113 protein-coding genes and 3 tRNA genes (2 of these 116 running past the window's edge) are annotated in these 111,112 nt (G+C 72.8%); 60 read left to right on the top strand and 56 right to left on the bottom strand.

Annotated features, from left to right (window positions below):
• The 5 genes in view from E0W78_RS01090 to E0W78_RS01070 are tightly spaced (at most 29 nt apart) and all read right to left on the bottom strand, a layout consistent with a single transcriptional unit that may run on beyond the window.
• On the bottom strand, positions 1 to 227 hold the 5' portion of the coding sequence (locus E0W78_RS01090; protein WP_131402007.1) for a branched-chain amino acid ABC transporter permease. The gene continues 637 nt to the left of window position 1, outside the view; the window shows 227 of its 864 coding nt (coding positions 1–227); its start codon is at positions 225 to 227; the stop codon falls past the left edge of the window.
• Positions 228 to 938 carry an ABC transporter ATP-binding protein gene (locus E0W78_RS01085; protein WP_131402006.1) on the bottom strand — a complete coding sequence of 237 codons (711 nt, stop codon included), beginning with the start codon at positions 936 to 938 and terminating at the stop codon, positions 228 to 230. It abuts the gene before it with no gap.
• Positions 935 to 1,678 carry an ATP-binding cassette domain-containing protein gene (locus E0W78_RS01080; protein ID WP_131402005.1) on the bottom strand — a complete coding sequence of 248 codons (744 nt, stop codon included), beginning with the start codon at positions 1,676 to 1,678 and terminating at the stop codon, positions 935 to 937. The genes E0W78_RS01085 and E0W78_RS01080 overlap by 4 nt, the downstream gene beginning before the upstream one ends.
• On the bottom strand, positions 1,678 to 2,994 hold the full coding sequence (locus E0W78_RS01075; RefSeq protein WP_131402004.1) for an ABC transporter substrate-binding protein: 1,317 nt from the start codon (positions 2,992 to 2,994) through the stop codon (positions 1,678 to 1,680). The genes E0W78_RS01080 and E0W78_RS01075 overlap by 1 nt, the downstream gene beginning before the upstream one ends.
• Before the next feature lie 29 nt (positions 2,995 to 3,023).
• Entirely contained in the window at positions 3,024 to 4,487 is a 1,464-nt protein-coding gene (locus E0W78_RS01070) for an aldehyde dehydrogenase family protein (RefSeq protein ID WP_131402003.1), read from the bottom strand.
• A 196-nt stretch (positions 4,488 to 4,683) separates the two neighbouring features.
• Between E0W78_RS01070 and upp the strand changes: the two genes are divergently transcribed.
• Positions 4,684 to 5,322 carry a uracil phosphoribosyltransferase gene (gene upp / locus E0W78_RS01065; RefSeq protein ID WP_131402002.1) on the top strand — a complete coding sequence of 213 codons (639 nt, stop codon included), beginning with the start codon at positions 4,684 to 4,686 and terminating at the stop codon, positions 5,320 to 5,322.
• Between the two features lie 28 nt (positions 5,323 to 5,350).
• Here the strand turns inward: upp and E0W78_RS16930 are convergent, their stop codons facing one another.
• On the bottom strand, positions 5,351 to 5,482 hold the full coding sequence (locus tag E0W78_RS16930) for a hypothetical protein (RefSeq protein WP_019143876.1): 132 nt from the start codon (positions 5,480 to 5,482) through the stop codon (positions 5,351 to 5,353).
• A gap of 137 nt (positions 5,483 to 5,619) precedes the next feature.
• Here E0W78_RS16930 and E0W78_RS01060 point away from each other — a divergent pair, with 137 nt between their 5' ends.
• Complete coding sequence (locus E0W78_RS01060) at positions 5,620 to 7,068, top strand: MFS transporter (protein WP_242686170.1); 1,449 nt, start codon at positions 5,620 to 5,622, stop codon at positions 7,066 to 7,068.
• A 10-nt stretch (positions 7,069 to 7,078) separates the two neighbouring features.
• Here the strand turns inward: E0W78_RS01060 and pntB are convergent, their stop codons facing one another.
• A complete protein-coding gene (gene pntB, locus E0W78_RS01055) occupies positions 7,079 to 8,485 on the bottom strand; it encodes a Re/Si-specific NAD(P)(+) transhydrogenase subunit beta (protein WP_131402001.1) in 1,407 nt (468 codons plus the stop codon).
• Positions 8,486 to 8,491: 6 nt separating this feature from the next.
• Positions 8,492 to 10,024, bottom strand: coding sequence for a Re/Si-specific NAD(P)(+) transhydrogenase subunit alpha (locus E0W78_RS01050; RefSeq protein ID WP_131402000.1), 1,533 nt, complete (start codon positions 10,022 to 10,024; stop codon positions 8,492 to 8,494).
• Between the two features lie 119 nt (positions 10,025 to 10,143).
• Between E0W78_RS01050 and E0W78_RS01045 the strand changes: the two genes are divergently transcribed.
• Together E0W78_RS01045 and E0W78_RS01040 are read left to right on the top strand one after the other, a co-directional pair.
• Positions 10,144 to 11,037: an SDR family oxidoreductase gene (locus E0W78_RS01045; RefSeq protein ID WP_131401999.1), complete on the top strand. Its 894-nt coding sequence runs from the start codon at positions 10,144 to 10,146 to the stop codon at positions 11,035 to 11,037.
• A gap of 82 nt (positions 11,038 to 11,119) precedes the next feature.
• Positions 11,120 to 11,428, top strand: a complete 309-nt coding sequence (locus tag E0W78_RS01040; protein WP_131401998.1) for a hypothetical protein — start codon at positions 11,120 to 11,122, stop codon at positions 11,426 to 11,428.
• Here the strand turns inward: E0W78_RS01040 and E0W78_RS01035 are convergent.
• The gene (locus E0W78_RS01035) at positions 11,425 to 12,069 is read right to left on the bottom strand and encodes an amino acid-binding protein (RefSeq protein ID WP_131401997.1); all 645 of its coding nucleotides are present in this window, start codon (positions 12,067 to 12,069) and stop codon (positions 11,425 to 11,427) included. The two genes, E0W78_RS01040 and E0W78_RS01035, sit on opposite strands and share 4 nt — an antisense overlap.
• A 55-nt stretch (positions 12,070 to 12,124) precedes the next feature.
• Here E0W78_RS01035 and E0W78_RS01030 point away from each other — a divergent pair, with 55 nt between their 5' ends.
• The gene (locus tag E0W78_RS01030; protein WP_242686169.1) at positions 12,125 to 12,478 is read left to right on the top strand and encodes a DUF3817 domain-containing protein; all 354 of its coding nucleotides are present in this window, start codon (positions 12,125 to 12,127) and stop codon (positions 12,476 to 12,478) included.
• Positions 12,479 to 12,503: 25 nt separating this feature from the next.
• Here the strand turns inward: E0W78_RS01030 and E0W78_RS01025 are convergent, their stop codons facing one another.
• Entirely contained in the window at positions 12,504 to 13,760 is a 1,257-nt protein-coding gene (locus tag E0W78_RS01025) for an FAD-dependent oxidoreductase (RefSeq protein WP_131401995.1), read from the bottom strand.
• Between the two features lie 130 nt (positions 13,761 to 13,890).
• Here E0W78_RS01025 and E0W78_RS01020 point away from each other — a divergent pair, with 130 nt between their 5' ends.
• Positions 13,891 to 14,409 carry an Lrp/AsnC family transcriptional regulator gene (locus tag E0W78_RS01020; RefSeq protein ID WP_131401994.1) on the top strand — a complete coding sequence of 173 codons (519 nt, stop codon included), beginning with the start codon at positions 13,891 to 13,893 and terminating at the stop codon, positions 14,407 to 14,409.
• On the opposite strand, the gene E0W78_RS01015 is transcribed toward E0W78_RS01020, so the two are convergent.
• A complete protein-coding gene (locus tag E0W78_RS01015; protein ID WP_131401993.1) occupies positions 14,378 to 15,118 on the bottom strand; it encodes a sigma-70 family RNA polymerase sigma factor in 741 nt (246 codons plus the stop codon). The genes E0W78_RS01020 and E0W78_RS01015 overlap by 32 nt on opposite strands.
• Before the next feature lie 134 nt (positions 15,119 to 15,252).
• Between E0W78_RS01015 and E0W78_RS01010 the strand changes: the two genes are divergently transcribed.
• Positions 15,253 to 15,450, top strand: coding sequence for a hypothetical protein (locus tag E0W78_RS01010; RefSeq protein WP_131401992.1), 198 nt, complete (start codon positions 15,253 to 15,255; stop codon positions 15,448 to 15,450).
• On the opposite strand, the gene E0W78_RS01005 is transcribed toward E0W78_RS01010, so the two are convergent.
• Positions 15,451 to 16,473, bottom strand: coding sequence for a Ku protein (locus E0W78_RS01005; RefSeq protein ID WP_131401991.1), 1,023 nt, complete (start codon positions 16,471 to 16,473; stop codon positions 15,451 to 15,453). It lies immediately after the preceding gene.
• 85 nt (positions 16,474 to 16,558) lie between these two features.
• Here E0W78_RS01005 and E0W78_RS01000 point away from each other — a divergent pair, with 85 nt between their 5' ends.
• The 5 genes from E0W78_RS01000 (at position 16,559) to E0W78_RS00980 (ending at position 21,585) form a co-directional block, all read left to right on the top strand.
• Positions 16,559 to 18,961: an ATP-dependent DNA ligase gene (locus E0W78_RS01000; RefSeq protein ID WP_242686168.1), complete on the top strand. Its 2,403-nt coding sequence runs from the start codon at positions 16,559 to 16,561 to the stop codon at positions 18,959 to 18,961.
• 37 nt (positions 18,962 to 18,998) lie between these two features.
• The gene (locus E0W78_RS00995; protein ID WP_131401989.1) at positions 18,999 to 19,859 is read left to right on the top strand and encodes an SDR family oxidoreductase; all 861 of its coding nucleotides are present in this window, start codon (positions 18,999 to 19,001) and stop codon (positions 19,857 to 19,859) included.
• Positions 19,860 to 19,922: 63 nt separating this feature from the next.
• Positions 19,923 to 20,189: a Rho termination factor N-terminal domain-containing protein gene (locus E0W78_RS00990; RefSeq protein ID WP_131401988.1), complete on the top strand. Its 267-nt coding sequence runs from the start codon at positions 19,923 to 19,925 to the stop codon at positions 20,187 to 20,189.
• Positions 20,190 to 20,199: 10 nt separating this feature from the next.
• Positions 20,200 to 20,742, top strand: coding sequence for a hypothetical protein (locus E0W78_RS00985; RefSeq protein ID WP_131401987.1), 543 nt, complete (start codon positions 20,200 to 20,202; stop codon positions 20,740 to 20,742).
• Between the two features lie 66 nt (positions 20,743 to 20,808).
• Complete coding sequence (locus tag E0W78_RS00980; protein WP_131401986.1) at positions 20,809 to 21,585, top strand: coenzyme F420-0:L-glutamate ligase; 777 nt, start codon at positions 20,809 to 20,811, stop codon at positions 21,583 to 21,585.
• Here E0W78_RS00980 and E0W78_RS00975 read toward each other — a convergent pair.
• Complete coding sequence (locus E0W78_RS00975; protein ID WP_131401985.1) at positions 21,582 to 21,986, bottom strand: YjbQ family protein; 405 nt, start codon at positions 21,984 to 21,986, stop codon at positions 21,582 to 21,584. The two genes, E0W78_RS00980 and E0W78_RS00975, sit on opposite strands and share 4 nt — an antisense overlap.
• 147 nt (positions 21,987 to 22,133) lie before the next feature.
• Here E0W78_RS00975 and E0W78_RS16365 point away from each other — a divergent pair, with 147 nt between their 5' ends.
• From E0W78_RS16365 to E0W78_RS00960, 4 genes are all read left to right on the top strand, one after another.
• The gene (locus E0W78_RS16365; protein ID WP_165570356.1) at positions 22,134 to 22,295 is read left to right on the top strand and encodes a GPGG-motif small membrane protein; all 162 of its coding nucleotides are present in this window, start codon (positions 22,134 to 22,136) and stop codon (positions 22,293 to 22,295) included.
• A 78-nt stretch (positions 22,296 to 22,373) separates the two neighbouring features.
• Positions 22,374 to 23,213 carry a sulfurtransferase gene (locus tag E0W78_RS00970; protein ID WP_131401984.1) on the top strand — a complete coding sequence of 280 codons (840 nt, stop codon included), beginning with the start codon at positions 22,374 to 22,376 and terminating at the stop codon, positions 23,211 to 23,213.
• 86 nt (positions 23,214 to 23,299) lie between these two features.
• Positions 23,300 to 24,991, top strand: a complete 1,692-nt coding sequence (locus E0W78_RS00965) for an MDR family MFS transporter (RefSeq protein ID WP_131401983.1) — start codon at positions 23,300 to 23,302, stop codon at positions 24,989 to 24,991.
• Entirely contained in the window at positions 24,975 to 25,445 is a 471-nt protein-coding gene (locus E0W78_RS00960; protein ID WP_131401982.1) for a MarR family winged helix-turn-helix transcriptional regulator, read from the top strand. Before E0W78_RS00965 ends, E0W78_RS00960 begins: the two co-directional genes overlap by 17 nt.
• A gap of 47 nt (positions 25,446 to 25,492) precedes the next feature.
• On the opposite strand, the gene E0W78_RS00955 is transcribed toward E0W78_RS00960, so the two are convergent.
• Positions 25,493 to 27,694, bottom strand: coding sequence for a SpoIIE family protein phosphatase (locus E0W78_RS00955; protein ID WP_131401981.1), 2,202 nt, complete (start codon positions 27,692 to 27,694; stop codon positions 25,493 to 25,495).
• A 271-nt stretch (positions 27,695 to 27,965) separates the two neighbouring features.
• On the opposite strand from E0W78_RS00955, the gene E0W78_RS00950 reads away from it, so the two are divergent.
• Both E0W78_RS00950 and E0W78_RS00945 read left to right on the top strand, forming a co-directional pair.
• Positions 27,966 to 28,556: a TetR/AcrR family transcriptional regulator gene (locus E0W78_RS00950; protein ID WP_131401980.1), complete on the top strand. Its 591-nt coding sequence runs from the start codon at positions 27,966 to 27,968 to the stop codon at positions 28,554 to 28,556.
• Positions 28,557 to 28,630: 74 nt separating this feature from the next.
• On the top strand, positions 28,631 to 30,223 hold the full coding sequence (locus E0W78_RS00945; protein WP_131401979.1) for an MFS transporter: 1,593 nt from the start codon (positions 28,631 to 28,633) through the stop codon (positions 30,221 to 30,223).
• 63 nt (positions 30,224 to 30,286) lie between these two features.
• Here E0W78_RS00945 and E0W78_RS00940 read toward each other — a convergent pair whose 3' ends face one another.
• Entirely contained in the window at positions 30,287 to 30,490 is a 204-nt protein-coding gene (locus tag E0W78_RS00940; protein ID WP_131401978.1) for a DUF2892 domain-containing protein, read from the bottom strand.
• Between the two features lie 27 nt (positions 30,491 to 30,517).
• On the bottom strand, positions 30,518 to 32,707 hold the full coding sequence (locus E0W78_RS00935) for an MMPL family transporter (protein WP_131401977.1): 2,190 nt from the start codon (positions 32,705 to 32,707) through the stop codon (positions 30,518 to 30,520).
• Positions 32,708 to 32,855: 148 nt separating this feature from the next.
• On the opposite strand from E0W78_RS00935, the gene E0W78_RS00930 reads away from it, so the two are divergent.
• Complete coding sequence (locus E0W78_RS00930; protein WP_131401976.1) at positions 32,856 to 33,254, top strand: DUF302 domain-containing protein; 399 nt, start codon at positions 32,856 to 32,858, stop codon at positions 33,252 to 33,254.
• 2 nt (positions 33,255 to 33,256) lie between these two features.
• Positions 33,257 to 33,523, top strand: a complete 267-nt coding sequence (locus E0W78_RS00925) for a metal-sensitive transcriptional regulator (protein ID WP_278249412.1) — start codon at positions 33,257 to 33,259, stop codon at positions 33,521 to 33,523.
• Between the two features lie 58 nt (positions 33,524 to 33,581).
• On the opposite strand, the gene E0W78_RS00920 is transcribed toward E0W78_RS00925, so the two are convergent.
• Positions 33,582 to 33,654: transfer RNA gene (locus tag E0W78_RS00920), tRNA-Arg, on the bottom strand.
• 58 nt (positions 33,655 to 33,712) lie between these two features.
• Positions 33,713 to 34,762, bottom strand: a complete 1,050-nt coding sequence (locus E0W78_RS00915; RefSeq protein ID WP_131401974.1) for a LacI family DNA-binding transcriptional regulator — start codon at positions 34,760 to 34,762, stop codon at positions 33,713 to 33,715.
• 103 nt (positions 34,763 to 34,865) lie between these two features.
• Between E0W78_RS00915 and E0W78_RS00910 the strand changes: the two genes are divergently transcribed.
• Entirely contained in the window at positions 34,866 to 35,828 is a 963-nt protein-coding gene (locus E0W78_RS00910; protein WP_131401973.1) for a D-cysteine desulfhydrase family protein, read from the top strand.
• 90 nt (positions 35,829 to 35,918) lie between these two features.
• Complete coding sequence (locus tag E0W78_RS00905; protein WP_165570355.1) at positions 35,919 to 36,917, top strand: MerR family transcriptional regulator; 999 nt, start codon at positions 35,919 to 35,921, stop codon at positions 36,915 to 36,917.
• A gap of 66 nt (positions 36,918 to 36,983) precedes the next feature.
• Here the strand turns inward: E0W78_RS00905 and E0W78_RS00900 are convergent, their stop codons facing one another.
• Both E0W78_RS00900 and rfbA read right to left on the bottom strand, forming a co-directional pair.
• Complete coding sequence (locus E0W78_RS00900; protein ID WP_131401971.1) at positions 36,984 to 38,291, bottom strand: UDP-glucose/GDP-mannose dehydrogenase family protein; 1,308 nt, start codon at positions 38,289 to 38,291, stop codon at positions 36,984 to 36,986.
• A 42-nt stretch (positions 38,292 to 38,333) separates the two neighbouring features.
• A complete protein-coding gene (rfbA, locus tag E0W78_RS00895) occupies positions 38,334 to 39,194 on the bottom strand; it encodes a glucose-1-phosphate thymidylyltransferase RfbA (protein WP_131401970.1) in 861 nt (286 codons plus the stop codon).
• Positions 39,195 to 39,253: 59 nt separating this feature from the next.
• Here rfbA and rfbB point away from each other — a divergent pair, with 59 nt between their 5' ends.
• Together rfbB and E0W78_RS00885 are read left to right on the top strand one after the other, a co-directional pair.
• Entirely contained in the window at positions 39,254 to 40,252 is a 999-nt protein-coding gene (gene rfbB, locus E0W78_RS00890; protein ID WP_131401969.1) for a dTDP-glucose 4,6-dehydratase, read from the top strand.
• A gap of 1 nt (position 40,253) precedes the next feature.
• Positions 40,254 to 41,561 carry a bifunctional dTDP-4-dehydrorhamnose 3,5-epimerase family protein/NAD(P)-dependent oxidoreductase gene (locus E0W78_RS00885; protein ID WP_131401968.1) on the top strand — a complete coding sequence of 436 codons (1,308 nt, stop codon included), beginning with the start codon at positions 40,254 to 40,256 and terminating at the stop codon, positions 41,559 to 41,561.
• Positions 41,562 to 41,567: 6 nt separating this feature from the next.
• Here the strand turns inward: E0W78_RS00885 and E0W78_RS16360 are convergent, their stop codons facing one another.
• Together E0W78_RS16360 and E0W78_RS16355 are read right to left on the bottom strand one after the other, a co-directional pair.
• Positions 41,568 to 41,939 (bottom strand): ATP-binding protein, encoded by a 372-nt coding sequence (locus E0W78_RS16360; RefSeq protein ID WP_165570354.1) that lies wholly within the window; start codon positions 41,937 to 41,939, stop codon positions 41,568 to 41,570.
• 70 nt (positions 41,940 to 42,009) lie between these two features.
• Positions 42,010 to 42,258, bottom strand: a complete 249-nt coding sequence (locus E0W78_RS16355; protein WP_165570353.1) for a hypothetical protein — start codon at positions 42,256 to 42,258, stop codon at positions 42,010 to 42,012.
• Positions 42,259 to 42,395: 137 nt separating this feature from the next.
• Between E0W78_RS16355 and E0W78_RS00875 the strand changes: the two genes are divergently transcribed.
• From E0W78_RS00875 to E0W78_RS16345, 3 genes are all read left to right on the top strand, one after another.
• Complete coding sequence (locus tag E0W78_RS00875; protein WP_131401966.1) at positions 42,396 to 42,569, top strand: CsbD family protein; 174 nt, start codon at positions 42,396 to 42,398, stop codon at positions 42,567 to 42,569.
• 194 nt (positions 42,570 to 42,763) lie between these two features.
• Entirely contained in the window at positions 42,764 to 42,919 is a 156-nt protein-coding gene (locus E0W78_RS16350; protein ID WP_165570352.1) for a hypothetical protein, read from the top strand.
• A gap of 76 nt (positions 42,920 to 42,995) precedes the next feature.
• Positions 42,996 to 43,139, top strand: coding sequence for a GPGG-motif small membrane protein (locus E0W78_RS16345; protein WP_019143925.1), 144 nt, complete (start codon positions 42,996 to 42,998; stop codon positions 43,137 to 43,139).
• A gap of 444 nt (positions 43,140 to 43,583) precedes the next feature.
• Here the strand turns inward: E0W78_RS16345 and E0W78_RS00870 are convergent.
• The 8 genes from E0W78_RS00870 to E0W78_RS00835 form a co-directional block, all read right to left on the bottom strand.
• Positions 43,584 to 43,670, bottom strand: a tRNA-Ser gene (locus E0W78_RS00870).
• Between the two features lie 67 nt (positions 43,671 to 43,737).
• The gene (locus E0W78_RS00865; protein WP_131401965.1) at positions 43,738 to 44,193 is read right to left on the bottom strand and encodes a hypothetical protein; all 456 of its coding nucleotides are present in this window, start codon (positions 44,191 to 44,193) and stop codon (positions 43,738 to 43,740) included.
• A gap of 27 nt (positions 44,194 to 44,220) precedes the next feature.
• Positions 44,221 to 44,311 (bottom strand) — tRNA-Ser (locus tag E0W78_RS00860).
• Between the two features lie 83 nt (positions 44,312 to 44,394).
• Complete coding sequence (locus tag E0W78_RS00855) at positions 44,395 to 46,476, bottom strand: fibronectin type III domain-containing protein (RefSeq protein WP_207392565.1); 2,082 nt, start codon at positions 46,474 to 46,476, stop codon at positions 44,395 to 44,397.
• 151 nt (positions 46,477 to 46,627) lie between these two features.
• A complete protein-coding gene (locus E0W78_RS00850; RefSeq protein WP_131401964.1) occupies positions 46,628 to 47,680 on the bottom strand; it encodes a hypothetical protein in 1,053 nt (350 codons plus the stop codon).
• A complete protein-coding gene (locus tag E0W78_RS00845; RefSeq protein WP_131401963.1) occupies positions 47,677 to 48,471 on the bottom strand; it encodes a carbon-nitrogen hydrolase family protein in 795 nt (264 codons plus the stop codon). The genes E0W78_RS00850 and E0W78_RS00845 overlap by 4 nt, the downstream gene beginning before the upstream one ends.
• Before the next feature lie 48 nt (positions 48,472 to 48,519).
• Positions 48,520 to 49,467 carry a phosphatase PAP2 family protein gene (locus E0W78_RS00840; protein ID WP_131401962.1) on the bottom strand — a complete coding sequence of 316 codons (948 nt, stop codon included), beginning with the start codon at positions 49,465 to 49,467 and terminating at the stop codon, positions 48,520 to 48,522.
• Entirely contained in the window at positions 49,464 to 50,954 is a 1,491-nt protein-coding gene (locus E0W78_RS00835; RefSeq protein ID WP_131401961.1) for a hypothetical protein, read from the bottom strand. Before E0W78_RS00835 ends, E0W78_RS00840 begins: the two co-directional genes overlap by 4 nt.
• Before the next feature lie 38 nt (positions 50,955 to 50,992).
• Here E0W78_RS00835 and E0W78_RS00830 point away from each other — a divergent pair, with 38 nt between their 5' ends.
• From E0W78_RS00830 to E0W78_RS00815, 4 genes are all read left to right on the top strand, one after another.
• Positions 50,993 to 51,967, top strand: a complete 975-nt coding sequence (locus E0W78_RS00830) for an NAD(P)H-quinone oxidoreductase (RefSeq protein WP_131401960.1) — start codon at positions 50,993 to 50,995, stop codon at positions 51,965 to 51,967.
• A gap of 13 nt (positions 51,968 to 51,980) precedes the next feature.
• Complete coding sequence (locus tag E0W78_RS00825; RefSeq protein ID WP_131401959.1) at positions 51,981 to 52,511, top strand: proteasome activator; 531 nt, start codon at positions 51,981 to 51,983, stop codon at positions 52,509 to 52,511.
• 32 nt (positions 52,512 to 52,543) lie between these two features.
• Entirely contained in the window at positions 52,544 to 53,092 is a 549-nt protein-coding gene (locus E0W78_RS00820) for a WhiB family transcriptional regulator (protein WP_131401958.1), read from the top strand.
• A 76-nt stretch (positions 53,093 to 53,168) separates the two neighbouring features.
• Entirely contained in the window at positions 53,169 to 53,834 is a 666-nt protein-coding gene (locus E0W78_RS00815; protein WP_131401957.1) for an SDR family oxidoreductase, read from the top strand.
• A gap of 70 nt (positions 53,835 to 53,904) precedes the next feature.
• On the opposite strand, the gene E0W78_RS00810 is transcribed toward E0W78_RS00815, so the two are convergent.
• Complete coding sequence (locus tag E0W78_RS00810; RefSeq protein ID WP_242686167.1) at positions 53,905 to 54,690, bottom strand: HAD family hydrolase; 786 nt, start codon at positions 54,688 to 54,690, stop codon at positions 53,905 to 53,907.
• Positions 54,687 to 55,955, bottom strand: a complete 1,269-nt coding sequence (gene serS, locus E0W78_RS00805) for a serine--tRNA ligase (protein ID WP_131401956.1) — start codon at positions 55,953 to 55,955, stop codon at positions 54,687 to 54,689. The genes E0W78_RS00810 and serS overlap by 4 nt, the downstream gene beginning before the upstream one ends.
• Positions 55,956 to 56,061: 106 nt before the next feature.
• Here serS and E0W78_RS00800 point away from each other — a divergent pair, with 106 nt between their 5' ends.
• On the top strand, positions 56,062 to 57,666 hold the full coding sequence (locus E0W78_RS00800) for a diacylglycerol kinase family protein (protein ID WP_165570351.1): 1,605 nt from the start codon (positions 56,062 to 56,064) through the stop codon (positions 57,664 to 57,666).
• A 25-nt stretch (positions 57,667 to 57,691) separates the two neighbouring features.
• Positions 57,692 to 59,119: a hypothetical protein gene (locus E0W78_RS00795; protein ID WP_207392564.1), complete on the top strand. Its 1,428-nt coding sequence runs from the start codon at positions 57,692 to 57,694 to the stop codon at positions 59,117 to 59,119.
• A gap of 118 nt (positions 59,120 to 59,237) precedes the next feature.
• Here the strand turns inward: E0W78_RS00795 and E0W78_RS00790 are convergent, their stop codons facing one another.
• Positions 59,238 to 59,903 carry a nitroreductase gene (locus tag E0W78_RS00790; protein ID WP_131401953.1) on the bottom strand — a complete coding sequence of 222 codons (666 nt, stop codon included), beginning with the start codon at positions 59,901 to 59,903 and terminating at the stop codon, positions 59,238 to 59,240.
• Positions 59,896 to 60,768, bottom strand: coding sequence for an alpha/beta hydrolase (locus E0W78_RS00785; RefSeq protein ID WP_131401952.1), 873 nt, complete (start codon positions 60,766 to 60,768; stop codon positions 59,896 to 59,898). Before E0W78_RS00785 ends, E0W78_RS00790 begins: the two co-directional genes overlap by 8 nt.
• 171 nt (positions 60,769 to 60,939) lie before the next feature.
• Between E0W78_RS00785 and E0W78_RS00780 the strand changes: the two genes are divergently transcribed.
• The 4 genes from E0W78_RS00780 to E0W78_RS00765 all read left to right on the top strand — a co-directional run bounded on the left by E0W78_RS00780 (position 60,940) and on the right by E0W78_RS00765 (position 66,767).
• The gene (locus tag E0W78_RS00780) at positions 60,940 to 61,260 is read left to right on the top strand and encodes a 4-fold beta flower protein (RefSeq protein WP_131401951.1); all 321 of its coding nucleotides are present in this window, start codon (positions 60,940 to 60,942) and stop codon (positions 61,258 to 61,260) included.
• A 42-nt stretch (positions 61,261 to 61,302) separates the two neighbouring features.
• Positions 61,303 to 62,799 carry an SDR family oxidoreductase gene (locus tag E0W78_RS00775; protein ID WP_131401950.1) on the top strand — a complete coding sequence of 499 codons (1,497 nt, stop codon included), beginning with the start codon at positions 61,303 to 61,305 and terminating at the stop codon, positions 62,797 to 62,799.
• On the top strand, positions 62,796 to 63,599 hold the full coding sequence (locus E0W78_RS00770; protein WP_131401949.1) for a DUF1206 domain-containing protein: 804 nt from the start codon (positions 62,796 to 62,798) through the stop codon (positions 63,597 to 63,599). The genes E0W78_RS00775 and E0W78_RS00770 overlap by 4 nt, the downstream gene beginning before the upstream one ends.
• A gap of 132 nt (positions 63,600 to 63,731) precedes the next feature.
• Entirely contained in the window at positions 63,732 to 66,767 is a 3,036-nt protein-coding gene (locus E0W78_RS00765) for an amidase (protein ID WP_131401948.1), read from the top strand.
• Positions 66,768 to 66,830: 63 nt separating this feature from the next.
• On the opposite strand, the gene map is transcribed toward E0W78_RS00765, so the two are convergent.
• Complete coding sequence (gene map, locus E0W78_RS00760; RefSeq protein WP_131401947.1) at positions 66,831 to 67,607, bottom strand: type I methionyl aminopeptidase; 777 nt, start codon at positions 67,605 to 67,607, stop codon at positions 66,831 to 66,833.
• Between the two features lie 61 nt (positions 67,608 to 67,668).
• On the opposite strand from map, the gene E0W78_RS00755 reads away from it, so the two are divergent.
• A complete protein-coding gene (locus E0W78_RS00755; protein WP_131401946.1) occupies positions 67,669 to 67,938 on the top strand; it encodes a helix-turn-helix domain-containing protein in 270 nt (89 codons plus the stop codon).
• An 81-nt stretch (positions 67,939 to 68,019) separates the two neighbouring features.
• The gene (locus tag E0W78_RS00750) at positions 68,020 to 68,610 is read left to right on the top strand and encodes a hypothetical protein (protein WP_131401945.1); all 591 of its coding nucleotides are present in this window, start codon (positions 68,020 to 68,022) and stop codon (positions 68,608 to 68,610) included.
• Positions 68,611 to 68,906: 296 nt separating this feature from the next.
• Here the strand turns inward: E0W78_RS00750 and E0W78_RS00745 are convergent, their stop codons facing one another.
• Together E0W78_RS00745 and E0W78_RS00740 are read right to left on the bottom strand one after the other, a co-directional pair.
• Positions 68,907 to 69,272 carry a hypothetical protein gene (locus E0W78_RS00745; RefSeq protein ID WP_131401944.1) on the bottom strand — a complete coding sequence of 122 codons (366 nt, stop codon included), beginning with the start codon at positions 69,270 to 69,272 and terminating at the stop codon, positions 68,907 to 68,909.
• 38 nt (positions 69,273 to 69,310) lie between these two features.
• Complete coding sequence (locus tag E0W78_RS00740) at positions 69,311 to 70,171, bottom strand: aldose 1-epimerase family protein (RefSeq protein ID WP_131401943.1); 861 nt, start codon at positions 70,169 to 70,171, stop codon at positions 69,311 to 69,313.
• Between the two features lie 189 nt (positions 70,172 to 70,360).
• Between E0W78_RS00740 and E0W78_RS00735 the strand changes: the two genes are divergently transcribed.
• Both E0W78_RS00735 and E0W78_RS00730 read left to right on the top strand, forming a co-directional pair.
• Entirely contained in the window at positions 70,361 to 70,801 is a 441-nt protein-coding gene (locus E0W78_RS00735; RefSeq protein ID WP_131401942.1) for a YciI family protein, read from the top strand.
• 4 nt (positions 70,802 to 70,805) lie between these two features.
• The gene (locus E0W78_RS00730; RefSeq protein ID WP_131401941.1) at positions 70,806 to 72,035 is read left to right on the top strand and encodes an RNA polymerase sigma factor; all 1,230 of its coding nucleotides are present in this window, start codon (positions 70,806 to 70,808) and stop codon (positions 72,033 to 72,035) included.
• A gap of 214 nt (positions 72,036 to 72,249) precedes the next feature.
• Here E0W78_RS00730 and E0W78_RS00725 read toward each other — a convergent pair whose 3' ends face one another.
• From E0W78_RS00725 to E0W78_RS00705, 5 genes are read right to left on the bottom strand one after another with little or no spacing between them, the layout of a single operon-like run.
• Entirely contained in the window at positions 72,250 to 72,771 is a 522-nt protein-coding gene (locus tag E0W78_RS00725) for a hypothetical protein (protein WP_131401940.1), read from the bottom strand.
• A gap of 2 nt (positions 72,772 to 72,773) precedes the next feature.
• Complete coding sequence (locus E0W78_RS00720) at positions 72,774 to 73,340, bottom strand: MOSC domain-containing protein (RefSeq protein ID WP_242686166.1); 567 nt, start codon at positions 73,338 to 73,340, stop codon at positions 72,774 to 72,776.
• 10 nt (positions 73,341 to 73,350) lie between these two features.
• A complete protein-coding gene (locus E0W78_RS00715) occupies positions 73,351 to 74,193 on the bottom strand; it encodes an ABC transporter ATP-binding protein (RefSeq protein WP_131401939.1) in 843 nt (280 codons plus the stop codon).
• Positions 74,190 to 75,257: an iron ABC transporter permease gene (locus E0W78_RS00710; protein WP_242686165.1), complete on the bottom strand. Its 1,068-nt coding sequence runs from the start codon at positions 75,255 to 75,257 to the stop codon at positions 74,190 to 74,192. Before E0W78_RS00710 ends, E0W78_RS00715 begins: the two co-directional genes overlap by 4 nt.
• Positions 75,254 to 76,327, bottom strand: a complete 1,074-nt coding sequence (locus tag E0W78_RS00705; protein WP_131401938.1) for an iron chelate uptake ABC transporter family permease subunit — start codon at positions 76,325 to 76,327, stop codon at positions 75,254 to 75,256. The genes E0W78_RS00710 and E0W78_RS00705 overlap by 4 nt, the downstream gene beginning before the upstream one ends.
• A 111-nt stretch (positions 76,328 to 76,438) precedes the next feature.
• Here E0W78_RS00705 and E0W78_RS00700 point away from each other — a divergent pair, with 111 nt between their 5' ends.
• On the top strand, positions 76,439 to 76,711 hold the full coding sequence (locus tag E0W78_RS00700; RefSeq protein ID WP_131401937.1) for a DUF1905 domain-containing protein: 273 nt from the start codon (positions 76,439 to 76,441) through the stop codon (positions 76,709 to 76,711).
• A gap of 64 nt (positions 76,712 to 76,775) precedes the next feature.
• Here E0W78_RS00700 and E0W78_RS00695 read toward each other — a convergent pair whose 3' ends face one another.
• Both E0W78_RS00695 and E0W78_RS00690 read right to left on the bottom strand, forming a co-directional pair.
• Complete coding sequence (locus E0W78_RS00695) at positions 76,776 to 78,971, bottom strand: 3-hydroxyacyl-CoA dehydrogenase NAD-binding domain-containing protein (RefSeq protein WP_131401936.1); 2,196 nt, start codon at positions 78,969 to 78,971, stop codon at positions 76,776 to 76,778.
• Between the two features lie 37 nt (positions 78,972 to 79,008).
• Entirely contained in the window at positions 79,009 to 80,223 is a 1,215-nt protein-coding gene (locus tag E0W78_RS00690) for an acetyl-CoA C-acetyltransferase (RefSeq protein ID WP_131401935.1), read from the bottom strand.
• A gap of 174 nt (positions 80,224 to 80,397) precedes the next feature.
• On the opposite strand from E0W78_RS00690, the gene E0W78_RS00685 reads away from it, so the two are divergent.
• Complete coding sequence (locus tag E0W78_RS00685; protein WP_131401934.1) at positions 80,398 to 81,132, top strand: MerR family transcriptional regulator; 735 nt, start codon at positions 80,398 to 80,400, stop codon at positions 81,130 to 81,132.
• 97 nt (positions 81,133 to 81,229) lie between these two features.
• Here E0W78_RS00685 and E0W78_RS00680 read toward each other — a convergent pair whose 3' ends face one another.
• From E0W78_RS00680 to E0W78_RS00655, 6 genes are all read right to left on the bottom strand, one after another.
• A complete protein-coding gene (locus tag E0W78_RS00680; RefSeq protein ID WP_131401933.1) occupies positions 81,230 to 81,913 on the bottom strand; it encodes a response regulator transcription factor in 684 nt (227 codons plus the stop codon).
• Between the two features lie 11 nt (positions 81,914 to 81,924).
• Entirely contained in the window at positions 81,925 to 84,432 is a 2,508-nt protein-coding gene (locus E0W78_RS00675; RefSeq protein WP_242686164.1) for an ATP-binding protein, read from the bottom strand.
• Between the two features lie 16 nt (positions 84,433 to 84,448).
• Positions 84,449 to 85,063, bottom strand: a complete 615-nt coding sequence (gene kdpC, locus E0W78_RS00670; protein WP_347559416.1) for a potassium-transporting ATPase subunit KdpC — start codon at positions 85,061 to 85,063, stop codon at positions 84,449 to 84,451.
• 13 nt (positions 85,064 to 85,076) lie between these two features.
• Complete coding sequence (kdpB, locus tag E0W78_RS00665; RefSeq protein WP_131401931.1) at positions 85,077 to 87,155, bottom strand: potassium-transporting ATPase subunit KdpB; 2,079 nt, start codon at positions 87,153 to 87,155, stop codon at positions 85,077 to 85,079.
• On the bottom strand, positions 87,152 to 88,816 hold the full coding sequence (kdpA, locus tag E0W78_RS00660; RefSeq protein WP_131401930.1) for a potassium-transporting ATPase subunit KdpA: 1,665 nt from the start codon (positions 88,814 to 88,816) through the stop codon (positions 87,152 to 87,154). Before kdpA ends, kdpB begins: the two co-directional genes overlap by 4 nt.
• A gap of 276 nt (positions 88,817 to 89,092) precedes the next feature.
• A complete protein-coding gene (locus E0W78_RS00655; protein ID WP_131401929.1) occupies positions 89,093 to 90,235 on the bottom strand; it encodes an acyl-CoA dehydrogenase family protein in 1,143 nt (380 codons plus the stop codon).
• 172 nt (positions 90,236 to 90,407) lie between these two features.
• Here E0W78_RS00655 and E0W78_RS00650 point away from each other — a divergent pair, with 172 nt between their 5' ends.
• Both E0W78_RS00650 and E0W78_RS00645 read left to right on the top strand, forming a co-directional pair.
• Positions 90,408 to 91,604, top strand: coding sequence for a SpoIIE family protein phosphatase (locus E0W78_RS00650; RefSeq protein WP_131401928.1), 1,197 nt, complete (start codon positions 90,408 to 90,410; stop codon positions 91,602 to 91,604).
• An 81-nt stretch (positions 91,605 to 91,685) separates the two neighbouring features.
• Positions 91,686 to 92,492: an alpha/beta hydrolase gene (locus tag E0W78_RS00645; RefSeq protein WP_131401927.1), complete on the top strand. Its 807-nt coding sequence runs from the start codon at positions 91,686 to 91,688 to the stop codon at positions 92,490 to 92,492.
• A gap of 19 nt (positions 92,493 to 92,511) precedes the next feature.
• Here the strand turns inward: E0W78_RS00645 and E0W78_RS00640 are convergent, their stop codons facing one another.
• Positions 92,512 to 93,345 (bottom strand): aldo/keto reductase, encoded by an 834-nt coding sequence (locus E0W78_RS00640; protein WP_131401926.1) that lies wholly within the window; start codon positions 93,343 to 93,345, stop codon positions 92,512 to 92,514.
• Positions 93,346 to 93,431: 86 nt separating this feature from the next.
• On the opposite strand from E0W78_RS00640, the gene E0W78_RS00635 reads away from it, so the two are divergent.
• Positions 93,432 to 94,493, top strand: a complete 1,062-nt coding sequence (locus tag E0W78_RS00635; RefSeq protein WP_131401925.1) for an NAD(P)-binding domain-containing protein — start codon at positions 93,432 to 93,434, stop codon at positions 94,491 to 94,493.
• A gap of 65 nt (positions 94,494 to 94,558) precedes the next feature.
• Here the strand turns inward: E0W78_RS00635 and E0W78_RS00630 are convergent, their stop codons facing one another.
• The 3 genes from E0W78_RS00630 to E0W78_RS00620 are packed head-to-tail and all read right to left on the bottom strand — an operon-like array spanning position 94,559 to position 97,007.
• Positions 94,559 to 95,293: an amino acid ABC transporter ATP-binding protein gene (locus E0W78_RS00630; RefSeq protein WP_131401924.1), complete on the bottom strand. Its 735-nt coding sequence runs from the start codon at positions 95,291 to 95,293 to the stop codon at positions 94,559 to 94,561.
• A complete protein-coding gene (locus E0W78_RS00625; protein ID WP_131401923.1) occupies positions 95,293 to 96,141 on the bottom strand; it encodes an amino acid ABC transporter permease in 849 nt (282 codons plus the stop codon). Before E0W78_RS00625 ends, E0W78_RS00630 begins: the two co-directional genes overlap by 1 nt.
• Positions 96,138 to 97,007, bottom strand: coding sequence for an ABC transporter substrate-binding protein (locus E0W78_RS00620; RefSeq protein WP_131401922.1), 870 nt, complete (start codon positions 97,005 to 97,007; stop codon positions 96,138 to 96,140). The genes E0W78_RS00625 and E0W78_RS00620 overlap by 4 nt, the downstream gene beginning before the upstream one ends.
• A gap of 117 nt (positions 97,008 to 97,124) precedes the next feature.
• Between E0W78_RS00620 and E0W78_RS00615 the strand changes: the two genes are divergently transcribed.
• Together E0W78_RS00615 and E0W78_RS00610 are read left to right on the top strand one after the other, a co-directional pair.
• Entirely contained in the window at positions 97,125 to 98,288 is a 1,164-nt protein-coding gene (locus E0W78_RS00615; protein WP_207392562.1) for a low temperature requirement protein A, read from the top strand.
• A gap of 54 nt (positions 98,289 to 98,342) precedes the next feature.
• A complete protein-coding gene (locus E0W78_RS00610; RefSeq protein ID WP_131401921.1) occupies positions 98,343 to 98,879 on the top strand; it encodes a PadR family transcriptional regulator in 537 nt (178 codons plus the stop codon).
• Here E0W78_RS00610 and E0W78_RS00605 read toward each other — a convergent pair.
• Positions 98,837 to 99,094, bottom strand: coding sequence for a hypothetical protein (locus tag E0W78_RS00605; RefSeq protein ID WP_207392561.1), 258 nt, complete (start codon positions 99,092 to 99,094; stop codon positions 98,837 to 98,839). The genes E0W78_RS00610 and E0W78_RS00605 overlap by 43 nt on opposite strands.
• A gap of 23 nt (positions 99,095 to 99,117) precedes the next feature.
• Between E0W78_RS00605 and E0W78_RS00600 the strand changes: the two genes are divergently transcribed.
• Positions 99,118 to 101,142, top strand: coding sequence for an NADPH-dependent 2,4-dienoyl-CoA reductase (locus E0W78_RS00600; RefSeq protein WP_131401920.1), 2,025 nt, complete (start codon positions 99,118 to 99,120; stop codon positions 101,140 to 101,142).
• 69 nt (positions 101,143 to 101,211) lie between these two features.
• On the opposite strand, the gene E0W78_RS00595 is transcribed toward E0W78_RS00600, so the two are convergent.
• Positions 101,212 to 101,397 carry a hypothetical protein gene (locus E0W78_RS00595; protein ID WP_131401919.1) on the bottom strand — a complete coding sequence of 62 codons (186 nt, stop codon included), beginning with the start codon at positions 101,395 to 101,397 and terminating at the stop codon, positions 101,212 to 101,214.
• Positions 101,398 to 101,855: 458 nt separating this feature from the next.
• Between E0W78_RS00595 and E0W78_RS00590 the strand changes: the two genes are divergently transcribed.
• The 11 genes from E0W78_RS00590 to folP all read left to right on the top strand — a co-directional run.
• Positions 101,856 to 103,127 carry a hypothetical protein gene (locus E0W78_RS00590; RefSeq protein ID WP_131401918.1) on the top strand — a complete coding sequence of 424 codons (1,272 nt, stop codon included), beginning with the start codon at positions 101,856 to 101,858 and terminating at the stop codon, positions 103,125 to 103,127.
• Positions 103,128 to 103,140: 13 nt separating this feature from the next.
• On the top strand, positions 103,141 to 103,830 hold the full coding sequence (locus E0W78_RS00585; protein WP_131401917.1) for a hypothetical protein: 690 nt from the start codon (positions 103,141 to 103,143) through the stop codon (positions 103,828 to 103,830).
• Positions 103,831 to 104,075: 245 nt separating this feature from the next.
• A complete protein-coding gene (locus tag E0W78_RS00580; protein WP_131401916.1) occupies positions 104,076 to 104,273 on the top strand; it encodes a hypothetical protein in 198 nt (65 codons plus the stop codon).
• 388 nt (positions 104,274 to 104,661) lie between these two features.
• Positions 104,662 to 105,186 (top strand): DUF1697 domain-containing protein, encoded by a 525-nt coding sequence (locus E0W78_RS00575; protein WP_131401915.1) that lies wholly within the window; start codon positions 104,662 to 104,664, stop codon positions 105,184 to 105,186.
• A gap of 83 nt (positions 105,187 to 105,269) precedes the next feature.
• Complete coding sequence (locus E0W78_RS00570) at positions 105,270 to 105,797, top strand: VanZ family protein (protein ID WP_131401914.1); 528 nt, start codon at positions 105,270 to 105,272, stop codon at positions 105,795 to 105,797.
• Between the two features lie 40 nt (positions 105,798 to 105,837).
• Positions 105,838 to 106,446: a DJ-1/PfpI family protein gene (locus tag E0W78_RS00565; RefSeq protein ID WP_131401913.1), complete on the top strand. Its 609-nt coding sequence runs from the start codon at positions 105,838 to 105,840 to the stop codon at positions 106,444 to 106,446.
• Between the two features lie 40 nt (positions 106,447 to 106,486).
• Positions 106,487 to 107,290, top strand: a complete 804-nt coding sequence (locus E0W78_RS00560) for an NAD-dependent protein deacetylase (protein WP_131401912.1) — start codon at positions 106,487 to 106,489, stop codon at positions 107,288 to 107,290.
• A gap of 78 nt (positions 107,291 to 107,368) precedes the next feature.
• On the top strand, positions 107,369 to 108,148 hold the full coding sequence (locus E0W78_RS00555) for an enoyl-CoA hydratase-related protein (RefSeq protein ID WP_165570350.1): 780 nt from the start codon (positions 107,369 to 107,371) through the stop codon (positions 108,146 to 108,148).
• A 17-nt stretch (positions 108,149 to 108,165) separates the two neighbouring features.
• The gene (locus E0W78_RS00550) at positions 108,166 to 109,215 is read left to right on the top strand and encodes an LLM class F420-dependent oxidoreductase (protein WP_131401910.1); all 1,050 of its coding nucleotides are present in this window, start codon (positions 108,166 to 108,168) and stop codon (positions 109,213 to 109,215) included.
• Between the two features lie 3 nt (positions 109,216 to 109,218).
• Positions 109,219 to 110,322, top strand: a complete 1,104-nt coding sequence (locus E0W78_RS00545; protein ID WP_131401909.1) for a CaiB/BaiF CoA-transferase family protein — start codon at positions 109,219 to 109,221, stop codon at positions 110,320 to 110,322.
• Positions 110,323 to 110,334: 12 nt separating this feature from the next.
• On the top strand, positions 110,335 to 111,112 hold the 5' portion of the coding sequence (folP, locus tag E0W78_RS00540) for a dihydropteroate synthase (protein WP_242686162.1). Its footprint extends 95 nt past the window's final position; only the first 778 of its 873 coding nucleotides appear in the window; the start codon lies at positions 110,335 to 110,337; the stop codon falls past the right edge of the window.

Genomic DNA, 111,112 nt, shown 5'->3' with positions numbered 1-111,112 from the left:
TAGCCGACCACGCTGAACACCGGCACGGTGACGACCGCGACGAGCCACAGCGGCAGCGACGTGGCGCTCAGCGTCACGAACGCGCAGAACGCCGCGACGATCGCCAGGTCGCCGTGGGCGAGGTTGACGATGCGCATGACGCCGAACACGACCGACAGGCCGCAGGCGAACAGGGCGTAGAGGCCGCCCAGCAGCAGCCCCTGGGCGAGAGCGTTGACGACGTCCATCTAGGCCTCCGCGAGTCCGAAGTAGGCGGCCTCGACCGCGGCGCGGTCGAGCTGGGACGGTGGTCCGGCCAAGGTGGTGCGTCCTTCCAGGAGGCAGTGCACGTGATCGGCGACGGCCATCGCCTGGGACACGTCCTGCTCGACGAGCAGGACGGCGCAGCCCTCCGCGACGATGCGCGGCAGGGTCTCGTAGATGCGGCGGACGACGACGGGCGCGAGGCCCAGCGAGAGCTCGTCGAGCATGAGCACGCGGGGGTTGGTCATGAGTGCGCGGCCGATGGCCACGGCCTGCTGCTGGCCGCCGGACAGCGACCCGGACGGCTGGCGACGCCGCTCGGGCATCCAGTCGAACAGCTCGTAGACGGCGGCGAGGTCCCACGACCCCGACCGGCCGGCGTTGCGCCCGGTGAGCAGGTTCTCCTCCACGGTGAGCGAGGGGAAGAGCCGGCGGCCCTCGGGCACGAGCGCGACCCCGCGGCGCACCCGGCGGTGCGCCGGGAGCTCCGTGACGTCCTCGCCGTCCAGCAGCACCCGGCCCGAGGACGCGGGCAGGGCGCCGGCCAGGCAGCGCAGCAGCGTCGTCTTGCCCGCGCCGTTCGCGCCGATGACGGCGACCTTCCCGCCCGCGTCGAGCTCGAGGTCCAGCCCGCTCACGGCCCGCAGCTGGCCGTGGTGGACGTCCAGGTCGTGCACCTGCAGCACCGCGCTCATGCGGCTCCCTCCTCGGACGGGTCCTGGCCCAGGTAGATCTCCCGGACCACCGGGTCGCGCAGCACCTGCTCGGGGTCGCCGTCGGCGACCAGACGCCCGCCGGCCAGGCAGGCCAGCCGGTCGACCGTCGCCAGCAGGGCGTGGACGACGTGCTCGATCCAGACCACGGCGACGCCGTCGGCGTGCACCGCGCGGACCAGCTCGACCAGCTCGGCCACCTCGGGCTCGGTGAGCCCGCCGGCGACCTCGTCGAGCAGCAGGACCCGCGGCCGGCTGGCCAGGGCGCGCGCCACCTCGAGCCGCTTGCGCTGCAGCAGCGACAGCGCGTCGCCGCGGGTGTTGGCCAGGTGGGCCAGCCCGCAGCGCTTCAGCGCGTCGTGCGCGAGGCTCAGCGCCTCGTCCCCCCGCGCACCGGCCCCCTCGGTCGCCGCGAGCAGCGTGGTCGCGAACGTCGTCATGCCTCCGAAGGGCCGCGGCACCTGGTACGTCCGCCCGAGACCGGCGCGGGTGCGCTGGTGCACGGACGTGCGCGTGACGTCCCGGCCGTCCAGCACGACCCGGCCCGCGTCCGGGGCCAGGTCGCCGCCGGTCATCGCGAACAGCGACGACTTGCCGGCGCCGTTCGGCCCCACGATGCCCAGCGCCTCGTGCGGACCGACCTCGAGGTCCAGCCCGTCGGCGACGACGACCTGGCCGAACTTCTTGCTGAGGCCCTCGAGCCGCAGCAGGGCGTCGGCCATCAGGCGTTCGTCGGCTCGAGGTCGCCGCCGACCGGCACGTCGGGGTTGGGGGTGTTGTCGACGACGACGACCTCCCAGTCGAACTCCTTGCCCGGGCGCCACTGGACGCCGACCGGGTGCTGGATCGCGATGCCCGGCTCGGGGCCCTTCGTGAAGTCCAGCGGCCCGCTCATGCCGCGGTACGACATGCTCCGCAGCTTCGCGGCGACGTCGTCCTTGTCCTTGGGGTCGTCGGCCTGCTTGAACGCCTCGATCGCGATCTCGAACAGCGAGTAGACCGAGCCCAGGGCCTGCGTCCACTGCTTGCCCGTGCTCTGCGAGAACGCCGCGGCGAGGTCCTTCGCGCTGGTGCCGTCGATGCTGGACTCGTACGGGTGCGACGAGCTCCACCAGCAGTCGGTGGCGATGTTGTTCGACAGGCGTCCCAGGGCGTCCGCCTCGGCCGGGAACAGCATCACCTTGGCCACGGTGGCCAGGCGCGGGCGGAAGTCCTGCTGCTGCGCCTGCTTCCAGAAGGTCTGGAAGTCCGGCGGGATGGGCGTCGTGGTGAACAGCTCGGCACCCGACCGCTTGAACGTGTTGATCTGGGCGCTGAAGTCCGTCGTGCCGTCCTGGTACTTGCCGCCGTCGACCGGGTTGTAACCGGCGTCCTTCATGAGCGGCCCGAGGCCGTTGCGGAAGGCGTTGGCGTCGGTGTCGTCGGGCCACAGCGCGGCGACCTCCTGCGACGAGGCGCCGATGCGGTCCCACATCGGGAAGAAGCAGTCGGCGAACTGCTGCATGCCGAAGAAGAACATCGTCGTGTACTGGAAGCCCTCGCCGGACTTCCCGCCGCGGCCGTGGAACCACGCCTCCCACGGGGCGATGGTCGTGACGTTCGGGACGCCGGCCGCCTCGCACTGGTCGGCCACGGGGTTCGTGGTGTCGGGCGTGCCGGAGGCGACGACCAGGTCGACCTTGTCGCGGGTGATGAGCTGCTTGGTGACCTCGGTGGCGCGCGTGGGGCTGGACTGGGTGTCCTTCACCACGATCTCGATCGTGCGCTTCTTCCCACCCGCCTTGAGCCCGCCGCGCATCGCCTCGCGCACCTGCTCGACGACGAACGCGTCGGACGTGGCGAAGCTGGCGAGCGCCCCGGTCTTGGGGGTGACGAGGCCGATCTTCAGCACGTCCGCGTCGGACGCGCTGGAGCCCTTGAGGCCGCCGCACGCGCTGAGCAGCGTGCCGCCGCCGACGGCGGCCGCGCCGAGGCCGGCGAGCTGGAGGAAGCGCCGGCGGTCGACGCCGGAGGACGAGCTGGAGGACGTGGGGGACATGGCTGCTCCTGCAGGGGTCGGAGGGACGGTCAGAGCTGACGGGCGGGCGGGGTGCGCCGCACGGTGATCCACCGGGTCTCGGTGAAGGCCTCGACGTTGGCGGTGGCGCCGCCGAACCGCGCCCCGGTGCCGGAGGCACGGACGCCGCCGAACGGGGCGTTCGCCTCGTCGTTCACGGTCTGGTCGTTGACGTGGACGATGCCGGTGGGGATGCGCTCGGCGAGCGCGAGCCCGCGCATGACGTCGCGGGTGACGATGCCCAGGGCGAGGCCGTACTCGCTGGCCGCCGCGATCGCGACCGCCTCGTCGTCGTCGCGGAACGGGACCACCGCGGCGACCGGTCCGAAGACCTCCTCGGCGAACGCCGGGGCGTCGTGCGGCACGTCGCCGAGCACGGTGGGTCGGTAGAAGAGCTCGTCGAACCAGCCGCCCGCGTGCACCTTCGCGCCGCGGCGCTCGCTCTCCTCGACCAGGGCGTGGATGCGGTCGCGCTGGCCGGCGTCGATGACCGGGCCGAGGGCGACGCCCTCGCTCGTCGGGTCGCCGACGACCAGCGTCTCGGCCTTGGCCGCGAGCCGGCTGACGAACTCGTCGTGGACGCTCTCGTGCACCAGGTGACGGCCGACGGTCATGCAGACCTGGCCCTGGTGGAAGAACGAGCCCCACGCGGCCTGCTCGACGGCCTCGGCGACGTCGGCGTCCTCGAGCACGACGAGCGCGGAGTTGCCGCCGAGCTCGAGGTGGGCGCGCGTCAGGTGCTCGGCGGCGGTCGCGCCGACCGCCCGGCCGGCCGCGGTCGAGCCGGTGAAGGAGACGACGCGCACGTGCGGGTCCTCGACGATCGCCTGCCCGACGTCCGCGCCGCCCGGCACGAGCTGCAGCAGCCCGGCGGGCAGGCCGGCCTCGGCGAGCACCCGGGCGATGAGCACGCCGCCGGTGACGACGGTGCGGGGGTCCGGCTTGAGCAGCACCGCGTTGCCGAGCGCGAGGGCGGGGGCCACGGACCGGATGCTCAGGATCAGCGGCACGTTGAACGGGGAGATGACGCCGACGACGCCCGCGGGCAGGCGGCGCGAGAACGACAGCCGGTCGTCCTCGCTGGCCAGCACCTCGCCCTGCGGGGCGGACGGCAGCGCAGCCGCGGCCCAGCACTCCTCGGCGGCGACGTGCAGCGAGAAGCCGGCCATCATCGGCACGGCGCCGACCTCGCGGACGTTCCAGCCGGACAGCTCGGCCGCGTGCTCGGCGAACAGGTCGCCGGCCCGTCGCAGCACCGCGGCCCGGGCCGGGTGGGGCAGCGCGGCCCAGGCCCGCTGGGCCTCGTGCGCCGAGCGTGCCGCGTCCCGGACGTCGTCGGGGCTCGCGAGACCGGCCTGGGCCAGCTCGGCGCCGGTCGCCGGCTCGACGACGGGCACCGTGCCGCCGGCACCCGGACGCCAGTCGCCGTCCACGAAGATCCGCCCCTGCCACGGGGCCCGGTCGAGGAATGTCACGGTGTCGCTCCTGCTCGTCGGTGTGCGTCGAGCCGGAATCTAGGCACGCGACGAGGGGGCGGACGCGCTGCTGCACGGACGTCCAAGCCGACCCCCGGGGCCCTCGCACGGACGTCCAAGTCCGTGACCCCCGTCACGCCGGCGGGCGCGTCCTGCCGCGGCGCCGGGGGACGCCCGTCACCGCTAGGCTCGACGCATGCACGTCCACGTCGCCGACCACCCGTTGATCTCGCACAAGCTCACCGTGCTGCGCGACCGCGAGACCGACTCCCCCACGTTCCGCAGGCTCGCCGAGGAGCTCGTGACCCTGCTGGCGTACGAGGCGACCCGCGACGTGCGCGTCGAGCCGGTCGACGTGCAGACGCCCGTCGCCACGGCCACCGGCGTGCGGCTCACGTCGCCGCGTCCGCTCGTCGTCCCGATCCTGCGCGCGGGCCTGGGCATGCTCGAGGGCATGCAGCGCCTGCTGCCGACCGCCGAGGTCGGGTTCCTGGGCATGATCCGCAACGAGGAGACGCTCGAGGCCGACACCTACGCCGAGCGCCTGCCCGACGACCTGGCCGGGCGCCAGTGCTACGTGCTCGACCCGATGCTGGCCACCGGCGGCACGCTCGCGGCGGCCATCGACTTCCTGGTGAAGCGCGGCGCCGACCACATCACGGCGGTGTGCCTGCTGGCGGCGCCCGAGGGCGTGGCGCGCGTCGAGCGCGACCTGGCCGACGTCGGCGTGCCGGTCACGCTGGTGACGGCCGGCCTGGACGAGCGCCTCGACGAGAACGGCTACATCGTGCCGGGCCTGGGCGACGCGGGCGACCGCCTGTACGGCGTCGTCTGACGCTCGCCGTCCAGGCGGCCGGCGCGGGTCAGCCGAGCACGTCGGTGTTGAAGATGACCCAGAAGATGACGACGATCGCGATCGCGCCGATCAGCAGGCCGATGCCGCGGCCCCAGACCTCGTCATCGCCCTCGGGGCGGTCGTACTGGTCCTTGTCCATCGGGACTCCCTGGTCTCGAACGGCTCCCTCCGCGCGGCCAGCCTAGGGCAGCGCCGGTCCCGGCGCAGGGACGTGACGCCTGCTGGACGTCCCTGGGCCGCCGTGCGGCGCTTGGGCGAGGGCGACAGAGTGTGGGGGTGAGCGACGAGGCCCTCGACACCGGCGTGCCCTGCACCGCCGAGACCCCCGACCCCCGCCGCTGGCGCATCCTGGCGGTGACCCTGGTGGTCGGCTTCATGTCGCTGCTGGACGTCACGATCGTCAACGTCGCCATCCCCTCGATCCAGGAGGGCCTGGACTCCTCCGCGTCCACGGTGCAGTGGGTCGTCTCGGGCTACGCGCTCGCGTTCGGCCTGACCCTGGTCGCCGGCGGACGCCTCGGCGACGCGTACGGACGTCGCCGGCTCATGCTCGGCGGGCTCGTCGGGTTCGTGCTCTCGAGCGCGGCGGTCGGCCTCGCCCCCACCGCCGAGCTGGTCATCGTCGCCCGGCTCCTGCAGGGCGCCGCCGCCGGGCTGCTGACGCCGCAGAGCTCGGGCCTCATCCAGGAGCTGTTCTCCGGCTCCGAGCGCGGCCGCGCGTTCGGCTACTTCGGGCTCACCGTGTCGATCGCCTCGGCCGCCGGACCGCTGCTGGGCGGCCTCATCATCGCCGCCGCGGGGCCCGAGCTCGGCTGGCGCCTGCTGTTCCTCATCAACGTCCCGATCGGGCTGGTCGCCATGGTCGCAGTCGCCCGGCTGGTGCCGCCGCCCGACGACGGCGCGTCCCCCGACCGCATCGACGTCGCCGGGGCCGTGCTGCTGGGCCTCAGCGTGCTGTGCCTGCTGTACCCGCTGGTGAGCATCGAGGCCGGACGCCGGCTGCCGCTCGTCCTGCTCGTCGGGGTGCCGCTGTTCGCTTACGCCTTCGGCCGCTGGGAGCGCCGCCTCGTCCGCCGCGGCCACTCGCCGCTCCTCGACCTCGACCTGCTGCGCCGACTGCCGGGCTACGGCAGCGGGATGCTCATCGGCACGCTGTACTTCACCGGCTTCACCGGCGTCTTCCTGACGGCATCGGTCTGGCTGCAGGACTCGCGCGACGTCAGCGCGCTGCACGCCGGCCTCCTGCTCACTCCGTTCGCCGCCGGCTCGGCGATCTCGTCGCCGCTGGCCGGACGGTTCGTGAACCGCGTCGGACGTCCGCTCACGGTCGTCGCCATCGCGGCGATGATGGCCGCCGTGGCCGCTGCGGCCGCGATCGGGCCCGGACGCACGACTCCCGAGCTGGCCTGGGCGTTCGCCCCGTTCCTGTTCCTGGCCGGGCTGGGCGGCGGCGCCGTCGTCAGTCCCAACATCACGCTCACGCTGAGCGAGGTGCCGCCGCGCATGGGCGGCGCGGCCGGCGGCGCCCTGCAGACCGGACAGCGCATCGGCTCGTCGATCGGCGCCGCGCTGCTCATGACCGTCTACCAGGTCGTCGCGGCCGACCAGGGTGGCGACGCCGGCTTCCGCACCGCGCTGGCGACCGCCCTGGCCGTCCTGTCGCTGGCGCTCGCCGCCGCGGTCGTCGCCTGGCGCACCGCCCGGCGGACGCCGGTCGCCGCCTGACCCTCGGGGGTCAGAGGGCGCGCAGGATGTCCTCGACCCGCTCCTTGGCGTCGCCGAACAGCATCTGGGTGTTGTCGCGGAAGAACAGCGGGTTCTGCACGCCCGCGTAGCCCGCGGCCATCGAGCGCTTGAACACCACGACGTTCTCGGCCTCCCAGACCCGCAGCACCGGCATGCCGGCGATCGGGCTGGACGGGTCCTCGGCCGCCGCCGGGTTCACCGTGTCGTTGGCGCCGATGACCAGCACGACGGACGTGTCGGCCAGGTCGTCGTTGACCTCGTCCATCTCCAGCACGATGTCGTAGGGCACCTTGGCCTCGGCGAGCAGCACGTTCATGTGCCCGGGCAGGCGTCCGGCGACCGGGTGGATGCCGAAGCGGACGTCCACGCCGCGCTCGCGCAGCTTCCGCACCAGGTCGGCGACGGGGTACTGCGCCTGGGCGACGGCCATGCCGTAGCCGGGGGTGATGACGACCGACCGCGCGTTCTTGAGCAGCTCGGCGGTGTCGGCGGCGTCGACCTCGCGGTGGTCGCCGTAGTCGGTGTCGGACGCCGGGCCGGCCTCGATGCCGAAGCCACCGGCGATGACCGAGATGAACGAGCGGTTCATCGCCTGGCACATGATGTAGCTCAGGTAGGCGCCCGAGGAGCCGACGAGCGCGCCGGTGACGATCAGCAGGTCGTTGTTGAGCAGGAAGCCCGACGCCGCCGCGGCCCAGCCCGAGTAGCTGTTGAGCATCGACACGACCACGGGCATGTCGCCGCCGCCGATGGACGCCACCAGGTGCCAGCCGAGCGCGAGCGCCAGCAGCGTCACCAGCACGAGCAGCCACAGGTGCGGGTCGGCCACGAACCAGATGGTCAGCAGCACGAACAGGCCGAGCGCGCCGAGGTTGAGGTAGTTCTTGCCCGGCAGCATGAGCGGGCTCGACTTCATCCGTCCCGACAGCTTGAGGAACGCCACGATCGAGCCGGTGAACGTCACCGCGCCGATGAAGACGCCGATGAACACCTCCGCGTCGTGGACGCCCGCCAGGTCGCCCAGACTCCAGTGGCGGTCCCGGTACTCCAGGTACGCGTTCCAGCCCACGAGCACCGCGGCCAGGCCGACGAAGCTGTGCAGCAGCGCGATGAGCTCGGGCATCTGCGTCATCTCGACGATGCGCGCGCGCCACAGGCCGATCGCGGCGCCGGCCACGACGGCCACGAGCAGCAGCAGGACCGGCAGCACCTCGTCGCGGTCGGCCGACACGTCGACGACGACCATGAACGTCGCGACGAGCGCGAGCGCCATGCCGGCGATCCCGAACGACAGGCCGCCGCGGGCGGTCTCGTGCTTGCTCAGCCCGGCGAGGCTGAGGATGAACAGGAGCGCGGCGACGACGTAGGCCGCGGTGGCGAGACTGAAGACGTCCACGGGCGGTCAGCCTTTCGAGAACATGCTGAGCATGCGTCGGGTCACGGCGAAGCCGCCGAAGACGTTGATGCTGGCCAGGAGCACGGCCGCGAACGCGAGGGTGCGGATCACGGCGTCGTCGTCGACCAGCTGGAGCATGGCGCCGACGACGATGATGCCGCTGATGGCGTTGGTGACGCTCATGAGCGGCGTGTGCAGCGCGTGGTGCACCTTGCCGATGACGTAGTAGCCGATGACGACGGCCAGCATGAAGACGGTGAAGTGCTGCGGCAGCGGGTCCGGCGCCGCGGCGACGACGAGGAAGTACGCGACCAGTCCGGCGACGGCCAGGCCGAGCTTCGTCGACGCGGCCATCGGCTGCTTGGCCGGGGCTGGCTCGGGCGTGGCGACGGGCTGCGCGGCCGGCGCGGCCGAGACCTGCACCGGCGGGGGCGGCCAGAGCGTGTCGCCCTCGTGCACGACGGTGATCGAGCGCTGCACGACGTCCTCGAGGTCCAGCACGAGGCGGCCGTCCTTCTCGGGGGTCAGCAGCTTGAGCAGGTTCACCAGGTTGGTGCCGTACAGCTGGGACGCCTGGGCGGGCAGGCGTCCGGCCAGGTCGGTGTAGCCCAGGATCGTCACGCCGTTCTCCGTGACGATCTTCTGGCCGGCGACGCTGCCCTCGACGTTGCCGCCCTGCGCGGCCGCCATGTCGACGACCACGCTGCCGGGCTTCATGCTGGCCACGTCCGCGGCGGTCAGCAGGCGCGGCGCGGGACGTCCGGGGATGAGCGCGGTGGTGATGACGATGTCGACCTCGCGGGCCTGCTCGGAGTAGATCTCCGCGGCCCGGCGGTCGTAGGCCTCGCTGGTGGCCTTGGCGTACCCGTCGCTGCTCTCCATCTGCTCCTCGACCTCCACGGCGAGGTACTCGCCGCCGATCGAGCGCACCTGGTCGGCGACCTCGGGACGCGGGTCGGTGGCGCGGACGACGGCGCCGAGGCTGCTGGCCGCACCGATCGCCGCCAGGCCGGCGACGCCGGCACCGGCGACCAGCACGGTGGCCGGCGGCACCTTGCCCGCGGCGGTCACCTGGCCGGTGAAGAAGCGTCCGAACTCGTGCGCCGCCTCGACGATGGCGCGGTAGCCGGCGATGTTGGCCATCGAGCTGAGCACGTCCATGGACTGGGCCCGCGAGATGCGCGGCACCGCGTCCATGGCCAGCGCGGTGATCGGCCGGCGCGACAGCGCCTCGACCAGCTCGGGGTTCTGCGCCGGGGCGAAGATGCCCACGACCGTCGCCCGCTCCGACATGCGGGCGATCTCGGCCTCGCTGGGCGCGACGACCTTGAGCACCACGTCGGCGGCCCAGGCCTGCTGGGCGTCGACGACCTCGGCCCCCGCCTCGGCGTAGGCCTCGTCGGGGAAGTCGGCGTGGCGGCCGGCCCCGGCCTCGACGACGACCTCGTATCCGAGCGCGATGAGCTGGCGGACCGTCGCGGGCGTGCCCGCGACCCTGGTCTCGCCGGGACTCGTCTCTGCGACGACCGCGATCAACATGGGGTGACCGTAGCCGTTGCGCAGGGCCGTCCTCTGTGACCTGGACCACCCGTCCGACGGGCGGGACCCATGTGACATCGGTAGTGGCACATTCACGATGTCACGGGTACGGTGCCCTCATGACTGCAACCGAACGCTTCGACGGACAGGTCGCGCTGGTCACCGGCGCGGCCCGCGGCATCGGCGCCGGCGTGGCCCGCGGCTACGTCGAGCGCGGCGGACGCGTGGCGCTCGTCGGCCTCGAGCCCGACCGCCTCGCCGCGCTCGCCGACGAGCTCGGCCCCGCCGCCGCGTGGTGGGAGGCCGACGTCCGCGACAGCGCGTCGCTGAAGGCGGCGATCGACGCCGCCGCCACGCACTTCGGCCGGCTCGACCACGTGCTGGCCAACGCCGGCATCGCCTCGTACGGCACCGTGCGGCAGACCGAGGACGCCACGTTCGAGCGCGTCGTCGACATCAACCTCAACGGCGTCTTCCGCACCCTCAAGCACGCCATCCCCCACCTGGAGCGCACCCGCGGCTACGCCCTGGTCGTCTCCTCGCTCGCCGCGTTCACCCCGGCTGCGGGGCTCGGCGCCTACACCGCCAGCAAGGCCGGGGCCGAGAACCTGGCCGTCGCGACCCGCCAGGAGGTCGCCCATCTCGGCATCACCGTCGGCTCGTGCCACCCGGGCTGGGTCGACACCGACATCGTCCGGGGCGCCGAGGACGACCTGCCGTCGTTCAAGCAGGCTCGTCAGCGCATGCCGTGGCCGGCGAACGGCACCGCCGACGTCGACCTGGCGGTCCAGCTGATCCTGCGCGGCATGGCCCGGCGCAAGACCCGCGTGTACGTGCCGGGCAAGGTCGCCGCCGCCGCCTGGAGCAAGGCGTTCGTCACCTCCAAGGCGGCCTGGCCGTACCTGCGCCGCGTCGTGGGGCCGCTCGTGCCGCAGATGGAGCGCGAGGTCGAGGCCCTGGGCCGCCAGCACAGCAACCACGTGCCGACCGGCCGCGGGACCGCCACCTCCTGAGCGTCCCTCCGGCTTCGGCATGCAGGTTGCTGCGCGCACCGATAGCGTCCGCGTGCCGAAGTCGTCGTGCCAAGGAGGGCGCATGAAGAAGTCCAAGGTCCTGCTCGCAGCAGCCGCCGTCATGGTCGTGCTGGGGGTGGTGCTCATGGTCATGCCGACCCCGGGCGAGCCCGATCTCGTCTGCGCCCCCGACGGCGCCCCGTCGTCCGGCTACGCCGACGGCGACCAGGACGACTGCCCGGTGACGATCGAGAGCGCCAACGAGTACAACGACTGGGCCTCCGGCCCGCGCTGGGACAACATCGCCGGGCTCGTGCTCGTCGTGGCCGGCGTCGGCACCGGCGTGGTCGCGCTCGTGAAGGCGCGCCGCCGCTCCCCCGACGCCGTCTAGACCGACTGCACGGAGGCGGCGAGCGACACCATGTGGTTGAGCCGCGCCAGCTCCGAGGGCAGGATCGCCGGGCCGCCGTGCCGTCCCACCACGAGGACGAACGGGCGGCCCGAGCGGTCCTTGCCCGGGGCGCCGGCCAGCACCGTGGAGTCCCACGCCGGGACGTCCGGCAGCAGGGTGGCCGCCGCGACCCCGAGCCACTCCTCGCACGCGGGGACGAGCTCGGGGGCGGACGGGGACTCCTCGCGGACCTCGAGCCGGCCGTCGCGGTGGTGGACGATCATCGCCCAGTCGACGCGGAACGTGTCGGGCAGCACCTCGACCAGGCGGGCGAGCGCGACGTCGGGGTCCTCGGTGAAGCGCTCGATCGCCTCGAGGTCCAGCGACAGGCTCGCGCCGGCGTTGTAGCGCGAGATCCAGTGGACGCGGACGCCCTCGAGCTCGTGGCAGGCCGTCACCAGCGCGTCGGGCATGATCTGCGGCGGCAGCTCGCACAGGACGTCGTCCAGCGCCGTGCCGTCGGGCCGGTGCTCGACGATCTCGAGCGCCTCGATGTCCGCTCCCGCAGCACCCAGCGCGCTCGCGAGCATGCCGAGCGAGCCGGGGACGTCCGGGAGCTCCACGCGCAGCAGGAAGGCCATGGCGCCATCATCCCCTGACCGGGTTTCGGTTGTATGTCGCCGCTACGGTAGCGGCGTGAGCGCGTCAGCCCCGTCCCGTACCCGCACCGCCTTCCGCGTCGTCGCGATCGCCGAGGCCTTCTCGTGGGGCGGCCTGCTGGTCGCCATGTTCTTCAAGTGGGTCGTGCAGGAGGACCCGCACAGCGGCATCGAGGGCGGCGTCCCGGTCATGGGCGCGGTCCACGGCGCGGTCTTCGTCGCCTACGCCGTCATGTGCCTGGTCGCCTGGCGCCAGTTCCGCTGGTCGTTCAAGGTCGCGGTGCTGGCCGGCCTCTCGGCGATCCCGCCGTTCGTGAGCATCGTCTTCGAGCGCAAGGCGGACGCCAAGGGCCTGCTGCAGCGCCGCGCCGACGCCCCCGTCGCCGCCTGACGCGGCCGGTCACTCCCCAGGCCGCTCAGCGCAGCGGGTCGAAGGACGCGAGCACCGGCTCGGTCTCGCGGCCGGTGATGTCGCGGGCGAGCAGCCGGCCCGACAGCGGGCCGAGCGCGATGCCCCACATGCCGTGGCCGCCGTTGACCGAGACCCGGGGCGAGCGCGTGCGTCCGATCAGCGGCAGGCCGTCGACCGTGCAGGGACGCGAGCCCACCCACTCGTCGGTGCGCGCCTCCCAGTCGACACCGGTGAGCATCGGACGGGCGGCGTCGACGATGGCCTGGATGCGGCGCGGGTCGAGCGCGGCGTCGGGCTTGCGGAACTCCATCATCCCCGCGACGCGGAACCCGGCGGGCGCGTCCGGGGTGCCCAGCGGGGTGCAGGCCACGCGCTGGATCGGGAAGTAGACCGGGTTGGTCGGCATGACCTCGGGCTGCACGGTGAAGCTGTAGCCGCGTCCGGCCTGCACGATCGCCTTCACGCCGTGCGGACGCACCAAGCCGCCGAGCCAGGCGCCGGTCGCGACGACCACGTGGTCGGTCTCGAACGTCTCGCCACCCGCGGCGACGACGCGTGCCGCGGCGCCGGTGTCGTCGACCCGCTCGACCACGACGTCGGTGCGCAACGTGGCGCCGCGCGCCACCACGGCATCGGCGAGCGCGTGGACGTAGCGGCCCGGGTTGATGAAGCGCTGGCCGTGCAGTGCGATGCCGTGCGTGACGCCGGCGCCGAGCGTCGGCTCGAGCTTCTTGATCTCGTCCTCGGTGAGCAGCTCGTAGTCGGTCGTGCCGCCCCACTCCCGGACGTGCTCGAACTCGGTCTCCAGCACCTGACGGTCGGACTCGGAGGCGAAGCCGGCCAGGAACGGCTCGGCCGGCTTCGTCGCCTCGGCCACGTCGAGCTGGGCGAAGGCGTCCAGGGCGTGCGCGTTGACCCGGTTGAAGACCTCCATGGCCGCGCGCCAGCGACCGGGCGTGCAGTGCCGGACGAACCCGACCAGGAAGCGCACGAGACGCGGGTCGGCGGTCGGGGGCACGTAGACCGGCGACGACGACTTGAGCATCGAGCGCATGCCGGACGCGAGGATGGCCGGGTCGTTGAGCGGCAGCGTCAGCGCGGGAGCCAGCCAGCCGGCGTTCCCCCACGACGAGCCCGCCGCGACGCCCTGGCGATCGAGCACGGTGACCTCGACGCCCTCCTCCTGCAGGTGCCAGGCCGTGGCCAGCCCGACCATCCCGGCTCCGACGACGACCACCCTGCGCGGGCTGCTGTGCGGCATGACGCTCCTCCGTGACGCGTGACTCCAGAGGTCCCAGGATGAATACTCGGACGTGTCATGCGGGTTACGACCGCATGATCTTCACCGATCAGGCCGACCAGTGATGATGCTTCGACCGAGACGAGCGACCGTGCCCCTGCCGCCGAACGATGTTCGCCCCCGCCTGGACGAGGTCGACCTGCACCTGCTGTCGCTGCTGCAGGCCGACGGACGCACGCCCAACAACCTGCTCGCCGAGCAGGCCGGCATCGCACCGTCGACCTGCCTGAACCGGGTGCGTCGGCTGCGCGAGATCGGGGCGATCCGCGGGGTGCACGCCGAGGTCGACCCGGCCTGGCTCGGCCGTCCGGTGCAGGCGATGATCGCCGTCCGGCTGCGGCCCGACGCGCGCGGCGCGCTGCAGACCTTCGCCCGCAGCGTCGCCCAGCTGCCCGAGGTGCTGAACGTCTACTTCGTCTCCGGGTCGTACGACTTCCTCATGCACGTCGCGACGTCGGACACCGAGGCGCTGCGCAAGGTGCTGGTCGAGGACGTGAGCGGACGTCCGGTGGTGGCGAGCACCGAGACCCACCTGATCTTCGAGCACGTCCGCGGCGGGGCCGCCGGGACGGACCCGGTCACGCCGCCTTCGGCGCGTTCGGGACGGTGACGGCGGTCCGCAGGTCGTCGAGCAGGCGGCGCAGCAGGCGCGAGACCTGCATCTGCGACACCCCGAGCTCGTCGGCGATCTGCTGCTGGCTCATCTCGCAGAAGAAGCGCAGCCACAGCAGCTTGCGGTCGCGCGGCGACAGGTCGCGGCAGGCCGGCGACAGCGTGACGAGGGACTCGATCATCTCGTAGGCCTCGTGCGTGGAGTCGACCGGGTCGCTGTCGCGCTCGTCGAGCGAGACCGGCGCGAAGCCCGACCGGGCGGTGAGCGCCTCGCGCACCTCGGCCTCGGGCACGCCGAGGTCGGCCGCGATCTCGGCGGTGGTGGGCTCGTGCGCGTCCTGCTGCTGGAAGCGGGCGGTGGCCTCGACGATGTCGGGCAGCATCTCCTGGATGCGTCGCGGCGGGCGGATCGTCCAGCCCTCGTCGCGGAAGTAACGCTTGATCTCGCCGAGGATGGTCGGGACGGCGTAGCCGACGAAGTCGCCGCGCTCGGGGTCGAATCGCCGGACCGCCTTCACCAGCCCGAGCTGGGCCACCTGGCGCAGGTCCTCGATGTCCTGGCCGCGGTTCGCGTAGCGGGCGGCCAGCGAGCGGGCCAGGCCGAGATGACGCTCGACCACCTCGTTCTCGGCGCGGCGGCGCCGCCCGAGGTCGGACGCGGTGCGCGCCTGGTGCAGAAGCTCGCGGATCTCGGTGTCGTCGACCATCGTCGGATGCCCCCCAGCACGGTCCTCGGGGCCACGGAACGGGCCCTCCTCGCCACCGTCGCACGGGGCAAAGACCCGGGCAACACGAAGCGGATGGGCTTGCGGGAGGGGGACCTGAGGAGCATGATCCGCGGGTGCCCCAGTACCGGATCATCGACGACAAGCAGGCCGTGGAGGCCACCACCGAGCACGCCCGCGACGAGCAGGCTGACCAGTGGTTCACCGGGTGGGTGCTGGAAGGCGGACCCAGCCGCGGCACGCGTCCGCACCACCTCGAGCGCCAGGACGGCTCGAGCTGGACGAACGTCGCGTCCTGGGTCGTCGCCGAGTAGCTAGGCGCCCTTCGCCGTCCGGCGCGTGCTGGACGTCTTCTTGGCGGCGGTCTTCTTGGCGGCCGTCTTCTTGGCCGGTGCCTTCTTCGCGGCGGTCTTCTTCGCCGCGGTCTTCTTGGCCGGTGCCTTCTTCTCCGCGCTCGCGGACTTCGTGGCCGCGGTCTTGCGGGTCGACGTCTTCCGCGCCGGCTTCTCGTCGTCCTCGTCCGAGGACGACGAGGAGCCGCCGCGCTTGGCCGCCGACCGTCGGTCGACGCTGCGCTTGAGCGCCTCCATGAGGTCGACGACGTCGGCGCCGCCGGACTCCTCGGGCTGCTCGCCGAAGGTGGCGTCGGTGTCGAGGCTGTCGCCCTGCTCGAGCTTGGCGTCGACGAGCTGGCGCAGCTGCACCTGGTAGTCGTCCTCGAACTCGCCCGGGTCGAAGTCGGCGGCCATCGACTCCACGAGCTGGGCGGCCATGTCACGCTCCTTGGGGCTCACCTTGGGCGAGCCCTGCAGCACGTCGAACTCGGCCTCGCGCACCTCGTCCTGCCACAGCAGCGTCTGCAGCACGAGCACGTCGCCGCGCACCCGCAGCGCGGCCAGCCGGGTCTTCTGGCGCAGCGCGAACGTGACGATCGCGGTGCGGTCGGTCTCCTCCAGCGCCTGGCGCAGCAGCGAGTACGCCTTGAGCGCCTTCTCGTCCGGCTCCAGGTAGTACGCCTTGTCGTAGTGCAGCGGGTCGATCTGGTCGTCGGGGACGAACTCGACGACGTCGATCTCGCGGCTCTGCTCGGCGGGCAGGCTGGCGAAGTCCTCGTCGGTGAGGACGACGGTGCGGTTGCCGTCGTCGTAGGCCTTGTCGATGTCCTCGAACTTCACGACCTTGCCGCAGATCTCGCAGCGGCGCTGGTACCGGATGCGCCCGCCGTCGGCGGAGTGCACCTGGTGCAGCGAGACGTCGTGGCTCTGCGTGGCGCTGTAGACGCGCACGGGGACGTTGACGAGCCCGAAGCTGATCGCGCCCTTCCAGATCGACCGCATGGCCATCCTTCCCTCGGCTTGCACCGAGTGTGGCGTGTCCGGGCATGCAGTGGCGACTCGAGGGCCGGCGCGTCACACTCGGCCCGTGGCCGAGACGAAGCAGACCGTCAGCATCGCGGGCCGCCACCTGCGCCTGACGAACCCCGACAAGGTGCTGTACCCCGCGACCGGCACCACCAAGGCGGACGTCATCGCCTACTACGTCGAGATCGCCCCGTACCTGCTGCCGCACGTGGCCGACCGGGTCGCGACGCGCAAGCGGTGGGTCAACGGCGTGGGCACCGACGACGCGCCCGGCGAGGTGTTCTTCGAGAAGAACCTGCCCGACTCCGCACCGGACTGGATCCGCCGCGTGACCATCGAGCACAAGAAGCGCGTGAGCGAGTACCCGGTGCTCGCCAGCGAGGCCGACCTGGCCTGGACGGCGCAGGTCGCCGCGCTCGAGATCCACGTCCCGCAGTGGCGGGTCGACGCGCAGGGCGTGGCGCTGAACCCCGACCGGCTCGTGGTCGACCTCGACCCGGGTCCGGGCGCCGGGCTGCCCGAGTGCGTCGAGGTGGCCAAGCACGCGCGGGCGATCCTGTCCGACGTCGGGCTGGACGCCTTCCCGGTCACCAGCGGCAGCAAGGGCATCCACCTCTACGCCGGCCTGGACGGCGAGCACGACTCGGACTACGTCCGCGAGTTCGCCCACCAGATGGCGCTCGCGCTGGAGTCCGAGCTGCCCGACCTCGTGGTCAGCTCGATGAAGAAGTCGCTGCGCGGCGGCAAGGTGCTGGTCGACTGGAGCCAGAACAACGCGGCGAAGACGACGATCGCGCCGTACTCCCTGCGCGGACGCCTGCACCCCACCGTCGCGGTGCCGCGGGCGTGGGACGAGCTCGACGACCCCGAGCTGCGCCACCTGACGTTCGACGAGGTGCTCGAGCGCATGCGCGAGCGCGACGACCCGATGGCCGGCATCTACGGCGAGGCGGCACCGTCGGGGTCGGACAAGCTCGACGTCTACCGCTCCAAGCGGGACGCCGCCCGCACCCCCGAGCCGGTGCCCGGCGAGGGCGAGGCGATGCCCGGCTCGGCCACCGGCGAGCTGTCCTTCGTCGTCCAGGAGCACCACGCGAGCCGCCTGCACTGGGACTTCCGGCTCGAGCACGACGGCGTGCTCGTCTCGTGGGCGCTGCCCAAGGGCGTCCCGACGGACGTGAAGCAGAACCACCTCGCGGTGCAGACCGAGGACCACCCGATGGAGTACGGGACGTTCGAGGGCTCCATCCCGGCCGCCGAGTACGGCGGCGGCGAGGTGACCATCTGGGACACCGGCACCTACGAGCTGGAGAAGTGGCGCGACGACGAGGTCATCGCCGTCCTGACCGGCACCAAGCCGGGCGGCATCGGCGGCACGCGGCGCTACGCGCTCATCCGCACCGGCCGCTCGGGCAAGAAGGACCAGTGGCTCATCCACCTCATGAAGGACCAGCCGGAGTCCGTTCGCCGGAGGTCCGGACGCCCGTCGCACGCCGACGCGCCGAAGGGCGGGGCCCGCGCCGGACGTCGCGGCACCCCGCCGCCCACGGTCGCGCCCATGCTGGCGACGCTGGCCAAGCCCGGCGCCGTCGACGACGACCACGAGTGGGCCTTCGAGATGAAGTGGGACGGCTACCGCATCGTGGCCTCGGTCGACGGGGACGCCGTGCGCCTCACCAGCCGCAACGGCAAGGACTACACCGGCAACTACCCGGTCGTCGCCGACGCGCTGGCCGCCCTCGACCTGCCCGCCACCGTGCTGGACGGCGAGGTCGTCGCGCTGGACGAGAAGGGCGTCCCCCGGTTCGGGCTGCTGCAGAACGCCGGCTCGGGCGGGGTCGACCTGCGGTACGAGGTCTTCGACGTCCTGCGGGCGGACGGGCAGGACGTGACCGACCAGCCGTACACCGCCCGGCGCGAGCTCCTGCGCGAGCTCGTGCCCGACGGCGACGTCGTCCAGGTGCCAGAGGCGTTCGCCGGCGACCTGGAGCAGGCGGTCGAGGAGTCCCACCGGCTCGGCCTCGAGGGCGTCGTGGCCAAGGTCGCCGACAGCCGCTACCGCCCCGGCAGGCGTTCCGACGCCTGGCTCAAGCTCAAGCACCAGCGGATGCAGGAGGTGGTGGTCGGCGGATGGCGGCCGGGCAACGGGGCGCGCAGCGGCACGATCGGCTCGCTGCTGCTGGGCATCCCAGGTGAGGACGGCCTGCACTACGCGGGCCGGGTCGGCACCGGGTTCAGCGAGCAGGTGCTGGAGGACCTGCTGCGCCGGCTGAACCGGCTCGAGCGCAAGACGTCCCCCTTCGTGGACGTCCCGCGCGACGCCGCCAAGGACGCCCACTGGGTCACGCCCCGGCTCGTCGGCGAGGTGACCTTCACCGAGTGGACGGCCGACGGCAGCCTGCGGCATCCCGCCTGGCGGGGCCTGCGCCCGGACAAGACGCCCGAGGACGTCCGCCCCGAGTAGGTGTTTCGCCCCCGCCGTCAGGGGGAACCTCCCGGGCATGAGCGACGAGACGACCTACCCCGCACAGCAGCAGGAGCCCCCGGGCCGCACGCAGGACATGAACCCCGTGCCCGACCACGGCGAGCGCTCCTACGTCGGCTCCGGCAAGCTCGAGGGCAAGCGCGCCCTCATCACCGGCGGCGACTCAGGCATCGGCCGCGCGGTCGCGATCGCGTACGCCCGCGAGGGCGCCGACGTGGCGATCACCCACCTGCCCGAGGAGAAGGACGACGCCGAGTCCACGTGCGCCGTCGTCGAGGCGGCCGGCCGCAAGGCCGTGGCGATCGAGGTCGACCTGCGCGAGCGCGACGAGTGCGACCGCGTCGTGCGCGACACGATCGCCGCGCTCGGCGGCCTGGACGTCCTGGTCAACAACGCCGGCTACCAGATGCCGCGCGAGGGCGGCCTGGACGAGATGAGCGACGAGCGCCTCGACCGCACGCTCAAGACGAACCTCTACGCGCTGTTCTGGCTGACCCGCGCGGCGTCGCGACACCTGCCCGAGGGCGGCTCGATCATCAACAACACGTCGATCCAGGCTTACGACCCCAGCGAGGCCCTGCTCGACTACGCCGCCACCAAGGCCGCGATCAACAACATCACGGTCAACCTGGCCAGCGAGCTCGGCCCGCGCGGCATCCGCGTCAACGCCGTCGCGCCCGGCCCGATCTGGACGCCGCTCCAGCCGGCGACGCAGCCGCCGGAGAAGATCGAGAAGTTCGGCCAGGACACGCCCCTGGGACGTCCGGGCCAACCGGCCGAGGTGGCCCCGGCGTTCGTCTTCCTGGCCTCCGACCGCGACGCCAGCTACGTGTCGGGCACCGTCCTCGGCGTCACCGGCGGCAAGCCCGTCTTCTAGAACCTGAGAAGTCGCCGTGCTCGGGGTGCCACCCCGTGCTCGGAGGTGTAGGAAGGTACGACGATGCCCAGCAACCGCGAGAACAGCCTGAAGAACCCGGAGATGTATGAGTCGCTCCGGGACGACGGCGCGAGCAAGGAGAAGGCGGCACGCATCTCCAACGCCGCCGCCAAGCAGGGCACCGAGTCCGTCGGCAGCAAGGGCGGACAGTCCGGCTCCTACGAGGACTGGACCGTCGACGAGCTGCGCAAGCGGGCCAAGGAGCTCGGGCTCGGCAACTACTCGAGCAAGAAGAAGTCCGAGCTGATCAAGGCACTGCGCGACCACTGAGAGGAACCCCATGGGTGTGTTCAGGAAGAAGACCACGAAGGACAAGCTCGAGGACAGCCTGAGCGGGCTGCGCACGCAGCTCGTCGACGTGAAGGACGCCGTGGTCGAGTCCGCGCCGGGCTGGCGCGACGACGCGATCGAGCAGGCCAAGCACGTCCGCGACCACGCGACCGACCTGGCCTCCGAGCACGGCCCGAAGGCCAAGGCCCAGGCCGCGGCGCTCGCGGCCGAGGCCCAGCGCCGTCTGCCCGAGCTGGTGGCCAAGCTGCCCGACTCGGTCGGCGAGCGTCTGCCCGACTCGATCAGCCAGCCGCCGAAGAAGAAGGGCGGCAAGCGCACCGTCGCGCTGTTCGCCCTGCTCGGTGGCGCCGCCGCCGGCGCCTTCGTCGTGCTGAAGCGTCGCTCGGCCGGCGCCCCGGTGCCGCCGCCGGCTCCGGCCCCGACCGGCACGGGCGCCACCGTCCCGCCCGCCTCGGCCAGCACCAACGGCCAGACCGGCAACGGCGCGCTCGACGACGCGCTCACCAGCGAGCTGAAGATCAACGAGAAGTAGTCGCTCGACGACGCTCGACCGAGGACCCCGTGGCACCGGCCACGGGGTCCTCGGCATGCTGGGGGCGTGGACGACGCCCTGACGATCTGGCCGCTGCGCGGCATCCCCGAGGTCTCCCCCGGTGACGACCTGGCCGCGCTCGTGGCCGAGGCGGCCGGCCCGACGCTGCGCGACGGCGACGTCGTCGCGGTCTCCAGCAAGGTGGTCTCGAAGGCCGAGGGCCGCGTCGTCGCGGCCGACGACCGCGAGGACGCAATCACCGCCGAGACCGTCCGGGTCGTCGCCCGGCGCGAGCACCCCGGCGGGGTGACCCGCATCGTGCAGAACCGGCAGGGCTTCGTCATGGCCGCCGCGGGCGTGGACGCCAGCAACACCCCCGAGGGCACCGTGCTGCTCCTGCCGCTCGACCCCGACGCGTCTGCCCGCGCCCTGCGCGCGGCGCTGCAGGACCGGCTCGGCGTCCGGGTCGCGGTGGTCGTCACCGACACCTTCGGACGTCCGTGGCGCGTGGGCCAGACCGACGTCGCGCTCGGGGTCGCCGGGCTCGTGCCCGTGCTCGACCTCGCCGGCACCCGCGACGCCCACGGCCGCGAGCTGCACGTCACCCAGACCGCCGTCGCCGACCAGGTCGCGGGTGCGGCGGAGCTGGTGATGGGCAAGGCCAGCCAGTGCCCGGTCGCCGTCGTCCGCGGGCTCGCCCGGCACGTCACCGAGGACGACGGACCCGGCGCGGCGGCGCTCGTCCGCGACGCCGAGCGCGACATGTTCCGCCTGGGCTCGGACGAGGCGTACGCCCAGGGGCTGGCCGACGGGCGGGCCGAGCGCGACGGCGAGGGGCGCTAGCCGGCCAGGAAGCTGAGCCGCACCTGCCGCTCGGGGTTGTCGACGTTCGTGTCGACGACGCACACCGACTGCCAGGTGCCCAGCGCGAGGCGCCCGCCGAGCACGGGCACGGTGAGCGACGGGGACAGGAACGCGGGGACGACGTGGTCGCGGCCGTGACCGGGCGTGCCGTGCTGGTGGATCCAGCGGCTGTCGCGCGGCAGCAGGTCGTCCAGCGCGGTCAGCGTGTCGTCGTCGCTGCCGGCCCCGGTCTCGATGATGGCCAGGCCCGCCGTCGCGTGCGGCACGAACACGTGGAGCAGCCCGTCCGCCTCGTCGCGGACGAACGCCGCGCATCGGTCGGTGACGTCGCGGACGACGGCCGAGCCGCCGGTGGTCAGGTCGAAGGTCTCGCTGCGCATGCCTCGATCGTGCCGCGTCCGGACGGCCTCGGCACGCCTGGCTAAGAGAACCCTCACCCGTCAACCCCCGATCTCGAGGTGCGGACCCCTCCGGACGCTGCCAGAGTCGACTCGTCGCAACGGAGCGGCAGAAGAGAGGTCACCATCATGGGATTCCTGTTGTGGATCGCCGCTGTCATCCTCGTGATCTGGGGCATCATCACCCTGATCCAGGGCAGCATCCTGCTCGGCATCGTGCTCATCATCGTCGGCCTCGCCGTGGGCCCCGGTGGTTGGAGCATCTTCAACCGTGGAGGCGCCAGGGCCTAGTCCCCAGCGCTCTCGAGAGCCCTCGTCCCACCGGGACGGGGGCTCTCGCACGTCGTGGGCGCGCCCTAGGGTGGCCCGATGAGCCCGACCGACCGCTCCCCCGCCCTCGTCGACGCCACCTGGCTCGCCGCGCACCTCGGCGACCCGCGCGTGATCGTCCTCGAGGCCGTCGTCGGCACCCTGCCGCCGGCCGACCGGCGCGTCCCCGGTGCCCGACGGGCCGACCTCGACGGCAGCCTCTCGGACCCGGCGTCCGACCTGCCGCACACGCGACCGGACGCCGAGCGGCTCGGCGTCGCCGTGCGCGACCTCGGCGTGGACGCCGCGCACCACGTCGTCGTCTACGACGCGCACAGCGTCTACGCCAGCGCCCGCGTGCGCTGGATGCTGACGACCGCGGGTCACGCGCACGTCTCGGTGCTGGACGGAGGACTGCCCGCCTGGCTGGACGCCGGACTGCCCACCGAGCCGGCGGACGCGCCGCAGGAGAGCGTCGCGCCGGGCGACTTCGTGCCCCGGGCCGCGGACGGGGTCGTCGTGGACGCCGACGGGGTGCAGGCGGTGCTCGACTCCGGCGCCGCGGTGCTGGTCGACGCGCGCAGCACGGGACGCTTCGCCGGGCGCGACCCCGAGCCGCGGCCGGGGCTGCGCGGCGGTCACGTGCCGGGCAGCGTGAACCTTCCCTTCACCGACCTGCTGGACGACGGACGACTGCGTCCGGTCGACGCGCTGCGGGCCGCGCTCGACGCGGTCGCCGGTCCCGACGTGCCGGTGGTCGTGAGCTGCGGCTCCGGCGTCACGGCGTGCGTCGTCGGCCTCGCGGCCGAGCTCACCGGACGTCCGTACCGGGTCTACGACGGGTCGTGGGCGGACTGGGGACGTCCCGGGATCCGGCCGGTGGAGACCGGCGACGCGTGACGCAGAAGACTTTGGTTCCGTCACGCAACGGTGTATCGTTGAACAGTCGCAACTATTGACGTTCACAACGAAGCGCTGGAGACCCCATGACCACCCCTGATCCCGAGCGGACGCAGGCCGAGGCGGACGCCGACGCCGCGCGCCACCGCGCCATCCTCAAGGTCCTCACCGGACTGCTGCTCGGCATGTTCGTGTCGATGCTGGCCACGACCGTGGTCAGCTCGTCGCTGCCGATCATCCTGGCCGACCTCCACGGCGGCCAGACCGCCTTCACCTGGGTCGTCACGGCGACCCTGCTGACCACCGCGGTCTCCACCCCGATCTGGGGCAAGCTGGCCGACCTGGTGAACCGCAAGCTGCTGCTGCAGCTCGCCATCACGATCTTCATCGTCGCCAGCGCGTCCGCCGGCTTCGCCGAGGGCGCGGGCTGGCTCATCGCGATGCGCGCCGTGCAGGGCATCGGCGCCGGCGGCCTGGGCGCCCTGACCCAGATCGTCATGGCCGACATCGTGTCCCCGCGCGAGCGTGGCCGGTACATGGGCCTGTTCGGCGGCGTCATGGCCCTGGCCACCGTCGGTGGCCCGCTGCTGGGCGGCGTCGTCACCGACGCGATCAGCTGGCGCTGGAACTTCTTCATCGCCGTGCCGCTGGCCGTCGTCGCGCTGGTCATGATCCAGCGCACCCTGCACCTGCCCCCGCTGCCCAAGCGCGTCGTGAAGATCGACTACGTCGGCATCGTGCTGCTCGCGGCCTCGGTCTCGACCCTGCTCATCTGGGTCACCCTGGTCGGCAAGGACTTCGACTGGATCAGCGCGACCAGCGCGTACATGGTGATTGGCTCGGTCCTGGGTCTCGCGGCCTTCGTCGCCGTCGAGGTGCGCCACAGCGAGCCGCTGCTGCCCCTGCACCTGTTCCGCAACCGGACGTTCAGCTGGTCGGTCGTCGGCAGCCTCGCGGTCGGCGTCGCGATGTTCGGCACCTCGGTGTTCCTGTCGCAGTACATGCAGCTCGCTCGCGGCGCGTCCGCCACCCAGTCCGGCCTCATGACCATCCCGATGATGGTCGGCCTGCTCGGCGCGAGCGCCGTGATCGGCCGTCGCATCACCGCGAGCGGACGCTGGAAGGGCTACCTCGTCGGCGGCGCGATCGCGCTCACCGTCGGCCTGCTGGCCATGGGCTCGATCGAGTACGACACCCCGTTCGTGCTGGTCTCGGTGTACATGTTCGTGCTCGGCGCGGGCGTCGGCATCGTCATGCAGAACCTGGTGCTCGTCGTCCAGAACGACGTCGAGCCGCGCGACCTCGGCGTCGCCAGCTCGGGCGTCACGTTCTTCCGCTCGGTCGGCGGCACGGTGGGCGTCTCGGTCCTCGGCTCGATCCTGGGCGACAAGGTCGTCACCCACATGGGCGAGAAGCGGGACGCGCTCGGGCAGGCCATCGCCTCGCTCGGCGAGCAGGGCCGCTCGGTCGCCGAGGCGCTGCACAACGGCACCATCCCGTCGGTCAGCAGCCTGCCCGGTCCGGTGCGCGAGATCGTGGAGTCGGTCTACGGCCAGTCGGTCGCCGACATCTTCCTGTACGCCGCGCCGCTGGGACTGCTCAGCCTGCTCGCCGTGGCCATGCTGCCGAACAAGGCGCTCGGCACCCAGACCCGGCACGAGAAGCAGACCAGCCAGGACGAGGAGACGGCGGCCACCCGGGTCGCCCAGGCCGCCGAGGCCGTCGCCGCCCAGACCGGTCCCGACCACCCCGGGGACGGCCGTGACCACCACCAGTGAGCCGGCGACCGGGCCGAGCGCCCGTCGCGACGCGGTCGAGGACGTCGAGCGCCAGCTCGTCCGGATGATGTCCGACAGCAAGCGCCGGTTCCGCGACCTGGCCACGCAGGTGCACCCGGACCTGCACGCCCCGTCGCTCGCGCTGCTGATCCACCTCGTCCGCGAGGGCGAGCAGCCCCAGGGCGCGCTCGCGGCGGTGCTGCACGCCGACAAGGGCCAGGTCAGCCGGCTGGTCACCCAGCTGGTGGACCTCGGCCTGGTGGTGCGCGAGCCCGACCCGGCCGACCGGCGCGCGATGACCGTCGCCGCGACCGACCAGGCCCGCCGCCGCATCGACGAGGTCGGCTGGCCGCAGCGCCGGATGCTGCACGAGCGGCTGGGCGGGTGGCAGCTCGACGACGTCCGCGAGCTGGCCGAGCTGCTGCGCCGGCTCAACGACGACGAGCGCTCCTAGGCGACGACCGAGGCCCCTCCCCGTGTGGGGAGGGGCCTCGTCGTCGTTCAGGAGGGGTTGAGCCCGGGCGGCGTGCGCTGCGGACCGGCCTCGGGCGGGCGCGGCTTGTCCTCGCGGTGCAGACGCACCATGACGAGCGCGACGTCGTCCTCGGGCACGTCCGGGCGCAGCTCGCGCAGGATCGCGTCGCAGGCCAGGTCGGCGGCCAGCCCGCGGCCCACGACGTCCGCGAACGCCCGGCGCAGCCGCTCGATGCCGGCGTCGATGTCCTCGCCGCGCCGCTCGACGAGCCCGTCGGTGTAGAACAGCACGGTCGCGCCGCGCGGCAGGGTGACGACCGCCTCGTGCCGCGGGGACCGCGGGTCCAGGCCGAGCAGGACGTCGGGGTCCTGGTCGAGCTCGTGCGCGTCGACGTCGAGGGCCGAGCCGGGGCCGACCTCGGCGACGTCGACACCCTGCGCGGGGTGGTCCGGGTCGCGCACGACCGCCACCAGCGGCGGCGGGTGCCCGGCGCTGGACCAGCGCAGGCTCACGACGCCCTCGGCCCGCTGGTCGGCCAGCTGCTCGAACCGAGCGGCGACGACCGTGGCCGTGGTCTCGATCTGCAGCAGCTGCATCGCCGAGTCGACCCGGCGCAGCACCTCGGCCGGGCCCTCGCCGGTGGTGATCGCGATGCCACGCAGCAGGCCGCGCAGCTGGCCCATGGCCGTCGCCGCCGCGGTGTCGTGGCCGACGACGTCACCGATGACGACGTTCGTCGCGCCGTCCTCCTGGATGAACGAGTCGTACCAGTCGCCGCCGACCTCGGCCCCCTCGGCGGCCGGCTCGTACCGGACCGAGACGTGCAGGTGGTCGGGCTCGGGCGGGTCGGTCAGCAGGCTGCGCTGCAGCGCCTCGGACAGCTTGCGCTGCTCGGCGAAGACGCGGGCGTTGTCGAGCGCCAGGCCGGCTCGCGCGGCCACCTCGCGCAGGACGTCGAGGTCCTCGTCGCCGAAGGTGGGTCGGTCGGCCGACCGGTAGGCGGTCAGCAGACCGACCGTGCGCCCCCGGCCGCGCAGCGGGACGGCGACGGCGGACTCGGGCGCGAGCTCGGCGAGCACGCGACGCGCCTCGTCCGACTGCAGGCCCACGCCGACGGCCTCCTCGGCCTGGCTCTCCAGGACGACCGGGTCCAGGCTCTCCAGGCCACGCCGGACGAACGACTCGTCGCTGAGCGCGGAGATGCGCACCTCGGCGTACCGCTCGACCAGGGCGCGCCTGGCCGGGTCGCCGTGCCAGGTGGCCAGGTCGCGCAGGCGCTCGCGCCAGTGGCTGGTGGCCAGCGCCCCCTCGCCCTCGACGAGCGTGACGATGCACCAGTCGGCGAGGGTCGGGGCGACCAGCTCGGCGAGGACGGCGACGGCCTCCTCGGCCTCCATCGTCTCGTTCAACGCGCCGGTGATGTCGGCGAGCAGCGAGCTGACCCGGGACGAGCGGACGAGCTCCTCCTGGAGCCGGCGGCGTTCGGTGATGTCGAGGAAGTACACCGACAGCCCGTTCGGCGTCGGCCAGGCTCGCACCTCGTACCAGTCGTCCAGCGGCGGCGGGTAGTACGCCTCGAACATGACCGGGCGCTGGGTCTCCATCGCCTCGCGGTACGCCTTCTCGAAGTCCGACCCGACGGCCGCGGGGAACAGCTCCCAGATCACGGACCCGACGACGTCCAGGCTCACGGCGCCCAGCAGGCGCTGCGCGACCGGGTTGGCGTAGGTGAACCGCCACTCGCGGTCGAGGCTGAAGAACGCCATCGGCATGGCCTCGAGCACCTGGGTGACGCGCGCGTCCTCGTCACGCTCGGCGGTGCTGTCGAACGCGGCACCGAGCAGGTGGGCCGGACGGCCCTCCGGCCCCGGCACCACGATGCCGCGGGCCGTGATCCAGCGCAGCTCGCCGGCCGGCGTGTTGATGCGGTACTCGGCCTCGTAGGCGCCCAGGGCGTCGATGGCCTTCTCGAGCGCGGCGGAGACTCGCTCGCGATCCTCGGGGTGGACGGAGGCGAAGAACGTGTCGATCGATCCGTCGAACGTCGCGTCGTCGAGGCCGAAGATCTCCAGCAGCGACCCGTCCCACCGCAGCTGGCGGGACTCCAGGTCCCACACGAAGACGCCGACGCCGGCCGCGCCGACCGCGACCTCCCAGAGCCGGTGGTCCAGGTCGCTCGCGGTGCCGGTCAGCAGGCTGCGACGGGACCGGTCCTCGGGCGACGTCATCGCGCGCTCACACGTCCCTCCACGGTCTCCACCTCGTCCGGTCGCGCGGCGCGCGAAGCCCTGGCCGATCTCTGCGTCCGCATCCTCCCATGCCGGGCGATCCAGGGCGGCTCTCGGCCACGCCGAAGGCACGCCGCCGCCGATCGTGTCGGACGTCACGTCGCGTCACCCAGAATTCACCGGCCGGGGGGTGGCGGGCCGGGGCGCGGACCCCGTAGCGTGTCGATGAAACGGAACGGTTCCGTTTCATCTCGTCCCGAAGGTATCCACCATGACCTGCCCCGCCGACCCCGGCTCCGTCCGCCCCCGCATCGAGGGCGACCGCGAGCTGGAGATCCTCGCCGCCACGCTCGAGGTGCTGGCCGACGTGGGCTACGACCGGCTGACCATGGACGCCGTGGCCACGCGGGCCAAGGCGTCCAAGGCGACGCTGTACCGCCGGTGGAGCAGCAAGGTGGGACTCGTCATCGAGGCCCTCGTCCACTCGAAGGGACCGACGAGCATCGCCGACACCGGCACGCTCAAGGGCGACCTCGAGGCCGTCTTCTGCGGCATGGGCGGCCTGACGGACCAGACCACGATCGGGGCGTTCGGGGCCGTCGTGACGGCCCTGGCCCGTGACCCCGAGTTCGCCGAGGCCTTCCGCCGCGACGTCCTCGGGCCCAAGATCGCCGCGTCGCGGCTCATCTGGGAGCGAGCCGCCGCCCGCGGCGAGCTCCGTGACGACATCGACCTCGAGCTCTTCGAGCCGGCCCTCGCCGGCATCGTCCTGCAGCACGTGATCGTGATGGGAGAGGCGGCCGACCCCGGCCTCATCTCCCGCGTGATCGACCAGATCATCGTGCCCTCCGCCACGCGCTGAGCGCACCTCCCTCCTCGTCCGGCCCTCCCCCGCGCCGGACCTCCGAGACAGACAGACAGACAAGGACCCCCCGCATGACCGACACGACCACGCCCGAGGCCCAGTCCTCGGGCCGCGAGCTCCACCTGGGATGGGCGCTGCTGCTCATCTCGGTGGCGCAGCTGATGGTGGTGCTGGACGCCTCCATCGCCAACATCGCGCTGCCCTTCATCGGTGCCGACCTGGGCATCGACGACGCCAACCTCACCTGGATCGTCACCGGCTACGCCCTCGCCTTCGGCGGACTGCTGCTGCTCGGCGGCCGCCTCGGCGACCTGTACGGACGCCGCCGCGTGTTCATGATCGGCCTGGCCGTCTTCGCCATCGCCTCGCTGCTCGGCGGCTTCGCCGCGAACGAGGGCCTGCTGCTCGCGGCCCGCGGCCTGCAGGGCCTGGGCGCCGCGCTGGCCTCCCCCGCCGCGCTCGCGCTCATCACGACGACGTTCCCGGCCGGACCCGCCCGCAACCGCGCGTTCGCCGTCTACGCGGCGATGTCGGGCGCCGGCGCGGCCGTCGGCCTCATCCTCGGCGGCTGGCTGACCGGTCTCGACCCCCTCCTGGGGCTCGAGGGCTGGCGCTGGACCTTCCTCATCAACGTCCCGATCGGCCTGCTGGCGGCCTTCGCGGCGCCGCGCTTCCTGCCCGAGTCCGAGTCGCACCCGGGCGAGCTCGACGTGCCCGGTGCCATCACCGGCACCCTCGGCCTGCTCGGCCTGGTCTACGGGTTCTCCCGCGCCGGCGAGGAGGCCCACGGTTGGGGCGACCCGTGGACGATCGCGTCCCTGGCCGCGGGCGTCGTCCTGCTCGCGGTGTTCGCCGTCATCGAGTCGCGGGTGGCCCACCCGCTGCTGCCCGTGCGCGTGTTCGCCAACCGCACCCGCGCCACGAGCTTCCTGGTGATGATGATCGTCCCGGCCGCGATGTTCGCGATGTTCTACTTCCTGAGCCTGTTCATCCAGCTCGTGGTCGGCTACAGCCCGCTGCACACCGGCTTCGCGTTCCTGCCGTTCTCGGTGGGCATCGTCATCGGTGCCGGCGTCTCGTCGAACCTGGTCAACCGCATCGACCCGCGCTTCATCGCCGGCGTCGGCACGCTCATGGCCTCCGCGGCCCTGTTCGGGTTCTCGCGGCTGGACGTCCCGCACGGCGCGTCCGACCTGGCGGCGCTCGCGAACGGTGGCCACCTGGGCGCCGACGTGAACTACTGGGCGTCGATCTTCCCGTTCATCGTCCTGATGTCGGTCGGCATGGGCGCGGTCTTCGTGCCGCTGACCCTCACGGCCGTGCACCACCTGCGTCCGGAGGACTCGGGTGTCGGGTCCGGCGTCCTGAACACGATGCAGCAGGTCGGCGGCGCGCTCGGCCTGGCCATCCTCAGCACCGTGGCCCTGCAGGCGGCCCAGGGCACCAAGGACTCGCTGGGCGGCGACCTCACCGCCCAGGGCATGCCCGCGGACGCGGCCGGCCAGCTGGCCTTCCTCGGGTCGTTCACCGAGGGCGCGACGGCGGCCTTCCTGGTCGGCGCCGTGCTCATCGCCATCGGCTCGCTCGCGATCTGGACGTTCCTCAACGTCAAGCACGAGGAGCTGGCCACGGACGGCCCCGAGGGCGGCGTCCACGTCGGCTGACCCCGACACGCCCGACGGCGCCCCGTCCGACCTCGTCGGGCGGGGCGCCGTCGCGTCCGGGGGTCAGCGCAGCGCGCACCCGCTGGCGACCCCGAAGCGGCGTAGGACGCTGGCCGCGGGGCAGAAGCCGGTGAGGCTCGCCTGGAGCAGGTTGGCGCCCACGAACGCGGTGAGGACGAGCCACCGGGTCGAGACGGTCACGGCGAGCACGACGCTCACGAGGACGAGGGTCCCGGCCAGCAGCATGACGGCACGGTCGATGTTCATGGAGCTCCTCTCGGCTGGGGGCACGGGTCAGTCGTGCGCGAAGGTGATGCTCGGCAGGACCTTGCGCAGCCAGGCGGGGACGTACCAGGCGGCTCCGCCCGCGAGCCGGAGCATGACGGGCAGGAGCACGAGCCGGACCAGGAAGGCGTCCAGCAGGACCGCGACTCCCAGGACGACGCCCATCTCCTTGGGCGGGATCGGCCCCGACAGGGCGAAGGTGAAGAACACCGCGACCATCACCGCGCCGGCGGCGAAGATCACCCGCCCGGAGTGGGCCAGCGACCCGACCATGGCGTCCTTGGGATCGCCGCTGCGCTCGAAGTGCTCCTTGGCCGACGCCAGGAGGAAGACGGTGTAGTCCATCGCGATGGCGAAGATCATGGCGAAGAAGAACACCGGCGCCCAGGCGTCCAGGAATCCCTGGGCCTCGAAGCCGAGCAGGTCGGCACCGTGCCCCTCCTGGAACACCAGTCGGGCCACGCCGAACGCGGCGCCCGTCGACAGCAGGCTGGCCAGCGTGCCGAGCAGGGCGATGAGTGGCGCCTGCAGGGCGACCAGGAGCAGCAGGAACCCCAGGACGAGGACGACCCCGACGACCAGCGGCGTGGACTCGTCGAGCTGGGCCTTGAGGTCGAGGTTCTCGACCGGCGCCCCGCCCACCAGGGCGGAGGACGGCAGGTCGCCGCGCAGTCGTTCGACGGTCTGCGCGAGAGCGGGCTCGGACGGGTCGACCGTCGGGACGGCCTGGACCATCACCAGCCCGCTGTCGTCGCCGGCCGGCACCGCCGGCATCGACGCCTGCAGACCCGGGTCGGAGGCCAGGACGGACACGACGGCGCGGACGTCGGCCTCGTCCGCCACGACCTGCAGGGTCCCGGGCGCCCCGTCGCCGAACGACTCCTTCACCCGGTCGTAGCCGATGCGTGCGGACGCGTCCTCGGGCAGCACCTTGATCGAGGGCATGGCGGTCGTCAGCCCGAGCACCGGTGCGGCGAGGGCCACGAGCACCACGAGCGAGGCGCCACCCCACACGAGGGGCCGCCGCCAGAGTCGCTCGCCCCAGGCGGCGAAGCGCGCCGAGCGGTGTCCGCCCGAGCGGACCCACGGCAGCGACAGCCTGTCGATGCGGTCGTCGAGCGCGAACAGCACCAGGGGCAGCAGGGTGACCGTGGCGGCCAGGACGAACACGACCGAGAGCATGATGCCGCCGGCCATCGACCTGAAGGACGGAGACGGGACGAGCATCACCGCGGACAGCGAGACGAGGACGGTGAGCCCGGAGAGCAGGACGGCCTTGCCGGCCGTGTCCATGGTCTGGGCGACCGCGAGCCGGCGGGCGTCCCGTCCGTCGCGGCCGGCCTCGCGCTGCGCGGCCCGGGCGGCGCGGTAGCGGACGACGACGAACAGCGCGTAGTCGATGCCCAGGGCGAGCGCGAACATCATGGCGAAGTTCATCGCCCAGATCGAGACCGGGACCAGCTCGTTGATCAGGACGAGCGACCCCGCCGAGGCCACGAGCCCGGCCAGGGTCAGCAGCAGCGGCAGGCCGGCGGCGACGAGGGCGCCGAACGCGAGCACGAGGATGCCCAGGGTCACCGGCCACGACATCAGCTCGGACGCCAGCATCGCGTCGAGGTTGGCCTCGTTGAAGTCGCTCCACAGCAGCGACGAGCCGGTCGGGTCGACCGACACCGTGGGGGTGGAGAGGTCCTGGAGCTCGTCCTTGAGGTCGGTCGCGACGCGCACCATCTCGTTGGTGTCGGCACCGGCGCCGGCCAGGACGACGGCGGTCGAGCCGTCCTGCGACAAGGTCGCCCCGGGGGCGGGAGGCACGACGTCGGCGATGCGCGGCTCGTCCTCCAGCACGCGGGTGACCGCGTCCAGCACCTCGGCACCCTCACCTTGCGTGACCGCGCCGTCGTCGGAGCGGACGACCACCTGGATCGCGGACGAGGCGTTGCCGCCGAAGTGCTCGCGCGCCAGCTCGCGAGCTTCCACCGACTCCGAGCCGTCGGCCTGCCACCCGGCCCCCGACAGCTCGTGCTCGACCTTCGGCGCGAACGCACCCAACCCGACGACGACGACCACCCACACGACCGTGACCAGACGCGCGTGGTCCGTGACCCAGGTGCCGAGACGTCCGAGCGGGCCGGCGGCGGCCGCGGTGGTGGACCCGCGGCGGCGACTTCGGGGAGGACGCGTGGGGGTGGCGCTCATGGAGGGGCTTCCGTTCTGGATCGGGGACGTGTCGTATCCCCCCGGGGGGATACGACTGCGACCATAACATCCCCCTGGGGGGTTCGGTGTACCGTGGCACCCGAGGGCGCCGGAGGGCGCCGCGGACTGAACCGAGGAGTGCCTGCCCATGGCCGAGTACACGATCCGGACGACGGTGGAGCGCCCCTACGACGAGACCGTCGAGGCGGTGCGGGAGCACCTGGTGGGCGCCGGCTTCGGCGTGCTCACCGAGATCGACCTGCGCTCGACGCTGAAGCAGAAGCTCGGCGTCGACGTCGCGCCGCAGGTGATCCTGGGCGCGTGCCGTCCCGAGCTGGCCCACCGTGCGCTGCAGGCCGACCCCTCGGTCGCCGCGCCGCTGCCCTGCAACGTCGTGGTGCGCTCGGCCGGTGACTCCACCACGGTCGTCGAGGCCTTCGACCCCGCCGCGATGACGACCTTCGGTGGCGACGCGCTCGGACCGGTGGCGGCGGACGCCCGGGGACGGCTGACGCAGGCCCTCGCGGCGCTGGGCGGTGGCCGCTGATGGTGGACCTGGAGCCGACCGAGGTCAAGGCGATCATCACGCGCATGAAGCGCGCCAACGGTCACCTCGCCAGCGTCATCCGCATGATGGAGGAGGGGTCGGACTGCGAGTCCGTCCTCACCCAGCTCGCGGCCGTCAACAAGGCGCTGTCGAGGGCCGGGTACGCGATCGTCGCGACCGGGCTGCAGCACTGCCTCGCCGACAACGACGGCGACCTCGAGAGCGTGGACGTGCAGAAGATGGAGAAGCTGTTCCTGTCGCTCGCCTAGACGTGGCTCGGGAACGACGAAGGGCCCCTCCCGCGCGGGAGGGGCCCTTCGTGTCTTGCGCGCCTGTAGGGATTCGAACCCCAAACCTTCTGATCCGTAGTCAGATGCTCTATCCGTTGAGCTACAGGCGCCCGGCCGCAAAGGCCTCGACGAGTCTAGCGCACGCCCTGCCGGGAGGACGAATCGGGGTCAGCCACCCTGCACGGACTCGCGACGCGCGAGCATCCGGTCGCCGCGGCGACGGGCCACGGTGGACGTCCGGACGGTGAGCCGCGGGCGGATGATCCGCTCCTTCGGGGTGTCCTTGCCGGCGAGCATCTCCAGCAGCATCGTGAGACCGAGGGCGGCCTGCTGCGCCGGGCGCACGTCGAGCGCGGTCAGCGCCGGGCTCGAGACCGCCGCCGAGATGCCGTCGACGTACTGGGCGACGAGCACGTCGCCGGGCACCGAGCGGCCCGACTCGGCGACCGCCTGGACGAGCGCGGCGCCGAAGGTCGGGTGCAGGCCGATGAGCGCGTGGACGTCGGCGGCGGCCAGCAGCTGGTCGGCCGAGGCGGACACGTCGCCGGCCTCGACCGCGGCCAGCGGCACGTGCTCGACGACGATCTCCTCCTCCGGTAGCGTCCAGAGGTCCTGCAGCGCCTGCAGCGACTCCTGCACGGACGCCGTGGGGTGCTCGGGCGCCAGGACGCCGATCGAGCGGGCGCCCAGCGAGCGCAGGTGGTCGAGCAGCTGTCGGGCGCCGTCGACCTCGTGCGCGTGCACCGAGTGGGCGTCCGGGACGCTGTCACCGACCGCGACGAAGGGCAGGTTCAGCCGGCGCAGGCCCGCGACGCGCGGGTCGTCGGGCTGCGGCTCGAGCACCAGGACGCCGTCGACCACGTGCGGTCCGAGGGTCCCGTCGGTCGGCAGCTGGGGCATGATCGTCAGCGCGTAGCCGGCCTCGACCGCCGCGTGCGCGGCCGCCGTGATGGCCGGGGCGTGCATGTCGGTCGAGAACACCTGGTCCGACGTCGACGGGGGCATGAGCAGGCCGATCGTGAGCGACTTGCCGCTCACCAGCCGCTGCGCGGCGCGGTTCGGGACGTACCCCAGGCGGTTGGCGACCTCGATGACGCGCTCGCGGGTCCGGACGTCCAGACGACCCTTGTTGTTCATGGCGTGGGAGACGGTCGTGACCGAGACGCCTGCCTCTCGAGCGACGTCCCGGATGGTCGGTCGTTTCGACGTCTCGGGCATGGTGCCGCCCAGGATACCGGGCCGTTTTGGCAGCCCGTCAGGTTTTGACCAATCTCACGGCTTTGCGATGCCAAAACGGCCGGCCGTCAGTAGCGTGCGGGACATGCAGGACGTCCTCGCCGATCGCCCGTTCGTGGACCTGGGTCGTTGGCCGACCCCTCTGGAGCCGGTCGACGGCACCTGGATCAAGCGCGACGACCTCTCGGGCCTCGGCCTGGGCGGCAACAAGCTGCGCAAGCTGGAGTTCCTGCTCGGCGCCGCCGCCGCGGCCGGGCAGGACACCGTCGTCACGACCGGCGCCCTCCAGTCCAACCACGCCCGGCTCACCGCCGCCGCCTGCGCCCGCCTGGGCCTGGCCTGCCACCTGGTGCTGGTCGCCACCGTCCCCCGCAGCGACCAGCACTACCGCGAGAGCGGCAACGTCCTGCTCGACGACCTGTTCGGCGCCACCGTGCACGTCGTGCCCGACCACGCCACGGCCGAGCGCGAGCTCGAGCACCTGCGCCGGCAGCACGGCGACCGGCTGTGCAGCATCCCCCTTGGCGGCAGCGACCGCGTCGGCGCCCTCGGCTACGTCGCCGGGGCGCTCGAGCTGGCCGCCCAGCTCGACGCGCAGGCCCCGCACGTCCGCCGGGTCGTCGTCGCGACGTCCTCGGGCGGCACGGTCGCCGGCCTGGTCACCGGGCTGGCCGCGGCCGGATGGGCGGGCGAGGTCCACGGCATCGCCGTGATGGAGGACGTGGCCGCGGCCACCGCCCGGGTCGAGCGGTTGGTGTCCGAGCTCGGCGACGACCTGGGCGTGAGCGTCGACCGGACGGCCTGGACGGTGCACGCCGGCCTCGGTCCCGGGTACGGCGTGACCGACCCCGCGAGCCTCGACGCGATCCGCCGGCTGGCCGCCGCGAGCGGGATCCTGCTCGACCCGGTCTACACCGCCAAGGCGTACGCCCACCTGGACGAGGCCGGTCCGCGCACCGAGACCGTGTTCCTGCACACTGGCGGCGTGCCGGCGCTGTTCGCCTACCAGCCCGACCTGGTCGCCGATCCGACGACCGAGGGCGACTAGGCTCCGTCCACAAACTTGCGCACAAGTTGTGCAAAACTTGTCCAGCACGGTCCTCGCGGCCGTGCCGGCGACGAAGTGAAGGGGGAACGCGTGTCCGAGGCACCCGAGTCCGCCGTTCCCACGGCCACGCCGGAGGGGGGCGACCAGCCTCCGGGCGAGGCGTCATCCGGCGGCCTGGAGTACGCCTGGACGATCGCGACCGTGTCGCAGAAGTTCGGCATCTCCGCCTCCACCCTGCGCACGTGGGAGCGCCGCTACGGACTGAGCCCCTCGGCCCGCACGGCCGGCGGCCACCGCCGCTACAACGGGGCCGACCTGGACCGCGTCCAGCTCATGCAGCAGCTCCTGGACGCCGGCATCGGCGCGCAGGACGCCGCGAAGGTCGTGCTGAGCCTCGATCCCGCCGGCGTCGCCGCGGCCCTCGTGGACGTCGCCCAGCTCGACGCCCCCACGCGTGGCGCCCTGTCCCCCGAGCTCGCCACCGAGACCCTGGTCATGGCCGCCGCCCAGCTCAACGTCGACAAGATCGGCCGCACCTGCGCCCAGGTGATCCAGGAGCGCAACGTCGCCGAGGCCTGGCAGGAGGTGTTCGCTCCCGCGCTCGACCAGATCGGACGGCGCAGCAAGGAAGGCTCGCTCCCCCGCGCCGCGCCTCACCTGGCCGCGCAGCAGCTCGCCGTCGAGCTCGGCAGCGCCGTGCGGGCGACCCGCTCACGCACCGACCGCGGCGGCGCCGTGCTGCTGGCCAGCGCGTGCCGCGACGAGCACTGGCTGCCCATGCTGGCCCTGCAGGCCGCGCTCGCGCAGAACGGCATCGCGTCCACGACCCTCGGCACCTACGTGCCGCTGGAGGAGGTCGCCGAGACCGCCCGCCTGCTGGAGTCCAAGGCGGTCTTCCTGTGGGCGTCCACCCGCCAGCCGCTGCACCTGGGTCCCTGGCGTCCGCTGTGGAACCTGGACCCGCGTCCGCACGTGGTGCTCGGCGGCCCCGGATGGGGCGACCCCGCGCAGCACGAGCTGCCCACCGGCGTGGAGTTCTGCCCGACGCTCGGCGGCGCCGCGTCGCTGGTGCGCGACCACCTCGACTGAGCCACGACACGACGAAGCCCGCCTCCTCGACGCGAGGGGGCGGGCTTCGTCGTGTGCGGGCCGGGACTACTGGCGGCCGAGCGCGCGGTAGGTCCAGCCGGCCTCGCGCCACTCGCTGGGCACCAGGACGTTGCGGCCGTCCAGGATGCGCTGGCCGTCGACGAGCTCGCCGATCGCCTTGGGGTCCATCTGCACGAACTGCTTCCACTCGGTGAGCAGCAGCACCAGCTCGGCGCCGTCGACGGCGTCCTCGATGCTGTCGGCGTAGCCGAGCTCGGGCGCCTTCGCCTTGGCGTTGGCCATGGCCTCGGGGTCGAAGAGCGTCACCTTCGCGCCCTCCTTGCCCAGCTGCACCGCGACGTCGAGCGCCGGCGAGTCGCGGATGTCGTCGCTGTTGGGCTTGAACGCGGCACCCAGCACGGCGACCTTGCGGTTGACGACCGAGCCGCCGAGCTCGGCGCGGGCCAGGTCGAGCATGCGGGCGCGGCGGCGCAGGTTGATCGCGTCGACCTCGCGCAGGAACGTGAGCGCCTGGTCGACGCCGAGCTCCCCGGCGCGGGCCATGAACGCGCGGATGTCCTTGGGCAGGCAGCCGCCGCCGAAGCCGAGACCGGCGTTGAGGAAGCGACGGCCGATGCGCACGTCGTGACCGATCGCGTCGGCCAGCTGCGTGACGTCGGCGCCGGTGGCCTCGCACAGCTCGGCCATGGCGTTGATGAACGAGATCTTGGTGGCCAGGAACGAGTTGGCCGCGACCTTGACCAGCTGCGCCGTGGCGTAGTCGGTGACCAGGCGCGGCGTGCCCTCAGACATCGGGGTCGCGTAGACCTCGTCCAGCACGTCGACCGAGCGCTGGCCGGCCTCGCTGGCGGCGACGCCGTAGACCAGGCGGTCCGGGTGCAGGGTGTCCTCGACGGCGAAGCCCTCGCGCAGGAACTCGGGGTTCCAGACCAGGACGGCGCCGGTGCCCTCGAGCTCGGCGGCGAGGCGCTCGGCCGTGCCGACCGGCACGGTCGACTTGCCCGCCACGACGTTGCCCTCGCTCAGGTAGGGACGCAGCTCGGTGAACGCGCTGTTCACGTACGTCATGTCGGCGGCGTACTCGCCGGCCTTCTGCGGGGTGCCGACGCACACGAAGTGGACGTCCGCGCCCTGGACGGCGGACATGTCGGTCGTGAAGGACAGACGGCCCGTGGCCATCGCCTCGGTGAGCAGCTCGGGCAGGCCCGGCTCGAAGAAGGGAGCCTCGCCGCGGCTCAGCGCCGCCGCCTTGCGCTCGTCGACGTCCACGCCGACGACCTCGTGCCCCAGGCTCGCCATGCACGCGGCGTGCACCGCACCCAGGTAGCCACAACCGATCACCGAAATCTTCATGGGGGTCAGGCTATCCGAGCGCCCCGCGGCGGCCAGTCCGCGTCAGGGCAGCAGCCCCATGAGGTAGCGCCCGTAGCCGCTCTTCATGAGCGCCTCGGCCCGCTCGGCGAGCTCGGCGTCGCTCAACCAGCCCTGCTTGTAGGCGATCTCCTCGGGGCAGCCGATCTTGAGCCCCTGGCGCTGCTCGATGGTGCGGATGAACTCGCCGGCGGCCTGCAGCGTCTCGAACGTGCCGGTGTCCAGCCAGGCCGTGCCGCGCTCCAGGACGCTCACCTGCAGGCGCCCCTGCTCCAGGTAGAGCCGGTTGAGGTCGGTGATCTCCAGCTCGCCGCGGGCCGACGGCTTCAGCGTCGACGCGAGCTCCACGACGTCCGAGCCGTAGAAGTACAGGCCGGGGACGGCGAAGCTGCTGCGCGGGCGCTCGGGCTTCTCCTGCAGCGACACGGCGGTGCCGGACTCGTCGAACTCGACGACGCCGTACGCCTGCGGGTCCGCGACCCGGTAGGCGAAGATCCGGCCGCCGTCGACGTCCTGGAAGGTGCGCAGCTGGGTGCCCAGCCCGGCGCCGTAGAAGATGTTGTCGCCGAGCACGAGCGCCGCGGGGCCGCCGGCCAGGTGCTCCTCGCCGAGCAGGAAGGCCTGGGCGAGGCCGTCGGGGCTCTCCTGCACCGTGTACGACAGGCGCAGGCCCAGCTGCGAGCCGTCGCCCAGCAGCCGCTCGAACTGCGGCCGGTCGTGCGGGGTCGTGATGACCAGCACGTCACGGATGCCCGCGAGCATGAGCGTCGAGAGCGGGTAGTAGATCATCGGCTTGTCGTAGACCGGCACCAGCTGCTTGCTCACGCCGAGCGTGATCGGGTGCAGCCGGGAGCCGGTGCCACCGGCCAGGACGATTCCGCGCATGCGCTCACCCTAGGGCCGAGCCCGCGTCCGGCACGACGGACGCCAGTAGGGTGACGCCCATGCGATCCCTGCTCGTGACCGGCGGCGCCGGGTTCATCGGCTCCAACTTCGTGCACCACGTCCTGGCCCACACGGACCTGACCGTGACCGTGCTGGACCTGCTGACCTACGCCGGGAACCGCGCGTCGCTCGCCGGCCTGCCCGAGGAACGGCTGGAGCTCGTGGTCGGCGACGTCGCCGACGCCGCGCTGGTCGACGACCTGGTCGCCCGGCACGACGCCGTCGTCCACTTCGCCGCCGAGTCCCACAACGACAACTCGCTGCACGACCCGAGCCCGTTCGTGCGGACGAACCTGGTCGGCACGTTCACGCTGCTGGAGGCCGCGCGCCGTCACGGCACCCGCCTGCACCACGTCTCCACCGACGAGGTCTACGGCGACCTCGAGCTGGACGACCCGCAGCGCTTCACCGAGCAGACGCCGTACAACCCGTCCAGCCCCTACTCGTCCACGAAGGCCGGCTCGGACCTGCTGGTGCGGGCCTGGGTGCGCTCGTTCGGCCTCGAGGCGACGATCAGCAACTGCTCGAACAACTACGGCCCGCGCCAGCACGTCGAGAAGTTCATCCCGCGCCAGGTCACCAACGTCCTGGACGGCGTCCGGCCGCGGCTCTACGGGGCCGGCGAGAACGTCCGCGACTGGATCCACGCCGACGACCACAGCGCCGCCGTGCTGACCGTCCTGGAGCGCGGCCGGGCCGGCGAGACGTACCTGATCGGCGCCGACGGCGAGAAGAGCAACCGTGAGGTCGTCGAGACCATCCTCGCCGTCATGGGCCGGCCCGCCGACGAGTACGACCTCGTGAAGGACCGTCCCGGGCACGACCTGCGGTACGCGATCGACTCGACGAAGCTCCGCACCGAGCTCGGCTGGACGCCGCGCTTCACCGACTTCGCGGCGGGCCTGGCCGACACGATCGAGTGGTACCGGGCGAACGAGGCGTGGTGGCGGCCGCAGAAGAGCGCGGCCGAGGCCAAGTACGCCGAGCTGGGGCACTGAGATGGACGACCTCACGCTGACCGCCACCGCGATCCCCGGCCTGCTCGTGCTCGAGCTGCCGGTGCACGGCGACAACCGCGGCTGGTTCAAGGAGAACTGGCAGCGCGAGAAGATGGTCGCCCTCGGCCTGCCCGACTTCGGCCCCGTGCAGAACAACGTCTCCTACAACGAGGCGGTGGGCACGACCCGCGGCATCCACGCCGAGCCGTGGGACAAGCTGGTCTCGGTCGCCACCGGACGCATCTTCGGCGCGTGGGTCGACCTGCGCGAGGGCGAGAGCTTCGGCACCGTCTTCACCACCGAGGTCGGCCCCGGCCGGGCGGTGTTCGTCCCGCAGGGCGTCGGCAACGCCTACCAGACGCTCGAGGAGCGCACCGCCTACACGTACCTGGTCAACGACCACTGGAGCCCGGACGCTTCCTACACCTTCCTCAACCTGGCCGACGAGACCGCCGCGATCGCGTGGCCGGTCCCGCTCGACCGGGCCGAGCTGAGCGACAAGGACCGCGCCCACCCCCGACTGGCGGACGTCCGCCCGGTGCCGCCGCGCCGCACCCTCGTGCTCGGAGCGAACGGCCAGCTCGGCCGGGCGCTCCGGGAGCTCCTGCCCGAGGCGGACGCGTGGGGACGCGAGGACTTCGACGTCACCGACCCGGCGGCCTACGAGCGGGTCGACTGGCGCCGCTACGACACGATCGTCAACGCCTCCGCCTACACGAAGGTCGACGAGGCGGAGACCCCGCAGGGCCGGCGCGACGCGTGGCGGGTCAACGTCCACGGCGTCGTCGAGCTGGCGAAGGTCGCCACCCGCCACGGCCTGACGCTGGTGCAGGTGTCCAGCGACTACGTGTTCGACGGCGAGCGCGAGAGCCACCCCGTCGACGAGACGTTCAGCCCGCTCGGCGTGTACGGCCAGACCAAGGCCGCGGGCGACGCGGTGGTGCAGACCGTGCCGCGCCACTACGTCGTGCGCACGAGCTGGGTGGTCGGCGACGGGCCCAACTTCGTGGCGACCATGCAGCGGCTGGCCGAGGACGGCGTGGATCCCGCGGTCGTGGACGACCAGGTGGGGCTGCTGACCCACACGTCCGACCTGGCCCGCGAGATCGTCGACCTGGTGCGCGAGCGCCGGCCGTACGGGACGTACCACGTCACCAGCGGCGGGGAGCCGCGCTCGTGGTTCCAGATCGCGCGTGACGTGTTCGAGCAGGCCGGTCACGACCCGGCGCGCGTCACCCCCACGTCGACCGAGGACTACGGGCGCGGCAAGCAGCTCGCGCCGCGGCCGCGGTTCAGCACGCTGGAGTAGCGCGGCTCAGAAGGTGAGGTCGGCGACGATGCGGGTGCCGCCGTCGCTCTCGACCCGCCAGGAGTCGGCCACGAAGTTGACGATGTGCAGGCCGCGGCCCGACAGCGACACGTCGTTGAGCTGCAGCGGCTCGAGCGTGGAGACCGTGCCGCCGTCGACGACGGCGACCTGCACCAGGCTCTCGAACGTCCGCCAGGCGACCTCGAGGGTGCCGTCGGGGCGCGGAGCCCCGTGGCGGATGCCGTTGGTCACGAGCTCGCTGACCACGAGCACCGCGTCGTCGATCACCGACTGGGGCACGCCGTGGTCGGCGAGCGCCGAGGCGATCTTCGCCCGCGCCTCGCCGGGGCTGGCCGGCTCGAAGGGAAGTGCGAACACGCCGCTCGACTGAGCGGGTCGGCCGTCCACGTAGTCGCCCTCATGGTTCACGTCCGTCACCACAGCGGCCTCACGCCGTCTCGACGCGTCGACGGACGCTCTGGACCGTCTCGTAGCGACGCGGGCAGTGGACGACGAGGACGACCGAGCCGTCGCCGAGCACCCGGCCGAAGGCCCGGACCGACTCGTCACGACGGAACTCGCGCAGGAGGCGCTGGGCGTGCGACGCCTCCAGGCGGAAGCTGAGGCGCGCCCACTGGCTGCGCCGCTTGGGACGCCGCGAAGCGCCACCGGTGGGGACGACGTGGATCGCGCTCATGGGGCGCTCCCTCCTGCTCGGACCTGCACGGATTGCCTGTCTGGATCCGCGCGCTAGGCTAAACCTATTCAAAACTTATTCATCGCGCAACGGGAGCGCCACACGAGCTTCCGGGCGCACGACAGAAGGAGAGCGTCATGGGCATCGACGACAAGCTGAAGAACACGGCCGAGGACCTGTCGGGCAAGACCAAGGAACACGCCGGCAAGGCCACGGACGACCCCGAGCTGGAGGCCGAGGGCAAGGGCGACCAGACCAAGTCCGACCTCAAGCAGGCCGGCGAGAAGGTCAAGGACGCCTTCAAGCACTGATCGGTCTAGTTCCATCGGGTCATTTTCGACCTGACGGCTGGCGGGGACCCCGGGTCCCCGCCTACAGTCGTCCTTGGCTGAGCCGCCGCGCGTACCCCCCGAACGCGTGGCGGCTCGCTGCATGTCCGGGCCCTTTCCACCGCGCACCCGGACGCCCTCGCCCCGCCGTCGGACCCCTGCGGTGGAATGGACCGGTGACCACGCGCACCGAGCTGTTCGACCCCGACGGCCCGCGACCCCTGCACGAGCTGCTCGACGCGATGACCTCCGACGGCTGGCGCCTCGAGGGCCCCGGCGAGGCCGTCGAGCACGACGGCCGCACGCTCGTCCGGTACCGCTTCGTCCGCTAGGCCGGCGCTCGACGTGCGCGACCGCTCCGGTGGTGCCATCGTCGTCCCGTCCTAGTCCGGAGGAAGGAAGTGCACCATGAGCACCCTGCTGTGGATCCTTGCCGTCATCCTGGTCGTCGCGGGCGTCTTCGCCCTGCTGCGACGTGAAATCCTGTGGGGCATCGTGCTGATCGTCGTCGGTCTGCTCGTCGGCCCCGGCGGTGTCAGCATCTTCACGTAAGCACCGCTGGACGCACGAGAGCCCCTCACCACCGGTGGGGGGCTCTCGCCGTGTCTGCGGGCGCTCCGCTTCCGCTCCCGCTTCCTGAGCTTGTCGAAGGGAGCCGCTGGGTTCGCTCTCGCCGCTCCCTGAGCCTGTCGAAGGGAGCGATCCCGCTCCCGCTTCCTGAGCTTGTCGGAGGGAGTCCTGCTGGCTCGCGACCGACCTCGGCGGGCGAGCCGCACTCCTCGCCCGGGTGCCGTGCTTCCTGGGCCAGCCTCGCCACGCACCTCGGAGCGAGCTCCGCCCCTGGTACCGAAACGAAACGACCAGCCACCTCAGTGACTGGTCGCTCCGGTCTTGCTTCGTGCGTGGGAGCCGGAGCGAGCTCCGCCGTGGGCACCACGCAGAACGACCAGCCACCTCGGTGACTGGTCGCTCCGGTCCTGCTTCGTGCGTTTTCGGCGGAGATGGCGGGATTTGAACCCGCGAGAGGTTTCAACCTCAACCCGCTTAGCAGGCGGGCGCACTAGGCCACTATGCGACATCTCCACGTCGCCGAAGACGGCAACCAGGACAGGCTACTAAACCCGTCCGCCCCGCGACGAATCGGGGCCGCTCACTCCAACGTGCGGTAGCCGTTCGCGCTGTTCATCCGGGCGTGCACCTCGCGGATCAGCTCGTCCGAGCGCTCGCCCACCGCGCTCAGCGCGACGTACGGCGCGCCGCCCGCCTTGAGCGTCAGCTGCATGCGGCGCGGCCCGCCCTCGTCGGCGTACTCGACCGTCTCCACGTCGCGCCACAGGACCCGCAGCTCACCCTGACCGCCCCGTCCCGCCCGGATCCCACGCTCGTCCAGGCGCGCGACCACCGGCGGCCGCACCAGCACGCGGACGCCGTCGAGCACGGCCAGCGCCGTGACGCCGAGCAGCACCCAGCCCACGACGTCCACCCAGGTGGTGCCGGAGCCGAGCGCCAGGACGCCGGCGAACGCGGTGACCGCGGCGGCGATCAAGTGGAACCCGAACGCACGCAGGGCGTAGGGGCGGGCGAGACGGTAGGTCGTGCTGGACACGCGGGTCCTTCGCTGGTCGGTGGTCGGTGGCAGAGGGGGCGGGATTCGAACCCGCGGCTGGCTCGTCACCAGCGACCGCTTTCAAGGCGGTTCCGATCGGCCACTCCGGCACCCCTCCTCGGCCCGAGGGCCGTGGCCAGGGTACCGGGACGCACGTCGGCCCCCGCCCGGGCTGGGCGGGGGCCGGCGCGCTCGCGGGTCCTAGCGGCGGACCTTCACCGACGTCCGGGCCGACGAGTCGGCGTAGACCGAGCCGGCCGCGTCGAGCGAGACCGTGACCGTCGCGCGGCCGGAGGCCTTCTTCGACAGGCGCGGCAGGCTCACCGTGACCGTCCGGCCGGCCTTGACCCGCACGATCTTGGTGAGCGTCGTGCGGCCCTGCTTGACGCGGACCTTGACGGTGCCGTCCACGCTCGGGCGGACCTTGACCTTCACCGCCTTGCCGCGCTTGGCGGTGACCGAGCCGATCTTCACCGAGGACGCCCGCTGGGTGACCTTCAGCGAGACCTCGCGCGACACCGTGCTGCGGGTGCCGGCCGTCACGACCACGCGGTAGCGGCGGCTGTTCTCGGCCGGGGTGACCTTGGTCAGGTCGAGCGAGGCGCCCCGCTTGCCGGTCAGGTCCGTCCACGCGCCGTTGCCCGAGCGACGCTGCCACTGGTAGCTGAGCGGCTTCGCGGCGGTGGCGGACACGCTCAGGCGGACGGTGTCGCCGGCCTTCGCGCGGACGTCCTTCGGCTGCCCGGCGATCACCGGGGCGGCGTCGGGCTGCTCGAGCACCGGCGGGGTCACGCCGTCCTCCACGACGGCCTTCTTGCCGGCGTCGGTCTTGTGGACGGTGAAGCGGTCCCACAGGTCGCCGACCTGGTAGGCGGTGTCGACCTTCTTGCCGTTCTTGAACCACTGCGCCGACGGGGTGATCTCGGCGATGTAGGACGAGTAGGTCAGCGTGTCCTCGCTGACCTCGACGACCTGGTAGGTCGTGAAGTCCTCGCCCTTCTGCACCTGGGTGGCGCCGTTGTTCGTCCAGACGTTCTTCTCGTCGGTCTCCAGGTCGTAGTGCTTCGCTCCGGAGTTGCTGACGATGTAGACCGGGCCGGACGTCACGCCCGGGGTCGTCGTGGCGGTGGTGTCCTTGAAGCCGCGCGAGTAGACGTGGTCGTGCCCCATCTGCACCAGGTCGATGTCGTGCTTCTCGAAGACCGGCACCCAGTACTGGCGCAGCACCGGCTCGTTCCGGCCCTCCGAGCCCGAGTACACGGGCTGGTGGAAGGTGACGACGTTCCACTTCGACGGGCTCTCGGTCAGGACGTGGTCCAGCCAGGCGGCCTGGTACTGCGTCCACAGCTCGGCGACCTTGGTGCTCGGGCAGTCCGCGGCCGTGCAGGCGGGCAGCGCGTCGGGCGTCAGGAACGTCGTGTCGCGGGTCGCGTTGACGGTGATGAAGCGGACGCCCTGGTAGTCGGAGAAGTACACCGTCTCGGCGGCGAACTCGCTCCAGTGGTCGAAGTAGGCGCGGTACTGCTGCGCGACCTCGGAGTCACCCTCGGCCAGCTTCGCCATCTCGCCGATGGTGGAGTCGTTCGGGTTGTTGGCCGGGTACTCGAAGTGGGCCTTCCAGGCGGTCATGAGCTTGTCGCCGGAGTACTCGTGGTTGCCCGGGGCGGCGAAGACGTTGGTCGTCGTCGCGGCCGACTTCATGCCCTTGAACCAGTTCTGCCACTGGACGTCGTTGCTGGCGGTGTCGATCAGGTCGCCGGCGTGCACCGAGCCGATCGAGTCCGGCGCCTTGGCCTGGGCCTGGCGGACGACCTCGGGCCACGTGGTGTCCAGGCCGATCTGGGCGTCGCCGTAGTAGACGTACGAGAAGTCCTTCTCGTCGGGGTCGGCAGTGCCGAACGTCGCCCAGTCGCTCCAGGCGCCGTCGGTGGACACGCGGTAGGTGTAGTCCGTCCCCGGCTTCAGGCCCGACACCACGGTCGAGAAGTGCGGGAAGTCGTTGCTGATGCTCTTGGGCTGCAGGTAGGCCTTGACGGCCCGGGTCGCCCCGCCGGCGGCCGGCTTGATCTCGACCTTCGCGGAGGTGTCGTCGAGCTCGGCTCCCTGGAAGGTGATGGCCTGGCTGGTCTCGGGCGTCTCGGTGGGCGTGAGGATCACGCGGGTCGGCTGGACCGGGTCGTCGGCCATGGCCCCGGACGGCAGCGTCAGGATCCCTCCGGCGAGCACGGCCGCCAGTCCGGCGACGGCCGGTCGGCGCGCACCACGCAGCATGCGGACGTTCAATGTCGTTCCTCTCTCGGAGTCACGGCGACCGGTGGCCGCCCACGACGACTCAAACGAGGTGGGGTGACCGCTCAGCCGTGCAACGAGGAGGCGGAGGTGAACAACGTCCCAACACTCGCCCGGACGGACCACCGGGCATGGCCCGGTCGGGTCAGCGCAGGGGCTCGTGGCGCGGCGGCTCGACGCGCGAGGGACGCTCGATGGCGCGGTTGCGGCGAGCCGACCGGTCGCGCAGCGCGATGCGACGGGCGACCAGGCCGACGGCCAGGCCCAGGACGATCGAGTACAGCGTGGAGAGGCCCACGTAGCTCGGGTAGGCGTTGGGGTCGACCAGCGACGTGGTCATGACGCCGGTGCCGATGACGGCGAAGACGAGGATCCACCAGCCCTCGCGGTGGCGCGAGCGGACCGACGTGCCGACCACCAGGGCGGGCAGGCCGATCAGCACCTCGACCGGTCTGGGCACGCCCCCGACGGTCTCGCGCAGCCAGGTGACCGTGGACGTGAAGGCGTCCACGACGGTCTCCGAGCCGTGCGTGCGCACGAACGAGCTGTAGGCGAGCAGGACGATGAGCAGCACGGCGACGCCCACGAGCACCGCGACGCCCTGCCGGCTCATGCCGTGCAGTCCGGCGCCGAGGCTCCAGACCACGGCGATGGCCAGGGCCAGCGACGTGCCGAGCACGAGCAGGTTGAACCGCTGGTAGCCGACCGGGGCGTTCCAGGCGGCGACGCCCACCGTGCCCGACAGGGCCACGGCGATCGCCACCCCGTACTCGCGCACCACCTGCCCCAGCGTGCGGGCCGGACGCGTGAGCAGCACCGAGGCCACCGTGGCGACCACGGCCGTGACACCGGCGGCCGCGGAGATGGTGACGTTGCGCTCCATCACCACCGCCGACACGGCCAGGAGCCCGGCGAGACTGACCCAGATGCGCAGGTAGCCGCCGACCCGGTGGGTGAGCATCGTGGCCAGCACCACCAGCAGGACGCCGGCCGCCGGCCGCTCGATCCAGGTGGGGGCGCCGACCGCGACCACGGACGTGGTCGCCAGGGCCGTCGAGACGAGCCACAGGACGATGACCGTGATCCGGGCCCAGCGGCCCAGCTCGGGACGCAGGCGCGGCTGCCGGGTCGGCAGGTCGTAGGCGGGGGTCGCGGGCGCCTCGAGCCGACGGCGTCCACCCTGGGTCGCGGTGGTCACGGGCGCACCCCCGTCGCCCCCATGCGGCGGTTGGCCAGCGACGGGTTCGTCTCGCGGGTCGCGCGCAGCGCCTCGGGGTCGAGGTCGGCGGTCAGCACGGCCGGCTCGTCGCCGGCCTCGGCCAGCACGACCCCGGACGCGTCGAGGATCGTCGAGTGCCCGGTGTAGCCGCGGCCGCACTGCGCGGCGGCGACGACGCCGACGGTGTTCTCGATCGCCCGGGCGGCCAGCAGGGTGCGCCAGTGGTCGAGCTTGCGCTCGCCGGCGACCCACGCGGCCGGGACGGCCAGCACGTCGGTGCCGCGGTCGACCAGACCTCGCGCCAGCTCGGGGAACCGCAGGTCGTAGCAGGTCATCAGACCCAGCACCTCGTCACCGATCGGCACGGTCACCGGCTCGACCTCGCCCGCGGCCAGGCGCTCGGACTCGCGGTACCCGAAGGAGTCGTAGAGGTGGATCTTGCGGTACGTCGCGACCAGGTCGCCGTCCGGTCCGGCGGCCACCAGCGTGTTGAAGGGCAGGTCGTCCGTGGCCTCGAACATGCCGGCGACGACGGTCGTGCCGAGCCGGCGCGCCTGGCGCAGCAGCAGCTCGACGAACGGGCCGTCGAGCGGCTCCGCGAGCGGACGCAGGTCGGTGTCGTGGCGGCCGAAGTCGGCCATCGTGGCCTCCGGCAGGAGCACCACGTCGGGTCGCTGCGCGGGGTCGACGGCGTCGAGCACCCGCCCGACGGCCGCACGGTTCGCGGCGGCGTCGAGGGACGCGGAGAGCTGGACGACGACAGGACGCACCCGTCGATTCTGGCAGGTGCGACCCAGCCCTGCGACGACCCGTGCGGTTCAGGCCGCGTCGCGGCGGGACTCCCAGCGGCCGACGGCGACCATGACGAGGCCGGCCAGCGCCCACCCGGCGAGGATGTCGATCACGTAGTGCTCGGCGTAGTAGACGAGCGCGAAGGCCATCACGAGCGGGTAGAGCAGCGCCGTCCAGCGCCACGGGCTGCGCAGGCGGTGCACCGTCCACAGCGCCACGAGCATCGCGATGCCGCCGTGCAGCGACGGCATCGCGGCCACCGGGTTGCCGACCGAGGCGAGGACGACGTGGAAGCCGCCCAGGCCGACGTCCTCCCAGCCGCGACCGGTCAGGCGCGGCAGGCTCTCGGCGACGTAGCCCTCCTTCGACGCCAGCCACGGCGGCGCCATCGGGTAGAGCACGTAGACGACCAGGCCGGCCAGGTTCATCGTCAGGTAGCGCGTGAGCCAGGCGACCCAGTCCGTGCGGCGGCGGACCCAGAGCACCAGCGCCAGGCCGAGCCCCACGACGAAGTGGCTGTAGTAGACGGTCGTCAGCAGGACGTCGTACCAGGCGGGCGGGAAGGAGCGCAGGCACGGATCGCCGCACAGCGCGTCCTGCAGGTACTGCGTGGGGAGCTCGTTCCCGCCGGTCAGCCAGCGATCGACCTGGATCGGCATCGTCCAGTGCACGGGGACGCCGATCAGCTCGTCGCTCAGGCCACGGCTGTAGAGGTAGGCCACGAGCACGGCGAAGGCCGGCCACCAGTCCTTCACGAAGGCGAGGTGGACGCGCGCCGGGGCGCCGAAGCGCCACGCGACCACCGCGAGCCACATCCACGCGAACATCTGGAACGGGTCGGTCGGCACGCCGACGGTGACGATCCAGGCGGCCAGGGCGACGACGTAGACGGCCACGGCGAGCGGACGCCAGCGCGAGCGGTACGCGTCGGCGGACGTCGCGTCGGCCGCCCGGCCCGGACGCTGGTCGGTCATCGGCAGGCCTCCGCGGCCGGCGTCGCGCGCTCGACCCGGCGGTCGAGCCAGAGCTCGCGTCCGCAGACCGACCCCACGGGGCGGTAGTGGCGCTCGACCACGGCGACGAGCCGCGAGGCGTCGACGCCCCAGTCGTCGAAGCCGCTCCAGTCGACGAGCCACGTGGGGGCGTCGGCCCCGGCGAGGGTGTCGCCGAGCCGGTCGAGGTCGGGGTCGAGCGCGCGGACCGGCAGGCTCCACAGGTACGGGTAGGGGCTCTGCATCCCGGCGTTGAGCAGGACGTTGGGCTGCCCGTAGGCGACGACGGCGGTGTCACCGGGGTGGGCGACCCGCTCCAGCGCCCGTCCGACGACCTCGGCCTCGAGGCCGTCGCGGTCGGGCACCGCCACCGCGTGCACGACGGTCACGGCCGTCGCCAGCACGAGGGCGCCGGCCCCCACGCGGCGCCACACCTGCGGCACGGCGACGGCGGCGAGGCCGGCGCCCAGCGCGGCGGCCGGGACGAGCGCGATGAGGTAGTGCGCCCAGTAGCTGCCGCCGAACAGGGCGACCGACGTGCCGGCGAGCAGGGCGGCCGCGACCGCCAGCACCACCGGGTCGCGCCGCCGGGCGGCCAGCACCAGGGTGGCGGCGGTCAGCAGCGACAGCCCGCTCACCAGCCACGTGGCCACGAGCACGAGCAGCCGCTCGCCGGTCGCGTCCGAGGCGGACGTCCGGATGGTCTCCCCCGCCTCGACCCGGAACCACACGACGGCGTCGAACAGGGCGGACGGACCCGTGCCGCGAGCCGCGGCGAGCGCGAGGAGCACCGCCAGGGCCAGCACGACGCCGCCGGTGACGCCGGCCGCGACGACCAGGAGCTCGCGACGGGGACGGCGTCCGCGCCAGGCGACCGTGGCGAGGGCGACCACGACGAAGACGGCCGCGTCGACGGTGGACTGCTTCACGGCCACGGCCAGCGTCGCCATCGCTCCGGCCAGGGCGGCGAGCCACCACCGTCCTCGGCGGCGGACGACCAGCACCGTCGCGAGCATCGCGGCGGCGGCGAACGGCGCGGCCAGGATCTCGCCGTTCACGCGCACCGTGCCGAGCCACGGCTGGGCGGTCAGCAGGGCGGCCGCGCCGGCGGCCCACGCGGCGGCCCGGGGCCCGGCGGCGACGTGCGCGGCGGCGCCGACGAGCACGACGACGGCGGCCGCGGCCAGGCAGCCGACCAGGCGCAGGGTCGTGAGGTCGCCGGCGGCCTCGTAGATCCAGAGCAGGAGCGGCGGACGGTCGACCCAGTAGCGGCCGTACAGGTCGTCGCCGTGGCCCCAGCCGGCGCCGACCATGAGGTAGCCGGCCTCGTCGCGGCCGGGCCGCGCTCCCAGGAACGGCAGCCGCAGCACGACGGCGAGCAGCGCGAGCAGGGCGACGACCCCGGCGCTGCACCGGGCCGCCGACGCGGACTCGCCGACCGGGCGGGGCACGGGCGGCGTCGACGTCACCCGCAGAACCTACCGCTCGTCCCCCGTACGGTGGACGCATGCGTGCCGTCCACGTCCCCGAGCCCGGTGGTCCCGACGCCCTCGTCGTCGCCGACCTGCCCGCCCCCGCGCCCGCCCCCGGCGAGGTGCTGATCGACGTCGTGGCCAGCGCGGTCAACCGCGCCGACGTGCTGCAGCGCCAGGGCTTCTACGACCCGCCCGCCGGCGCGACGCGGGTCCTGGGCCTGGAGTGCTCGGGCCGCGTCGCCGCGCTCGGCGAGGGCGTCGAGGGTCTCGAGGTCGGCCAAGAGGTGTGCGCGCTCCTGTCCGGCGGCGGGTACGCCGAGCAGGTCGCCGTGCCGGCCGGGCAGGTCGCGCCGGTGCCCGAGGGCATCGACCTGGTGACCGCCGGCGGCCTCATGGAGGTCTTCTGCACGGTGTGGTCGAACGTGTTCATGACCGCCGGGCTGCGCGAGGGCGAGACGCTGCTGGTCCACGGCGGGTCCAGCGGCATCGGCACGTGCGCGATCCAGGTGGCGTCCGCGCTCGGCGCCCGCGTCGCCGTCACCGCCGGCACGCCCGAGAAGCTCGAGGCGTGCCGCGAGCTCGGCGCCGACGTGCTGGTCAACTACCGCGAGCAGGACTTCGTCGAGGTGCTGACCGAGGCGGACGCGCGGCCGGACGTCGTCCTGGACAACATGGGGGCCAAGTACCTCGACCGCAACGTCCGGGTGCTCGCCACCGGCGGACGGCTCGTCGTCATCGGCATGCAGGGCGGCACCAAGGCCGAGCTCGACCTCGGCCGGCTGCTGGCCAAGCGCGCCTCGGTCACCGCCACCTCGCTGCGCGCCCGTCCGGCCGAGGAGAAGGCCACGATCGTCGCCGAGACGGTCGAGCACGTGTGGCCGCTCCTGGAGAGCGGTGCCGTGCGCCCGGTCGTCCACACCACGATCGACCTCGAGGACGTCCAGGAGGCGCACCGCGTGCTGGAGGAGTCCTCCCACGTCGGCAAGGTGCTGCTTCGCGTGCGCTGACTACGCTGGCGGCATGCCCGAAGAGTTCCAGGTCATCGGACCGGACGGTCGCCCCGTCACCGTGCAGGCCGACGCCGAGCAGGGCGGTGAGCAGGCGCCCGCGGCGCCCGGTCCCGCCGACCTCGTCGAGCAGCCCGCGAAGGTCATGCGCATCGGCGGCATGATCCGTCAGCTGCTCGAGGAGGTGAAGTCCGCGCCCCTCGACGAGGCCAGCCGCTCGCGCCTGCGCGAGATCTACGAGCAGTCGATCACCGAGCTCAAGGACGGCCTCGCGCCCGAGCTGGTCGAGGAGCTGGAGCGCCTGAGCCTGCCGTTCGGCGCCGAGGCCCCGAGCGAGGCCGAGCTGCGCATCGCCCAGGCCCAGCTGGTCGGCTGGCTCGAGGGACTGTTCCACGGCATCCAGGCCGCGTTCTACGCCCAGCAGGTCGCCGCGCAGCAGCAGCTGCAGAACATCCGGCTGGCTCTGCCGGGGCCAAACGGTGGCAAAGAGGGCGAAACGAGAAATATCGACGCGGACGGTGTCACCGGAGGCATGTACCTGTAACGTACGTCACAGTTCCACCCTCGGAGGTTGCTGTGACGACGATGGAGACGGACTCCTACATCCCCGCCTGCGCGAAGTCCCCGGAGGACTTCCTCCCGTACGACCTGAGCGACGAGGGTCCGGGCGACCAGCGTCATCAGCAGGCCCGCATGCAGGCCGCGCACCGCCAGTGCGCGGCGTGCCCCCTGTTCGTGGAGTGCCTGTACCGCTCGGTGGTCGAGGTCGACGTGAGCGGCTACGTCGCCTGCACGACCGAGGACCAGCGACGCGAGATGCGCTCGATGCTCGGCGTCGAGATCGGCCAGCCGGCCCCGGGCGTCATCGGCGCCCCGCGGGTCGGAGCCGGCCCGGTCGACCACGAGTCCGTCGTGGCCATGCGCCAGGCCTACCCGAACGACACCTGCCACCAGCTGGCCGAGCGGCTCGGCTGCTCCACCTCCACGATCAAGCGCCACCTGCGCCGTGAGCGCGAGCGCCAGGCCGCCCAGGTCGCCGCCGCGCCGCCCACCATCCGCCGGGTGCCCACCACCGACGAGGTGCTGGACGCGTTCGACAGCCTGGAGACCAGCAAGGTCGCCTGAGCCGGCTCCCACGACGAGGCGCCCTCCCCGCACGGGGAAGGGCGCCTCGTCGCGTCCGGGGCTCTACCGTGGGGCCATGTCTCTCGCCCTGGTCACCGGCGCCGGCCGTCCCGAGGGCCTCGCTGCCGGCATCGTCCCGCGCTTGCGGGCCGACGGCTGGGACGTCGCGACGTCCGACCTGCACGGGACCGACTTCCCCTGCGACCTGTCGACCCCCACCGGACCGGACGAGCTGCTGCGCGCCGTGACCGCCGAGCGAGGGCCGGTCAGCGCGCTGGTGCTGAGCCACGCGCACGACGTCGAGTCCGGCGTGCTCGACACGTCCGCCGAGAGCTTCGACCGGCACGTCGCCGTCAACGCCCGCGCGAGCCTGCTGCTGGTGGCCGGGTTCGCCCGGCAGGTGCCGGACGGCGGCGGCGCCGTCGTGGCGCTCACCAGCGACCACACCACCGGCAACCTTCCCTACGGCGCGTCGAAGGGGGCGCTGGACCGCATCGTCATCTCCGCGGCCCGCGAGCTCGGCCCGCTGGGCATCTCGGCCAACGTCGTCAACCCGGGGCCGGTCGACACCGGCTGGATGGACGACGACCTCCGCGAGGCCCTCGCGGCGCACCAGCCGCTGGGACGGCTCGGCACGGCTCAGGACGTGGCGGACGTCGTCGCGTTCCTGGTGTCGCCGTCCGGCCGCTGGATCTCGGGCCAGCTGCTGCACGCCGACGGCGGGTTCTCGGCTCGCTACTGAGCCGGACGCGGCCGGTTCGGGCGATCGAGCCACGCGAGACCGGCGGCGTCGCTCTCGATCGCCGCCGGGGCTACAGGTAGCGCTGGAGCTCGGTGAGCAGGCCGTCCTCGTGGATCGACCCGGTGACGTCGTCGGCGACGTCCTTGAGCAGGTCCGGCGCCTGGCCCATGGCGACGCCGCGTCCGGCCCACTGCAGCATCTCGACGTCGTTGTTGCCGTCGCCGACCGCGAGCACCTCGGAGCGGTCGACGCCGAGCCGCTCGCACAGCACCTCGAGGCCGTACGCCTTCGAGACGCCCTGCGGCGCGAGGTCGAGCCAGGCGTCGTAGCCGATGTAGTACGACGTGTCGTCCAGGCCGAGGCTGCGGACGATCTCGCCGAACTCCTCCGGCGCGTGGTCGGGGCTGCGGATGATGACGCGCACGACCGGGTCGGCGATGAGCGACTCGACGTCCTCGACCACGATCGTGCCGTTGATCTCGCCGGTCGGGAACGGGCGGCTCACGCGGTAGCCGGTGCCGAGCTCCTCGACGGCGACGATCGCGTCGGGCATCTCGGCCAGCACGCGGCGCACCGCCTCGGACGCGTCGAAGGTGACCGTGTGCAGGATGTCGACCGGCGGGTGGGCCAGCACCACGGCTCCGTTGGAGGCGACCGCGTGGCGGCCGTCGAGGCCGAGCTTGTCGACGACGTCCAGGACGCCGGGGATCGCGCGTCCGGTGCTGATGACCACCTCGAGGCCACGGGCGGCGAGGCCACGGACGGCCTCGCGCACCGGTGCGGTGAGCTGGTTGCGCTCGTCCACGATGGTGCCGTCGACGTCGAGGGCGACCAGCTTGGGCTGGAAGGCGGTCACGAGAGCGGCTCCAGCACCGCGGGCAGGAGGCCGTGCAGCGCCTTGGGCAGCCGCACCGAGCCGTCGGCCTGCTGGCCGTTCTCGAGCAGCGCGATGATCGTGCGGGTCATGGCGCACAGGGTGCCGTTGAGCGTCGAGACGTGGCGCGGGCCCTCGTCGGTGCGCTCGCGGATGTCGAGCCGGCGGGCCTGGAACTGCGTGCAGTTGGACGCCGACGAGACCTCGCGGTACTTGCCCTGGGTCGGGATCCAGGCCTCGCAGTCGAACTTGCGGATGGCCGACAGGCCGAGGTCGCCGGCGGCGACGTCGACCACGCGGTAGGGCAGCTCGAGCGCGTCCAGCCAGGCGCGCTCCCAGCCGAGCAGCCGCTCGTGCTCGGCCGCGGCCTCCTCGGGCGTCGTGTAGACGAACATCTCCACCTTGTCGAACCAGTGGACGCGGAAGATGCCCCGCGTGTCCTTGCCGTACGAGCCTGCCTCGCGCCGGTAGCAGGGGCTGAACGCGGCGTAGCGCCGCGGCAAAGTTCCGGCGTCCAGGATCTCGTCGGAGTGGTACGCGGCCAGCGGCACCTCGCTCGTGCCGACGAGGTAGAGGTCGTCCTTGGGCAGGTAGTAGACGTCGTCGGCGGCCTGGCCGAGGAAGCCGGTGCCCTCCATGGCCCGCGGCTTCACCAGCGCCGGCGGGATCATCGGGGTGAAGCCCCACTCGGCGGCCTTGCTCATCGCCAGCTGGGTGAGCGCGAGCTCGAGCTGGGCACCGACCCCGGTCAGGTAGTAGAAGCGGGCGCCGGAGACCTTGGCGCCGCGCTCGACGTCGAACGCGCCGAGCGCCTCGCCGAGCTCGAGGTGGTCCTTGGGCTCGAAGCCCTCGGCGGCGAAGTCGCGCGGGGTGCCCACGGTGTCGAGCACGACGAAGTCGTCCTCGCCGCCCTCGGGCGCCTGCTCGGACGCGAGGTTCGGCAGGCTCTTGAGCAGCCGCTCGAAGGCCTGGGCGGCCTCGCCCTGTGCCGCCTCGGCCTCCTTCACCTGGGCCGACAGGGCCTTGGTGCGCGCCAGCAGCTCGGCCTTCTCGTCGCCGGACGCCTTCGCGACCAGCTTGCCGATCGACTTCTGCTCGGCCCGGACGGCCTCGTAGGAGGCGATCGAGGAGCGCCGGCGCTCGTCGGCGGCGACGAGCTCGTCGACGAGGCTCTCGGACTCCCCACGACGTCGCTGGGCGGCACGCAGGAGGTCAGGGTCTTCACGCAGGAGCTTGGCGTCGATCACGCGCCCAGCCTATCGGCGCAGGCCCGTGGCAGCGCGGTCCCGTCGGCCGGGCACTACGCTGGCCCGGTTCGGCCGACGACGAGGGGAGCTGCTGGTGACGATCGACGTGCGACGCGCACGCCCGACCCACCCGGTCCTCCTGGGCACCTTCGCCGCCCTCCTCCTCGCCGTCCTGGTCACGCTCGGCACCCTGGTGGCCACCGGCTCGTCCTGGCTGCAGGACCTCGACACCCGCCTGTCGTCGCGGGCCCTGCTGTTCACCAGCACCCACGACGTCGTGCACGACGCGGCCAAGGCCGCGAGCATCGGCCTGGACCGCTGGACCTGGACGCCGGTGCTGCTCCTGGTCGCGTTCTGGGCGTGGCGCCGTGGCGCGCCCCGGGTCGCCGCGTTCGTCGTCGCCGCCGGCGTGACCGAGGCCCTGCTGAACCCGCTGCTCAAGCTCGTCTTCGACCGTGACCGTCCGGTGCACGAGGACCCGCTCGAGGTCTTCCACGGACTGTCGTTCCCGAGCGGCCACTCGTCCTCCGCCGGCGTCGGGTGCACCGTGCTGGTGATCGTCACGCTCGTGGCGATGCGCCGCGGGCTGCGCCGGCGCCTGCTCGTCGCGCTGCTCGTCCTGCTCGCCCTGCTCGTGGCCGCGAGCCGGGTCTTCTACGGCGCCCACTTCCCCAGCGACGTCACCGCCGGCCTGAGCGAGGGCGTGCTCGTCGCGCTGCTGTGGTGGGCGATCCTGCTGCGCACCGACCGCACCGGCACGCCGCTCGTCCCGGCCGCCCCGGGGGCCGAGCCGCGGCGCGCGGCCGTCGTGCTCAACCCGGCCAAGGTCGGGGACGTCGACACGTTCAAGGAGCGCGTCGCCGAGGTCGCCCGCCTGCACGGGTGGCGCGAGCCGATGTGGCTGCGCACCACCATCGAGGACCCGGGCACCGGCCAGGCGCAGGCGGCGCTCGAGGCCGACGTCGACCTCATCGTCGTGGCCGGCGGCGACGGCACCGTCCGCACCGTGTGCGAGGTCGCGGCCGGCAGCGGCGTCCCCGTCGGCATCGTCCCGCACGGCACCGGCAACCTGCTGGCCCGCAACCTGGACATCCCGCTGAACATCCGCGACGCGATGGACGTCGCGTTCAGCGGCCAGGACCGGGCCGTCGACCTCGGCCACTTCACGTCCGACGCCCCCGAGGCCGCCCGCACCAGCTTCCTGGTCATGGCCGGCCTGGGCATGGACGCGGCGATCATGACCGGCGTCGACGAGGAGCTGAAGGCCAAGGTCGGCTGGGCGGCGTACTTCGTCTCCGGCGTCAAGGCGGCGCGCTACCCGGCGCAGCGGGTCAAGATCACCGTGGACGACGCCGAGCCGGTCAAGCTCAAGGCCCGCACCGTCGTCGTCGGCAACGTGGGCTTCCTGCAGGCCGGCATCCCCCTGCTGCCCGACGCCCGGATCGACGACGGCCTGCTCGACGCGGTCGTGCTCGCCCCGAAGCGCTTCATCGGCTGGCTCGCGATCGGCGCGCGCCTGTTCACCCGCGGCAAGCGCACCAACGACAAGCTCGAGCGCTTCACCGGCACCCGCATCGTCATCGAGGCCAAGGAGCCGATGCCGATGCAGCTGGACGGCGATCCGGTCGGCGAGGGCACCCGGATCGAGGCGACCATCAGCGCCGGTGTGCTGCTCGTCCGCGTGCCGGACGACGTCGGTCTTCGCGACTGACCGGTAAGGGATTACCGTGCCTCGGGTGAGCGAACCGACCGTCAGCTTCCCCTCCGAGAGCACCTCCTCGACCGCCCGCACCGTCCTCGCGGACGCGCTGCGCAAGGCCGACCCCGTCGGCGCCCGTGCCGTCGAGCACGAGACCGCCTGGCGCCGCCAGTACCTCTCGCACTTCCGCCGCGCGGTCGAGGCGGGCATCGGCGAGGCGTCGTCGGCCCACACCATCGCCGCCGACGGCCTGGCCTCGGCGTACGGCCACTTCACCTACGGCGACACCCCGCTCGGCGAGGCCATCGGCACGCACCCGCTCACCCAGGCCTTCCACACCGTCGAGGTGCAGGGCGAGGCCGAGCCCGAGACCGAGCTGACCCTGCCCTACCGCGGCGAGCGCCTGCGCGGCGACGCGCTGGACGCCCAGCTCGACGACTGGGTCGCGCGCGGCGTCATCACCACGTCCGCGGCCGACCGCGTCCGGCTCGTGCAGCAGCACCCCGAGTGGCTGCGGCTGGACGGCGAGACGGTCGTCGTCCTGGGTGCCGGCGCCGAGATGGGGCCCATGCACGCGCTGCTGCGCTGGGGCGCGGACGTCGTGGCGCTCGACCTGCCGCGCGAGGACGTCCAGGAGCGCATCCGCCAGACCGCCACCTCGCTGGCCGGACGCGTGCGCCTGCCCGCCCGCATCGTCGGCGGCGCCGGGTCGGACGCCGGCGCGGACCTGCTGACCGAGCTGCCGGCCATCGCCGAGTGGCTCGACGGCATCGACGGCGCCCTGGTGCTCGGCAACTACTGCTACGCCGACGGCGGCACCCACGTCCGCCTGTCGATGGCCGCGGACGCGCTGGGCGCGCACCTGCTCGAGCGGCGGGCCGACACCGCGCTGGCCTTCCTGGCCACGCCGACCGACGTGTTCGCGGTGCCGCGCGACGAGGTCGTCAGGGCCGACGCGGCGTACCGCGCGGGCGGGGCGATGTCGCGGCTCAGCCGGCGCACCGTCCGCACGCTGGCCGGCGGACGCCTGCTCACCCGCAACTACCCGCCGGCGGCCGACCCCGGCATCTGCGACGCCCTCGTGCCGCAGCAGGGCCCGAACTACGCGTTCGCCAAGCGACTGCAGCGCTGGCGCGCGACGGCCGCCCGCCACGACGGCGCCCGCGTCTCGCTCAACGTCGCGCCGTCCACCCGCACCCGCTCGGTGGTCAAGAACAAGGCGCTCGCGGCGGCCTACGCCGGCGCGCACCGGTTCGGCGTCGAGGTGTTCGACCCCGCGACCAGCAACACGCTCATGGCCGCGCTGCTCGTGCACGACCTCAAGTCCGGCGCCCCGGCCGAGGCCGAGCCCTGGATGGACGAGGCGGCCGGGGCGTGCCACGGCGGCCTGTGGACCGCGGCGTACCACCCGCGCAGCGCGCTGGGCCTGGCCGCGATCCTCGGCGTCGGCGCCCTCCGCGGCTGACCCTCACCTCGCCGGAGGGTTCGGCTCGCGCTGAGTGTGACGTTTCGGGGCTCCTGGCGGCCTTTTCACCCCCGGAACGTCACACTCAGCGCGAACGGAGCCAGCTCCCCGGGGTGGGTCAGTCGCGGAAGGTGACGAACTCCGCGAGCGGGACGCGGTTCGTCCGGTAGGTGTTCGTCGGGTGCTCCGGGTCCGGGACGCCGAACGCGATGCCGGCCACGACCTGCCGGTCCTCGGCCAGGCCCAGGTGCTCGCGGACGACGCCGGCGCGCATCGCGATCGCCGCCTGGGCGCACGCGCCGAGCCCGAGGGCTTGCGCGCCGAGCAGGAACGAGTCGATGAACAGCCCGCAGTCGACGGCGCCGTAGGGGCCGAGCGACGCGGTCGTGGTGACGATCGCGGCGTGCGGGGCGCCGAAGAACTCGAAGTTGCGCAGCATCTGGGCGGCGGACGCGTCGCGGTCGCCCTTCGCCACGCCGACCGCCTCGTACAGCTGCCAGCCGGACTCGCGACGCCGGTCGGCGTAGACGCCCTCGTAGCCGGGCGGGAACGGGATGTCCGGGGTCCAGTGCTCGGCGTCCTCGGCCATCGCCTTCACCAGCGACGAGGTGGCCTCGCCCGACAGCACGGTGACCTCCCACGGCTGGGTGTTGCACCACGAGGGGGTGCGGCCGGCGACGGTCAGCAGCCGCTCGATCGTCTCGCGCGGCACCTCGTCGGGCAGGTAGCCGCGGCAGCTCCAGCGGTCCGCGAGCAGGCGCTCGAGGGCGGTCATGTCACTCATGGGTGCTCCACATCTGCGTGAGGGTCTGCAGGACGGCGACGAGGGCGACCGGCTGGTCGAGCATCACGTGGTGGCCGGAGTCGAGCACGGTGGTGACCGGCACGCGTCCGCCGAGCCGCTCGGCGGTGTCGGCGACGATCGCCGGGGTCGCCATGCCGCGCTCGGCCCGGACGAGCGCGACCGGGCACTCGGCCTTGCCCAGCATGTCCGGGCTCATCGCGGACGAGCCGAAGATCCGCTGGTCGAACTTCCACGTCCAGCCGTCGTCGACCCGGCGCACGGAGCCCTCGGCCACGTGGCGGGTGACGTACGGCAGGTCGCGGTCGTCGTCGGGCAGCGTGCGGAACCGGCTCAGGATCGACTCACGGTCGGGGTAGCGCTTCGACCGGGGCGTGGAGGCGGCCTCGCGCGCCCGCGCACGGACGGAGTCGGGCAGCACCCGCACCGGGGAGTCGACCGCCGCGGCACCGCGCAGCCCGCAGCCGGGCTGCGTGGCCGCGGTGAGCGCGACGAACCCGCCCATGCTGTGCCCCAGGACGACCGGCTCGGCGTCACCCTCCGCCTCGGCCACGGCCACGACCTCGCGCGCCCAGGTGTCGAGCGAGTAGGCGTCGCGCCAGCCGCTGTCGCCGTGCCCGGACAGGTCGAGCGCGACCACGCGGCGGTCGGCGGCCAGGTGGGGCGCGACGTGGTCCCACCAGCCGCCGTGCGCGGCACCGCCGTGCACCAGGACGGTGACGGGCGCCCCGGCCGGGCCCCACGCGCGGTACGCGACCTCGCAGCCGTCGACCGTCACCTGGTCGGTGCCGGGTCGCCGGGCGAGGGCCTCGGCGAACCAGGTCGGGACGGGCTCGTCGGTGTGCATGCGGGCCTCCTGCGTCGTCGCCACATCCAAACAGACGACGAGACCCGGGTCACACCCACCCACAGGACTAGCCCGGACGAGCCATTTTCCACCGACCTCGGCGAGCCGCCCACGGTGCCGGTCAGGTCGGCCTAGCGTCGGCCGAAGGGACTGGTGCGAAAGGGGGCACCGATGAACAGCTACCTGTACGACCTCGACGGCCACGTCATCGCGTTCCGCCGCGACCCCGACGACCCGCACGTCTTCGACCTCGAGGGCCACTGGGTCGGCTGGCAGGCGTGGGAGGACCGCGACGTCGCCGACCCGGACGGCCGCTACCTCGGCACGATCGTGTGCGACCGGCTGGTGCGCCGCAACGACTGGTGGGAGCGCCCCGCGCCCACCCCGGTCGTCCCGCCGGCCGCCCCGCACCCGTCGGGCAGCCCGCTGCCCCCAGCCGCGTTCCCCTACCGCTTCGCCTACGAGGACGTCCGGCTGCCGCACCCGGCCTGATCTGCGGGTGCCGACCGGGCCCCGCGGCCCGATAGTGGGCACATGACCCGAAGCCTCGTGACCGGCGCGACCGGCTACATCGGCGGGCGCCTCGTCCCCGTCCTCCTGGACGCCGGGCACACCGTCCGCGTCATGGTCCGCGACGAGGCGAAGGCCCGCGCCCACGACTGGGCCGACCGCGTCGAGGTCGCCCGGGCCGACGCCACCGACGCCGACGACGTCCGCCGCGCGCTCGACGGCGTCGACGTCGCCTACTACCTGCTGCACTCGATCGGCACCGGCAAGGACTTCGCCGCGACCGAGGAGCACATCGCCCGCACGTTCGCCGAGCAGGCGCTCGCCGCCGGCGTGCAGCGCATCGTCTACCTCAGCGGCATGGACCCGGCCGACGAGGAGCTCTCCGAGCACCTGCGCTCGCGCGACCGGGTCGCCCAGGTGCTGCTCGACTCCGGCGTGCCCACCACTGTGCTGCAGGCCGGCGTCGTCATCGGCTCGGGCTCGGCATCGTTCGAGATGCTGCGCCACCTCACCGAGCGGCTGCCGGTCATGGTGACGCCGCGCTGGGTGCACAGCCGCATCCAGCCGATCGCCGTGCGCGACGTGCTGCACTACCTGGCCGGCAGCGCGTCCATGCCCGCGGACGTGAACCGCCGCTTCGACATCGGCGGACCCGACGTGCTGACCTACCTCGGCATGATGCAGCGGTACGCCGCCGTCGCCGGGCTGCCCAAGCGGCGCATCCTGCCGGTGCCGATCCTGTCGACGACGCTGTCCAGCCTGTGGGTCGGGCTCGTGACGCCCGTGCCCAGCGGCCTGGCCCGTCCGCTCGTGGAGTCGCTGCGCAACAACGTCGTGGCCTCCGAGCACGACATCGACGACCTCGTCCCGCCGCCCGAGGGCGGGCTCACCGGCTTCGACCGCTCCGTCGAGCTGGCACTGACCAAGATCCAGAACCTGGACGTGCCGACGTCCTGGTCGTCGGCCAGCCCCGCCGGCGCGCCCGCCGCGCCGCTGCCCTCGGACCCCGACTGGGCCGGCGGCACCCTCTACACCGACGAGCGGACGCGCGAGGTCGACGCGACGCCGGACGACCTGTGGGCCGTCATCCAAGGCATCGGGGGCTCGCAGGGCTGGTACTCGTGGCCGCTGGCCTGGCGGGCGCGCGGCGTGCTCGACCGGCTGGTCGGCGGGCCCGGCCTGCGCCGCGGCCGCCGCGACCCCGAGAAGCTGCTCGTCGGCGACGCGGTCGACTTCTGGCGCGTGGAGACCGTCGAGGAGAAGAAGCTGCTGCGCCTGCGCGCCGAGATGCGCCTGCCCGGCCTGGCCTGGCTCGAGCTGTGCATCGGCTCGACCGACGGCGGCACCACGACCTTCAGCCACCGCGCCCTCTACGCCCCCCGCGGGCTGATGGGGCGGCTCTACTGGTGGAGCATCTACCCCTTCCACGGCGTGGTCTTCGGCGGCCTGCAGCGCAACCTCGCGCTCGCCGCCGAGCAGCGCAGCCACGCCACCACCCACTCCGAGAGGAACGCGGCATGAGCACCACCGAGGACGTCCGTGACCACGACGCGCTGGAGCACGGCGCCCGCGTGGGACTGATCTCCTACGGCGTCGTGCACGTGATCATCGCCTGGATCACCGTCCAGCTCGCCTGGGGCGGCAGCGGCGAGGAGGCCAGCGAGTCCGGCGCCATGCAGGAGCTGGCCGAGAAGCCGCTGGGCACCTTCCTGCTGTGGGTGGTCGTGCTGGGCCTGGTCGCGCTGACCCTGTGGCAGCTGGCGACGGCCGTGTGGGGCTTCCGGCACGAGGACGGCATGGAGCGCACCCGGCACCGGCTCGCCGCGCTCGGTCGCGGTGTCGTCTACGTCGTCCTGGCCTTCACCGCCGGGCGCACCGCCACGGGCAGCGGTGGGGGCGGGGACTCGTCCCAGGAGGGCATGACCGCGAAGCTCATGAGCGCCCCCGCGGGCCAGTGGCTCGTCGGCGCCGTGGGCCTGGGCATCGCGGTCGTGGGCGTCTACCTGGTCTGGCGCGGCATCACGCAGAAGTTCACGGTCGACCTGCGCACCGACGCGCTGGCCGGGCGCACCGAGAAGCCGGTGATCGTCACCGGCACCATCGGGCACGTGGCCAAGGGCATCGCCATCACCATCGTCGGCGGCCTGTTCCTGTGGGCGGCCGCGACGTACGACCCGGAGAAGGCCGGCGGCCTGGACGACGCGCTGACCACGCTGCGCGACCAGCCGTTCGGGCCGTACCTGCTCACCGCGATCGCGCTGGGCCTGCTGGCCTACGGCGTCTACTGCTTCGCGTGGGCACGGTACGTGCGCCAGCGGTAGCGCGAAACACGACCGTCGCGGGAGGCGGGCAAACGTCACGGCCGCGTAACCGGGGCCGCGCCGTCGCGACACAGCGGCTGCCTAGAAACGGGGGCGACGCAGTTCTCCCCCGACGAAAGGCCCCGTCCCTCCATGCCCTCCCCCACTCGTGGACGCCGCGCCGTCCGCCTGGTCGCCCTCCCGGCGGCCGCGGCGGTCGGGCTGGGCGCCCTCACCGCACCGCCCGCGTCGGCGCTCACCAGCGTGACCACCGACGACGGCGCGGTCGTCCAGATCAACGACGCCCGCCGTCCCGGCCTCGACACCGGCTCCATCCGCAACGTGTCCGACTCCCGCATGGAGGGCTTCGGCAACCTGTTCGTGCGGGTCGACCAGACGCCGGCGCCGCGCATGAACGACCAGATGATGCGCGGCTTCGGCCTCACCGCGACCGGCGCCGGCGCGTACCGCTCGACCAAGGCCGTGCGCCTGGGCGACGTGCTGATGACCCGCGCGGTGCGCGTGGGCGCCACCGGCACGACGAGCTTCTTCGACACCTTCACCAACACGTCCACGAAGCCGCTGACGCTCGAGGTCTCGTTCGGCGGCTCGCTCGGCTCCGGGTACGCGCCCGCGGCCACCCCGACGCCCAGCCCGAACAAGGCGACGGTCGCCGCGAGCAGCGACGGCGACGCGGACGTCGAGGCGTCCGACACCTGGATCACCGCCACGACGCCGGGGAACACGCGTCCGACCGGCGTCGTGGTCGGCTCGGGCGTCAGCGCCCTGGGCGACCAGCAGGCCAACCCGTTCGAGACGGCATACTCGCCCACCGGCAGCCGCTCCAACGACCTCGGCTTCGTCCGCGAGCTCACCGTCGACCCGGGCGCCACCGAGTCGCTCGCCCAGTTCGTCGTCGTCGGCGCGCGGAGCGGTGCCGCCCAGCTGGCCACCGACACCGCCGCGCTGGCCGCGGCACCGGACCTGTCCGGCCTGACGCTCGACGAGATCTGCACCCTGCAGAACTGGGACCTCAGCGCCTACGCGGCCGCGTGCGGCGCGGCCGAGCCGCTCACGCTGCCGGCCGCCGAGGCGGACGTCGCCGCGACCACCTCGGTCGCCTACGACGTGACCGGCAAGACGATCGCGCAGCTGCAGGCCGACATGACGTCGGGCAAGGTCACCTCGGTGCAGGTCACCAAGGCGTACCTGGACCGCATCGAGGCCTACGACTCCGGCGCGCTCGGCTTCCACTCGTTCATCACCGTGGCCAAGGACGCCGTGGCCCAGGCCCTGAAGGCCGACCAGGCGCGCAAGGCCGGACGCAAGGGCGCCCTGCTCGGCGTCCCGATCGCGCTCAAGGACCTGTACGACACCAAGGACATGCCCACCTCGGGCGGCACCCTGACGCTCAAGGACTGGCAGCCCGGCAAGGACGCGTGGCAGGTCGCCCGCCTGCGCGAGGCCGGCGCGGTCATCATCGGCAAGACGAACCTGTCCGAGTTCGCCAACTCCGGCTCGTTCAGCGAGAGCGGCTTCATGCAGACGTGGAACGCGCTGTACCCGTCGAAGACGTCGTTCGGCTCCAGCGGCGGCTCGGCCGTCGCCGTGGGTGCGGACCTCGCCCCCGCCGCCATGGGCACCCAGACCGGCGTCTCGCTGTACGCGCCCTCGACCGGTGCCGGGCTCTCGTCCTTCCGCGGCACCGACGGCCTCACCAGCACCAACGGCGTCATGCCGCTGACCTGGGCCACCGACTACGCCGGCCCGATCGCCAAGTCGGTCACCGACCTGGCGGCGCTGCTCGACGCCACCGCGACGCAGAAGACCGGCAACGACCCGGCCGACCTGCTGACCTCGCGCGTCGACAACACCAAGCGTCCGGTCGAGTGGGGATCGTCGCTGTCCACGGACGCCCTGCGCGGCAAGGTCGTCGGCTACGTGCCGGCGGCGTTCTCGTCGACCGTCGTCACCGACGACGACGCCGGCCAGCGCGCTCTGACCGACCTCACGGCGGCCGTCGAGGCGGCCGGCGGCACGCTCGTCCCGCTCGCCCAGGGCTCGCCGGCTGCGCCGACGAACCCGCCGGCGAGCGGCTTCCCGACGTCCGGCAGCGCCGGCGCCGAGGGCTGGGAGCGCTACATCGCCGAGGAGCGTCCCGCGACGTTCCCGTACACGACCAAGCAGCTGATGGAGAGCAAGCAGAACCTGCCCTACAACACGTCGTCGAACTACACGGCGCAGCCGATGGACGACACCAGCGTGACCAACCTGCTCGCCCGGCGCGACGCCTACAAGCAGAACGCCGCCAGCTGGATGGACACCGCGTTCGGCCAGCCGGTCGACGCGGTCGTCTACCCCGGGTTCCTCACCAGCGTGGGCAACAACGACGCCGCCTCGGCGATCTTCAGCTCCGACCGCGCGTCGGGCGTCATCACCCAGGGCGTGGGCCTGCCGACGGTGATCCTGCCGATCGGGGCGAACGGCGAGGGCCAGTCCAACAACGTCCAGCTGGTCGGACGGGCCTGGACGGACGCGCAGGTGCTCGGCATGGGCTACGCGCTGGAGCAGCAGGCGGACGCGCACGTGCGCACCGCGTTCGCGCCGGCACTGAAGTGGAGCGGTCCCGCCACGTCGGTGACCGCGGTCCGGCTCGGCCGGACGGCGACCACGTTCGGCACGCCGGCCACGGCGACCGTGACCGTGACGTCCGACCCGGCCGCCACCGGTGCGGTGTCGGTGAACGTCGCCGGCCGCACCGTCAAGGGTGCGCTCAAGGCCGGACGCGCGACGGTGACGCTGCCCCGGGACGTGCCGACCGGCACGCACCTCGTGACGGCGTCCTACGCCGGCTCGGCGACGGTGGCGAGGAGCTCGGCGACGACCACCCTCAAGGTGGCCAAGGCCGCCCCGGCGGTGGGGGCGAAGCTGCTCACGTCGTCCATCCGCAAGAAGCAGAACGGCAAGCTGCGGGTGACCGTGCCGAGCGTGCTGCCGGCCGGAGCCACCGCCCTGGTCTACGACGGGTCGACGGTGCTGCGCTCCGTCACCCTGCGTCCCGGCACGACCGTGGTGAAGCTGCCGCGGCTGAAGCCGGGCAAGCACCGGATCCGCGTGCAGGTGCTCGCCGGCAGCGACTACCGGGCGGCGTGGAGCAAGACCCGGGTGCTGAAGGTCGCCAAGCGCTGACCTGACCCGCACGGCGGCGCCGCGTTCCCCTCGGGGACCGCGGCGCCGTCGTCGTCCCGGGGCCTACGCCCGGGTCGGCAGGGTGAGGATCTCCGCGCCCGTCTCGGTGATCGCGACGGTGTGCTCGGTGTGCGCGGTGCGGCAGCCGGTGGCGCTGCGCAGCGTCCAGCCGTCGGGGTCGGTGACCAGCCGGTCGGTGTCGGCCATGATCCAGGGCTCGAGCGCGAGCAGCAGGCCGGGACGCAGCCGGTAGCCGCGGCCGGGTCGTCCGGTGTTGGAGACGTGCGGGTCCTGGTGCATCGTCGAGCCGATGCCGTGCCCGCCGAACTCGGTGTTGACGAGGTAGCCGGCCTCGCCCAGCACGGTGCCGATCGCGTGCGACAGGTCGCCGACCCTCGCCCCCGGCCGGGCCGCGGCGATGCCCGCCGCCAGCGCCCGCTCCGTGGTCTCGATCATCGCCACGCTCTCCACCGGACGCTGCTCACCGACGAGGAGGCTGATGGCCGCGTCGGCCGCCACCCCGTCGAGCGAGACGGCCAGGTCGAGGGTGAGCAGGTCGCCGTCGGCGAGGCGGTAGTCGTGCGGGCGCCCGTGCAGCACCGCGTCGTTCACCGCCGTGCAGACGTGGTGCCCGAACGGGCCGCGGCCGAACGACGGGGCGTAGTCGACGTAGCAGGACCGCGCACCGGCCGCAGCGATGAGCTCGGCCGCCCGCCGGTCGAGGTCGAGCAGGTTCGTGCCGACGGTGCTGGCCTCGCGCAGCGCCTGCAGCACGTCCGCGACCAGCGCGCCGGTGCGCCGCGCGAGCGCCACCCGCGCCGGGCTCAGGATCTCGATCATCGTCGCCTCCGAAGTGGGATAACAATACCGGTCGAACAGTACCGGTACTAGAATCCGATCCATGGTCAGGCTCCCGCTCACCCCCGACGAGGTCGCGCGCGGCCAGCGACTCGGCGCCCTGCTGCGCCAGGCCCGCGGCACCCGCTCGATCCTCGACACGGCGCTCGCCGCCGGCGTCTCGCCCGAGACCCTGCGCAAGATCGAGACAGGCCGCGTGGCGACGCCGTCGTTCGCGACCGTCGCGGCCGTGGCCCAGGTCGTGGGCGCCTCGCTCGACGAGCTGTGGTCGGCCGTCGCGGACGCCGAGCGGGCCGGCAGCGCGGCGTCCTGAGCGACGCGCCGGGTTTTCGTCCCGGCGCCGGCCCGGGTTACGGTCGTGCGGACGTCCACCAACTTCTCGGGGAGAAACCACATGCGCCTCACCACCGGGCTGGTCACGACCGCCCTCGCCCTCGGCACCGTCCTCGGCACCTCCGCCGCGGCGAGCGCCCAGGAGACCACCATCAAGGACAAGCGCGCCGACGTGCTGCGCTTCGACTCGATCGAGTCCGACTCGTACACGCGCCTCGGCTCGGCGGCGAGCAAGAAGTCCGGCATCGACGCCAAGAGCGTCCGCTTCGACCACGGCCGCAAGAACGTCACCATCACGGTGAAGTTCTCGCGCCTGAAGTCCGGCTCGACGATCTACGCCGAGATCTTCCGCGCCGGCAAGAAGAAGCCGTCCTTCGAGCTCTACGGGTACGACAAGCAGGGCGGCCAGGTCTACAACGCCCGCGACAAGAAGGTCTGCAACGCCAAGGTCCGCACCAGCAACGGCAAGAACGGCAGCATCAAGGTCACCGTGCGCCGCTCGTGCCTGGGCGACCCGGCCAAGCTGCGCATCGCGGTCGGCGTCCTGCGCCTGTCCGGCGGCACCGCCGACAACCCCGGCTACTCGATGGACGTCCTGTCGTCCAAGAAGGTGCTGACGCCCGAGCGCAGCCGCCTGCTCAAGAGCAGCTGATCCCCACGCAGCACGACGCCGGACCCGTTCGCGGGTCCGGCGTCGTCGTGTCTGCGGGCCGATGCGGTTCTCGGGACACGTCCGGCACCCCGCGTGCGGATCGCGTAGGTGGAATCCCCGACACCTCCCGCTGAGGCGTGAGACTCCCGGACCCGGCCCGGCTCGAACGGGCGGCCACCCTCACCTGCAGCGGGCTGGACGCACCATTACCGGGTCGGTGCGCCTTGGGCGGGCTCGTTCCCACCCTAGGCCGAGCGAGACAGTGACACCTTGAACGCGCGGCCGATCGGCCCGGCTCAGTAGGCCTCGAGGACGAGCCGGTCGTCCTGGACCCGGAGGCGCCAGGGCTGCGCGGCGCCGACCGCCGAGGAGTACTCGCCCTCGTCCTTCAGCGCCTCGCGCACGTCCCGCGCCTCGTCGAGCGACACCGTGACCCCGCGCTCCTGCAGCTCCCCGCGGAGCCGGTCGACGTCGCGCGACTCCTCGATCCAGCCGACGACGACCGACAGCAGCGCCACCGCGACACCGCCGGCCGCCAGCAGCAGGGCGGGACGCCGCACGTCACGGACGAGCCACAGGCCCAGGGCGACGAGCACCATGGCCCCGCCGGCGGCCGCGACGACCAGCGTCCCGGCGCCGCTCTGCAGCAGGTCGGTGCCCATGCGTCCTCCTCCGTCGGGCGACCGAGGCTACCTCGCGTTCAGCCCAGCAGGCTCGCGGTGACGGTGTAGGTGCGGGTCTCGCCGGGCGGCAGGTGGTCCAGGTCGGTGCGCTCGGTGAGCTCGACGTCCTCGGGCCGGGCCGGCAGTCCGCGCCAGGTCTCGAGGCAGACGAACTCGCCGCCGTCGCGCATCCAGAGCGTCACGCCGGTGAAGCCGGTCCAGTCCAGTCGGACGCCGCGTCCCGAGGGCGCACGGTAGGTCAGGCCCGTGCTCGCGACGTCGGGCATGATCACGGCGCCCTCGTCGAACAGACGCTCGCTCAGGCGCAGCTCGGTGCCCTCGACGACGGAGTCGAACAGCTCGGGCCGCAGGAGGTTCTGCTCGACCCGGCGGAACGGCGCCGGCTCGGGGTGGTCGAACTCGACGACGTGCTGCTCGCGCTCGCCGTCCAGCGGCCACACGAAGGCCGGGTGCCAGCCCAGCGCGTACGGCAGGGTGCGCTCGTCGCGGTTCTCGACGACGTACGTCGTGGTCAGGGTGCGTCCGCGCAGCTCGTGCGTGACGTGCAGGCCGAACGCGTACGGGTAGTGCTGGCGCGTCTCGTCGCTGTCGCGCAGGCCCAGGACGACCCGGTCGGCGGACAGGTCGAGCACGTCGAAGTCGCTCTCGCGGGTGAAGCCGTGCTGGCGCATCGGGTACGCGCTGCCGTCGACGACCACCTGGTCGTCCGGCACGCGGCAGATGACCGGGAACAGGATGGGCGCGGTGCGCCGCCAGGCCTCGCCCGCCTGCCACAGGTGCTCACGACCCTCTCCGTCCACCCAGGAACGGGGCTCGGCACCGCGCGCGCTGACCTGGAGCGTCGACTCCGGCGTGCGCAGGGTCAGTCGGTCGGGCACGGGTCCTCCTCGGACGGGGGCGGGGGCCTGCTCAGCCTAGGAGCGGCACGCGGGCGTCGCACCCGGCGCCGACGTGACGGCCGACACCTGCGTGAGAAGAAAGTTCTGCGCCGATGTCGATCCGCGCCGACCCCGTCCGACGACATAGTGAGAGGCCGAGAAGCGGCCTCGCGAACCAGGAGACACATCATGGCCAGGTACATGCTCATCATGCGCAACAGCGGCTCCGTCGAGGACTACGCCGACATGGACTTCGAGGCGGTCATCAACGCGATGGGCGCCTACAACGAGTCGATGATGAAGGCCGGCGTGCTGCTCGGCGGCGAGGGGCTCACCGACGCGTCCGAGGGTGCGGTCGTCGAGTTCACCGGCGAGGCCCCGGTCGTCACCGACGGTCCCTACGGCGAGACGCACGAGCTGTTCAACGGCTTCTGGACGCTGTCGGTGTCGACCCGCGAGGAGGCCCTGGAGTGGGCCAAGCGCGCCCCGCTGGGGCCCGGCAACAAGATCGAGGTCCGACGCATCACCGACGAGGCCGACTTCGAGGACTACGCCGACAACGAGTACGTCCAGAAGGAGAAGGAGTGGCGACGCGAGCTCGGCACCGATGCGGGCACCGCGTCGGCGTGAGCCGATGAGCCAGGACGTCCCCCGCGTCGTCGACGCCGTCTGGCGCATCGAGGGTGCGCGCATCGTCGCCACCCTCGCCCGCGTGACCGGCGACGTCGGCCTCGCGGAGGACGTGGCCCACGAGGCGCTGGTCGAGGCGCTGGAGCAGTGGCCGGCGTCCGGCGTGCCGCGCAGTCCCGGCGCCTGGCTGACGACCGTGGCGCGTCGCCGGGCGGTGGACGTCTTCCGTCGCCGGTCCGTGCAGGACGACCGGTACCGCCGGCTCGCGCTCGAGCTCGACGAGGCGTCCGACCTGGCGTGGGAGCCGGTCGAGGACGACGTGCTGCGGCTCGTGCTCACCGCCTGCCACCCGGTGCTGTCGCGGGAGTCGCAGATCGCGCTGACGTTGCGGGTGGTGAGCGGCCTGTCGACCCAGGAGGTCGCCCGGTTGCTGCTCGTGCCGGTGCCGACCGTGCAGGCCCGCATCACCCGGGCGAAGAAGACGCTCGCCGCGGCGAAGGTGCCGTTCGAGACCCCGGAGCCGGCCGAGTGGGCGCAGCGGATCGCGTCCGTCCTGGGTGTCGTCTACCTCGTCTTCACCGAGGGGTACGCCGCGACGGCCGGCGACCGGTGGATCCGCACCGAGCTCGCCGAGGAGGCGCTGCGGCTCGGGCGCGTGCTGGCCGGCCTCGTCCCGCGGGAGCCCGAGGCGCACGCGCTCGTCGCGCTCATGGAGCTGCAGGCGTCGCGGTTCGCCGCCCGCGTGGCACCCGACGGCAGTCCGGTGCTGCTCGCCGACCAGGACCGCGCCCGCTGGGACCGGGCCGCGATCACCCGCGGCCGGGCGTCCCTGGCCCGGGCCGACGCGCTGGGGCGCGGGCGCGGCTCGTACGCGCTGCAGGCGGCGATCGCGCAGTGCCACGCGGTGGCGCCGAGCGTCGAAGGGACCAACTGGGACGAGATCGTCGTCCTCTACGAGGCGCTGGGCCGGCTGGCCCCCAACCCGGTCGTGGAGCTCAACCGTGCCGTCGCGGTGTCGATGGCGTCCGGGCCCGAGGCCGGGCTCGCCGTGGTCGACGCGCTGGCGGACGCGCCCGGGCTGCGCGGGTCGCACCTGCTGCCGAGCGTCCGCGGCGAGCTGCTCGCCCGGCTCGGCCGGGTCGAGGAGGCCCGCTCGGAGCTGGTGACCGCCGCCGCCCTCGCTGGGAACGAGCGCCAGCGGGCCGTCCTCGAGGCCAAGGCCGCGGGGTTGTAGAGCGGGTCACCGCCGCCCGGCGCCCGGCGGTTTACCTGGTTGACCAGGTAGACCGACAAACGCCAGGAAAGTTCGCCTGGTTCCTGGCGGTTTGCCTGGCAGACGAGCACGCCCGCCACGATCCTCCCTCGGCTCGCGGCGTACCGTCCGAGCTCCACCGGACGTTCGCGCAGGAACCGTCCTTCGACAAGCTCAGGAACCGCCCTCGATCGGCTCAGGAACGGTGCGTGAGCACCATCGCGATGGTTGCGGCGGCGACCAGCGCGGCGCAGACCGGCCGCACCGGGAGCCGCTGCGTCCTCGTGCCCACGTACATCACCGCGGCCACGACGACGAGGGTCCCGAACCCGGCGAGGGCGCCGTCCATGACGGCGTCGGCCCATCCGCGGGTCGTGACGACCTCGAGCTCGCGGCGGTGGTCGTCCGAGGCGCCGCTGCGGCGGCCCGGCATGCCGAGGAGCAGCAGCGGGGCGAACGGCACGGTCACGACGAGCAACGACCAGCGCCGCCGCCCCGACCCCAGGGCCGCCGCCGTGCCGGCCAGGACGAGTGCCGCCGGCAGCGCCGTGAGCACGCCGACCACGACCGGCGGCCAGGGCAGCAGGCGGTGGAAGAGCTCGGCCGTGCGGTCCTGGTTCAGGCCCAGCAGCACCGGCACCGCGACGACGAGGCCCACCGCCGCGAGGGCCGGCCACGGTCGGCGAGGCTCCCGACGGGCACCTCCCGGCTGGGCCACGCTCAGACCGTGCGCAGCGGCGCGTGCGGCAGCGCCGGCAGCTCGACGACGACCGCGTCACCCGGGCGCACGACGCCACCGGCCAGCACGACGCTCATGACGCCGGCCTTGTGCGTGACGGCCCCGGACGCGTCACGGTCGACGACCGCCTTGAGCAGGCCGGTGCGGAAGCGCTCGATCTGGACGCACGGCTTGCGCAGCCCCGTGAGCTCGAGCACCGCCTCGTCCCCCACCCGCAGCCGCGTGCCGACCGGCAGGTCCAGCAGGCGGACGCCGCGGGTCGTGAGGTTCTCGCCGAGGTCGCCGGGCTTCACGTCGAACCCCTGCACGGCCAGCTCGTCCAGCAGCTCGGCGTGGATGAGGTGCACCTGACGCCGGTTCGGCCGGGTGGGATCGCGCCGGGCGTCGAAGACGTGCTGGACGGTGGTGCCGGCGTGAGCGTCGCCCTCGACGCCGATGCCCTCGATCAACCGGGCCTCGAACGCGTTCGCCTTGCTGAACGTGTGGCGTCCCGAGACCGAGACGGCGTCGACGAGGCCGGGGGCGAGCAGGTCGGGCGCGTCGTTCACGGACGCGACTCTACGTCGCGTCCACCGCCGTCGGAGCCGAACCGACCAGACGTCCCGCGTGGTGGCGCCCACGCGGGACGATCATGGGCGTGCCGCTCACCGGGTCGGGCACGACCTCGCACGGCAGGCCGAACACCTCGCTCACCAGGGCGGAGTCCACGACGTCGACCGGGGCGCCCTCGGCCACGATGCGTCCGGCCTTCATCGCGATGATGTGGTCGGCGTAGCGGCAGGCCAGGTTCAGGTCGTGCAGCACCAGGACGACCGTCGTGCCCTCGGCCCGGTTCAGGTCGGTGAGCAGGTCGAGCAGCTCGACCTGGTGGTTGATGTCCAGGTACGTCGTCGGCTCGTCGAGCAGCAGCAGGTCGGTCTCCTGCGCCAGGGCCATGGCGATCCAGACCCGCTGGCGCTGGCCGCCGGACAGGTCCTGCACGCGGCGGTCGACCAGCTCGGCGGTGCCGGTGGACTCCAGCGCGGCCGCCACGGCGCGGTCGTCCTCGGCCGTCCAGCGGCGGAAGAAGCCCTGGTGCGGGTAGCGACCGCGACCGACGAGGTCGCCGACGGTGATGCCGTCGGGGGCCAACGGCGTCTGCGGCAGCAGGCCGAGCACCTGGGCGACGTCCTTGCTGGCCATGTCGTGGACGGACTCGCCGTCGAGCAGGACGCGGCCGGAAGCGGGCTTGAGCAGCCGGGCGAGTCCGCGCAGCAGCGTGGACTTGCCGCAGGCGTTGGCGCCGACGATGACCGTGATGGCCCCGTCGGGCAGCTCGACGTCCAGCTGGTCGACGACGGTGCGGTCGTCGTAGGCCAGGCTCAGGCCCTCGGCCCGCAGCGAGTGGGGGGTGCGCGTCATCCGCCCCGTCCTTCCCGGTTGACGCTGGCCAGCAGCCAGATGAGGTAGGGGGCGCCCAGCAGTCCGGTCACGACACCCGCCGGCAGCGGGGTCGGCAGCAGGTTCTGGGCGACGAGGTCGGCCGACAGCAGCACGATCGCGCCGACCGCGCCGGCCGCGAGCAGGCCGCCGGACGAGGCCGGGCCGAGCAGCCGGTGGGCGATGGGACCGGCGACGAGCGCCACGAACAGCAGCGGCCCGGTGACCGCCACGGCCACGGCGGTCAGCGCGACCGAGACGGCGAGCAGCACGAGGCGCGAGCGCTCGACCCGGACGCCGAGCGCCTTGGCCGCGTCGTCGCCGAGCTCGAGCGTGGCCAGCGACCGCGAGAGGACGAGCGCCAGGGGCAGCAGCACGACGAGCGCCACCCACAGGACGGCGAGCTCGGCGTCGCCGGCCCGGCCGACCGAACCGACCAGCCAGGTCATGGCCTCGCGGGCCTCGAACACGTCGGCACGGGCGACCACGTAGCTGATGAGCGACGTGCACAGCTGCTGCACGCCGATGCCGATGAGGATGAACCGGTAGCCGCTCACCGCACCGCGGAAGGCCAGCACGTAGACGACCACGGCGGTCACCACCGCGCCCACGAGCGCGGACGCCGACACCGCGAGCCCCGCCCCACCGCCGAGCAGGATCATCGAGACGGCGAACAGGCTGGCACCGGACGAGACGCCGACGAAGTCCGGCGACGCGAGCGGGTTGCCCAGCAGCCGCTGGAAGATCGAGCCGGCGACGCCGAGCGCGAGCCCGGTGCCGAGCGCCGCCGCCGCGACCGGCAGGCGCAGGTCGCGCACCACGAAGTCGGCGCCGGGGTCGTCGCCGAGCCCGAGCAGCGAGGCCACGACCTGGAGCGGACCGATCGCGTAGTCGCCGACGACCATCGTCAGCACGAACAGGGCGGCGGCGACCGCCGCCAGGGCGCCCGTCACGACGGTGCCGCGGCGCCGGCGGGCCCGCCGGACGCTGCCGACGGCGTCCACGTGGACGGCCGCGGGCGGCTGGACGACCTCGAGGGCGTTCACAGCCGCACCGCGTCCCGGTAGCGGACGAGCGCGACGAACACCGGCGCGCCGACGACGCCGAGCACGACGCCGACCTGCAGCTCGCCGCGGTCGAGCACCAGGCGGCCGGCGATGTCGGCGGCCAGCAGCACGAGCGGGGCGAGGAAGACCGAGTAGGCCAGGATCCAGCGGTAGTCGGGGCCGCAGATCATCCGGGCGACGTGCGGGACGATGAGCCCGACGAAGGTGATCGGTCCGCAGGCGGCCACGGCGGCGCCGCACAGCACGGCGACCGCGACGAACACGACCGAGCGGGTCAGCACGATGCGCTGGCCGAGGGCGCGGGCGACGTCGTCACCGAGCGCGAGGCCGTTCAGCGCACGTCCGGCCCCGAGGGCCACGACGACGCCGACGACGATGAACGGCACGGTCTGCCAGAAGACCGAGGCGTACCGCCCGGCCAGCGCACCCACCTGCCAGAAACGCAGCGTGTTGAGCGCCTCGACGTTGGTCAGCACGATCGCGGACGTCAGCGAGCTCAGCAGCGCGGTGACGGCGGCACCGGCGAGGGCGAGCTTCACCGGCGTCGCGCCCTCGCGGCCGAACGAGGCCACGCCGTAGACGGCGAAGGTCGCCAGCGCCGCGCCGGCCATGCCGAGCCACACCGTCTGGGCGGGGGCACCGATGCCGAGCACCATGACGCCGAGCACGACGAACGCGGCCGCGCCGGCGTTGATGCCCATGATCCCGGGATCGGCGAGCGGGTTGCGCGTCACGCCCTGCAGCAGCGCGCCGCTCAGCCCGAGCGCGGCACCGACGGCCAGGCCGAGCGCGGTGCGGGGCACCCGCATCTCCAGCAGCGTCGCCTTGTCGGCCGCGGCCGCGTCGCCGCCGAGGAAGACGTCCCTGACCAGCGCCAGGTCGATGTCGCGGCTGCCGAGCGCCAGGCTCATGACGCAGACCACGAGGAGCCCGAGCACCACCACGACCAGCCCGGCGACGAGCAGCGGCGCGCTGCGGTGCCGGGGCGCGGTCTCCACCGGTCCGGTCGCGGAGCTCCCGGCACGGGACGGCACGGCGGTACGGGACACGGGCGGGACTCTCGGTCGGACGGGTGGAGCCCACTCAGCGTAACTTAGGGTCGGCTAACCGAAGCAGCGAGTGTGACCCGCACCGCTCGTCACCGGCCCTAGGCTGCGCCCATGAGTGCACCGGAGCTGACCTTCCGCACGACCATCGGCGTCGAGGTCAAGGGCGACACCTGGAGCTGCGTGGAGATCCCGGGCTCGGCCGAGCTGTTCGGCACCGGCCGCACGGTGCGGGTCGACGCCGTCGTCGACGACGTCCGGCTCGAGGACGTCGGGGCGATGCCGACCGGCTCGGGCGGCCACATGGTGTCGCTGAGCGCGAAGGTGCGCAAGGCGCTCGGCAAGGACGTCGGCGACCCGGTCGACGTCACCGTCACCGTCCGCTAGCGCCCCGGACGCGGCGAGGCCCGCCGGACGACGTCCGGCGGGCCTCGCCCAGGTCAGGCGCGACTCAGAACTTCTCGTTCTTCGCGGCCTTCTCCAGCAGCAGCGCCGGCGGGTTGAAGCGCTCGCCGTACGTCTTGGCCAGCTCCTGCGCGCGCTCGACGAACGCCTGCACGCCGATGCTGCCGTCGGCCGCCTCGTAGCCGTTGATGTGCTGGATCACGCCACCGTGCAGCGCCGGGAAGCCGATGCCGAAGATCGAGCCGATGTTGGCGTCGGCGGTCGTGCGGAGCACGCCCTCCTCGAAGCACTTCACCGTCTCCAGCGCCATGATGAACGTCAGGCGCTCCTTCATGTCGACCAGCGAGGGCTGGGTCTCGGCCGTCGGGTACTTCTCGGTCAGGCCCGCCCACAGGCCGGTGCGCTTGCCGTCGGCGTACTCGTAGAAGCCGGCGCCCTTGAGCTTGCCCGAGCGGCCCTGCTCGATCATGTAGTCGATGACCTGCTCGGCGGGGGACGCGTCCCAGGTGCCACCGGCCGCCTCGACCGCGGCGATGGACTCCTTGCGGATCTTCACCATGAGCTCGAGGTTCAGCTCGTCGGACAGCTGCAGCACCGGGGCCGGGAAGCCCGCCTGCGTCGTGGCGCGCTCGATGCGGACCGGGTGCACGCCCTCGGTCAGCATCGCGATGCCCTCGTTGACGAAGGTGCCGATGACGCGGCTGGTGAAGAAGCCCTGGCTGTCGTTGACGACGATCGGGATCTTCTTGATCTGCTGCGTGTAGTCGATCGCGCGGGCCAGGGCCTCGTCCGACGTCTTCTCGCCGGCGATGATCTCGACGAGCATCATCTTGTCGACCGGGCTGAAGAAGTGGATGCCGATGAAGTCCTCGGGACGCGTGACGCCCTCGGCCAGCTTGGTGATCGGCAGGGTGGACGTGTTGGAGCCCAGCAGGGCGTCCGACTTCACGATCGGCTCGAGCTCGCCGAAGACCGACTTCTTGAGGTCGATGGACTCGAAGACGGCCTCGACGACGAGGTCGCAGCCCGCCAGGTCGGCGTAGTCGGCGGTGGGCGTGATGCGGCCCAGCACCTCGTCACGCTTCTCCTGCGTGATGCGGCCGCGCTCGAGCGCCTTGTCGAGCAGCTTCTCGCTGTAGTTCTTGCCCTTCTCGGCGGCCTCGATCTTGACGTCCTTGAGGACGACCTCGATGCCGGCCTGGGCCGAGACGTACGCGATGCCCGCGCCCATCATGCCGGCGCCGATGACCGCGACCTTCTCGACCTTGCGCTTCTCGACACCCTCGGGACGCGAGCCGCCGGCGTTGATGGCGTTGAGGTCGAAGAAGAACGCCTGGGTCATGTTCTTGAACTGCTGGCCGACCAGCAGCTCGACCAGGTAGCGCGACTCGATGCGGCTGGCGGTGTCGAAGTCGACGGCCGCGCCCTCGACGACGGCCGACAGGATGGCCTTCGGCGCCTTCATGTCCGCGCCCTTGAGCTGCTTGCGCAGCATCGCGGGCAGGGCGGGCAGGTTCGCGGCCAGCGCGGGGGTCTTCGGGGTGCCGCCGGGCATCTTGTAGCCCTTGCGGTCCCACGGCTGCGACGCGGCGTCGGCGTCGCCGGCGTTCGCCTCGATCCAGGCCTTGGCGGCCGGGACCAGCTGGTCGGCGGACTCGACGAGCTCGTCGACGAGGCCGACCTTGAGCGCCTTGGCCGGCTTCATGCGCGGGCCCTGCAGCAGGACGTTGAGCAGCGCGTCCTGGATGCCGAACATGCGGACGGTGCGGGTGACGCCGCCGCCGCCGGGCAGCAGGCCGAGGGTGACCTCGGGCAGGCCGATCTCGTAGCGACCGTCGACCGCGACGCGGTGGTGGGCCGCGAGCGCGATCTCCAGGCCGCCGCCGAGGGCGGCGCCGTTGATGGCCGCGACGACGGGCTTGCCGATCGTCTCGAGCTTGCGCAGCGTGGCCTTGATGCGCTCGACGTTGTCGAACAGCGCCGGGGCGTCGTCCTTGGTCGCCTGCGTCATGAGCTTGAGGTCGCCACCGGCGAAGAAGGTCTTCTTCGCCGAGGTGATGACGACGCCCTGGATCGAGTCGGCGTCGGCGGCGATGTCCGCGGCGAGGGCGTCGACGGCCTTCTCCATGGACTCGACGTACGCCTGGTTCATCGTGTTGGCGCTCTGGCTCGGGTCGTCGAGCACGAGCGTGGCGATCGCGCCGTCCTTCTCGTAGCGGACGGCCTCGGTGGTGGTGGTCATGTCGGTGGGGTCTCCTGAGGTGAGAGGGGTCCGCGGATCAGATGCGCTCGACGACGGTGGCGATGCCCATGCCGCCGCCGATGCACAGCGTGGCCAGGCCGTAGCGGCCCTCACGACGCTCGAGCTCGTCGACCAGGGTGCCGAGGATCATCGCGCCGGTGGCGCCCAGCGGGTGGCCCATCGCGATGGCGCCGCCGTTGACGTTGGTGCGGTCGGCCGGGAAGTCGCCCAGGTCGCGCATGAGCTTGAGCGCGACGGCGGCGAACGCCTCGTTGATCTCGACCAGGTCGAGGTCGTCCGGCGTGAGGCCGGCCTTCTGCAGCGCCTTGTGGCTGGCCGGGCCGGGGCCCGTCAGCATGATCGTGGGCTCGGAGCCGACGACGGCGGTCGAGACGATGCGGGCGCGCGGGGTGAGGCCGTGGCGGTCGCCGGCGGCCTCGGAGCCGATCAGCACGATGCCCGCGCCGTCGACGATGCCCGAGCTGTTGCCCGCGTGGTGCACGTGGTTGATGCGCTCGACCTCGGTGTACTTCTCCAGCGCGACGTCGTCGAAGCCGGCGAACGAGCCGAGGTCCTTGAACGACGGCTTGAGGCCGGCGAGGCTCTCGGCCGTCGTGCCCTCGCGCACGAACTCGTCGTGGTCGAGGATCGTCAGGCCGTTGGGGTCGACGACCGGGATGACCGAGTTCTTGAAGTAGCCGTTGGCGATCGCCTTGGCGGCGCGGGCCTGCGACTCGGCGGCGAACGCGTCGACGTCGTCGCGGCTGTAGCCCTCGATGGTGGCGATCAGGTCGGCGCTGATGCCCTGCGGCACGAAGTCGGCCTGCAGCGCGGTGCGCGGGTCCATGGCCCACGGTCCGCCGTCCGAGCCCATCGGCACGCGGCTCATCGACTCGACGCCACCGGCGACGATGAGGTCCTCCCAGCCGGAGCGGACGCGCGCGGCGGCCTGGTTGACCGCCTCGAGGCCCGACGCGCAGAAGCGGTTGAGCTGGACGCCGGGGACGTCGTAGGGCAGGCCGGCCGCGAGCGCGGCGGTCTTGGCGATGTCGGCGCCCTGGTCGCCGATCGGCGACACGCAGCCCAGGATCACGTCCTCGATCTGGGCGGGGTCCAGGTTGGGGTTGCGCTTCTGGATCTCCTCGAGCAGACCGGTCACGAGGGTGACCGGCTTGACCTCGTGCAGCGATCCGGTCTTCTTGCCGCGACCGCGCGGCGTGCGGATCGCGTCGTAGATGAAGGCGTCGGTCATGGGGTGGGTCCTCCCAGCGGAATGTCCATGCATGTAAGCGCTTGCTTACTGCGCTCCGGTCATTGTGACACCAGAACTGTCAGAACGGTAGGGCGCCCCGGTGACGTGACCCACATCATCATCGCGGTGGCCGGTGGCGACCGTCGCGCGCACGCCGCGACCTATCCTTCCCCCATGAGCGCCGCACCCACGGAGACTCCCGAGTCGGCCGACACCCTCAGCATCGAGCAGCTGGCCAGCCGGGTCGGCATGAGCGTGCGCACGGTGCGCTTCTACGCCGGGCGCGGGCTCATCCCGCCGCCGCGCCGTGAGGGCCGCAACGGCTACTACGGCCCCGACCACCTGGTGCGGCTGGAGCTCGTCCGCGAGCTGCAGGCCCACGGCTTCACCCTGGCGGCGATCGAGGGCTATCTCGAGAACCTTCCCGGCGACGCGAGCCCCGAGCGGGTCGCGCTGCAGCGCACCCTGCTCGCCCCCTGGACCCCGACCAAGCCCGAGACGCTGCCCCGGGCCGAGCTCGAGCAGCGGGCCGGGCGCGCGCTGAGCGACGCCGACCTCGAGCTGCTCGTCGCGCTCGGCGTCGTCGACCCCACCCCCACCGAGGACGTCTTCGAGGTCGCGACGGCGCACCTGGGCCTGGGCGTCTCGCTCATCGACATCGGCCTGCCGATCGAGGCCGCGGACGCCGCCCGGCGCGTGTTCGCCGAGCACGGGCGCGCGATGGCCCACGAGATCGACGAGGTCTTCCGCGTCCACGTCTGGCCACACCTGAAGGAGTCGCACGAGTCGCCGGCGCAGATCCGCGCCATCGTCGAGCGGTTCAAGCCGCTGACCATCCAGGCGCTGGTCAACTCCTACGCCCAGGCCATCGACGAGACCAAGCGCGCCAGCGTCCACCGCCGCACCTGACCGGCCGCCGGCTGAGCCGAGCACCGCTGGCTGAGCCCGTCGAAGCCCCCGTCGACAGGCTCAGGGAGCGGGTGAGCGGCTCAGGGAGCGGACGCCCCTAGGGCTCGAGGGTGTAGCCGAGGCCCGGGGACGTGATGAGGTGGCGCGGGTGCGCGGGGTCGGCCTCGAGCTTGCGCCGCAGCTGCGCGGCGTAGACCCGCAGGTAGTGCCCCTCGTGCAGGTAGGCCGGCCCCCACACCTCGCGCAGGATCTGGTCGCGCGGCACGAGCGTGCCGACGTGGCGGGCCAGCAGCTCCAGGAACGACCACTCGGTGGGCGTGAGCCGGACGTCCTCGCCGGACCGCGCGACGCGCTTGCGGGCCAGGTCGACGACCAGGTCGCCCACGACGACCTCGGCGACCTGAGGCGTGCCGGCGTCCTGGGCCCGGCGCACCGCCGCCCGCAAACGGGCCATGAGCTCGTTCATCGCGAACGGCTTGGTCACGTAGTCGTCGGCGCCGAGGTCGAGCGCCTCGACCTTGTCCTCGCCGTGCTGGCGCGCGGAGAGCACGACGATCGGGACGTTCGTCCAGCCGCGCAGCCCGGCGATCACCTCGGTGCCGTCCAGGTCGGGCAGGCCGAGGTCGAGCACGACGACGTCCGGGGCACCGGTGGCCGCGGCGTCCAGCGCCGACCGCCCGTCCGGGGCGGTGAGGACCTCCCAGCCGTGGGCGCGCAGGTTGATCGCCAGGGCGCGGGCCAGCGCCGGCTCGTCCTCGACGACCAGCACCTTCCCGCTCACCGGACCTCCCGTCACGCGTCCTCCTCGTCGCGGCCGGCCCGCGGCAGGGCCAGCACCATCGTCAGCCCGCCGCCGGGCGTGTCCTCCGCGGTGAGCGTGCCGTCAAGGGCGTCGGTGAGCCCGCGCGCCACGGCCAGGCCGAGGCCCAGCCCCTCTCCCCCGGTGTCGTCCAGGCGCTGGAACGGCTCGAACATCTGCTCGCGGACGTCCGCCGGCACCCCAGGTCCGCGGTCGACGACGTGCACCTCCACCGTGTCGGCCAGGACGTGCGCGGTGACCCGGACGGGTGCGCCGCGGCCGTGACGGACCGCGTTGGCCACGAGGTTGGCGACGACCCGGGTGAGCAGGCCCCCGTCGGTGCGGACGAACGGGACCGACTCGTCCAGCACGAGCTCGACCGCGCCCGGGGCGTGGCCGGACACCGCCACGGGCAGCACCTCCTCCAGGCTGCGCGGACGCAGCACCGGCCGGAGCGAGCCGGACTCGACCCGCGACAGGTCGAGCAGGTCGTCGATGAGCTGCTCGAGCCGGCCGGTCGACTCGGCGACGGCGGCCACCAGCTCGGCCCGCTCGTCGGGGGCGAGCGCGTCGGAGACCAGCCCGTCGACGGCGGCGCGGGTGATGGCCAGCGGCGTGCGCAGGTCGTGCGAGACGGCCCGGAGCAGCGCGGTGCTGGTGGCCTCGGCGCGCTCGAGCGCCGCCGCCCGGTCGCCCCGCTCGCGCAGCCGGCGGTACTCGAGCACCAGGCTGGTCTGCACGGCGAACGCCTCCAGGACGCGGCGGTCGCCGGCCCGCAGCGGGCTGCCGTGCAGGACGATCGCGTGCTCGGCGTCGACGTCGACCGTGGTCTCGCCGTCCTCGGGGCAGCGCGGTGGCCGGCCGCCCGTGCCGGCGACGACCCGCCACGAGCCGCCCGCGCGGGCGAGCAGCGACGCCGACTCCTGGCCGAACGTCTCGCGCACCCGCTCGACCACGGCCTCGGCGGTGTCCTGCCCGGTCAGCACCGAGCGGGACAGGGCGGTCATCGTGGCCGCCTCGGTGCGGGCCCGGACGGCGTCGGCCGCCCGGCGCGAGGCCCGGTCGACGACCGACGCGACGCCCACCGCCACCGCCACGAACACCACCAGGGCCAGGACGTTCGTCGGCTCGGACACCGTCAGCTTGCGCACCGGCGGGGTGAAGAACCAGTTGAGCAGCACGAACCCGCTGAGCGCGGCGACCAGCGACGGCAGCAGTCCGCCCACCAGCGCCACGAGCACCGTGGCGCCCAGGAACAGCAGGACGTCCAGCGGCAGCTGCTCGCTGCTGTGCTCGACGCCGCGCAGCGCGAGGGTGAGCACGACGGGCAGCAGCATGCCGAGCACGAGACCGGCCACCCGGCGGCGCCGGTCGAGGGACGACGGACGGCGACGGCGCCCGGCCAGACGGGGGCGCTCGTCGTGCGTGACCAGGTGGACGTCCACCGAGCCGGCCAGCGACGCGACCCGCTCGCCGGTCGTGCCGGTGAACAGCCGGCGCAGGCGGCCGTGGCTGGACGTGCCGACGACGATCATCGTGGCGTTGGCGCCGACGGCGAAGTCGACCACCGCGCTCGCCGGCTCCTCGCCGACGACGGAGTGGAAGGTGGCGCCGAGCGACGCCGTGAGCTGCTGCAGCCGGGCGATGCGGGCCGAGTCCTGCCCGGCCAGACCGTCCTCGACGATGACGTGCACCGCGAGCAGCTCGCCGGCCGCCGACCGCTGGGCCAGACGGGCGCCCCGCCGCAGCAGGCTCTCGCTCTCCGGCCCGCCGGTGACGGCGACGACGATGCGCTCCTTGGCCGGCCAGGGCGAGTCGATGTGGTGCGCCCGGCGGTAGTCGTCGAGCGCGTCGTCGACCCGGTCGGCCAGCCACAGCAGGGCGAGCTCGCGCAGCGCGGTGAGGTTGCCGACCCGGAAGTACGACGACAGCGACGCGTCGACCTGCTCGGGCCGGTAGACGTTGCCGTGCGCCAGGCGCCGGCGCAGCGCCTCGGGCGACATGTCGACCAGCTGGATCTGGTCGGCCTGGCGCACCACCGGGTCCGGCACGGTCTCGCGCTGCCGGACCCCGGTGATGCGCTCCACGGCGTCGTTGAGCGACTCCAGGTGCTGGACGTTGATCGTGGTGATGACGTCGATGCCGGCGGACCGGATCTGCTCGACGTCGTCCACGCGCTTGGGATGGACGCTCCCGGGGACGTTCGTGTGCGCCAGCTCGTCGACGCACACGACGGCCGGGCGGCGGGCGATGATCGCCTCGGTGTCCATCTCGGTGAACTCGGCGCCACCGTGGCGGACGACCTTGCGGGGCACCACCTCGAGCCCCTCGAGCTTGGCCGCGGTGTGGGTCCGCCCGTGGGTCTCGACGAAGCCGACGACCACGTCGGTGCCGCGGTCGAGCCGGCGGCGCGCCTCGTCCAGCATCGCGAAGGTCTTGCCGACCCCCGGTGCCGCACCCAGGTACACAATCAGCCGACCGCGACGCACCGTCGTCTCCACGCTCGAATCCTGCCAGTCAGTCGTCGTCGGCAGCCCGCAGCACGGCCGCGTTCAGCTCCAGGACGTTCACCCGCGGCTCGCCGAGGACGCCCAGGGTGCGCCCGTCGGTGTGCGCGCGGACGAGCGCCTCCACGTCGGCGACGTCCAGGCCCTGGGCCCGGGCGACCCGCGGGGCCTGCAGCTCGGCGTACGCGACCGAGACGTGCGGGTCCAGGCCCGAGCCGGACGCGGTGACCGCGTCGACCGGCACCTGCGACACGGTCACGCCCTCGCGGGTGGCGACCTCGGCCCGGCGCTCCTGCACGAGCGCGACCAGGTCCGGGCTCTCCGGCCCGAGGTTGGACCCGGCGCTGGCCAGCGTGTCGTAGCCGTAGCCGTCGCCGGCGGCCGAGGGCCGCGGCTGGAACAGGTCCGGGTCGTCCACGACCTGGCCGATCAGCACCGAGCCGACCGCCTCGTCGGGGTCGGTGGTGCGCTCGCCGTCGGCGGTCACCATCGAGCCCTGTGAGGCCCACGGCGCCGCGACGGCGGCGGCCCCCTGGACGACGAGCGGGTAGGCCAGCCCCAGCACGAGCGTGGCGACGAGCATGGCCCGCAGGCCGGCCAGGCTCTGGCGGTAGAGGGAGAACAGGGTCTTCACGGGGTCACGCTCCGGGGAGGGTCGAGACGAGCAGGTCGATGAGCTTGATGCCGACGAACGGGGCGACGATGCCGCCGACGCCGTAGATCAGCAGGTTGCGGTTCAGCAGCGCCGCGGCCGAGCTCGGCCGGTAGCGGACGCCGCGCAGCGCCAACGGGATGAGCGCGACGATGACGAGCGCGTTGAAGATGACCGCCGAGAGGATCGCCGACTCCGGGCTGCTCAGCCGCATCACGTTGAGCACGTCCAGGCCGGGGAACGCGACCACGAACATCGCCGGCAGGATCGCGAAGTACTTGGCGACGTCGTTGGCCACCGAGAACGTCGTGAGCGCGCCGCGGGTGATGAGCAGCTGCTTGCCGATCTCCACCACGTCGATGAGCTTGGTCGGGTCCGAGTCGAGGTCGACCATGTTGCCGGCCTCCTTGGCCGCGGTCGTGCCCGTGTTCATCGCGACGCCGACGTCGGCCTGGGCCAGCGCGGGCGCGTCGTTGGTGCCGTCGCCGCACATGGCGACCATGCGGCCGCCCTCCTGCTCGCGGCGGATGAGCGCCAGCTTGTCCTCCGGCGTCGCCTCGGCCAGCACGTCGTCGACGCCGGCCTCCTCGGCGATGGCCGCGGCGGTGGTGGCGTTGTCGCCGGTGACCATGACGGTGCGGATGCCCATCGAGCGCAGCTCGGCGAACCGCTCGCGCATGCCGGGCTTCACGACGTCCTTGAGGTGGACGACGCCCAGGACGCGCGGCTCCTCGCCGGCGCGCTGCTCGGCGACGACCAGGGGCGTCCCGCCCGAGCGGCTGATGCCCTCGACGAGCTCGCCGACCTGGTGCGACACGACGCCCCGCTGCTCCTCGACCCAGCGGCTCACCGCGGAGGCCGCGCCCTTGCGGACCGAGCGGCCGGGCAGGTCCACGCCGCTCATGCGGGTGGACGCCGAGAACGGCACGAGCGTGGCCGTCGCCGGGACCGGCGGCCGGGCGTCGTCACCGCGCACGAGCGCCACGATGCTGCGGCCCTCGGGCGTCTCGTCGGCCAGCGACGAGAGCAGCGCCGCGTCGGCCAGGTCGGCGTCCGGGACCTCCGCGACCGGCAGCATGGCGCAGGCCTGGCGGTTGCCCAGGGTGATCGTGCCGGTCTTGTCGAGCAGCAGGACGTCCACGTCGCCGGCCGCCTCGACCGCGCGCCCGGACATGGCGAGCACGTTGCGCTGGAGCAGCCGGTCCATGCCGGCGATGCCGATGGCCGAGAGCAGCGCGCTGATCGTCGTGGGGATGAGGCACACCAGCAGCGCGGTCAGCACGAGCACGCTCTGCCCGGCGTCGCTGTGGTCCGCGATGAAGTAGAGCGTCACCACGACGACCAGGAAGATCGCGGTCAGCGACGTCAGCAGCACGTTCAGCGCGATCTCGTTGGGCGTGCGCTGGCGCTCGGAGCCCTCGACCAGCGCGATCATCCGGTCGACGAACGAGTGGCCGGGCTCGGACGAGATGCGCACGACGATGCGGTCGGACAGCACGATCGTGCCGCCGGTGACGGCCGACCGGTCGCCGCCGGACTCGCGGATGACCGGAGCCGACTCGCCGGTCACCGCCGACTCGTCCACGGAGGCGACGCCCTCGACGACGTCGCCGTCGCCCGGGATGCGCTCGCCGGCGGTCACGACCACGAGGTCGCCCGGGCGCAGGGACGTGCTGGGCACGACCTCGGCCGGCCTGTCGAGCAGCGAGCCGCGCGCCGGGTCGGGGCGCCCGGTCAGCCGGTACGCGGTGGTCTCCTCCTGCAGGGCGCGCAGGCTGTCGGCCTGGGCCTTGCCGCGGCCCTCGGCCACCGCCTCGGCGAGGTTGCCGAACAGCACGGTGAGCCACAGCCAGATCGTCACGCCGACGCTCGTGGTGCCGGGGTCGACGACCGTCATGACGGTGGTCAGCACGGCGCCGAGCTCGACGACGAGCATGACCGGGCTGGCCAGCAGCGCGCGCGGGTCGAGCTTGCGCAGCGCGCTGGGCAGCGCCTCGCGCAGCTGGACGGACAGGGGACGCCGCGCGGTGGCGGACGCGGGTTCGGTCAGGGTCTGGGTGTTCACGAGAGGGACTCCACGATCGGGCCGAGCACGAGCACCGGCACATAGGTCAGGCCGACCACGACGACGGCCACGCCCGAGAGCAGGACGACGAACAGCGGGCGGTGGGTGGGGAGCGTGCCGGCACCGGCGGGCAGCCGCTGGGCGCCGGCGAAGCGTCCGGCCAGGGCCAGGACGAGGACGATCGGCACGAAGCGGCCGAGCAGCATGCACGTGCCCAGCAGCGTGTTCCAGAACGGGGTGCCGGACGTCAGCCCGCCGAACGCGCTCCCGTTGTTGTTCGAGGCCGACGTGACGGCGTACAGCGCCTCCGACAGGCCGTGCGGCCCGCTCTCCTGCAGGCCGGCCAGGCCCGCCGGGACGCTGAGCGCCAGCGCGGTGCCGGCGAGCACGAGCACCGGGGTGGTGAGGACGTAGAGGGCGACGAGCACGATCTCGCGCTGGCTGATCTTCTTGCCCAGGTACTCCGGCGTGCGTCCGACCATGAGGCCGGCCAGGAACACCGCGACCACGGCCAGCACGAGCATCCCGTACAGGCCCGATCCCACGCCGCCGGGCGCGATCTCGCCCAGCATCATGTTGAACATCGTCAGGCCGCCGCCGGGGGCGGTGAACGAGTCGTGCATGGCGTTGACCGCGCCGGTGGACGTGCCGGTGGTCGCGGCGCCGAACAGGGCCGAGCCGGCCTCGCCGAACCGCACCTCCTTGCCCTCCATCGCGCCGCCGGCCAGCGTCGGCGCGGTGCCCGGCGCGGCCATCTCGGCCCAGGTCAGCAGCGCCGTCGAGACGCCGAGCAGCAGGGCCATGACGGCCAGCACCGCGCCGCCCTGGCGCTTGTCCTTGACGATCAGGCCGAACGCCCACGCCATCGCGAACGGGATCAGCAGGATGAGGAAGATCTCGAGCAGGTTGGTGACCGGGGTCGGGTTCTCGAACGGGTGGGCGGAGTTGGCGTTGAAGAAGCCGCCGCCGTTGGTGCCGAGCTCCTTGATCGCCTCCTGGCTGGCCACCGGCCCACCGAGCACCGGCTGGCTGCCGCCGGTCAGCGTCGTGACGTCGCGCGGTCCGTGCCAGCTCTGCACGACGCCGCCGACCGCGAGCGCGGTGGCGCCGACGACGGCGATCGGGACGAGCACGCGCACGAGGCTGCGCACGAGGTCGGTCCAGAACGAGCCCACGCGTCCACCGGCCCGGCTGCGGGCCAGGCCGCGCGCGAACGCGGCGGCGACGCTCATGCCGACGGCGGCCGAGACGAAGTTCTGCACGGTCAGGCCGGCGGCCTGGAGCAGGTGTCCCGCGGCGGCCTCGCCGGAGTACCACTGCCAGTTGGTGTTGGCCACGAACGAGACGGCGGTGTTCCACGCGCCGTCGGCGGGCAGGGCGTCGAAGCCGAGCGAGAGCGGCAGGTGCTGCTGCAGGCGTCCGAGGCCGAACAGGAGCAGCAGGCCGACGAGCGAGAAGCCGAGCACGCTGAGCGCGTACGTGCGCCAGGTCTGGTCGGCGTCCGGGTCGACGCGCAGCAGCCGGTAGGTCAGGCGCTCGGGGCGCAGGTGGCGCTCGGAGGTGTAGGTCCGGGCGAGGTGACCGCCCAGGAGCGGGGTGGACAGGGCGAGGGCCGCGACGAGGACGACCGCCTGGCCGAGGGCGGGCAGCACGTCGCTCATCGCTGCGCCCTCCTGTCCAGGAGGTCGACCAGCAGGGCCAGCAGGGTGAAGGCTCCCAGCGTGAGGAGCACGTAGAGGACGTCGAGCACGCCCCGTTCCTACGCCCGGACGACGCCGGACCGGAGGGCTCTTGACGCTTCCTTGACGGCTCCCGGCCGGTTCCTGACGACATCCCTACGCAGCAGGCGGCGACCGGGCGGGGACAACGGAGGGACCCCGCTCCCGGCGAGCGAGGTCCCTCCGCGTCCGCGCCGGGACGGGGCCCGGCGAGGTTCCCTACAGGCCCATCGAGCGGCCGACGATCTCCTTCATGATCTCGGTCGTGCCGCCGTAGATCGTCTGGATGCGGCTGTCGGTGTACGCCTTGGAGATCGGGTACTCGGTCATGAACCCGTAGCCGCCGTGGAGCTGCAGGCACTGGGCCGCGGCCCTGTTCTGCAGCTCGGTCGTCCACCACTTGCCCATGGCCGCCTCCTCGGCGGTGAGCTCGCCGCGGTGGTGGGCGGCGATGCTGGCGTCGACGAACGACTGGCCGATGCGGTACTCGGTCTCCAGCGAGGCCAGCACGAAGCGGCTGTTCTGGAACGAGCCGATCGGCTTGCCGAACGCCTTGCGCTCCTTCACGTAGTCCAGCGTCATGTCCAGGATCGCGCGGGTCGCGGCCATCGCGCCGACCGAGATGGCCAGGCGCTCCTGGGGCAGGTTCTGCATGAGGTAGATGAAGCCGTGGCCCTCCTGGCCGAGCAGGTTCTCGACCGGCACGCGGACGTCGTCGAAGAACAGCTCGGCGGTGTCCTGGGCCTTGAGCCCCATCTTGTCCAGGTTGCGGCCGCGCTCGAAGCCGGCCATGCCGCGCTCGACGACGATCAGCGAGACGCCCATGGCGCCGGCGGACGGGTCGGTCTTGGCCGCCACGATCACCAGGTCGGCCAGGATGCCGTTGGAGATGAAGGTCTTCGCGCCGTTGAGCACGTAGTGGTCGCCGTCGCGCACCGCGGTGGTGGCGATGCTCTGCAGGTCCGAGCCGGTGCCGGGCTCGGTCATGGCGATGGCGCTGATGATCTCGCCGGTGCAGAACGGCGGGAACCAGCGCGCCCGCTGCTCGTCGTTCGCGAGCGCGAGCAGGTAGCTCGACACCAGGTCGGTGTGCAGCACGAAGCCGACACCGCTGGCGCCGATGCGGGCCAGCTCCTCGGAGATGATCGCGTTGAAGCGGAAGTCGTGGATCCCGCCGCCGCCGTGCTCCTCGGGCATCATGAAGCCGAGCAGGCCCAGCTCGCCGGCCTTCTGCCACAGCTCGCGCGGGACGACGCCGTCCTTCTCCCACTGCTCGTGGTGCGGCGCGACCTCCTTCTCGCAGAACGCGCGGACGGTGTCGCGGAAGGCGTCGTGGTCGGACTCGAAGATGTCGCGCTGCATGGTGATGCTCCTCACTGGGGAGCCCTCATGGTGACAGTGATGCTGTCACGGTTGCAAGCACGCCACCGGCCACCGGACCGGGACGAGCGGCCAGGGCGCCGCGCGGTCGTCAGGTCCGCGGCCGCCGGGCCGACTAGGGTGCGAGAGCACGGACGACGACAGGGGGCAGGACGTGAGCGCTCAGCCGGAGCAGCACGAGGTCGAGGCCGAGCAGCGACGGCTGCGGGCGGTCGAGAACGTGGGCGTCCTGGACGACGTCCACCAGCAACGGCTCGACCGGCTGACCCGGACCGCGCAGGTGGCCTTCGACGTGCCGGCGTCCTCCATCACGCTCATCGAGGCCGACCACGCCTGGTACCCGACCATCTGCGGCCTGCCGAGCGACCCCGTGCCGCGCCAGGACACCTACTGCAGCCGCGCCCTGGACATGGGCACGGTCGTGGTCTCGCACGACACCGCGGCCGACCCCCGCTTCAAGGACCTGCCCTTCGCCACGGGCGAGGGGGCGCTGCGCTTCTACGCCGCGCGCGTCCTGCGCGACCCGGCGGGCAACGCGCTCGGCACCTTCTGCCTGTTCGACGTGCAGCCGCGCGACTTCAGCGAGCGCGAGATGCGCCTGCTCGAGGAGCTCGGCGCGTGGGCCGAGTCCGAGCTGCTCGCCTCGGCCGAGATGTCGCGCGCGCACATGGTGCAGGCGGCGATGCTGCCCGACGCCCCGCTGGAGCTCGAGCAGTGGCAGGTCGAGGGCGTGTGCACGCCCGCACAGGCGGTCGGCGGCGACTACTTCGACTACTCGGTCACCGACGGGCTGCTCAGCTTCGGCCTGGCGGACGTCATGGGCAAGGGCACGGGCGCGGCGCTGATCGGCGCCGGCGTCCGCGTCGGCCTGCGCGCGGCCCGCAGCGCCGTCGCCGACGGCGCCGACCTCGGGCGCGTCATCACCCTGCTCGAGCAGGGCAGCATCGCCGACCTCGACCGCGCCGGCTCGTTCGTCACCCTCTTCGAGGGCGTCGCCGACCTGGCCTCCGGCGAGCTGCGCTGGGTGGACGCCGGCCTCGGCCTGGCCGTGCTCGTGCGCGCCGACGGCACCGCCGAGCAGATGCGGGGCGAGGACCTCCCGCTGGGCGTCATCCCCGGCCGCGGGTTCACCGAGCACGTCACGCGCATGGAGGCCGGCGACCGTCTCGTGGTGTTCAGCGACGGCGTCCTGGACCTGCTCGACGACGAGAACCGCTGGCTGGAGCCGGTCGCCGACCTCGTCCGTCGCCACGCGGCGCCGCGCGACCTGTTCGCGGCGGTGAACTCGCTGGCGCGGCAGCGGATGCCCATGGACGACATCACGGTGCTGTCGGTCTACCGACGCGCGTAGCGGCGGCTTGAGGTCGCCGGACCTGTCGCCCGGTCGCGTCATGTGACATCCTGCGTGTCACGTACCGACCGGAGGAGCCCGATGTCCACGACCCCGACCCCGACCCAGCGCCTGGCGATCACCCGCAAGGGCGCCGGCGAGCCGCTGCTCCTGCTCCACGGCATCGGCCACCGGCGGCAGGCCTGGGACCCGGTGCTCGCGCGCCTCGCCGAGAGCTACGACGTCATCGCCGCCGACCTGCCCGGGTTCGGCGAGTCCGACCCGTTCCCGCGCGGGTCGCGCATCGACATGGAGGCGGCCTGCCGCGCCGTGGTCGCCGAGCTCGACCGGCTCGGGGTCTCGCGCCCGCACGTCGTGGGCAACTCGCTGGGCGGCGCGATGGCGCTCGAGCTCGCGCAGCGCGGCCACGCGGCGTCGGTGGTGGCCCTGAGCCCGGCCGGCTTCTTCCGCCACCTGGGCGACCGGCTGCAGGCGCTCGGCGTCCTCGCCGTGCTCAAGGGCACCGCGGCAGCGCCGGCCGGCGTGCTGCGCCGCGTCACCGCGACCCGCCTGGGCCGCCGGCTCGCCGGGCTGGCGCTGTTCACGCACACCGAGCGGCTCGACGCCGAGGGCATGTACGGCGACTCGCTCGCGCTGAAGAACGGCTCGGCGTTCTGGCCGATCGCCCGCTCCGGCGCGACGTACAACTTCCACGGCACCGTCGACGTGCCGGTGACGGTGGCGTGGGGCACCCGCGACCGCATCCTGCGCCACGGGCAGAGCAGCCGGGCCCGACGCCAGCTGGCCGACGCGGTCCACGTCGACCTGCTCGGCGCCGGGCACGTGCCGATGATCGACGAGCCGGACACGATCGTCCGGCTCGTCGAGGAGACCACCACCCGGGCCTAGCGCGGCCCGGGCGCCGGGCTCACGGGATCCAGTTGAAGGTGTCCGGGTCCGGGCCGGTGCGGTGGCCCTTGTCGAGCGCGGCGATCGCGTCGACGTCGGCCTGGTCCAGCTCGAAGTCGAACAGCGCGAAGTTCTCCTCCACGCGCGAGCGGGTCACCGACTTCGGGAAGACGATGTCGCCGCGCTGGATGGCCCAGCGCAGGGTCACCTGGGCCGGCGTGCGGCCGACCTTGCGGGCGATCTCGGTGATCGTCGGGTCGTCCAGCACCTGGCCCTGGGCGATCGGCGACCAGGCCTCGATCGCGATGCCCTTGTCGGCGGAGTAGGAGCGCACGGCCTCGTTGGTCAGGTACGGGTGCACCTCGACCTGGTTGACGGCCGGCACCGTGTCGGTGGCCTCGAGCAGGCGGTCCAGGTGGGCGGGCTGGAAGTTCGAGACGCCGATGGCGCGGACCTTGCCCGACGCGGCGATCTCCTCCATGGTCTTCCAGGTGTCGACGTAGTCGATGTCGATGCCCGGCAGCGGCCAGTGCACGAGGAACAGGTCGACGTACTCGCCGCCGAGCTTCTCGAGGGTCTCGTCGAACGAGCGCAGCGCGTCCTCGCGGGCGTGGTGGCCGTTGTTCAGCTTGCTGGTGATGAAGACGTCCTCGCGGGCCAGGCCGGAGGCGGCCAGGGCCTCGCCGACGCCGGCCTCGTTGCCGTACATCTGCGCCGTGTCGACGTGCCGGTAGCCGACCTCGAAGGCGGTGAGCACCGCGTCCTTCGTCTCGGCCGGGTCGACCTGGTACACGCCGAAGCCCAGCTGGGGGATCTCGACGCCGTTGTTCAGGGTGATGGTGGGAACGGTCATGACCCCACCATAGAACCGCTCGCAAATACCCGCGCGTGCAACCAGTTGTCGGGCATCATTCCGCCCGCCGGGGCGTTGCAGAGGACGTGGACGTCCTCGACAGCGTGGTGATCGGTGCCGGTCAGGCCGGGCTGTCGGCGTCCTTCCACCTGCGCCGGCTGGGCCTGGAGCACGTCGTGCTCGACGCCGACACCGCCCCCGGCGGCGCCTGGCAGCACCGCTGGGACTCGCTCACGATGCACGACGTGCACGGCGTCGCCGACCTCCCCGGCCTGGAGCGTGCGGGCGGGTCCGCCACCGACCGGGCCAACCTGGCCGTGCCCGCGTACTTCGCCGGCTACGAGCGGCGCTTCGACCTGCCGGTCGTCCGGCCGGTGCGGGTGCAGCGCGTCGAGCGCGAGGGCGACCTGCTCGTCGTCCGCGCCGGCGACCGGTCGTGGCGCACGCGGACGCTGGTGAACGCCACCGGCACCTGGACCCACCCGTTCTGGCCGCACTACCCGGGCATGGAGACCTTCGTCGGCGAGCAGGTGCACACCGCGCGGTTCCCCGGCGGCGAGCACTTCCGCGGCGTGCGGACGCTCGTGGTCGGCGGCGGCGCCTCCGCGGTGCAGCACCTGGGCGAGCTGGCCCCGGTCACCGACACCCTGTGGGTCACCCGGCGCAAGCCGGTCTGGCGCACGTCCGAGTTCACGCCGGAGGCCGGTCACGACGCGGTCGCGCTCGTCGAGGCGCGTGTGCGGGAGGGCCTGCCGCCGCAGAGCGTCGTGAGCGTGACCGGCTTGATGCTGCGCGAGCAGGAGCGCGAGGCCGAGCGGCTCGGGGCGTACGCGGACCGACGCGACCCGTTCGAGCGGGTCGAGCCCGACGGGGTGCGCTGGGCCGACGGCACGTTCGAGCCGGTCGGCGCGATCGTCTGGGCCACCGGCTTCCGGCCGGCGGTCGCGCACCTGGCGCCGCTGCGGCTGCGCAGCGAGCACGGCGGCATCCGGCTGGACGGCACGACGGCCGTCGCCGACCCGCGGGTGCAGCTCGTGGGGTACGGCCCGTCGGCGTCCACGATCGGTGCGAACCGGGCCGGGCGGGCCGCGGCCCTGGGCGTCCGCCGCGCCCTGCGCGAGGCGCCGGCCCCCTCCCCCGCTCCCTGAGCCGCCCTCCCGCTCCCTGAGCCCGTCGAAGGGAGGCTTCGACGGACTCGCTCGGCGGGGTGGGCTCAGCCGGCGGCCGGCAGGTGACGGGCCAGGAAGGCGCGGGTGCGCTCGTCCGCCGGGGCGGTGAACATCTGCTCGGGCGGACCCTGCTCCACGATGCGGCCGTCGGCCAGGAACACGACGCGGTCGGCGACCTCGCGGCAGAAGTCCATCTCGTGGGTCGCCATGACGATCGTCTGGCCGGACGCCGCCAGGTCGCGCACGACCTGCAGCACCTCGGCGACCAGCATCGGGTCGAGCGCGCTGGTCACCTCGTCGAGCAGCAGCAGCTCGGGGTCCATCGCGACGGCGCGGACGAGCGCCACCCGCTGCTGCTGGCCGCCGGACAGCGCGTCCGGGTGGGCCGAGGCGCGGTCGGCCAGACCGACGCGGTCGAGCAGCTCCAGCGCCCGTGCCTCGCTCTCGCGCCGACCGCGGCCGAGCACCTTGCGCTGCCCGAGCGTCACGTTGCGCAGCACCGACAGGTGCGGGAACAGGTTGTAGGCCTGGAAGACCACGCCGATGCGCCGCCGGGCGGCGTCCACGTCGAGCGCCGGGTCGGTCAGCTCGGTGTCGCCGAGCCAGACGTCGCCGTCGTCGGCCTGCTCGAGCAGGTCCAGGCAGCGCAGCAGGGTCGACTTGCCCGAGCCGGACGCGCCGATGAGGCAGACCACCTCGCCGGCCGCGACGTCGAGGTCGACGTCGTCCAGCACCACCTTGTCGCCGAACGTCTTGCGCAGTCCCTTCACGTGCAGCATCAGGCACCCGCCTCCCGGCGCATCTGGCGGATCATGAACCAGTCGGTGATCCGCGTGACGAACACCGTGGTGACGACGAAGAACAGCGCGGCCACGCACAGGGACGTGAAGTTGAAGGTCTCGGCCTGGTAGACGCTCGCCGCGCGCAGGCCCTCGACCAGGCCGATCGTCGACAGCAGCGCGGTGTCCTTCTGCAGCGACACGAAGTCGTTGACCAGCGGCGGCGTCACGCGACGCAGCGCCTGGGGCAGCACGACGTGACGCAGGGTCGCGCCGTACGACATCCCCAGCGCACGTCCGCTCGCCCACTGCGTGGGGTGGACGGACAGGATGCCGGCGCGCACCACCTCGGCGACGTACGCGCCGTAGCTGAGCGTGAGCGCGATGGCGCCCAGCCAGAACAGGCTGGTGGGCATGCCGGCCAGGCCGAGCGCCGGGAAGCCGAAGCCGACCAGCAGCACGACCAGGATGGTCGGGACGCTGCGGAACAGGTCGGTGTAGATCGTCGCCAGGATCTTGAACGGCGTCATGAACGGCGCCGGCACGACCCGCACGACGGCCACCAGCACCGCGACGACGAGCACGAGCACCTCGACCAGCAGGAACATCCGGATGTTCAGCCAGAACGCGTCGCGGACGAGCGGGAAGCTCTCGCGGGCGTGGCCGGCGTCGAAGTAGGTCGCCCGCACCCGGTCCCAGCCGGGTGAGGTCACGACGGCGGCGGTCAGTCCCCCGAGGACCACCACCGTCGAGAGCACGCCCGCGAGCACCCGGCGCCGGGTGCGACGCCGGCGGAAGGCGTCGCGCTCGGCCTGCCGGGCGCTCGGGACGTGCGGGGCGGACGTCACTTCAGGACGGGCGCGTTCGCCGACTCGGCCAGCCAGGTCTGCTCGAGGTCGGCCAGCGTGCCGTCCTCGCGCAGGCTCTCGACGGCGTCGTCGACGCACGAGGTGAGCTTGCTGCCCTTCTCCAGCAGCAGGCCGAAGGCCTCCGTGGCGTCGCCCTCGACCTGGAACTGGCCGGCGATGACCGACCCGTCGATCTCGGCGGCGGTCAGGTAGAACGCGCTGGGCAGGTCGGCCACGATGCCGTCGACCTGGCCGTTGCGCAGCGCCTCGGCGGCCTTGGTCGTGTCGTCGTAGACGCGCGGCTGCTTGGCGCCCTCGATCTGGCCGATCGCCTTGAGCGACGTGGTGCCGATCTGCGCGCCGAGCTGGGCGTCGGCGAGGTCGGCCAGGCTCTTCGCGTCGGCGAACTCGGAGTCCTCGAGCACGATGATCGCCTGCGCGGCCTCGTAGTACGGCGCGCTGAAGTCGACCGCCTGCTTGCGCTCGTCGGTGATCGAGATCTGGTTGACGTCGACGTCGAACGCCTTGTCGCCGGGCTGGTAGGCGGTGTTGAACGGCACCTTCGTCCAGACGACCTCGTCCTTGCCGAACCCGAGACGGTCGGCGACCGCGTAGGCCACGGCGCTCTCGAAGCCCTTGCCGTTGGCCGGGTCGTTGTCGGAGAACCACGGCTCGTAGGCCGGGTCGTCGGTGGCGATCGTGAAGGTGCCCTTCTCGACCGTGGGCAGCGAGTCGACCGAGCAGGCGGCGGACGCGTCGCCGGACGAGGCGGTGTCGGACTCCTCGTCGGCGGGGGCGCACGCCGTGGCGAGCAGCAGGGCGGAGGCGGCGACGAGGCCGCCGAGCGAGCGGGGGAGGGACGTCATGGCCGTCATCGTAGGGGCGGGCCCCCGGCCCCGGGCGGCGTCCCAGGGTTCGGCCGCGGGGTGCGACCGACGTCACGCCGGCGCCGGACGTCCGCCCGCGCGGCCTAGAGTGCCCGCGTGAACCCGGCCGCGTCCCGCCCCGCCCGCTCCCGCCTCGTGCCGATGCGCCCACGCGACCCGCGCGAGCCGGCCCGCACCGCGAGCGAGCTGGAGCTGTTCTTCGACCTCGTCTTCGTGGTGGCGGTCAGCGTCGCGTCGGTGCAGCTGCACCACGCGCTGTCCGAGGGCCACGTCGCGGACGGGGTCGTCAGCTACCTCATGGTGTTCTTCTCCATCTGGTGGGCGTGGATGAACTTCACCTGGTTCGCCACGGCCTTCGACACCGACGACTGGCTGTACCGCGTGCTCACGCTCGTGCAGATGGCCGGCGTGCTCGTGCTGGCCGCCGGCGTCGCGGACACCTTCGGCGAGGAGCGCGACTACACCGTCGTGACGCTCGGCTACGTGGTCATGCGCGTGGCGCTGGTGGCCCAGTGGCTGCGGGCCGCGCACGGCGACGCGTCCCTGCGGCGCACGACGCTGGCGTACGCCGTCGGCATCAGCACCGTCCAGGTGCTGTGGCTGCTGCGGCTCGCCCTGCCCGAGTCGCTGGCCACGACGTCCTTCCTCGTCCTCGTCGCGGCCGAGCTCGCCGTGCCGGTGCTGGCCGAGCGGGTCGGCCCGACGCCGTGGCACCCGCACCACGTCGCCGAGCGGTACGGCCTGTTCACGCTCATCGTCCTGGGCGAGAGCGTGCTCGCCTCGGCCAACGCGTTCATCGGCGCGCTCGACGACAGCGCCGAGCTCCTCCCGCTCGTCACCATGGCCGTGCTGGCCTTCGTCGTGACCGCGGCCCTGTGGTGGACCTACTTCTGGGCCCCGCACCACCGGACGATCGACGGCGGCGGTGCCCTGCGCTACGGCTACGCGCACTACCTGGTCTTCGCCGCCGCCGGCGCCTTCTCGGCCGGCGTCGAGGTGGAGATCGACGCGCTGACCGGGCACGGCGAGCTGTCGCAGGCCGCCGCCGCGTGGACGGTCTCCGTGCCGGTGGCGGTGTTCGTGCTGGGCATCTGGGCGATCGCGCTGCGCCCGGCCGGCGACCGGGTGGTCAACGTGGCGGTGCCGCTCGCCGCGCTGCTGGTGCTGGGCGACGCGTTCGTGCCGGTGCCGCTGCTGGTCACCGCCGTGGTGATGGCGGCGGTCGTGGTCGTCCTCGTCCGCCGGCCCGCCGACGCCTGAGGCCCCCTGCAACCCCTTGCACATGCAACTCGTTGCATAGTAGGTTCTCGCGCCATGGCCCTGGAGCACGCGATCCTCGTCTCGCTCGCGGAGCGGTCGGCCACCGGCTACGACCTCGCACGGCGCTTCGACGCGTCCATCGGGCACTTCTGGAAGGCCACGCACCAGCAGGTCTACAAGGTGCTGGCCCGCATGCAGGAGCAGGGCTGGGTGGACGTCGAGCAGGTCGCCCAGGCCGGCCGCCCGGACCGCAAGGTGCACCGCATCACCGCCGCCGGACGCGACGAGCTGCGCCGCTGGTCGGCCGAGCCGATCGGTCCGGAGGTGCTGCGCAGCAGCTTCGCCGTCGCGCTGCGGGGCCTGCCGAACGTCGACCAGGACGCCCTGCTCGCGCACGTCCGCGCCCGGCGCGACGAGCACGCGGCGACGCTCGAGGCCTACGAGAAGGACATGGCCCGCACGTTCCCGGACCCCGACGCCCTGGACGAGGCCGCGCTCGGCCCCTACCTCGTGCTGCGTGGCGGAATCCTCACCGAGGCCGCCGGGCTTCAGTGGTGCAAGGAGACCCTCGCCCGCCTGGAGGCGCGATGAGCGCGCACGCCCACGACGAGCACGCCGACGCCGATCGAGAACGCGGTCACGATGAGCACCGCGTGCACCCAGAAGAAGGCCGTCGGGTCGCTCGACCAGTGCTCACCCGCCCAGGCCCGGTCGTCGTCCGCGATCGCCTTGGCGAAGCGCGGCCAGATGACCATGTTGAACAGCCCGGCCAGCACCAGGAACCACGCCGACGTCCTCGAGATCACGCCCCCAGTATGAGGAGCCACGCATGACGACCAGCCACCCGCACCTGCTCAGCCCGATCACCATCGGCGCCACCACACTGCGCAACCGCGTGATCATGGGCTCGATGCACGTCGGCCTGGAGGACAAGGCCAAGCACCTGCCCGACCTGGCCGCCTACTTCGCCGAGCGGGCCAAGGGCGGCGTCGCGCTGTCGGTCACCGGCGGCTTCGCGCCCACGTGGCGCGGCTGGCTGCTGCCGTTCGGGTCGCAGATGACGACGACGCGGCACGCGGACGCGCACAAGGTGGTCACCGACGCCGTCCACGAGCACGACGGCAAGATCGCGCTGCAGGTGCTGCACGCCGGGCGCTACGGGTACAGCCCGTTCAAGCACACGGTGTCGGACGTCCGCAGCCCGATCACGCCGTTCAGGAACCGGACGATGAGCAGCCGCGACGTCGACCGCACGGCCACCGCGTTCGCCAAGGCGGCGGCGCTCGCGCTGCGCGGCGGGTACGACGGCGTCGAGATCATGGGCTCCGAGGGCTACCTGATCAACCAGTTCCTGGCCGCGCGCACCAACACCCGCACCGACGCGTGGGGCGGCACGGCCGAGAAGCGGATGCGGTTCCCGGTCGAGGTCGTCCGCCGCACCCGCGAGCTGCTCGGCGACGACGCGTTCGTGATGTACCGGCTCAGCCTGCTCGACCTGGTCGACGACGCGCAGAGCTGGGACGAGACCGTCGAGCTCGCGCACCGGCTGGAGGAGGCCGGCGTCTCGGTGTTCAACACCGGCATCGGCTGGCACGAGGCGCGGGTCCCGACGATCGTCACGTCCGTGCCTCGGGCGGCGTTCAGCTGGGTGACCGGCAAGCTGCGGGCCGAGGTGGGCGTGCCCGTCGTGGCGTCCAACCGCATCAACGACCCGGACGTGGCCGAGCGCATCCTGGCCGACGGCGAGGCCGACCTGGTCTCGATGGCGCGGCCGCTGCTGGCCGACCCCGACTTCGTCCGCAAGACCGCCGAGGGACGCACGGACGAGATCAACACCTGCATCGCCTGCAACCAGGCCTGCCTGGACCACACGTTCAGCAACCAGCGCGCGTCCTGCCTGGTCAACCCGCGGGCCGGGCACGAGCGCGAGCTCGTCCTGCTGCCGACCCGCCGGGCCAAGTCGGTCGCCGTCGTCGGCGGCGGGCCGGCCGGACTGGCCGCCGCCACCGAGCTGGCCGGGCGCGGTCACACGGTCGAGCTGTTCGAGGCGGCCGAGGAGCTGGGCGGGCAGTTCCGGCTCGCCATGCGCATCCCGGGCAAGGAGGAGTTCGCCGAGACGCTGCGCTACTTCTCCCGCCGGCTGGAGGTCACCGGCGTGAAGGTGCACCTCGGCCGCCGGGTCGAGGCCGGCGACCTGACCGGGTTCGACGAGGTCGTCGTCGCCACCGGTGTCACGCCGCGCCTGCCCGACCTGCCGGGCGTCGACCACCCGAAGGTCGTCTCGTACGCCGACGTCGTGGCCGGACGTGTCGAGGCCGGGCCGAGGGTCGCGGTCATGGGCGCCGGCGGCATCGGCTTCGACGTGGCCGAGCTCCTGCTGCACGAGCCGGGCGAGTCGCTCGAGCACTGGAAGGCCCGCTGGGGCGTCACCGATCCGGAGGTCGAGCGCGGCGGCCTCACGACGAAGGTGCGTGAGACCCCGCGCCGCGAGGTGCACCTGCTCCAGCGCAAGACGACGCCGCACGGGGCCGGGCTCGGCAAGACGTCCGGCTGGGTGCACCGCACGACGCTGCGCGACTCGGGCGTCCAGCTCGTCGGCGGCGTCCGGTACGACCGCGTCGACGACGCCGGCCTGCACGTGACGATCGGCGCCGACGGCGACTCCCCCGAGACGCGCGTGCTCGACGTCGACACCGTCGTGCTGTGCACGGGGCAGGAGTCGGTGCGCGACCTCGTCGACCCGCTGACCGAGGCCGGCGTCGTCACCCACGTCATCGGCGGCGCGGAGGTGGCCGCCGAGCTCGACGCGAAGCGGGCCATCCGCCAGGCCACCGAGCTCGCCGCCCGCATCTGAGGGCCGCTCCGCTCCCTGAGCGTGTCGAAGGGGAGCGGACAGGCATCGAGCCGCTGACTCGCCTGCAGGTCACAGGTGTGAATCTTCGACCCTCAGGCCGTCGAAGGCGAGGAACCCTGGCGGTATGGGGGACAGGACGCCGTGCTCGGCGATGGAGGCGACGAACTCCTTGCTGAGGTTGAGGTCGTCTCGGACGTTCAGGTCGACCAGCAGGTCGTTGGGGTTGATCTTCTGGGTGTCGGTGATCGTAGGCACGACCACTCCTTCCTGCCGGGGAGTGGGCCGCCGGTGACGTCTGCCCGTCCCGACCGTTCTTCGCCCCTCCTGGGCAAAGAGAGATGAACGGCGGCCGTGGAGCAGCGGAGCGTCAACCCGTAGGGGCGCGCAGGCGGGGGAGCGGTGAGGCAGCGAGCTTGCGAGCGCCGATCCGCTCGCCCGCCTGCGGGACTGCGGAGCCGTTGCGTGAAGCTGCGGGCCGCCGATCATGGAACGCCCAGGAGGAGAGAAGCCTGATCCGATAGCCGCGCCGGTGAAGCCGGCCCCGATCCTCGGTCCGCGTCTGCAGGCTGCCTGAGGGTGCGTTTGAGACAAAAAACCGATAGCCGAAGGAGGTACGCCGATTCACCGATCAGTGGCTGCCCGCGCGGCTACGTTGACGCGACATTCCTACGAGCGAAGGACCGTGAATGCGTCGACGTCGTGCACTATCCGCTGTGAGCGCCGCAGTCTTGACGGTTGCGGTTGCTGGGGCCTCAGCAGCCGCACAAGATGCGCCCTCGGAGCCCACGCTTCTCACCGGAGGCGCAAGTCCGGAGCTCGACCAGATGGAACCCGTTCAGACATCGGGGGAGACAGTCACCGCCGCCTCAGCGCCCGACGAGGCGGTAGCGTACCTTGCCGACACGATCTACGCGCTGGGCTACGACGCCGGATACGCGGGGCAGGTTCTACAGCCCGAGAAGCGCGCGATCGATCTGTACTGGAAGGGGGAGCTTCCCTCGGATGTTGAGGAGCTGATCAGCGGCGATCCCTACGGCGTCCAGGTGAACGTCGACACAACGGCAGAGTTCACTCGGGAAGAGGCTATGGCTGCAGCGACGGCAGCCGTCGAGACTTCAGAGCTCGATGACCTGCAGATCACTACGGCGTCTGTGAAGCCCGACGGCACGGGAATCGTCGTGAGCCTCACTGACGACGCGCCGGCAGGCCCCTCGGCTGCGGCTCGAGAGATCGCCGCTGCGACGGATGTTGAGGCGGACGCTGTGACCGTCAAGGAAGATGTCGGTGACATCTTCGTCCCAACGGTGGACCGGCGCAGCAATGACAGCGCTCCGTACAAGGGCGGGGGCCGGATCTACGTCGATGGCAGGAACGCGTGCTCGACCGCTTTCTCCGCGCTGGATGGCGGCGCTGGACGGCTTCTGAGTGCCGCGCACTGTGTGACGGCGGAGAACACTAACAAGACGGTCCAGGACGGTGGCGGCACGCGGATCGCCCAGGGCGACGCCGTCAAGCGTCGCAAGTCGATCGACTCAATGAGCATCGATCCGACGACGTCGCCCGCTTCCAAGGGCCGCATCTTCGTCAGCGGCTGGAACAGCGACAGCACTCGTGAGGTCGTGGGCTGGGGCTCAAACCACACGGGTCAGAAGGTCTGCGCGGGAGGAGCCACCACAGGGCACCACTGCGGAAACATCATCGACGACGCAGTGACAGCCTCGGGATTGAACGGCGCCTTCTACGTGGTGGCCCGCGCTACCACCGGCGCTTTCCAGGGTGGCGCCGATAGCGGCGGGCCCGTGTACGAAGTTCTCGATAGCGGGAACATCCGAGCCAAGGGAGTGGTCTACGCCGGCACCCTGCCGTCGACTACCGCATGCGGCACTCACAACCCCGACGTGGATCCGACGTGCCACCGGGACCTGGTGTACGTCCCAATCAGCGTGGTTCTGTCCACGTGGGGCTACACCCTGGACCTCGGATAGGTAGCGTTACATCATGCGTACCAAACTTGTCTTCGCGGGACTCGTCGCGGTCGCCCTGGCCGCGGCCGGCGGTGCCTCGTTCGCGAACGAGGCATCGTCGCCTCAGGGACGAACCTCGGCAGGCACCGCGGACAAGAACCAAGCGGCCGAGCGGACCGCGTGCGACCCAGTCGCCGCCAGCTCAGCTCTGAGCGCGACTGACGGGGTCGGCGGCGAACCCGATGCCGTGCAAACCGTCACCCACACGCTGCTCGAGCTCGGCAACGAGGCCTGCTTCGCAGGATTCGTCATCGACGAGCAGAACGGTCAGGTCACGTCGTACTGGAAGGGCGATCTGCCGGCCCCAGCCCGCGCATACGCAGAGAGCCAGCCCGAAGGCCTGGAGGTTGTGGTCAACCTGAAGGCCCGCTACTCCAGGGCGGAGCTCCGCGCCGCTGCCGCGCGGCTACAAGCGGCAAATGTGTTCGACACGGTCGGTGGCGTCTCCGTGGGCGTTCCCAGCGACGGCAGCGGGCTGAAACTCTGGCTCAACGGGGAACAGACGCCGTCGGAGACTCAGGTCCGCGAGATCAGTGAGGTGACGGGCGTACTTGGAATCGACCTGAACATCGCCACCGACGCTGGCGATCTCGACACATCGATTCCCCAGCGGATCGACCAGTCAAGCGACCTCGACACGACGATCCCGGAGCGGATCGGCTAAGTAGCGAGCACCCTTGCTATGAGGAGGGCCCGTGACCACCATTTGGTGGTCACGGGCCCTCCTGGTTGAAGTGGCTGCACTCCGCCGGCCGCTGTGCGACACGGGCTGCGTCCCCCCACGTCCGAACCGTTCGCCGTACCTATGCATCAGGGACCTCGACCGTTAGAGCCGGGGTGCATCGATCGCCGCATGGGCATCGGTGAGGCGATGTCGATCCGACCCGCCTGGACATGAGGAGGGACCGCATGGAGCGGACGCACGACGGCAACAACTACATCGGAGAGCTTCTCGGGCTGGTGACGGCACTCCTGACCCTGTTCGCAGCCATTCCGGGGGACGACCCGGCTCCGGAGGTGGTGAACAACTACTACTTCTACGGTCAGGCGGTCGCGGACCGTTCCTCGTCGATGACGTGGGCGCCGAGCATGTCCAGGAGCGTGTAGGGCTCGACGTCGTCCGTTGGCGGGGGAGCGGGGCCGTAGTGGCCCCGGGTCCCGCCGGCGTCGCCGAGTCGGATGATCCCGAGCAGGGCCCACCAGGCGCGCCGTTCTTCGCGGTACTTGGCGAGCTGGGCGCGGATCTGCTCGTCGATGCCGAATCGTTCGGCGAGGTTGTTGAGCGAGGCCGGACCAAGGACGAAGCCGTGGCGGGTGCGTCGGGCCAGGCCGATTGCGACGAGGACGTCCAGGGCGTCGTAGGTGGTCTGGACGCCCAGGCGGGCGTCGTGGGCGATCTCGCGACCGGACAGCGGCTCGCTGGCGTGGGAGCCTGTCGAAGCGGAGCCTGCCGGAGGGACCCCGACTGTCCCCGGACGCGCCTAGGCTGCGGCTCATGAGCACCCGGGTCGTCCTGCTGCGCGCCGTCAACGTCGGCGGTGCCCAGCTGCCCATGGCCGACCTGCGGGCGATGGCCGCCGACCTCGGCGCGTCCGACCCGCGCACCTACATCGCCAGCGGCAACCTCGTCGCCGACGTGCCCGGCGACCCGGACGCCTTCGACCGGGCGCTCGAGCAGGCCGTCGAGACGCGGTTCGGCTTCTTCCGCGAGGTCATCAGCCGCACCCCCGACGAGGTGCGGGCCGCGCTCGACGCCCACCCGTTCGAGGTGCTGGAGCCCAAGTTCTCCTACGTCTCGTTCCTGCTCCGCGAGCCCGACCCCGAGTCGGTCACCACGGCCGAGGCGGTCGAGACCGGCGACGACCGGTGGCAGGTGGTCGGACGCGAGCTGCACCTGCGCTACGCGAACGGCGCCGGACGTCCGCAGCTGGACGACAAGAAGCTCGGCCGCGCGCTCGGCGTGCCGGGCACGGCCCGCAACCTGCGCACCGTCGCCAAGCTGGTCGAGCTGTCGGCGTAGGGCCTCGGTCCGGGCCCCGCCGCGGGTGGTGGAGGATGTGCGGCGCGACGACCCGTCGTGCCGCCGTCCGAAGGAGTCGTCGCGTGTTCCGAGAGGTGCCGGTGCTGCCGGTCGTCGTCCCGCTGGCGGTGGTCGTGCTGCTGGGCCTGCTGTGGCACCTGCGCCGGCGCGCCCTGCTCACGGTCCCGCGCGCCGCGGTGGCCGTCGCGCTCTGCGTCTACGCCGCCGGCGTCGTCGCCAACACCGTGTTCCCGGTCTACCTGGACAAGCCGCACGAGGCCGTGTGGCAGCTCTACCTCGACCCGTTCGCCCCGTACGAGGTGGCCGACGCGCTGATGAACGTCGCGGTGTTCGTGCCGGTCGGCGTGCTCGTGCCGCTGGTGCTGCCCCGCGCGCCATGGTGGGCGGCGGCGGCCGCGGCCGCGGGCTTCAGCCTGCTCATCGAGCTGTCCCAGTTCCTCACCGGCAACCTGCTGGGCGGAGGCCACCTGGCCGACGTCCACGACCTGTTCTTCAACGTCGTCGGCGGCCTGCTCGGCCTCGCCCTGCTGACCGCCCTCACCACCGTGCCGGCGCTCGACCGGCTGGTCGAGCGGTTCCGCTGGCGCTGAACCGTCCCGCGAGGGGGTCGCGCTGCGCCAGGATGGGCGCATGACGTCCCCCTCCCCCACCCACGTCGCGATCGTCGTCTTCGACGAGGTCGAGGTGCTGGACTGCTGCGGCCCGTTCGAGGTCTTCTCCGTCGCCAACCGCGCCGCCGTGCGCCGCGGCGAGGTCGAGCCGTTCGTCGTCCGGATGGTGGCGGCCGAGCGCGAGGTCGTGGCCCGCGGCGGTCTCGTGCTCCGCGCGCACGCCACCCTGGACGAGGACCCGCCCGTGGACCTGCTCGTCGTCTCCGGCGGCGTCACCGACGCAGTCGAGAAGGACGTCCGGGTCACGGACTGGGTCGCCCGGGTCCGTCCGCGGCTCACGACGTCCGTCTGCACCGGCGCCTTCGTGCTCGCCGAGGCCGGCGTGCTCACCGACCAGACGGTCACCACGCACTGGGAGGACCAGGCCGCGCTGGCCGAGCGGTGGCCGTCGCTCACCGTCCTCGCCGACCGCCGCTGGGTGCGCGACGGGGACGTGCTCACGTCCGGCGGCATCTCGGCGGGCATCGACATGGCGCTGCACCTGGTCGAGGTCGTCGCCGGCCGCGAGCTGGCCGAGGCCACCGCCCGCCTCATGGAGTACCGCTGGAACGACGACCCGGCCGCTTGAGCCGGCGGGCGGCGCTGGTGCGCCGACCTACGCTGGAGGGGTGAGCATCGATGCCGTCGCGGACGTCCTGTCCGACAAGCGCTGGCTGGTGCTGACGGGGGCGGGCGTCTCCACGGACTCGGGCATCCCCGACTACCGCGGCCCGGGCTCCCCGCCGCGCCACCCCATGACCTACCAGGAGTTCGTCGCCACCCCCGAGGCGCGCCAGCGGTACTGGGCGCGCGCCCACGTCGGCTGGTCGAACATGACCGGCGCCGAGCCGAACGCCACCCACCGGCTGCTCGTCGCGCGCCAGCAGGCCGGCGGGCTGAGCGGCCTCATCACGCAGAACGTGGACGGCCTGCACGAGCGGGCCGGGCACCGCGACGTCGTGGACCTGCACGGACGCATCGACCGGGTCGTCTGCCTGGACTGCGGCACCCGCTCGCCCCGGCAGCGGCTGCACGAGCGCCTGGTCGCCCTCAACCCGGGCTACGCGGAGCGGTCCGCAGTCATCGCCCCCGACGGCGACGCGCTGCTCGAGGAGACGTCCGACTTCGTCGTCGCGCCCTGCGAGGTGTGCGGCGGACGGCTCAAGCCGGACGTCGTGTTCTTCGGCGAGTCCGTCGCCAAGCCGGTGGTCGAGCACTGCTTCTCGCTGGTCGAGGACGCCGAGGTGCTGCTCGTGCTCGGCTCGTCGCTGCAGGTGATGAGCGGCCTGCGGTTCGTCCGTCGCGCGGCCAAGGTCGGCGTGCCGGTGGTCATCGTCAACCGCGGCACCACCCGGGGCGACGCGCTGGCCACCGTCAAGCTCGAGGCCGGAGTCGCCGAGACGCTCACCGCCCTGGAGCCGGTCGGCGTCTGAGCCGTCCCTCGCCCATCCAGCGGGACGCGGGTGTGTCCGCCGACACACCGTGACAGCACTTCTGGCACGATGCGAGCCATGAGCTCCTCGGTCACCCGGCACGGACGCGTGCTGCGCCTCGTCCTGTCCGACCCCGCCGCCGGCAACGCCCTGGACTTCGCGCGGGTCGAGGAGGCGAAGGCGGCCCTCGAGCAGCTCGACCCCGCCGAGACCGGTGCCGTGCTGCTCGCGGCCGACGGACCGCACTTCTCCACCGGCGGCAACGTCCACGCCTTCGCCGCGGCGGCCGACCGCCACGCGCACGTCCACGACGCCGCCGACGGCCTGCACGACTTCGTGCGCGTGCTCGACGGGGTCGGCGTCCCGGTCGTCGCCGGTGTGCCCGGCTGGGCCGCCGGCGCGGGCATGAGCCTGGTGCTGCTCGCCGACGTCCGCATCGGCGGCACCCGCACGCGGCTCAAGCCCGCCTACCCCGGCATCGGCTACACGCCCGACGGCGGCATGACCCACACGCTCGCCCGCCAGGTCGGCGAGGCCAAGGCCCGCGAGCTGGTCCTCACCAACGCCACGATCGACGCCGAGACCGCCGAGCGGCTGGGCATCCTGTCGCGCGTCGTGCCCGACGACGACGTCGTCGACGAGGCCCTGGCCGCGGCGACCACGCTGGCCGAGGGCCCGACCGAGGCCTACGGGCGTATCCGCGCGCTGTTCCGCGAGGGACGCGAGCGCACCCTGTCCGACCAGCTCGACGCCGAGTCCGACTCGATCGCCGACAGCTCCACCAGCCCGGCCGGGATCGAGGGCGTGGACGCCTTCGTCGCCGGACGTCCCGCCCAGTGGCCCTCGGCCACGTCCTGACCCAGAGAGGAACCGCCATGCGCCTGGGCATGCAGCTCGACTACTCCGCCGGCTTCAAGGAGGCCGTCGCCGACCTCCAGCGACTGGAGTCCGCCGGCCTCGACACCGTCTTCGCCGCCGAGCTCTACAGCTACGACTCGATCAGCCAGCTGGGCTACATCGCGGCCAAGACCGAGACGGTGAAGATCGCCACCGGCATCGTCAACATCTACTCGCGCACCCCCGCGCTGCTCGCCATGACGGCGGCCGGCCTGGACTACATCTCCGACGGCCGGTTCATCCTCGGCCTCGGCGCGTCCGGCCCGCAGGTCGTCGAGGGCTTCCACGGCGTCCCCTACGACGCCCCGATCGGCCGCACCCGCGAGGTCATCGAGATCTGCCGCAAGGTCTGGCGGCGCGAGCCGCTCACCTACGACGGCAAGTACTACCAGCTGCCGCTGCCCGCCGAGCAGGGCACGGGTCTGGGCAAGCCGCTCAAGCTGATCAACCACCCGCTGCGCGCCGACATCCCGGTCATGCTCGCCGCGATGGGCCCCAAGAACGTCGCGCTGGCCGCCGAGCTGTGCGAGGCCTGGGAGCCGATCTTCTTCCACACCGGCAAGGCGATGGACGTCTTCGGCCCGTCGCTGGAGAAGGGCCGAGCCAAGCGCTCGGCCGACCTGGCGCCGCTGGAGATCTACGTCGACGCTCCCGCCTACGTCGGCACCGACGAGGGCAAGGCCGTCGAGGAGGTCAAGCACCGCCTGGCGCTGTACGTCGGCGGCATGGGCGCGAAGGGCAAGAACTTCTACCACGACCTGGCCACCCGCTACGGGTACGGCGAGGAGGCCGACAAGATCCAGGACCTGTACCTGTCGGGCAAGAAGGTCGAGGCCGCCGCCGAGGTGCCCGAGGAGTTCGCCCGCTCGATCTCGCTCATCGGCTCCGAGTCCGACGTCGCCGAGCAGCTGGCCGCGTTCGAACGCGCCGGCGTCAGCACGATCCTGGTCAGCCCGGTGGGCGACGCCAACCGCGACGCGGACGCACGCCTGCGCCTCGTCGAGCAGATCACCGAGCTGAAGGGCTGACCCGTGGCCGGACCTCTCGCGGGCGTCAAGGTCGTCGAGCTCGGCGGCATCGGCCCCGGCCCGCACGCGGCGATGATGCTGGGCGACCTCGGCGCGGACGTCGTGCGCGTCGAGCGTCCTTCCGGCGGCCTCGACGTCACCGGCGGCCAGGGCGGCGACCACCTCATGCGCAGCCGGCGCTCGGTGGGGCTCAACCTCAAGGACGAGGCCGACAAGGCGACGCTGCTGGCGCTGGTCGAGAAGGCGGACGTCGTCGTCGAGGGCTTCCGGCCCGGCGTCGCCGAGAAGCTCGGCATCGGCCCGGACGTCTGCCTCGAGCGCAACCCGCGCGTGGTCTACGCGCGCATGACCGGCTGGGGCCAGACCGGCCCGATGGCCCACCTGGCCGGCCACGACATCAACTACGTGGGTCTCACCGGCGCCCTGCACGCGATCGGCCCGTCCGACAAGCCCGTCCCGCCGGTGAACCTGCTCGGCGACTTCGGCGGCGGGTCGATGCTGCTCGTCCAGGGCGTCCTGGCGGCGCTCGTGGAGCGCGGCACGTCCGGCCAGGGCCAGGTCGTCGACGCGGCGATCGTCGACGGCACCTCCACCCTCATGCAGTTCGTGTGGGCGCTCAAGGCCATCGGCCTGTGGCAGGACCGCCGCGGCGCGAACCTGCTCGACGGCGGCGCGCCGTTCTACGACACCTACCGCTGCAGCGACGGCGGCTGGATGGCCGTGGGCTCCCTCGAGCCGCAGTTCTACGCGCTGCTGCTCGAGGGTCTCGGGCTGGACGCCGCCGACCTGCCCGCGCAGATGGACCCGTCCGGCTGGCCGCGGCTGCGCGAGGTGTTCACCGAGACGTTCGCGTCGCGCAACCGTGACGAGTGGACCAAGGTCTTCGCCGGCACCGACGCCTGCGTCACGCCCGTGCTGACCATGGAGGAGGCCGCGCAGGACGAGCACCTGCGCGCCCGCGGCACCGTGCTGGACGTCAACGGCGCCGTCCAGGCCGGTCCGTCGCCGCGGTTCTCCCGCACGTCCCCGGACGCGCCGACGCCGCCGCCGGTGCCCGGGCGCGACAACGACGCCGTGCTGAGCGACTGGGGAGTCGCCCCCGCCTGACACAATGACGAGGTGAGCGTCGAGCTGACCTTCCGGGGGCGCCGGGTCGTGCGCGACCGGGCGCTGGTCATGGCCATCCTCAACCGCACGCCCGACTCCTTCTACGACAAGGGCGCGACGTTCGAGGACGCCGCCGCCATCGAGGCCGCGCACCGGCTCGTCGCCGAGGGCGCGGACGTCCTGGACATCGGTGGGGTGAAGGCCGGGCCCGGTGACGACGTCGACGAGCTCGAGGAGATCCGCCGCACGGTGGGCTTCGTCGAGCGCGTGCGCGCCGAGCTGCCCGACGTCGTCATCAGCATCGACACCTGGCGCGCGTCCGTCGGCCGGGCCGCGGTCGAGGCCGGGGCCGACCTGCTCAACGACACCTGGCAGGGTGCCGACCCCGGGCTCGTCGACGTCGCCGCCGAGCTCGGCGCCGGGTTCGTCTGCTCGCACACCGGCGGCGCGGTGCCGCGCACCCGCCCGTTCCGCGTCGCCTACGACGACGTGGTCGCCGACGTGGTGGCCGAGACGACCGGAGCCGCCGAGCGCCTGGTCGCCCGCGGGGTGCCGCGCGAGGGCATCCTCATCGACCCCACCCACGACTTCGGCAAGAACACCTGGCACGGGCTGGAGCTGCTGCGCCGCGCCGACGAGCTCGTCGCCACCGGCTGGCCGGTCCTCATGGCGCTGAGCAACAAGGACTTCGTCGGCGAGACGCTGGGCGGTCTGCCGCCGGCCGAGCGGGGCGAGGGCACCTTGGCCGCCACCGCGCTGGCCGCTCACGCCGGCGCGGCGATGTTCCGCT

The sequence above is a fragment of the Aeromicrobium sp. IC_218 genome, assembly GCF_004336805.1.
Classification (GTDB): domain Bacteria; phylum Actinomycetota; class Actinomycetes; order Propionibacteriales; family Nocardioidaceae; genus Aeromicrobium.
This window is presented reverse-complemented; position numbering and strand designations above follow the sequence as displayed.

Excerpts from the sequence above, each read along its gene's own strand:
- E0W78_RS01085 (WP_131402006.1), bottom strand. The coding sequence starts at position 938 with ATGAGCGCGGTGCTGCAGGTGCACGACCTGGACGTCCACCACGGCCAG.
- E0W78_RS01080 (WP_131402005.1), bottom strand. The coding sequence starts at position 1,678 with ATGGCCGACGCCCTGCTGCGGCTCGAGGGCCTCAGCAAGAAGTTCGGC.
- E0W78_RS01075 (WP_131402004.1), bottom strand. The coding sequence starts at position 2,994 with ATGTCCCCCACGTCCTCCAGCTCGTCCTCCGGCGTCGACCGCCGGCGC.
- upp (WP_131402002.1), top strand. The coding sequence starts at position 4,684 with ATGCACGTCCACGTCGCCGACCACCCGTTGATCTCGCACAAGCTCACC.
- E0W78_RS16930 (WP_019143876.1), bottom strand. The coding sequence starts at position 5,482 with ATGGACAAGGACCAGTACGACCGCCCCGAGGGCGATGACGAGGTCTGG.
- E0W78_RS01050 (WP_131402000.1), bottom strand. The coding sequence starts at position 10,024 with ATGTTGATCGCGGTCGTCGCAGAGACGAGTCCCGGCGAGACCAGGGTC.
- E0W78_RS01045 (WP_131401999.1), top strand. The coding sequence starts at position 10,144 with ATGACTGCAACCGAACGCTTCGACGGACAGGTCGCGCTGGTCACCGGC.
- E0W78_RS01040 (WP_131401998.1), top strand. The coding sequence starts at position 11,120 with ATGAAGAAGTCCAAGGTCCTGCTCGCAGCAGCCGCCGTCATGGTCGTG.
- E0W78_RS01035 (WP_131401997.1), bottom strand. The coding sequence starts at position 12,069 with ATGGCCTTCCTGCTGCGCGTGGAGCTCCCGGACGTCCCCGGCTCGCTC.
- E0W78_RS01025 (WP_131401995.1), bottom strand. The coding sequence starts at position 13,760 with ATGCCGCACAGCAGCCCGCGCAGGGTGGTCGTCGTCGGAGCCGGGATG.
- E0W78_RS01015 (WP_131401993.1), bottom strand. The coding sequence starts at position 15,118 with ATGGTCGACGACACCGAGATCCGCGAGCTTCTGCACCAGGCGCGCACC.
- E0W78_RS01005 (WP_131401991.1), bottom strand. The coding sequence starts at position 16,473 with ATGCGGTCGATCTGGAAGGGCGCGATCAGCTTCGGGCTCGTCAACGTC.
- E0W78_RS00995 (WP_131401989.1), top strand. The coding sequence starts at position 18,999 with ATGAGCGACGAGACGACCTACCCCGCACAGCAGCAGGAGCCCCCGGGC.
- E0W78_RS00990 (WP_131401988.1), top strand. The coding sequence starts at position 19,923 with ATGCCCAGCAACCGCGAGAACAGCCTGAAGAACCCGGAGATGTATGAG.
- E0W78_RS00985 (WP_131401987.1), top strand. The coding sequence starts at position 20,200 with ATGGGTGTGTTCAGGAAGAAGACCACGAAGGACAAGCTCGAGGACAGC.
- E0W78_RS00975 (WP_131401985.1), bottom strand. The coding sequence starts at position 21,986 with ATGCGCAGCGAGACCTTCGACCTGACCACCGGCGGCTCGGCCGTCGTC.
- E0W78_RS16365 (WP_165570356.1), top strand. The coding sequence starts at position 22,134 with ATGGGATTCCTGTTGTGGATCGCCGCTGTCATCCTCGTGATCTGGGGC.
- E0W78_RS00970 (WP_131401984.1), top strand. The coding sequence starts at position 22,374 with ATGAGCCCGACCGACCGCTCCCCCGCCCTCGTCGACGCCACCTGGCTC.
- E0W78_RS00965 (WP_131401983.1), top strand. The coding sequence starts at position 23,300 with ATGACCACCCCTGATCCCGAGCGGACGCAGGCCGAGGCGGACGCCGAC.
- E0W78_RS00955 (WP_131401981.1), bottom strand. The coding sequence starts at position 27,694 with ATGACGTCGCCCGAGGACCGGTCCCGTCGCAGCCTGCTGACCGGCACC.
- E0W78_RS00950 (WP_131401980.1), top strand. The coding sequence starts at position 27,966 with ATGACCTGCCCCGCCGACCCCGGCTCCGTCCGCCCCCGCATCGAGGGC.
- E0W78_RS00945 (WP_131401979.1), top strand. The coding sequence starts at position 28,631 with ATGACCGACACGACCACGCCCGAGGCCCAGTCCTCGGGCCGCGAGCTC.
- E0W78_RS00940 (WP_131401978.1), bottom strand. The coding sequence starts at position 30,490 with ATGAACATCGACCGTGCCGTCATGCTGCTGGCCGGGACCCTCGTCCTC.
- E0W78_RS00935 (WP_131401977.1), bottom strand. The coding sequence starts at position 32,707 with ATGAGCGCCACCCCCACGCGTCCTCCCCGAAGTCGCCGCCGCGGGTCC.
- E0W78_RS00930 (WP_131401976.1), top strand. The coding sequence starts at position 32,856 with ATGGCCGAGTACACGATCCGGACGACGGTGGAGCGCCCCTACGACGAG.
- E0W78_RS00915 (WP_131401974.1), bottom strand. The coding sequence starts at position 34,762 with ATGCCCGAGACGTCGAAACGACCGACCATCCGGGACGTCGCTCGAGAG.
- E0W78_RS00910 (WP_131401973.1), top strand. The coding sequence starts at position 34,866 with ATGCAGGACGTCCTCGCCGATCGCCCGTTCGTGGACCTGGGTCGTTGG.
- E0W78_RS00900 (WP_131401971.1), bottom strand. The coding sequence starts at position 38,291 with ATGAAGATTTCGGTGATCGGTTGTGGCTACCTGGGTGCGGTGCACGCC.
- rfbA (WP_131401970.1), bottom strand. The coding sequence starts at position 39,194 with ATGCGCGGAATCGTCCTGGCCGGTGGCACCGGCTCCCGGCTGCACCCG.
- rfbB (WP_131401969.1), top strand. The coding sequence starts at position 39,254 with ATGCGATCCCTGCTCGTGACCGGCGGCGCCGGGTTCATCGGCTCCAAC.
- E0W78_RS00885 (WP_131401968.1), top strand. The coding sequence starts at position 40,254 with ATGGACGACCTCACGCTGACCGCCACCGCGATCCCCGGCCTGCTCGTG.
- E0W78_RS16355 (WP_165570353.1), bottom strand. The coding sequence starts at position 42,258 with ATGAGCGCGATCCACGTCGTCCCCACCGGTGGCGCTTCGCGGCGTCCC.
- E0W78_RS00875 (WP_131401966.1), top strand. The coding sequence starts at position 42,396 with ATGGGCATCGACGACAAGCTGAAGAACACGGCCGAGGACCTGTCGGGC.
- E0W78_RS16345 (WP_019143925.1), top strand. The coding sequence starts at position 42,996 with ATGAGCACCCTGCTGTGGATCCTTGCCGTCATCCTGGTCGTCGCGGGC.
- E0W78_RS00840 (WP_131401962.1), bottom strand. The coding sequence starts at position 49,467 with ATGACCGACCAGCGTCCGGGCCGGGCGGCCGACGCGACGTCCGCCGAC.
- E0W78_RS00830 (WP_131401960.1), top strand. The coding sequence starts at position 50,993 with ATGCGTGCCGTCCACGTCCCCGAGCCCGGTGGTCCCGACGCCCTCGTC.
- E0W78_RS00825 (WP_131401959.1), top strand. The coding sequence starts at position 51,981 with ATGCCCGAAGAGTTCCAGGTCATCGGACCGGACGGTCGCCCCGTCACC.
- E0W78_RS00815 (WP_131401957.1), top strand. The coding sequence starts at position 53,169 with ATGTCTCTCGCCCTGGTCACCGGCGCCGGCCGTCCCGAGGGCCTCGCT.
- E0W78_RS00790 (WP_131401953.1), bottom strand. The coding sequence starts at position 59,903 with ATGAGTGACATGACCGCCCTCGAGCGCCTGCTCGCGGACCGCTGGAGC.
- E0W78_RS00785 (WP_131401952.1), bottom strand. The coding sequence starts at position 60,768 with ATGCACACCGACGAGCCCGTCCCGACCTGGTTCGCCGAGGCCCTCGCC.
- E0W78_RS00780 (WP_131401951.1), top strand. The coding sequence starts at position 60,940 with ATGAACAGCTACCTGTACGACCTCGACGGCCACGTCATCGCGTTCCGC.
- E0W78_RS00775 (WP_131401950.1), top strand. The coding sequence starts at position 61,303 with ATGACCCGAAGCCTCGTGACCGGCGCGACCGGCTACATCGGCGGGCGC.
- E0W78_RS00770 (WP_131401949.1), top strand. The coding sequence starts at position 62,796 with ATGAGCACCACCGAGGACGTCCGTGACCACGACGCGCTGGAGCACGGC.
- E0W78_RS00765 (WP_131401948.1), top strand. The coding sequence starts at position 63,732 with ATGCCCTCCCCCACTCGTGGACGCCGCGCCGTCCGCCTGGTCGCCCTC.
- map (WP_131401947.1), bottom strand. The coding sequence starts at position 67,607 with ATGATCGAGATCCTGAGCCCGGCGCGGGTGGCGCTCGCGCGGCGCACC.
- E0W78_RS00755 (WP_131401946.1), top strand. The coding sequence starts at position 67,669 with ATGGTCAGGCTCCCGCTCACCCCCGACGAGGTCGCGCGCGGCCAGCGA.
- E0W78_RS00750 (WP_131401945.1), top strand. The coding sequence starts at position 68,020 with ATGCGCCTCACCACCGGGCTGGTCACGACCGCCCTCGCCCTCGGCACC.
- E0W78_RS00745 (WP_131401944.1), bottom strand. The coding sequence starts at position 69,272 with ATGGGCACCGACCTGCTGCAGAGCGGCGCCGGGACGCTGGTCGTCGCG.
- E0W78_RS00735 (WP_131401942.1), top strand. The coding sequence starts at position 70,361 with ATGGCCAGGTACATGCTCATCATGCGCAACAGCGGCTCCGTCGAGGAC.
- E0W78_RS00730 (WP_131401941.1), top strand. The coding sequence starts at position 70,806 with ATGAGCCAGGACGTCCCCCGCGTCGTCGACGCCGTCTGGCGCATCGAG.
- E0W78_RS00715 (WP_131401939.1), bottom strand. The coding sequence starts at position 74,193 with ATGACGCGCACCCCCCACTCGCTGCGGGCCGAGGGCCTGAGCCTGGCC.
- E0W78_RS00700 (WP_131401937.1), top strand. The coding sequence starts at position 76,439 with ATGAGTGCACCGGAGCTGACCTTCCGCACGACCATCGGCGTCGAGGTC.
- E0W78_RS00695 (WP_131401936.1), bottom strand. The coding sequence starts at position 78,971 with ATGACCACCACCACCGAGGCCGTCCGCTACGAGAAGGACGGCGCGATC.
- E0W78_RS00690 (WP_131401935.1), bottom strand. The coding sequence starts at position 80,223 with ATGACCGACGCCTTCATCTACGACGCGATCCGCACGCCGCGCGGTCGC.
- E0W78_RS00685 (WP_131401934.1), top strand. The coding sequence starts at position 80,398 with ATGAGCGCCGCACCCACGGAGACTCCCGAGTCGGCCGACACCCTCAGC.
- kdpA (WP_131401930.1), bottom strand. The coding sequence starts at position 88,816 with ATGAGCGACGTGCTGCCCGCCCTCGGCCAGGCGGTCGTCCTCGTCGCG.
- E0W78_RS00655 (WP_131401929.1), bottom strand. The coding sequence starts at position 90,235 with ATGCAGCGCGACATCTTCGAGTCCGACCACGACGCCTTCCGCGACACC.
- E0W78_RS00645 (WP_131401927.1), top strand. The coding sequence starts at position 91,686 with ATGTCCACGACCCCGACCCCGACCCAGCGCCTGGCGATCACCCGCAAG.
- E0W78_RS00640 (WP_131401926.1), bottom strand. The coding sequence starts at position 93,345 with ATGACCGTTCCCACCATCACCCTGAACAACGGCGTCGAGATCCCCCAG.
- E0W78_RS00630 (WP_131401924.1), bottom strand. The coding sequence starts at position 95,293 with ATGCTGCACGTGAAGGGACTGCGCAAGACGTTCGGCGACAAGGTGGTG.
- E0W78_RS00620 (WP_131401922.1), bottom strand. The coding sequence starts at position 97,007 with ATGACGTCCCTCCCCCGCTCGCTCGGCGGCCTCGTCGCCGCCTCCGCC.
- E0W78_RS00610 (WP_131401921.1), top strand. The coding sequence starts at position 98,343 with ATGGCCCTGGAGCACGCGATCCTCGTCTCGCTCGCGGAGCGGTCGGCC.
- E0W78_RS00600 (WP_131401920.1), top strand. The coding sequence starts at position 99,118 with ATGACGACCAGCCACCCGCACCTGCTCAGCCCGATCACCATCGGCGCC.
- E0W78_RS00585 (WP_131401917.1), top strand. The coding sequence starts at position 103,141 with ATGCGTACCAAACTTGTCTTCGCGGGACTCGTCGCGGTCGCCCTGGCC.
- E0W78_RS00580 (WP_131401916.1), top strand. The coding sequence starts at position 104,076 with ATGGAGCGGACGCACGACGGCAACAACTACATCGGAGAGCTTCTCGGG.
- E0W78_RS00575 (WP_131401915.1), top strand. The coding sequence starts at position 104,662 with ATGAGCACCCGGGTCGTCCTGCTGCGCGCCGTCAACGTCGGCGGTGCC.
- E0W78_RS00565 (WP_131401913.1), top strand. The coding sequence starts at position 105,838 with ATGACGTCCCCCTCCCCCACCCACGTCGCGATCGTCGTCTTCGACGAG.
- E0W78_RS00555 (WP_165570350.1), top strand. The coding sequence starts at position 107,369 with ATGAGCTCCTCGGTCACCCGGCACGGACGCGTGCTGCGCCTCGTCCTG.
- E0W78_RS00550 (WP_131401910.1), top strand. The coding sequence starts at position 108,166 with ATGCGCCTGGGCATGCAGCTCGACTACTCCGCCGGCTTCAAGGAGGCC.